Source organism: Brevundimonas viscosa, assembly GCF_900116065.1.
Taxonomy (GTDB): Bacteria; Pseudomonadota; Alphaproteobacteria; order Caulobacterales; family Caulobacteraceae; genus Brevundimonas; species Brevundimonas viscosa.
This window is the reverse complement of sequence record NZ_FOZV01000008.1, coordinates 1-109,476: the sequence shown is the minus strand read 5'-3', so window position 1 is coordinate 109,476 and position 109,476 is coordinate 1. Positions and strand designations below refer to the sequence as shown.

Below are 109,476 nucleotides of genomic sequence, written 5' to 3'. Positions count from 1 at the left end.
TGGCCTTCCACTTGTAGAAGGTCGCCGAGCTGACGCCGTGCCGCCGGCAGACCTCCGACGTCGCTACACCGGCCTCCTGCTCCCGCAGGATCCCAATGATCTGCTCTTCCGTGAACCTTGACCGCTTCATTCTGTCCGTCCTTTCAAGGGGCGGACTCTAGCTATTCCTGGAGGAGTTTCAGGGGGTCACGTCACCAGGTGAACGTGTGGAACGACTTCGAGGTCGAGCGGACGGTCTTCGCCGATCGCACCCCGGCGCGGCCGATCGCCTTCGTCGAGAGCCGCTACATCGACCCCCGCACCTTCTGGTCGCTGCGCCTGCGCAAGACCTTCTGACGGACCTCCCCCGCCCGCCGTCCCGGGGCGGGGAGGAAGGCGCGGACACCGGCCTCCCCCGTCGCCCGCGCCCTTGGGGCGGTTCCTGCAAGGGAGCCGCCCCAAGCTCTTTCAGGGCGTCGCAGGACGCCGACGCAAAAAGGGCGGAGCCGCGAGGCTCCGCCCTTCGTGTTCAGCCCTGTGCAGTGATCAGGCCGGGGTGCTGGCGTGCGGCCGGGCGACGTTGCCGTCCTCCTGCCCGCGATCGGTCAGATCCGGCCCCGGATGGTTGTCCGCGTCATTGGCCCCATGCGACCAGCCCTTGATGAAGAAGCTGATCAGGATGAAGGCCACGCCGATGCCGACGCCCCACTTGCCGAGCGTATCGAAGCCGGCCAGCGAGGTCTGCAGGGCGCCGGCCGGGTCGAGGACCTGGCCGCCGACCGTCTCGGTGCCCATCAGGCCGGCGATGTGGCCGCCGACGAACTGGGCGATCGAACTGGCCAGGAACCACACGGCCATCATGAAGCTGACCACCGAGGCCAGCGACAGCTTGGTGATCTCCGACAGCCCGACCGGCGACAGGAACAGCTCGCCGGTGGTGTGCAGCATGTAGAGCAGCGCCAGCATGATCAGCGGCATCTGGAAGGCGCTGTCGACCATGCCCGACCCGGCGGCCCACACCACCACCAGGAAGCCGAGGCCGACCTGCACGAGGCCGAGGCCGAACTTCATGGTCGGGTTGGGGTCCATCTTCTTCGAGGCCAGCCACGCCCACATCGCCGCGAAGATCGGCGCGAAGATGAGGATGAAGCCGGCGTTGAACGACTGCACCTGCGCCGCCGTGATGGTGGCGTCGATCCAGAAGCCCGAGGGGGTGATGCCCGCCTCCGCCAGCTGGGCCGGCGTGCCGATGGTGATGCCGAGGAACTGCATCGCCACGGGGGTGATGGTCAGGTCCACGTTCCGGTCGGCGAACAGGTTCAGCGAGGTGCCGGCCTGCTCGAAGAGGGTGAAGAACACCACGGCGCCGAAGATCAGCACCACCGCCAGCATCATCCGCTGGCGCTGGACCCAGGTCTTGCAGACGAAGGCGATGATCCAGGCGATGGCGATCAGCGAGAGCACCGTCGAGATGCCCAGCACCCAGCCGACAAGCGCGTTGCGCTGGACCATGAACCAGACGATGCCCACGCCGAGGAGGGCCAGGAGGTAGATCAGCCACTCGCGGTTGATCGGCCCGAACAACGGGCGCTTGATCAGCTCCGGGTTCGGCGGCTCGCCGTTGCCCTGCAACAGAGGCTTGCCCAGCACGAAGACGACGAAGCCGAGCGCCATGCCGACCCCGGCGAGGCCGAAGCCGGCCCACCAGCCGACGGTCTGTCCGAGGTAGCCGCACAGAACGGCGGCCCAGAAAGCCCCGAGGTTGATGCCGTAGTAGTAGAGGGTGAAGCCGGAATCCCGCCGGGGATCGCCCTGCGGATAGAGCTGGCCAACGATGGTGGAGATGTTCGGCTTCAGGAAGCCCACCCCCATGATGATCAGCGAGATGGCGAGATAGAAGACGTTGACGCCGCTGGAGTCGCGCGTCGCCGTCATGACGTACTCGCCGGCAGGCAGCACGGCGGGCAGCGAGGCGCCCGCGGGAAGGCCGTCGAGCTGCAGTCCGCCGCCTTCGGCGGGGCCGAAGTCGTAGCGCTGGCCGTCGACCATGATGCCGACCTCGCGCGCCGCGCCGCGACCTTCGCTGACGACCTCGTACTGGGCGCCGGCGTAGGTCAGGGTCTCGGTGGCCGGGCGGCCCTCATAGCCCATCAGCCCGTGACCGGCGACCAGGAGCAGGGCGCCGAAGGCGATGGCCTTGCGGGTGCCGATGTAGCGGTCGGCCAGGATGCCGCCGACCAGCGGGAGCAGGTAGACCAGCGAGGTGTAGGAGCCGTAGGTCGACGAGGCCATGGCGTCGTCGAACAGGAAGTGCTGGGTGAGGTAGAAGATCAGGATGCCGCGCATGCCGTAGTAGGAGAACCGCTCCCACATCTCGGCGAAGAACAGGATGATCAGCCCTTTCGGGTGGTTCTTCAGGATCTGCATCAGCACCGGGATGCCCGTGAGGGCGGTGACGATCAGACCGACGATGATGACGATGTTCATGCCCGGGCTCCCCCTTGGCGGGCTTCAAGCCCGTCAGACGCGCCTCGCGCGCCCCCTGCGACCGTTCCGTTCAACGGCTTACTCCCTATGACTCTGCGCCCCACCTGACGCGCAAGGGCGCATAAGCAGCACGGCGGGCAAAGCCGGACAAGGGTTAAGGGTAAATTGGCGTGAACGTCGGGGGCGGCCGGGGCCGCAACCGCGCTCAGACTTCGACGAGGTCCAGCCGGCGTTCGATCCGGCCGAGCCGGTGGTCGAAATGGTCGATCCGGCGGTTCAGGCCGTTCACATTGGCTTCCAGTCCGGTCAGCCGCACCTTGATGTGGTGCATGTCTTCCTTGATGTTGACGAGGTCGGTTTCGACCCGTCCAAGCTGCGCCTGGATTTTCTGAAGCACCGGAACGACGATGTCGGTCACTTCTGACATGGGCGGAACATAGCGTGAAAATGGAGCTCTGCCAATGAACCCCTGGCTCGTCGGCGCCGCCGTCCTCGCCCTCCTCGCCGCGCCTGCGGCCGCCCAGGAGGCGCCGCGCTGGTCCTTCGCCATCCACGGGGGCGCCGGCGTGATCGAGCGCGACAGCCTGAGCCCCGAGCAGGACGCCGCCTACCGCGCCGCCCTGCACCGCGCGCTGGAGGCGGGCTCGGCGGTGCTGGCGAACGGCGGCGCGGCGCTGGACGCCGTGCAGGCCGCCATCCAGGTCATGGAGGATGACCCGCTGTTCAATGCCGGCCGCGGCGCGGTCTTCACCGCCGCCGGCCGCAATGAGCTGGACGCCGCGGTCATGGACGGCTCGAACCTGCAGGCCGGCGCCGTCGCGGGCCTGACCCGGACCCGGCACCCGATCGCCGCCGCCCGCGCGGTCATGGAGCAGTCGCCGCACGTCATGCTGATCGGCGAGGGGGCGGAGAGCTTCGCGGCTTCGGTCGGGCTGGAGCAGGTGGAGCCGTCCTTCTTCTTCACCGAGCGTCGCTGGCAGGGGCTGGTCCGCGCCCTGACCGAGGCGGGGCAGCCGATCCCCGAGCGGCCCGAGGGCGCGCCGGTTCCGCAAGCGGCTCTCGACGCCGCCGCGCCCCCGCTGAACGAGCGCAAGTTCGGCACCGTCGGGGCCGTGGCGCTGGACAGCCAGGGCCGGCTGGCGGCCGGCACCTCGACCGGCGGCATGACCGCCAAGCGCTGGGGCCGGGTCGGCGACGTGCCGGTGATCGGCGCCGGCACCTACGCCTCCAACGCCGACGGCTGCGCCGTCTCGGCCACGGGTTCGGGCGAGTACTTCATCCGCTCGACGGTGGCGCGCGACATCTGCACGCGCACCCGCGACGGCGCGACCGTGCAGGCGGCCGCCGAGGCGGAGATCGCGGACGTCGGCTCCATCGGCGGGGACGGCGGGGTGATCGTCATGAGCCCTGACGGGACCTCCGCCTTCGCCATGAACACCTCGGGCATGTACCGCGGCAGCGTCGCCAGCGACCGGGCCGCCGCCGTCGCGATCTACGCCGACGAGGACGTGCGGCCGTGAGCCAGGGCGCGACCATCGACCTGGCCGGGAAGTTCGCCGCTTTCTCCGACCATTGGCGACCACGGGTCGCCGCCCGGCTGAACGGGCAGGACGTGCGCCTGGTGAAGGTGCAGGGCGTCTTCCCGTGGCACAGCCACGCTGACGCCGAGGAGATGTTCCTGGTCTGGAAGGGCGCCTTCCGGGTCGAGTTCCGCGACCGGATCGAGACGCTGGGAGCCGGGCAGTTCATCGTCGTGCCGCGCGGCGTCGAGCATCGCACCGCCGCCGACGAGGAGGCCGAGGTGCTGATCTTCGAGCCGTCGGAGGTGGTCAACACCGGCGACGCGCCGGCCTCGGAGTTCACCGCGCCCCAGGGGCAGACCGTCTGATGGCCGGCCGCGACCATCCGGGCGTCATCGCGCCGCCGCCGCTGATCTACTTCGCCTTCCTGCTGGCCGGCTGGGGGCTGCTGACACTCGGCCAGAGCCCGTTCGGCATCGACGCCGGCTTCGGCTGGCTGGCGTGGGGCTTCGGTCTGGAGACCCCGGTCCGCCGCGGCGTCGCCATCGTGCTGATCGTCGGCGGCCTGCTGCTGGACGGCGCCGCGGCCGGCTATTTCCGCCGCATCGGCACGGCGGTCGAGCCGTGGAAGCCGTCGACGGCGCTGGCGACGAAGGGACTCTACGGCCTGAGCCGCAACCCCATCTACCTCGGCTTCGCCGTCACCTACGTCGGCCTGTCGATCGCAATGGACAGCGTCGCGGCGCTGGTCCTGCTGGCCCCCTGCCTGTGGGTCGTCGACCGCTTCGTCATCCGGCGCGAGGAGCGCTATCTCGCCGCGAAGTTCGGCGCCGAGTACGAGGCCTATCGCACCCGGGTGCGGCGGTGGCTGTGAAGAGGAATGGCGCGCCCGTGAACCCGCATGCGGCCCTCGCGCTCGCAGCCGCGCTCGCCCTCGCTCCGCCGGTTTCGGCGCAGGAGGTGTTCGGGCGGCAGGTCGTCGTTCCGGCCGTGCGGGGTGAGCCGGAGCCGGGGACCGTCTTCGTCGCCAACTGGACCGCGACCCAGCAGGGCTTCACCGCCCTCGTCGCACGGCCGCGCAGCGAGGACGCGGCCGTGATCGCAGAGGTACGGGCAATGGGCGACGCCGCCCTTCCGCCCTACCTGATGGAGATGGGGCGCAGGATCGCGGCGACCGATCCGGTCGAAGGCGCCTACTGGTACCGCGTCGGGCTTCTGCGCAGCCAGTGGGCCGGCTTCAACTGCGCAGACACCTCCGCGCGTCAGGCCGTGACCATCCTGATCATGATCCTCAACGAGTCCGATCCCGAGTTCGTGGCGCGCCATGACCAGCCCGCCGTGCGCCTGCCGACCTACGAGCGCATCGGCGACGGCGATGTCGTGTTCGAGAGCACGGCCAGCGCGTGGTGGATCTGCTCGCACGGCGCGCGGACCATGACCGCCGCCCTCGCCGCCGGGCCCGACGGCCCCGGAGTAATACCGCTCGACGTCTGGCGCGCGCCCCAGGCCGAGCGCGACCGGATGGAGACGCGTCTGCGGGAGTATCTGCCGCAGTGGGCGGCCGCCGACCGGGCCGCCCTGGAGGCCTCGATGCCATGACGTCCGATGATGAACTCTCGGAAATGGCGCTGGAGGAACTGGACGCCGCCTGCGCCCTGCCGTGGCCCGACATCCGCAAGATCACGCCCTGGGGCGACAGCTTCACGGGCTTCGCGCCCTCGGGCCGCGAGGTGGAGATCGAGCGCCGCTACCTCTGGGCCCACGAGCCTGAGGGATCGGTGGCGGTGGAGGTCGAGGTGCGTGCGGTCGGGGCCCGGCAGGGGGCTGAGGCGCGGGCGCTGATCACCCCGAACGTCTGAGGCGTTAACCTTTTCCCGTTGCCAAGCGTGGCCGTCGCGGCAGAATACGCCGGCCGCAGACCGCGGGCGCATGGGCGGGGAGCTTCATGTCTTACGGCAGCGACTTCGTCTCGGCCGATCCGGCGAACGCGCCGCTGGATCCGCCGTTGCTGGTCGGCGCGGATCCGGTGCTCTGGCTGGCCCTCGGCCTGCTGCTGCTCGCCGCCGGTCTCTTCGGCTGGTGGCTCGGCGTGAGCTCCCGCGCCCACGAAGGCGACGCCACCCCCGCGATCTGGAGGGCCATAGACAAGGCGGCCAAGGAGGCGATGAAGGCGGACGATCTCGCGCTGCGCGGGCGGGCCCAGCATCTGCTCGAGACGATCGATCGCCGTCTGGGCCGGACCCTCGCGGCGGTCGTCGCCGTCTCCGTGGCCGACCCGGGACTGGCCGGGCGGGTCGGCGACCTGCGCGCCGCCGTGGCCGGGCGGCCCGCGCACCGCCATGGCCATGGCGATGGCGACGACCACGCCGATCACGACGGCGCCGGCGGAACGCATGACTCCCCGGACCTGGGCGAGCACGGCGGCTCTTCCGCGGCGGACGATCACCGGGCGGAAGGGCCGCGCGCGTCGGCCGTCGGGGCAGCCATCACCATCAACGTCGCCGGAGCCCCGGGACGGAGCGACGGACCCGACGCCCGCCGCCCCCGCCGCCGCGAGATGACCGCCCGGGAGCAGACGGACGCGCTGCGCCTCGCGGTGGCGGCCTTCAACGAGCACTGGCGACACGAGTCGCGGCGGGTGGCCGAACTTCGCGCCGCCCTCGCCGAGCTGACCGGAGTCGGGGAGCGCGGATCGCGCCTCAGCCGCGGCTGAGACCGGCGGCGGTGGTTCCCCCGCCCGCCGAAACCGGCTAGGCCTCGGGCATGAAACTCGCCTCGCTCAAGCACGGCCGGGACGGCCGCCTCGTCGTCGTCTCGGACGACCTCGCCTGGTTCACCGACGCCTTCCTGATCGCGCCGACGCTGCAGGCGGCGCTGGACGACTGGGACCGGGTCGAGCCCGACCTGCGCGCCCTGGCCGAAAGCCTCGAACACGGCGGCGTGCCGCGCGGCCGCTTCCACGAGCGCGAGGCCGCCTCGCCCCTGCCCCGCGCCTACCAGTGGGCCGACGGCTCGGCCTATGTGAACCACGTCGCCCTCGTTCGGCAGGCCCGCGGCGCGGAGATGCCCGAGAGTTTCTGGACCGACCCGCTGATGTACCAGGGCGGTTCGGACAGCTTCCTCGCCCCGCGCGATCCGATCCCGCTGAAGGACGAGGCCTGGGGCTGCGATCTGGAGGCCGAGGTGGTGGTGGTCACCGGCGACGTGCCCCAGGGCGTGTCGCGCGAGGAGGCCCTGTCGCACATCCGCCTCGTCGGCCTTGTCAACGACGTCAGCCTGCGCAACCTGATCCCGGCCGAGCTCGCCAAGGGCTTCGGCTTCGTCCAGTCCAAGCCCGCCTCGGCCCTGTCGCCGGTCTTCGTCACCCCGGACGCGCTGGGCGACCGCTGGAAGGACGGCAAGCTGCACGGCACCCTGTCGGTGCAGCTGAACGGTCAGGACTTCGGTCGCGCCGACGCCGGCGTCGACATGACCTTCGACTTCGGCACGCTGATCGCCCACCTGGCGAAGACCCGCAGCCTCGGGGCCGGCTCGATCATCGGCTCGGGCACCGTCTCCAACCGCGACGCCGACGGCGGCCCCGGCAAGCCGGTCTCCGAGGGCGGCCTCGGCTACTCCTGCATCGCCGAGGTACGCACGGTCGAGACCATCCTGCGCGGCAAGCCGGAAACCGGCTTCCTCAAGCACGGCGACACCGTGCGGATCGAGATGCTGGACGAGAAGCACCACTCGATCTTCGGCGCCATCGAGCAGACGGTGGCGCCCGTTTGATCGGCGCGGGCTCAGGGTAGTACGGGGTAACCCCTGAAAACCTTGGGCTTGGTCATGAGGACGTGGGTGGACACCCGGTCGACACCGATGTCCCGCGCCACCAGTGCCTCGGCTAGCCGGGTCCAGGAAGCCATGTCCGGGACGACGACCTTGAGCAGGTAGTCGAAATCCCCGGTGACATGGGAAGCCTCGACGATTTCCGGGATTTCCGCGACCGCGGCCTCGAAGGCGGCGAAGTTGGCCGGGTGGTGCTTCTCGAGCCATATCTCCGCGAACACGACGAGTCGCGGCCCCAGCTTCAGGGGATCCAGCCGCGCCATGTAGCCGTCGATCACCCCTGCCTGCTCAAGCCTCCGGACACGGGCGAGGCAGGCGCTGGGCGACATCGCCACCCGCTCCGCCAGCGCCTGGTTGGTGATCCGGCCCTCGGCCTGCAGCGAGGCGAGGATGCGCCGGTCGATCCGGTCGAGCATCACTTCTGCGGTCATGCCGACAGCGTACCGCAGATCCTGCGGTTCAACCACCGACCTTCCGTCACTGTCACGCCGCGACCGCCCCTATCCTTGCGCTATTGAGACCGCAGACATTGCGGTCGTTCGGAAGGAGACGGTAATGAGACAGATTCAGCCTGGCGATCGGTTCGAGGTCGCCCTGTTCGCCGCGGTTCTCTTCCTCGGACTGCCCGCGAGCATACTGCTCAGTGCAGCCCTGACGGGTTGAGGCCGGCCGACGGGGGCGCTGCGTTCAGGCGACGCAGCGCCTCCGCCCCCGCCTGCGCCGCCGGGACGACGATGTCCGGTTGGACGCCGACGCCCTCCCAATTGGTCCCGGTGACCGGGCGCCGCGCTTCGCCGATGGGCATGATCACCGTGAACCACGGCCCCAGGTCCATGCCCGTCGAGGGGTTGGCCCCGCCGCCCGTCGGCTCGCCGATCACCGTCGCCCGGCCCGACGCCTGCAGCGCATAGGCGACCGCCTCTGCGGCGGAGAAGGTCCCGGGCCCGACCAGCACCCGGATCGGCTGGTCCGGAAACGCCGGCGCCGCCACCCGGTTGGCGTAGCGTTCGAAGATGTCGCGGCCGCCGTCCTGGATACAGCCCTCCGGATCGGCCGGATCGGGGGCGCAGCGGCGGAACGAGATGTCCTCCAGCCGCATCGGCTCGGGCGCCAGATGCCCCATCAGCTGGCGCAGCGCGACCTCGCCGCCGCCGAGGTTGTCGCGCAGGTCGATCACCAGCGCCCGCGCCCCCGCCAGCCGCGCCATGACCGCATCGATCGCCGCCGCCGAGTCGGGGTGGCCGCTGAAGGCGGCGAGATCCAGCCAGGCGACGCCGTTCTCCAGCACCTTCGCCTCGCGCACGCCCCAGCCGTTGGCCGCCTCGACGGCCGCCATCTGCTCCAGAGTGGGCGGCGGGCCGGCGGCCGCCGGCTCGTCGCGGCTGCGCGGCTCCAGCCACACCTGCAGATGCTTGTCGCCGGATGCGACCAGCAGTTCCGCGTTGATCGTCTGCCGGAACGCCTCCGGATCGGCGATCTCCAGCAGCGCCGCACGCCGCGCCGCCAGCCGGGCCCGGATGGCCGGGGTGCGCTCGGCCATCACATAGTGGGCCAGGCGCCGTTCCAGGGTGTCCAGCGCCCGGATCCGGTGCTCCCGGGTGATCGCCGCATGACCGGCGCCCGGGACGTTCGCCGCCGCCTCCTGCGCCAGCACCGCCGCGGGCCCCTGGCAGGCCATGGCCAGTCCGCCGAGCGCCGCCGCCATCAGTCGTTTCATCCGCATCTTCGCTCTCCTTGCGGGGCAGGAGGCGCTGGCGACCGCAGACGGATGCGGCCGGCGGATTAAGCTTTGGACAGAACCTGAGATAGCGAAGCGGCGCGGGACAGGTCTAGGATGCGGAGCCCGAACGGAGTCCTTCATGCGTCTGACGTCGCTCCCGCCCATCCTCGCCCTCGCGGTCGCCCTTCCCGCGGTGGCCCAGGACGCCGCCCGCGACTGGGATCTGCACCGAAACACCCGCACCGACGCGATCATGGCCTACACCGTCTACGACAATGGCCTCGGCATCGCCGTCCGCTGCGTCGACGGCGGCTACGAGGCCTTCCTGTCCGGCCTGCCGGCTGCCGGCGCGGGCGAGACCCGGACGCTGGACGTGGCCTTCGCCGACGACGAACTTGCGCCGCAGTCCTGGAACGTGGGCGTCAACGACACGATCGCGGTGAGCAGCTTCCCGGCGCCCTTCGCGCGCAAACTGCGCCAGGGCGGGCGGCTGCAGATCCGCGTCCCCGACGGGGCCGGGCCGGGGCGCGCGCTGCGCTACGACGTCACCCTGCCGGCTTCGCCCGGCTCCATCGACGAGACGCTCACCGCCTGCGAGCGTCCGCTGGTCGACCCCCGCGACGCCAGGCTCGACTCCTTGCCGGAGAGCGGCCTCCCCGAGAACCTCGTCTGGGCGCGCCGCCCGGTGGTCGATTTCCCGTCCCGCTCGCGCTACGCGCGCGGCTTCGCCGTGACCACCTGCCTGGTCGATCCCGACGGGGCCCTGAGCGACTGCACCATCGAGACCGAGCATCCTCGCGACGGCGGCTTCGGGGGGGAGACCCTCCAGGCGGTGCGTCGCGCCCGCGTCCGCGACACCGGCGGACTGACCGACCTGCCCCCCGTGATGGTCTCCTTCAGGGTCAATTTCGTCATCCAGGGCTATGAAACCCGCGAGGATCGCGAACGCATGCGCGAGAATCGCCGCAAACGCCGCGAGGAGCGGGAGGCCGAAGGTTGACCCGGACGTCCCTCCCGCGACGGATGCGCTCATGAGCGACCCGCTGATCCTCGGTCTCGCCGTCCTTCTGGGCGCGTCGGCCCCCGCGACGGACCCCGAAGGCGACTGGGATCTCGCCATCCGGCCGGAGCTGGGGCTTACGGCGGCGTCGCTGACCTTCGACCAGAACATCCTCGCCCTCCGCTGCCGGGAAGGCGTGCTGGACATGCTCGTATCCGGACTGCCGGTCTCGACCGGGGAGTCGCGGATGGTGCGGGTTTCGGCCGGCGCGATCGCCGACGAGGAACAGCGCTGGTTCGCCCGTCCCGGAGAGCCGGTTCTCGGCCCCGAGGAGCCCGCCCGCCTGGCCCGGCAGCTCCGCGCCGGCGGCGAACTGGATCTGCGGGTCGAACCCGAGGCCGAAGGCGAGCGGCCGCACCGCTATCGCTTGCCGATCCCGGCCTCGGCCGCCTCCGTCGATACGGTGCTGGCAGCCTGCGGGACGCCGCTCGATGAGCCCCGCGATCTGTTGCGCCGGGCGTCCGGCGTCGATTCGCCGATCTGGCGGGCGCAGCCCCGGCCAGAGTTCCCGCCTTCCCGGGAAGCCATGCAGTCGGGCAGCGGTACGGTGCAGGTGTCGTGCGTGATCGGTCCGGCGTGGGAACTTGCGGACTGCCGCGCCGAGACGGAGACGCCGCCGGGCGCCGGGTTCGCGCAGGCCGCGATCCGGGCCGCGGAGCGTGCCGAGATATCGCCGCCCAGGTCGGGAGCGGACGTCCGCGGTCAGGTGATACGGTTTACGGCGCGCTTCCGGCTGGGGAGTTGATCCTGCAAGGCGAGCGAGTTGCATTCCCCGCGAGGGGGCTCTACCTCCCCCGCCATGCGGGCGTGGTGAAACTGGTAGACGCGCCGGACTCAAAATCCGGTTCCGAAAGGAGTGTCGGTTCGAGCCCGACCGCCCGCACCATAATCAAATCAATGGGTTAGCGCCAAACAGGCGCCGCTTAGGGGCGGCGTCGGAGGCACGACGCAAGCCCATTGTTTTCACTCAGCTTTCACGCATTTCGCCGGCTTTCGCCATTCTCCGAGCGCCGCCGCAGCGCCGCATGGTTGCCAAAACGTTCTCAGGCTGATCATCTCATCGGCCTGTGTCCTTGGGGCGGCCGCTCAACGGTTGCCTTTGGGAAGGGGACGGCTTCTCCATGAGCACAAGAAGTCACCGGCACAATCACTATGTACCCGAGTGGTACCAGAAGCGGTTCCTCCCTGCAGGGCAGCACCGGCTGCACTACCTCGACCTTCGGCCAGATAGGGTTGAGAGCGACGGCCATATTCACACACGCAGGGCCCTCAATTTCTGGGGACCTAGACGGTGCTTCGCTCAGGACGATCTATACACGACGTACGGAACGGATGGCGAAAACACAGATGTCGAGCGGTTCTTTTTCGGCAACTTAGACAGGACGGCACCGTCGAGCGTTGAGTTCTTCGCCAACTTCGACCACCGAACGATCGAGGAGGGGGCGTTCGAGACTTTTCTGCGCAACATGAGCGTTCAGAAGCTTCGGACTCCAAGAGGGATCGCTTGGCTGCGAAGCGTGATCGGGACACCCGACAGGAACGCCCTGCTTCAAGAGCTCCAGCGTCTCCAGAACCTCTTTTGTGCGACTTGGACCAATTGCGTCTGGCAGATCGCAGACGCGGGATCATCACCGACGCGGTTTATCCTCTCCGACAACCCCGTCACCATCTACAACCGCGATTGCTTTCCGGGTGCACGGGAGTGCCGCTTCCCGAATGACCCTGATGTCCGTTTGGCCGGGACTCAAACGATCTTCCCGCTAAGCTCGCAGAAGGTTCTTCTGCTGACCAACCTAACGTGGGCTCGCAACCCCTATCAATCGGCGACACGGCTGGGCCCCAACAGGCGGCTCATGCGCGACGCCATGTTCCACTTCGGAGACATCCAGATCGGCCGGCAGTTGTCGGAAGAGGAAGTGGTCGAAATCAATTTCATTATTAAGAAGCGCGCCGACCGCTACGTCGCCGCTGCTGATCCAGAATGGCTCTACCCCGAGCGAGCGATCCGTTGCGATCACTGGCGGAAGCTTGGCGATGGCTACTTGCTGATGCCCGACCCCAGACACGTCCACATGGGCGGAACTATGTGGGCGACCTACACCTCCGGCGAAACCGTGAGCTACAACGAGTACGGTCACCGTCCGTGGGAGCGAGAATTCGAAAACACGAAGCGGGAGCAGGTGGAGAGGGAGGCCTTATTGCGTTTTCAAGCCGAATGGGCCGCTCTGCACGGTCCGTATTATAGAGGATTTACCAGCCACTTTCGCGACCGAATGGATCAGCCCGTAACCGATGAGTACCATCGGCATTTGGTCCGGTTGGATGAGTTGACCCGACTACGGAACGGTGAGCGCCAACGCCGGCGTCGGCTAATGCGCGGTTGACCTCCGCGCCCCGTTCAGGGGTTGGCGATCAGCCGCTCGCTCGCCTGCGCCAACGCGTCGTCTGCGTCCGGGTCGCTCCACAGGTGCCCGTAGAGATCCATCGTGAGTTGGATGGTCGAGTGTCCGAGCAGGTCCTGCACCTTCTTCGGCGAGAGGCCCTGCGCGATCCAGAGGCTGGCCGCCACGTGTCGCAGCGTGTGCGGGCTGAACGCCGTCACCGGCCGGTTCTTGCTTTTGCTGTCCGGCAGCATCTCGACCAGCTCCGCGCGACGCATCAGCGGCAGCCAGCACCCGTTGATGAAGTCGTCGTAGAACCAGACGTGGCCACCGTCCGGCGCGGGGAACAACCGGCCGCTCGCGCGGACCATCTGGAGCTGTCCGTTGCGGTGGCTGAACGCCCGCACCGGACCGCGCGCCAGCCGCCAGGCGCGCACGGCCAGGGCGGCGGCCTCGCCGACCGGCACATCGCGCCGGGCCTTGGCCGACTTCGGAGGCCCGAGCGTGCGGTGACGCCGCTGAAGGCGTTCGCGCACACGGACCGTCGCGCCCTTCGGCTTCAGCACAAGCGCATCGTCCGCGAGCCCGAGGAGCTCTGAGATGCGCAAGCCGCCGAACATGAGCAGGCGCACCACCGCCGTGTCCCTTGCAGCGTGCGGCCCTTGCCCAGCGGCGGCGATCAAGGCCGCCAGCGTGGCCTTGTCCGGAAGGTTGAAGCCGTCGCCTTCCTCGTCGCTCGTCCGGCGCGTTCGTTCCACGACGCAGGCCTGTGCGGGGTTGGTGTGCAGCCAGCCGCGTCGCATGCCGAACTTGCACCAGGTCACCAGCGTGCGGCGCACGCGGGTCGCCAGATCGGCGGAGCCCGTGCGAGCGAACGTCTCATCGAGGAAGGTCTGGATCGAGGGGGCTGTCAGGTCGCACAAACGCCGGCGCGCGAAGCCGGGATCGGCGGCGAGGTGGATGCTGGACACTGTCTGGTAGCCGTCGAGCGTCACCGCCTCTCGTTCGCCGGCCTTCACCAAACTGTCGAAGTACCGCATGTGCGCCGCCGCCAGCTCGGAAACGGTCATGGCCGACGAACCGCCGACTCGGCCCGCGCCCACGTCGCGCAGCCAGGCATCGGCCTCGGCCTTGCGCGGGAAGTTCTTCGACTGGCGCTTGCCGTCGGGGGCCGTCCACGTCGCCCGCCAGCTCGTTTTCGTCGAGCCGTCCTTGCGGCGCGGATGCGTGATCTTGCGAACGTTGGCCATGCGCCCTGCCCTGCTGATCGTGAATTTTTGCACGGTCGGGCGGGGCCGTCACGCCCCGCCCTTCCTGCGCTACTGCGCCAGCGTCGCCGGATCGCGCTGCCACGCGTCCAGCTCGTCCACGAAGGCGTACAGGCCGAGGCCATCCGCCTTCCGGATCGGCACCCGCCAGCGGCGCTCGCGAGCCTGGTAGACCCAGCGGGCAGGCTTGCCGAGGTAGGCGGCGATGGCCTCGGCTCCATCGAGGCGGCCCTTCATTGCGCCGCCTCCCCTTCGAATACCGCGTCCGGATCTGCAGTAGCCGGGCGTTCGGCCCAGAGGGCCGCGAGAATGGTCTCCCGATCCGCGCCCAGAAGGTCGTCCCCCTCCTTGACGAGCAGGGTCGGTTCTCTCGTCTGCTTCCCGCAAAGAGGAGCGCAGCCCGCGGGAGGGCGACCAACCATCATTCGCCCCAGCTTCACGCATCCGCACCTCCGAAGCGTGGCCGCGATGCGGCCGTTGGAGATGCGTTCACCGTGAAGCTGCTCCCTGATGTAAGCGCCGATCTCGTCGAGGCTCATCACCCGACGCCCGAGGACGCCGTCACCTTCGGCGAGGCCATCTTCGATCAGTTCCTCCAGCCTTGAGCGGGCGGCTTTCCGCATCTCCTCCCGAGCGAGCGTGTCAGGAGCTCGGCCCTTGGCGTTGAACCCCGAAACGTCCCGATCCAGCAACCACCGGGCCGCCATCGCCGCGCCACCGTTCGCGAACCACTTCACCAGTGCGCCATAGTACTCGTCGGGCATGGGCGTGCCGTCGTTCCACGTCACAAAATAGCGGCGGCCCAATCGCGACAGCGACAGCGCGTTCTCCATGTTTGTGAAAAAGACCGCAGCGATGAGGTTCGGCACATGGAACTGGGGCTGGTACTTGATATTGACCCGCAGGGTATGCGGCGGCGCGGCGATGACGGGCTTGAGCTTGTTCATCATCGACTTGCGCTCGCTCATCTCCATTTCCTCGACGAGCAGCAGACGAGTGTTCTCCAGATAGTCGGTGTTGCCGCTCGCCAAGTCTTCGGGGCCGATCTCGCGCACGTTCGCGTGGCCAATGGCCGCGCGCACAGGGGCCAGCATAAGGTCTTTGCCCATGCCCTCGGCTGTCGAGCCGACGACGAGGCACCAGTTAGGCTTCTCGCCGGGGTTCTGGGCGATCCATGCCAGCCAATCCAGCACGATCCCGCGCTCCCGCTCGTCGGGGACGACGAACGCGACGTGATCCAGCCAGACCTTCACGTCCTCGTCGGTCGCCGAGGCGGGCAGGTCCGGGGCCGGGTCGCGCCAGCGGTTGACGCACGGCCCGGTGAGGCCCGGCAGGTTCTCGGTGACGATCAGCTCGCCGCCCGGCCGGTAGGTCACGCCCTTGACCTTCCGCAGCCGCTTCGGGGACGAGACAAGCACGGCCCAGGCGCACTCGGTGTTCGAGGTCGGCGGCCCGATGTGGCTGTTTCGCACGTTGAACATGGTCCGCGTCAGCAGCTCGCTGGTCCGCAGATCGCAGACCCGCTCCAGCCGCTCCACCCAGACGTAGTTCTCGAACATCCGCTCCACCTTCGGGGCGACAGGCGGACCCTTCGACTCCTCGCCCTCGGGCGGGGCTTCGGCCACGGCGTCGAAGTCCTCCTCGGCCCCGTGGAAGGTGCCGTCGCCCTCGTAGGTGGCGTAGGCGCTCAGAAAATCCCATCCGACCGCGAAGGGTGCCGTCAGCGTACGCCAGGTGTCGGCCACACTCTCCGGCGTGTTGTCCGCCCACTGCAGGCTCCAGTCTTCCCACAGCGAGAAGGCCTCGCCCTCGGCCTCCGGGCCAGCGCTGGCCTTCACCGCTGCCCCGATCTTGAGCCAAGTGTGACGGTCGACGTCGTTCGGAACTGCGGCAAGGGCCCGCCCGACAGCATCCACGTTCGGTGCCCGCAGGCCTTCCTGCCACACCCCATTCCGCGTCCGCCCACCTTGGTGGGCAACACGCTGCGTAATTTGGCAGCCTTCCCGTTCAAGGAACGAATTCAGGTGACCATAGAAGTTGTCCAGCTGGTCGGGGGTAATGGACGTCAACCCGGTGGGTCCCACCTCCACGGGAGACCTGCCGTCCCGCCAGTAGTACGGTTGGCCGGTTTTGGGGTGCACCCCCTCCACCACGTAGTACTGTCCGTCCCCGAGGAATTCGACGGCCTGGTCGTCGCCACCGACCCGAGGCTTGATCGGTCGGAACGCCACCCGCCGTTTTGTAAGCCCCTCGGCAGAATAGACCAGGATGCGGCGCGCCCCTCTGCCAAACCGGACCGGGGCCGACCCGAGGTACTCGAAGGCCAAGCCTTCAATAGCTTGGGCAAGATCGGGTTCATCGACGTCGATGTCGAGGGCAGGGTATTTCCGCCCCTGCATCCCGATGCTCGCACCCCACGATGCCCACAGCTCAAGATCGGTGGATGTTGATCGCGCATCCGACCAGTTCGCGTAGCCGACCCAGCCGTGCGGTCGCTTCTTGCCGGGGATCTTCCCCTGCCCCCTTTCCAGTGCCCTGAATGAAGGGCTTTGGGGGCTGATTGTGGAGCCGGGCGGTATGACCGGCAGGATCTCAGATGTGAAGTTGGCGCCATCGTAGGCGCTGAAACGGCGGTTCATGATATAGGGCCTCAGGCTCCTCAGCCGTCCCGGACGCACCGTCCCTGGTCATGCGGGAAGGGTGAGGAGAATGGTTGCGTTTCGACAGCTCCAAGAGCTGCCCCCAGGCCTCGCGACGGCCGATACGCACCCTGAGGCGAAAGGGCCTTTTACGCCTCCCACCGCGACCTTGGTCGGGCCGGGTGTCTGGCGAGCAGTCGTTGATTGAGTCGGTCGGTCTGCCAAGCCCGATCAGCCGTTTCTGCAGAAAATTTGCCGGGGCATGGTTCAGGGCATTTGCGTTGCCGCTTTGCCCTCCCCCCCGGGGGGCCGGGGCTGCCTCTCCTGCGCCCTGAGTGCAGGCCGAGGCCGAGCGTGCCACCATCATCCCGGAAAGGATCGTTTGCGAGACGACTTGCGACTCCGTTGAAAAACAATGGCTTGCGCGTATCGAAATCCAGTCTCAAAATCGCGGCATGGAAATCGGATATGCTCGCGTCTCAACCGGGGACCAGAACCTCGACCTGCAAGAGCAGGCGCTCCGCGGGGCAGGGGTGGAGAAGCTCTACAGTGATCGGGCCTCAGGAGGCGCGGTGAGCCGGCCGGGTCTCGATCAGGCGCTGTCGGCATTGAAGCCAGGCGATGTGCTGGTCGTCTGGCGCCTCGACCGACTCGGCCGCTCCCTGCCACACCTTATCGACGTTGTGTCGGCCCTCGGGGCCAAGGGCATCGGGTTCCGCTCCCTAGCCGACGGGATCGACACCACTACCGCGCAGGGGAAGCTGGTTTTTCATCTGATGGGCGCCTTGGCGGAATTCGAGCGGGCGCTAATCAGCGAACGAACCCAAGCCGGTCTTCGGGCCGCCAAGGCGCGCGGCGCTCGCTTGGGGCGTCGGCCGGTGCTCGCGCCGGCACAGATCGCCCATGCCCAGAAGCTGGTTGCAGATGGGGAAAGCCCCACCGCCGTCGCGCGGACTCTGCAGGTCGGGCGCGCGACGCTCTACCGGGCGCTCCGAGCAGCGGAGCAGAACCGACCTGGTGATCTCGCGTCTCGTCTCTCTAGGCGGAATTCGAAAGTTCGTAGTGATCAGTAGCCTAGTGAGCCAGCTGCAGCCCCGTGGAGCTCTTCGGAAAACCCGCGTGAGACGCGAGACGCGGGAGCGCCGCTCAGTAAACAGCACCAGCTCCCCCGCGGGCGAAGCCATATCGCTTATCGATATGCCGCTATGCCTGTATATTCAGGTCGCATGCATTGAGAACCGCCACAACTTGTCGCCGTCACCGGCCAGCTGTGGCGAGCGCCCGCTCTATGGCCTCTTCGACGACCGGCGGCCGACGCATTAATGGCATGCGCGCGGTGGTGATCTGGAGCTGATCACCAAGCCTGATATCCGCGTCTGCATCCTCACGGAGACGCGTCGCGGCATCGGCAATCATGAACACCGCCGCGGCATCGTACTCGTTGCCTCCGAAGTCCTGCGCCAACCGCGTGGTCTTGTTGAAGAGCTCCGAGTCAGGCCCGCCTGCGACCTCCAACCTGCGTCGATACTCCCGCTCAATCACGCTGATCGTCTTCATGCGCAGGCGGATCAGCCCGAACCATCGAAACATCGCGCCCCCCTTCGCTCACCGCAAAATGACACGATTGGGGGACAGCCCAAGCGAGCGCGATCGCGACATCTCGTTCCATGGACCTGGTGGTCATCTTGGGGCGGAACATCCGGCGGCTGCGCGAGGAAGCGGGCGTGTCCCAAGAACAGCTTGCCTTCGACGCCGGGATGAAGCGGAGCTACCTCAGCGACATGGAGCGTGGAGTGCGCAATCCGACGGTGAAGGCGGTAGGCCGATTGGCAGCCGCCCTGAAAGTGTCGCCGGCCGAGCTACTGCGCATAGAATAGCCAAACGCCGCGGCCTCTGGCGGAGACGGAGCAAGGAAGGCGTGCAAGCGCACGAGCCCGAGTACCCGCCAGATATGCTTGTCGTCGACTTCTGCGGGTCACAAATGACCAGCGACTTGGAGTTGCTGCGCGTCGTATTGGCCCGGGTCGTCGATCTGGGCCAGCGGGCGGCGGCCGAGCCGAAGCTCACCTCAGCGAGCGAACGAGATCCTCCAAAAATTCTGACCCGGGCCCCAGTCCTGTGACAAGCAGCCGATCCCGCGCCCGGGTGCAGGCGACGTAGAGCAGATGCCGCTCGGTCTCGTAAACGTCGTCGAGGTCCGCTGGGTCCACCACCGCGTCGACCCGCTCCGGCGACGGGAGGACGTCGTCATCGCAGGCCATTACCGCGACCCAGCGGAACTCCAGACCCTTGGCGAGGTGCATGACGCCGATCGACACCCGTCCCTCGGCCTCGGTTCGGTCTCCGGAGATTTCGATCACCTCGATCCCCGCTTCGGCCGCAGCGGCGCGGGCGCGCGGCAGTTCGCGCGGCGAACGGACGAAGACGCCGATCTGCTCGGGCGCGAGCCCCTGATCGAGCCCCTCGCGGATGAAGCGGCCCACCCTTGCCTGCTCGTCCCGCTCTGAGGCGAACAAGGAGATCGCCGGCGCCGGCCCCTCGAAGGCAGAGATGGTCCCGCGGCGGTCTGCCTCCTCGCCATCAACGTCGCGAACCGATGGCGGCAGAAGGGCGTCCGCCGCCTCGCGGATCTGCTGTGAGGTGCGGTAGTTCACCTTCAGGGTCGAGGAGCGGCCGCGCAGGTCGACCCCCAGCTCGCGCCACGAGAACGGCTGCTGGAAAATGCGTTGGCCGAGATCCCCAGCGAAGAACAGCCGGTCGGGACCGTCTGACGGCGCGATCGCCCGCATCAGGCGCAGCTCGGCCACCCCCAGGTCCTGGGCCTCGTCGACCACCACGTGGCTGAACGGCTTGTCGGCGTGCGCCTCGAAGCGGTCCGCCAGGGCGTTGAACAGCATCGGCGCCGTCATCAGCCCCTGGCCCTCAAGTCGCGCCCGCGTGCGCTCGAACACCGGCCACAGCGCCTCGCGCTGGCGGGCGCCGAGCCGGGTCTTGCGGCCCAGCCGCGGGACGACGGCATAAGCCTCGGCCGAGGTCACCTGACGCGGGTCGATGACCTGCTCCCATTCGACCGCCAGGAAGCGCTGCGAGAACCCGCTCAGACCGACTTCAGCGGACGCCAGAGCCAGCGCCGCCTCCACCTGATCCGGCCGCGCGAGTCGCGGCCGGTGACCGAAAGCCAGTTCGTACAGCTCCACCGCAACCGCCTCGAACGAGGCCACGGTGACGCGACCCGCGGCGCCGCGATGCTGAGCGAGCAGCACCTCCAGCTTGGCCTCCAGATGCCGCGCTAACGGCTCGGAGAAGGTGGTCAGCAGCACCCGTGCTTCCGCATCGGAACGCAATGCCCGCGCGGCCCGGTGCAGGGCCACGACCGTCTTGCCGGTTCCGGCCGATCCGGTCGCCCGCGCCGGCCCGCCGTAGCGCCGCTCCACCACCGCCCGCTGGCTGGGGTGCAGGAAGATCGACCAGCGGTCCCACGGCGCGTCCAGCGCAGCGGCCAGTTCGTCGGCGCTGTCGATGGTGACGAAGCGACGGCGCGCGTCCGGATGCTCGAAGGGGTCCGCCTCGACGAAGGCCGGCTCGGGCGCCTCCAGCCGCCCGGTAGAGGCGTATTCCAGCAGCGCCTCGGCGGCCTCGCGCGGCAGGTGTTCGGCCAGCTCGAAAAAGTCGTCCTCGACCGTGCGCCGCACCGGCGTCAGCCACTCCTCAGGCACGCCGACCCCCAGCAGGGCCTCGTCCTCCAGCCCGTCGAACAGGAAGCGCGCCGGCGCCTCCGCGGCCATGGGCAGGGTCGTCTCCTCGGGCGTCCACCAGCGCGCGAGGTCCGGCTGCGCCGCCTCCACCCGCTCGCGAACCTCGACGATCTGCACCGCCCCGGTCCGCGGATGGGTCTCGATCTGCCGCCGCTCGGCCCACGCGTAGGCGGCGTCGTGGTGATCGACATAGGCGACCAGCAGGCTGGCGCCCGTCTTGTGGAGGATCAGCCGGATGTCGCGATTGACCCGCGCGGACCAGAAGTTGGGGTCCTTCGACGCGGTTATCCGGTGCATCTGCAGCCCCGGCGCGGACGGATCCAGCTGCAGGTCCATGACGCTGACCTTCACCGCCTTCTGCTCCTGCGCGGGAAGCCGCGCGAGGGCGTCGGTGAAGGTGTCGGCGAGGCGGAAGTCCATCAGGCGGCCTCGGCCGCGAGCGCTTGCCAGCGATCAAGGGCAGCGGGGAGATCGTCGGGACCGTAGCGAGCTGCGGTCTCGCCGTTCAGGTGGAGCTCGAAAAAGGCCTCGTCACCCGGACGGGAGATGTAGCAGACGAACACCGCATTGACCTTGGCGGTCTTGATTGCAGTGTAGGTGTCGACCCACATCCAGTCCGGATCTTCCTTCGACCGCCCAATCTTTCGCCCGCCCGCTTCTGTGTAGGTCGTGCGCTTGTTGACCTGGACGGTCTTGGAGATCTCGATGAAGGGCGCCAATGCCTCCGTCGCCGCCTGCTGGTTCCAGCGAAGGGCTGCAAAGTCATCCGAACGGGCGGCGCCGCGCCGGCTGAGCTCCCTGAGCACCTCCGTCGCCACATCCTCACGCTGCAGGCGCCGGGCATTGGAGAGCAGATTCTTGAGCTGCTCCAGCGTCATTCCAGCGTAGTCGAAAGCCGCCTTCACGAACGCCCCCCAGGAGCCCAGACCTTGTGGACGCGCTTCAGTTCGTCCACCCAGCACTGAAGGATGTCGGACGTGTCCCGACCCAAGTGCTGGGCCAGTTCAAAGAAGCCCGGACCGGGCTGCATATCACCCGTCTTGTGCACGACCACGACGGTCAACATGCCGCGCCCGGCGGCGTCTTCCTCCGACGCGATTTCGCCCAGAAAGTGGAACAGCCGCGGATCGTGAGGCTCCATGCGCACGTGTGTGATCTCCCGCACCAGGTCGGAATAGGGGATCATGCCCCTGACCTTGGCACGGCGGATCATGATCTCCCGCGCTTCGGCCTTGGCGGCCTCCCATTCCGCAGGCCGAAAGCCGTGGTTAAAGTTTTCGCGAAGCATGCTCCCCCCATGTCCCTTGCCTAGGTCGGCGGCCAGTGCCGGAGATCGACCCCGAAGACCGCCGGACTGCGCCAGTAGTTCATCCCCTTCGGATCGATGAAGGCAACCCAGAGCTCAGACGGCGGCTCAGCAGGAACTAACGGGTGGAGGCGTCGAAGCGCCTGCGCCAGCCTCGACGGCGCTTCGCCAGCCAAGAGGCTGAGCTCGCGCCGGAGGCCGAGCGCCTCGCGGACAAGGTTCTTGCCAAACCCCGCCACCGCTTTGCATTCCACGCCAAGCGCAACTTGTTCATGCGTCGGCCGACCGCCGGCTATCCCGGCATCTATGACAGCAATATCGAGTTCGTGATGGCACCCGTCGTCCTTGTGGGAGAGCTGTGCGCTGCCCAAGGTCTCGATCTCGATATCCGTGAACAGTTGGAAGTCGGGTGAAGTGGACCCAGGTGAAAACACGTCGAAGTGCGGGTCAGTCTGATGGACATAGCCCGGTGCTGCCTTGAACTTGAGGCTTGAACCGATGAACCTCAGGCGGAAGCCGCGGCTGGCAAGGTCCTCGATGACCCGTGACAAGACGTAGAGTTCATACAGTTTTCCGTCCGTCAGCCCGTCAGCCTTCCAGCTCCCGACTAGGGACGTGTAAGTCCCGAATATTCCCTTGATCTTTGCCTCGGCAGCCGCTTTGTCCATGCTCAGCGCTCCCGCGGCGTCTCGAGAAGCTGACCGACAAGCTCATGGGTCGACGCCCTCACCTCGCCAAGATCCGGCGCGTCCAGCAAGTTCACTTCCGACGCTTCTTCACCCCCCCTTGCCAAGCCGACAATGACGGCGCCGCTCGGGGCAGGGCCGTCCGTTGCATCAGCAATACGGTTCATCGCGTCGGTGATGGTCCGACGGTCGTGGATAGCGATCACCCGCTCGAACGCCGCAAGCATCTTAGCAAGTTGCTCCTGTGGCGTGGGCAACCGCGACTCAACACCCTCTCCAATGCGATACCTATCGTCGTCTGCCAGTTCAGGCAGCCCGACAGACACGAGCTGCCGCTTCACTTCGCCAATCAGCTCGCGGAACTCATCGTCGGTCATGACTACACCCTGAACACCTGATCACCGCGTCCCCGAAGTGGTTGATCACCTTCACCGCAATCCGACCGTTACAACTGGGTCGAGGGCCAGCCGAATCCGAACCGCCCAACGTAAAACTCAAGATAGAGGTATTCGAGATCGCTTTCCCAATCGGCGATGGCTTGGTCTAAGCGATCCTCCGAACGTCGCTTTGCGTTCCGCGCAAAGGCGGCGATGCTTTCGGCGATCTTCCGAAGGCGCTGGGCAGTTCCGGGATCGCCCCACTGGTCCAGGTAAGGCTTGGGGAAAGCGGGCGGGATTACCCCCTCAAAGGCCTGCTTCAGGATGCCCTGTCGAACCGAGCCTGACAGGTCGGAAGTCTTTCCAGCGCGATATCCGAGAAAGCCCAAAACACCCTCTTGGACCCAGCCTTCAGAGACAATCGACCCGGCGCCTCCCGGCGCGTCGGTTGAAGGCCACTTGAAGAAGCCATCCTGTGACGCGGGCTCCAGTCGACGCCTGAGCCACTCGTCCTCCACGGCGTCCAGCACTTGCTGGGCCGCAGCGTGGAAAGCCGCCTTCTCCTTGGCGCCCAGCGCCTGAATGGCGTTTCGCCACACTCCGACCGTTTGCATCAGCGACATCGAAGGCAGGCGCTCGATGATCTTCTCGGCTGAAGGCGAGATTCTCTTCTTCTCGGGGGGCGTCCAGGGCTTTGAGGGCGACGCCGCATAGACGCGCCTCCGCCCCCTGCGTCGCCTCTTCTTGGCCCCTTCGTTCAGCGTCACACCCTGAACACCTTCATCACCTCGTCCCCGAAGTGATTGATCACCTTCACCGCGATCCGCCCGCTTCTCGGCCGGTCGAACGGCCGGCTCACATCCCGGTACAGGGTTGCCCAGGCGCCCTCGTCGATCTCGGCCCTCAGCGCCGTCTTCAGCGACTTGTAGGGGTCGTTGGCGCCGAGGAAGTAGGCGTGGCGGACGAAGAAGCTTTCCTCGTCGTAGTCGGTGTCGATGAACCAGGCGGCGATGGATTTGGTGTCGCCGGAGCGGACGTCGCCGGTGTTGGGATCGAAGACGTCGACGCCCAGCACCCGCACCTGCAGCTGGCCGCCGGCGAGGGTTTCGATCTCCACGTCCGGCTCGCCGAAGACGATGAACAGGTTGCCCTTGCCGGTGTTCTTCAGCTCCCCGGCCATGTGCAGGTCGGGGTTGATCTTGGCCTTCAGGATCGGCAGCGGGCCCATGCGGGTCAGCTCCGAGGCGTGGGCCTCGAAGTTGAAGGCGCAGGCGATCAGCACGTCGAAGCGCGCCTCGGTGGCCTCGCGCGCGGCGGCGGTCAGGTCGGGACGGCTGGCGGTGCCGAACTCGGGGCCGATGAAGATGGCGGCACGGCGCTCGGCGTCGCCCTCCACATAGCGACCCTCGGCGGCGATCCACTGGCCGGGCCAGGGGGTCAGGCTGGTGAATTCGATACGATCGGCCTTGGCGCCCTGCTGCACGCCCGAGGTCCTCAGGTTCTCCAGCACCACCTCGGCGAAGTCGGTCGGCGGTGCGCTGGCCAGGAGGCGCTTGCGGCGGCCCTCGTCGGCCTCGATCTCGTCGTACAGGGCGTCGACGTCTGACGGCGCTACCCGGTGCGGCGACAGGCTCTCGACCGTGAACGGCCCGGCCACCCGCACCTTCGTGCTGTCCACATAGGGCCGGTCGTACAGCAGCTCGACATCGGCGCGTTTGGCGATGGAGGCGTCGATCTCCTTCTGACGGGCGATGCGCGCGTCCCACCAGCGGCGGTGCAGGTCGAGGGTCTCGTCATCCCAGCCGGCCTGGACCTCGCGCGGGATCTCCCACTCCTCCCACCCGCGGCCGGTACGGGCGTTCAGCGCCTCACGCAGCGGCTCCAGCTTCGCCTGCCACTCCTCCCAGATGACGTCGATCTCGGCGTTCCGAGCGATACTGCCAAGCTGGACCCTCGGCACGCGGTCATAGACAAAGCCTTGGCGGATGTCGCCTTGGGCGTTCGATAGGGGCTGGGCCTGGCCCGAAACCTCCTGCTCCTTCTTGCGCCCCTCGGGGCTGTCGGCCAGCAGGTAGTAGGGATAGCGCGCGCTCATTAGCCGGGTGCGCGCCAGGGCGAGGGCCACGCGGCTGGTGTCGATGGTGATCCAGCGGCGGCCCCACTGTTCTGCGACATAGGCCGTCGTGCCAGAACCGCAGGTGGGATCAACCACCAAGTCGCCCGGGTCGGTAGCCATCAGAATGCAGCGCTCTACGACCTTCTGCGCCGTCTGCACTACGTAAACCTTGTCTTCTGTGAAGCTCCCAGTCTGGGTATCCGTCCAAACATTCGAGAATGGTATCGCATTGAAATCGTCGAGATACCTCACGTACCGGATACTGTTGGACGACCGCCATATCCGGTCAGCTTTCGCAAGGCGGTTCAAGCCCTGGAGATCGGTCTTGAAGGTGCCTTTGCCCGATGGGAACTGCTGTCCTTGGTACCAGTAATGCTTGAGGTCCCCTTCACCGGCATATCGAGAACTCGTAATGTTATCTGCCGCGAACAGCCGACCATCCGACACGTCTTCCAGCCGCTGAGACGAGTCGAGCCGATAGGCGCTCCCATCTGGCCGTCTCACCAGGCGATATACCTGGTCAGTAGATGAGCCCGCACTCTTCGGCCGCAGCGGTTCTCTAAACTTCATCCGGTCGATGTTGCGTGCGGCCCAGAGCAAGTAGTTCGAGGCGGCAGCAAGGGTTGCGTTAGCTCGTCCCGTCGTGGTCTGGTAGGCGATCTGGCTAACGAAGTTCTGGGGCCCAAACACCTCATCCATCACCGCCCTTACACGGTGCACATTCTCATCCCCGATCTGCACGAAGATCGAGCCGCTGTCCGTCAGCAGCTCCCGCATCACCGTCAGCCGATCGCGCAGATAGGTCAGGTAGGAGTGGATGCCGTCCTTCCAGGTGTCGCGGAAGGCCTTCACCTGTTCCGGCTCTCTGGAAATGTCGGTCTGCTTGCCGTCTTTGACGTCGCGGCTCTGGGTCGAGACCTGCCAGTTCGAGTTGAACTTGATGCCGTAGGGCGGGTCGAAATAGATGCACTGCACCTTGCCGGCCAGCCGCTCGCGCTCGGCCAGGGACGCCATGACCTGCAGGCTGTCGCCCAGGATCATGCGGTTCGACCAGTGCTGGTCGTGCTGGTAGAACTCGGTCTTCGCCTCGGGGTCGACGCCGTTGAAGTCGGCGAACAGGTCGATGGTCTCGGCCGGCGCCTTGTCGCCCTTGGCCTGCTCGCTGCGGCGGCGCAGGTCGTCGATGATGGCGCGCGGGTGGATCTTCTCCTGGATGTACAGCGGCGGGGTCTGGACGATCAGGTCCGACCAGTCCTGCGTATCCTTGCCGCGCCAGACCAGCTGGGCGTCGCCGATCTCGACCTCGCCGGCATGATGCAGCTGCCGCACTTGCGCCTCGGTCAGGCGGATGCGCACGCCGTTCCAGATGATCTGCGGGTCCAGGTCCTCGTCCCGCTCGCGCCGCTCCCCCTCCGCCAGTGACCGCGCCCGCGGGTAGGCCACCGGCTGCGACGGGTTCATCTCCTCGATGTACTGCGCCGTCGACTGCAGTTCCGCCGTCGGAATGTTCTTCCGCGTCGCCTCGTCGTGCGTCAGCGTCGTGACCTGCTTGGGGCCTTTGGGGGTGCGGGCCATCAGGCGACCTCTCTTTCGTGGCGGACGTCATCCGCGAAAAGGCGTTGCCGGGACGCCTCCATCAGCACCTTGTCCGTATAGCGGAGAGCCTGGGGGCCCTCGCCGAAAGCGCCCGCCAGAGCCGCGACGGCCTCGTTGATGCGAATGGCCTGTGACAAGGACGGCACGCGACCCACTTTCGGGTCGCACAGACCGAGCTCGCGGACGGCTCGCGCGAGGTGAAGGTCAGGCTTCACCGCGATGCCGAGATCGGTGAGTAAATGCAGGACGGTGATGTGGCCCCAACCCCGCCCGAGCTCGCTCTTCAGTTGCGGGACCAGTATCCGAAGCGGCTCGCCCGCCAGATGGCGAGCCGGTGTCTCGCCATACCGGCGAGCCCAGTCCCGCAGGACCGCGGCTCCGCTCTGGATGCGGTAAAGTCGGTGGAGGCCGATCAGCGGATTCGTCCGGGCCTTGGCCAGGAGATGCCCTTCGCCGCTATAGACGTCCTTGCCGCTTCGCCTCTCGTACGAGATCAGCAGCACCGCGGGATCGCGTCCTATATGCTCCCAGGCGCCGGGCATCCAGGGCTCAAGCGCCGCGATGCCTCTCTCCGCGACCTCGACCCTGGTGTAGGCGTAGAGCGGCTTGTCCCACAGCGCCCGCCAGACCTCCTCTACTGACGCCGTCGCCGGATCCACGACGGAGTCGCGCAGCCGCTCAGCTTCCGCCAGACCCGGCGTCCCCCGGAGCGTATCCCGCCAGGCGACGATCCGGGCTCTGGCGATGGAAACGGAAGCATCGTCCATCAGCGGGCAGCCTTCTTCAGGATGGGATCGAAAGTGGCCACTGCCCGGGCGGCGGCGTCGAACGCGTCTCGCAGGTGCGCATAGGCGACAGACAGATCCCCTTCGGCCAAACCTTGGGCCACGGCCCCGGGCTGGGGCGTGCAATCGAGATATGGGACCAGCCGCCCGTCGCTGAGACGGAACCCGGCATCCCTGATCTCATCCATGCGCGGCACTGCCGCCGCTTTCCAGTCTCCGGGCCTCAGCCCGTTCCATCGCAACCAAAGGCACAACCGTCCGCCGCCAACGCCTGCCAGCCGGCACAGGCTGAACCAAGGTTCGCCAGGCGCCCCGGTATCCTCGTCTCCGGGCCCCCAGTGGACCTCGAACCAGAAATCGCGACCCCGCGCCTGCCAAGCCGGAGGCGCGACCCAGCACTCGTCCTCGTCTTCTGCGGGAGAGGCCCGCCAGCCGTGTTGATGCGCCCAACCGCGCCCGGCGTCGCCGATATGCTTCCAGATCACCTTCTCGATAGCGTGCGTTCTATGCACGACGGCGTCGAGGTCCTCGAGGTTCTGGACGATCAGGCGGTCGAGTTCAGAGGTGTCCATGTCACAGTGTCTCGAGATGGTCCGCGAAGTCGCAGGCGAGGCGAGCTGCGTAGGCGTTATCGGCGGCTTGCCGGGCGCCGGCGCGGAGTGCTCGCGCTACACCGCCCCAGCGCACCGGCATACAGTGGACGCCATCGGGGATGACGAGGTCTCCGATGAGGATCAGTTGGCTGTGCTTCTTGCCGAGGTGGTCCCGACGGCGTCGAAGCGAGTCGAGGTAGCGCGTCAGTTGGCCCGGCTGAAACGGGGCGTCGATCTTCACCTCGATGAAGACCACGCAGTCGTCACCTTCCAGCACGAGGTCGATGCGATTGGTCTCGTCCGCGAGGGGAACCAACTCAGTGCCGCATCGCCGAACATCGCGGAGCGGGAACGGCGGCTCCCCCATCGCTTCCCGCCAGAAGGCCTGGAGGAAAACGTCGCCCGCCCCGTGATCCCCGTCCGGGCTCAGAAACCAGCCCAACACCGTCGCGGTCGGAACTTCCCGGCGCCGTAACCCCGCGATGCGCCAAGGATTGGCGAAGGCTCCGGCAGACCGCGAGGTGCGGATCGCCCCACCGACATCGCTGATCAGCTGCGCCATGCCGCCGTCCGCCAAGGATTCCCAGCGATCCTGCAACGTCCGCAGCCCCCGCTCGCGCTCGGCCCCCGCCTGACGCAGCAGCGGGCGGGCGGCGCCGAGGAAGGCGGCGAGGCGGTCGACCACCTCCGCGTCATGTTCGAAAGCAAGGCGATCCGTCACGCTGCGTCCCCAACGACCGCTCGCACGGCGGCGATGTAGCGGGCGACCTCGGTCGCGAGCCAGTCCGCAGCGGCCTCCTGACCCGCTGGCGTCGAAAGGTCCGTCTCTAGGCGGCTCGTAAAGGGATAGGCGGGATCGCCGAACGGCACGCCCAGCGCGGCCTCAAGTTCCGGCGCATGCGGCGTCAGGACTTTCGCCACGACTTCCGCGCCCTTGCCGCGTCCTCCCCGCAGAAACACGCCCACGCGGCCTTCCCCGACGAAGGCGGAGACCACCAGATCGCCGACGCCGACTGGGACCCAACGGGCTGGCGACTGCGCTGGTGTCAGGCCCGAGTCGGGATGGCGGGCGACCGCCATGTCCCAGAAGGCCTGCCTGCGGGCGCTCACCTCGGACACGTCCACCGCCTCGCGCGCGACTTCCTGCAGCCGCCGGTCCCAGTCGTTCGGCCGCTCCAGGACCTCGAACAGGGGCGCGAACGGCGAGTCGCCAATGCGCACCACTCGCAGGCGGACCGCGAAGAAGCGGGCGCCGTCGCTGGCGTGCTCGTTCAGCCAGCGCACAGCTGACAGATGCTCGTCGCGGAACCGGGGTGCGACCCACACCACGACCCGCGCTTCCAGACCGGTCAGATAGGTGAGGATCTGTCCGAGATGGCGATGATCGCCCTCTTCCAGCTGGTTCTCGACGAGCACCCGCTCGTTCGTCCGAATATCAACGGCCAGAATGTCTGCCGAAAAGGGACCGACCCGGACCTCCCGCCCTTCCAGCTGGAGCTCAAGCCCGAGTTCCTTTCCGAGGCGGCCGAGGTTATCGGCCAGCCAAGGCGTGAACACCGTCGCCTCGTGCGCCCAGGCCTGACGCGGCGCGACGTCCTCCAGCGTGCCGAACGTTACCTCCGTCATACCGAGGCTCCACCGAGGAAGTGATACCGCTCTCGCAGATGGTCCGCCCAGGGATCGCCCCGCAGGGCTTCTACCTCCGGCCCGAACAGCGCCTCGATCGTGGTCGACACGAAGCGCGGAACGCCGTCCGGCTGCGGTTGCAGCAATGCCTTGAAGGCTTCGAAGGCGTCAGCCTCACCGCTCGCCTTTGCGATCGCTTGAGATGTCACCCGGTGCAGGGCCGTGTTGCCGGCAGGCGAGATGTGCAGCACCCGCACCCGTTCCCCGAGCGCCCGCTCCATCCGCCACGCCAGCATCTGCTGACGCAGGAGTTGATAGAACGGCTCCCAGAAGAAATCCTCCAGCCGCAGGCTCATATCGGCCCGGATCGGGCCATCCGGAGCGAAGGCCTTGTCGCCGTAGCGGCGCGCGCGCATGTCATTGCCGCCGGTGCCGTCTGGCCTACGGCGGTCCTGCAACGGCGCGCCGTAGGCCTCGGTGTATTTCCACTCGATCAGGAGAGTCTCGGGCCCGTCATCACCAGCGAATTGAATGACGGCGTCGGCGCTGGTGGCGTTGGCGCCGCGGGTCGCGCGGCCACCCTTCGGCCATTCGCCGAGATAGTCCTCCTTCCCCGTCCACTCGAAGCCGACGAACCAGTCCCGCCTTTCCGGGCCCGGCTCGACCGCCCGCATCTTCGGCGGCGTGATCTCCAGAGCCCGGCCGACAAGCCGCGACAGGACATCAGACCGCTCCGCCAGAGGCATGAGGAAGTTCAGGCAGCAGACCTGGGACGAGAGCCCGTGGTTGGCGTGCCGGTGCCAGGTGATTCCGTGCTGCTGGAAGTACGCCTCGGCAACCGGGCGGATGTCTGGCGTCAGATTCTCGGTACGGCTCGCGAGCCGCCAGGCCGATCCGCCATGCCCCGCCACGATGTCAGCCCTGCGGAAGTAATCGGCCTGCGCCTGCCTCTGCCGCGCGACGAAGTCATTCATGCCGGCACCTCCCGGCGGGTCGTGGCCATGGCCTCCACGAGCGCGGCAAACGCGTCCTCCATGCCGTAGGGCTCGGTGAACTCCGCGAAGGCCCACCGCCCGTGCGCGCCCAAGGCGTTCACACCGGGGACCCAGAGAGTCTTCATGGTCTCAGCCTTCAGTTGGGCGTCGAGGCCGCGGTAGCCCTTGGTCTCCAGGATGAGGTTCAGCGGCTCGTCGTGGTCGTCGTCCAGCCGCACGATGAAGTCCGGCACGTAGCGCCGCGCCACCGCGCCGTCGCGGTACGGGACCTCGAACTGCAGGCCCTGGTTCTTCACATAGGCGACAACCTTCGGGTGGTCCTCCAACACCCGCGCCAGCTCCCCTTCCCACTCGCTGTCCATCACCACGTGGCTGACGTGGCTCTTGTCCGGCCGCGTAGTCCAGACGGACTTGGTGGTGTTGAAGGCGACGAAGCGGGTCGAGCCGCGCGGGTTGTAGGAGTCCAGGATGGCCTTGACCCGCGCCTCGCCATCGTTGGCGCGCTGGCAGGCCATGAAGATAAGCTCCGCCGCCTGCGCCTCCAGCGCCGGATACATGATAGAGCCGAGCGGCACACCCTTGGCAGTCAGGTAGCCTTCGGTGATCCAGCGTCGCGCGATCCGCTGCAGCTGGCCAAACAGGTGCATCGGCGGGTCCTGTCCCTCGTCGCGGTAGCGCGTGTAGAGCAGGCGCTTGGCGATCTTGAAGGACAGTTCGCTGGGCCGGGCGGCCTCCACGATCTCTGGCGTCAGCGTCACGCCCTCGCCGACCACGCCCTCGTTCTGCACCTTCGATGGGCCCACGTTGCCGGGGTTCAGCTCGAAACGGCTGTCGTCGGTGAAGTGGGCGGCGATCGTCTCGTCAGGCAGGTCGTAGCGGTAACCCTCGACGCGCGGGAAGACGATTTCCAGTTCGGGCTTGTCGACAAGCCGTTCCTTCAGCGCCTGCACCCGCGTGCTCTTCGCCGGCTTCTTGACCGGCGCCACCACCGGTTCGGCCGTGAAGTTGAACGGGATGCCAAGGATGTCGGCGTACTCGACGTCGAACAGCCCTTCCTTGTTCAACTCGTAAGACTGACGGCGAAGGCCGCGGCCGACCACCTGTTCGCACAGCAGCTGGGTGCCGAAGGCGCGCACGCCCATGATATGGGTGACGGTGTTTGCGTCCCACCCCTCGGTCAGCATCGAGACCGAGACCACACAGCGGATCTGTTCGCCCAGCCGGCCCTTGCGACCGACCGTGTTCATCACCTCGCGCAGCACGTCGGTGTCCGAGAGGTTCTCCGCCTCCTTGTGCAGACCGCGGTCGCGCAGTTCGCGTTTGAACTGCTCGATCTCGGACCCCATCAAGTCGCGATAGCTGGCGTCCAGCGCCTCGCCCGCTTCGAGCGCCTCGGAGTCAACCAGCAGGGTGTTGAACCGGGTCAGCCGGTTGCCGTGCTGGTCGTAGTTGCGGAACAGCTCCAGGTGACCCGCATGCCGGAACTCCGGTTCGCCGTCCTCGCCAGGACGTTCGAAGCCGGCGATCCATTCGTAGACCAGTTTCGAGGTGGCCGTGTTGTTGCAGACCACGATGAACACCGGCGGGGTGTCGATGCCCGCCCGCTGCCACTCGTCGTAGGTCTTCTGGTAATGGCTGTAGAGGGCGTACAGCGCCGTCTGCAGTTCAGGCGGGAAGCTGGCGGACAGGGGATCGAGATCCCCTGACTTGCCCGCGCCCTTCTTCGGCATCCGCTTGCCGATGTGCTCCCACAGCTCGCGATAGATGGGCGCATCGCCGGTCACGGCGTTGTCCGCCACGGGGATGCGCGGCAGCTTGACGATGCCGCACTCGATCGCGTCCATCAGCGAGAAGTCCGACACCGTCCAGGGGAACAGCGTCCCCTCGCGATAGCCGGACCCGCGCAGGAAGAAGGGGGTGGCAGACAGGTCGTAGACCATCCGCACCCCGACCTTTCGCTTCAGCGCCTCGAGGCCCGAGATCCACAGACGCGCGGCCTCGGCGTTGCGCTTGGCCTCCTCGCGCTCCTCCGCGGCCACCGGAGCCTCGGCGTCTCCGCCCGTCCGCTCGCGGTAGCAGTGGTGCGCCTCGTCGTTGATCACCACGACGTTCTTGAACGCCAGCAGTTCGCCGCAGGCGCGCTTGAGCATCGCGCCTTCGGTCTCCAGCGTCTGGATCGGCTCATCACGGCCCTGGAGGAAGGCGCGGCCGACCTTCGACAACTCCATCGTCTCCCGGCGCTTGAAGACGTGATAGTTGGCGATGACGACCTTGGCCTTGGGCATGTCCGGCAGCAGGTCCTGCGGGACCAGCTCGCGCCGGGCATAGTAGTTGTCCGGGTGGCTGGGCTGCAGGATCTGCAGTCGGTCGCGGATGGTGATCCCGGGCGCCACGATAAGGAAGGCGCGGCTGAAGCGGTCACTGTTGGCCGCGCGGACCGCGTTGAGCGTCTGCCAGGCGATCAGCATGGCCATGACGGTGGTCTTACCCGCGCCGGTCGCCAGCTTGAGCGCAGTGCGCAACAGCTCCGGATTGGCGTCCTGGTTGGCCTGCCGGAGGTTCGCCACGAGGTGGGCGTGCTGCTTCTGGCGCGGCGCGACCTCGGTCAGCCAGATCGCCGTCTCCACCGCCTCGACCTGGCAGAAGAAGGGACGGACGGTCTCGAAATTGTGGTGCCGCCAGTACTGCAGCAGCCGCTGGGTAACCGGGGTAACGCCCCAGTCCGCAGGATTGGGCAGCCGCCGCCAGTTGGAGACGTGGGTGCGGATCTCATTGATGTTCTGGAGGGTGTAGGCTTGGCCCTCCTCGTCTTCCTGCTGTAGCCAGTCGCTCTGCGCGTCCCGCTTCTTCTGCTTCTTCGCCGGCGGCACGGGCGAGATCAGCTCGGAGCGCCGTCTGCCATCCTTCGGCGGAAGGTTCAGCGGCTGCCCCTCTTCACTCAGCGCGTGATGCCGCCGCGGCTCCTCGTAGGGAGAATTGAGGATCGGATTGTCGAAAAAGCCGTCAGCCACGCGCTCCCCCTGAGCTGTAACTCTTGGTCTATCTGCTCTCGCTGCCCCGGCACAAGGTTGTATCGGTTGGCGGAACACATCGCGAAGTCGTACGGGGTTGTTCGTGAATGAACGCACCATGCGGAGCCGCAATATGGGCCCCAGCAGCACCTTTCGGCGACCCAGCAGCGCGAGCCTAGCCACTACAGTGGCGCAGCAACTGCCGTCGAGAACGCGGGCACCCGCCAAGGCGCTATTGAGACGTCAACGCCGCAGCAGCGCCGCGTCTGGCATATCCTGCTGATGCAACTGCTTTCTTTCCGGACTCAAAATCCGGTTCCGAAAGGAGTGTCGGTTCGAGCCCGACCGCCCGCACCATAATAAAATGAACCAGTTAGACGGCGAGATCGCGGCTAACCGCAGGCGCCGACCGGTTCGCGCCGTTTCTTGATTTTATTGACTGTTCCCTGCTTTCCGCCAGCCTCCGCCATTCTCCGAGCGCCGCGCGAGCGTCGCAAGGCTGCTACGTTTTTCTCCAAATGCTTTCGTCAGTTGTGGGCTCGGGGACGAGCCTGCCAGCTTGGACGATGATGCAGGGACAGAGGGCGAACCCGTTCGACGAAGAACGCACGACACCGACGGGCCTGTCACTTCGCCGAGTCCTACCGCACCTGTGCTGAGGCCTTGCTGAGAAACCGCCCACCATCGCTGCGCTTCGAGGACGCGAAGCTCGTCGCGATAACCTGGCGGGCACGGCGGGCTAACGGCGTCGCACATGCGCTGTGAGCGGCCTCCTGGCCTGGTGTCGGAGCCGCTGCTGAGGCATCGCGGGACGGCGCGAGCCCCGTAACGCCCGGTCGCCCATGCGAGGCCGGTTCGTTGACGCTCTGGGGGGGCCATGATAGCGTTCCGAAATGACAGCGCTGTCAGCGCAGTCCAATAAGCAAATCGGTCGCTGGGGAGGACGGCATGATCGCGATGAACAGGAACCGCCGCGAGGCTGTGCGCCACGTCGGCCTGCGCCGAATCGGCGTCTCGTGTCTCGCCTTGGGCGCGGCCCTTGTGCCCGCGGCAGCCCTCGCCCAAACGGCCCCCGCCTCGCAGGACCCGGAGGCGACCGAGATCGACGAGGTCATCGTCACCGGCATCCGCGGAAGCCTGCGGTCGGCCCAGTCGATCAAGGAGAACGCAGACCAGATTGTCGATTCCATCACGGCCACTGACATTGGAGCCCTGCCCGACCGTAGCGTGACGGAGGCGGTCCAGCGCATTCCGGGCGTGACCATCGACCGGCTCCAGGCGCGCGAGGACCCCGACCGCTTCTCGGCCGAAGGCAGCGGCGTCCAGGTTCGCGGCATGACCCAGGTGCGCCAGGAGCTGAACGGCCGCGACACCCTGGGCGCGCTCGACGGGCGCGCGCTCGGCTTCGAGGATGTCCCGGCCGAACTGATGGCCGGCGTCGACGTCTACAAGAACCCCTCGGCGGAGCTGATCGAGGGCGGTCTGGGCGGCACGGTCAACCTGCGCACCCGCATGCCCTTCGAGTCGAGCGGCCGTCTGATCGCGGGCTCGCTCAGCGCCAACTATTCCGATCACGCCGAGCAGTGGAAGCCCCAGGGCTCGATCCTGTTCAGCGACCGGTTCGACACCGGTTCCGGGGAGTTCGGCATTCTGGCCAACCTTGCCTACTCGGAATTGGCCAGCCGTTCGGACGGCATCCAGGTGTCACCCTATCGCGCCCGCCGGCTGGGCGACGACGCCCTGTGCGCGGGGCTGCAGAACCCCAACGGCGACCCCTACGCGTGCGGCCAGGACTGGATCGACCAGTCGTATCTCGGGCTGACTGCCGACCAGACGCTGTACGTACCGGAGGGCGTGTCATGGCGGCGCCTGGACTCCGAACGCGAGCGGCTGGGCGGCGCCCTGGCGCTGCAATGGCGGCCGAACGACCAGACCGAGGTGTTCCTCCAGTATCTGCGCTCGGACTTCGACACCCGTTGGGACAACTACGAGGCCATCCCGCAGGTCGACGCCAACAACAACTTCGTCATTCCGGCCGCGGGCACGCAGTTCACCTTCGATGACGACGGCTATTTCCAGTCGGGTTCGCTGCGCCAGATCAGCTACTGGCGCGGCAGCCAGCCGGTCGCCGGCGAATTGGGCACCCAGTACCGCATGGCGACGCGCCATCAGGAGCGCGAGGAGTCCAGCAACGACCTGTCGTTAGGCGTCCGCTACTATCCCTCCGACCGCCTCGCGGTGAGCGCGGACCTGCAGTACATCAAGTCGGCCAGCGCCGGCTGGGACTTCACCATCTTCAGCTCGGCCTATGTGCCCGAGGTGACGATCGACCTGAGCGGCGGCCGTCCCGCGGCCGGCCTGGGCCCCGACACCTTCACCAGCGATCCCGCCAACTACTTCTGGCACGCCGCGATGGATCACATCGACGACAACGAGGCCGAGCAGATCGCGGGACGCGTCGACGTGGCGTGGGAGTTCGACCACCCCGTCCTGAACTCGATCCGCTTCGGCGGCCGGTTCACCGACCGGGAGGTCACCAACAACTACACCCAGTACAACTGGCAGGCGCTGAGCGCGCCATGGAACGAGCCCTTCCTCTGGATGGACACGGTCCTGCCCGAGTACGCGATGCTCTACAGCTTCGACAACTTCTTCCGCGGCGATGTGCAGGCGCCGACCGTCGTGATGCCGGACATTGAGTTGGCGCGCGGCTTCCTGCGCAGTTCGGACATCATCGAGAACATCGGCGGCAACGCCCGCTGGAGCCCGCGCGGCTTCGATGCCGGAAGCCTGTCGACCCAGACCGAGAAGACCCTGGCCGGGTACGCCGTGGCCCGTTTCGGATGGGAGAACGTCCCGGTTCCCGTCGAGGGCAACATCGGGCTTCGCGTCGTGCGGACCGAGAACACGGCCCGCGGCTCCGGCTTCCTGCCGGACCTGACCTCCTATCCGGACCTGCCCGCCGACGACCGTGCGTTCGGCACCGGCGCCGCCTTCGATGTCTCGGGCGAGCAGTCCTACACGGACGTGCTGCCCAGCCTGAACCTGAAGTTCCAGCTGACCGACTCGCTGATCGCCCGCTTCGCGGCCTCGAAGGCGATCGCCCGCCCGAGCTTCAACCAGATGTTCCCGTTTGTGGACCTCACCGCGTCGGTGAACCCCCAGGGCACGGTGGTCGAGGGCTGGGGCGGAGCCGCGCGGGGCAATCCCGAGCTGAAGCCGATGCGGGCCGACCAGTTCGACGTAGCCTTGGAATGGTATCCGTCGCCGACCCACTCGCTCTACTTCACGGCGTTCCGCAAGAACGTCGAGGACTTCTTCACCACGGGGGTGCACACCCGCACCTTCGAAGGGCGCGACTTCCTCGTCAGCGGGCCGACCAATGGCGAGGAAGGCACGATCCAGGGCTTCGAGATCGGCTACCAGCAGTTCTACGACTTCCTGCCGGGCTGGCTGGGCGGCCTCGGGCTGCAGGCGAACTTCACCTACATCGACAGCGAAGGGTCGACGTCGCAGCAGTACATCAGCGAATGGGACGCGGCCGAAGTGATCGACGGCCTGCCGCTGGAAGGGCTGTCGGAAAAGGCTTTCAACATCATCGGCCTGTATCAGCGCGGCCCGATCCAGGCCCGCCTCGCCTACAACTGGCGCGGCAAGTACCTGCTGACCAACCGCGACGTCTCCGACGTGCGCCTGCCCATGTGGCAGGACGACTACGGCCAGCTGGACGGGTCGGTGATCGTGGAGTTGCGCGACGGCGTCAGCCTGGCCTTCGAGGGCAACAACCTGGCCAACAGCGAGAACCGGCAGCTGATGGGCGCCAACACTCTGAAGACCCGCTCCTGGTGGGTCTATGATCGCCGCTTCGCGGTGACCCTCCGCGCCTCCTTCTGAGGTGCGGATCGACCCGTCCGCACGCAGCACGGAGACGGCCTTGAAACGATTGCTCGCCCTCGCCCTCCTCGTGCTGCTGCCGGGCGCGGCTCTCGCCGAGACGCCGGTCGAGCGGCACGGCCAGCTGCGGCTGGAGGGGACGCGGCTGGTCGGCCAGCACGGCGAGCCCGTGACCCTGCGAGGCATGTCGCTGTTCTGGAGCCAGTGGGCGCCGCAGTACTACAACGCCGACGCGGTGCGCTGGCTGAAGGACGACTGGTCGGTCACCGTGGTTCGCGCCGCCGTCGCGGTTCATCACGACGGCTACCTCGACAATCCGGAACGGGAAATGGCGAAGGCCGAGGCGGTGATCGAAGCCGCCATCGCCGAAGGCCTGTACGTGATCGTCGACTGGCACGCCCACGAGCCCGAGGCGGAAGCCGCCGGCGCCTTCTTCGCCCGCATCGCCCGGAAGTACGGCGACCGGCCGAACCTGATCTACGAGACTTACAACGAGCCGCTGAACACCCATTCCTGGGGCGAGGTGGTCCGGCCCTACCACATGGCGGTCATCCCCCGGATCCGCGCCCATGATCCGGACAACCTGATCATCGCCGGGACGCCCAGCTGGTCCCAGGACGTCGACATCGCGGCGGCGGATCCCCTGCCCTTCGCCAACGTCGCGTACACCCTGCACTTTTACGCCGGCACCCACCGTCAGGAGCTGCGCGACAAGGCGGCGAAGGCGATGGAGCTGGGCGCCGCCCTGTTCGTCACCGAATGGGGAACCAGCGAGGCGACGGGGGACGGGATTCTCGACCGGGAAGAGACCGCCCTGTGGTGGGACTTCATGGAAGCGAACGACCTCAGCAGCCTGAACTGGTCGATCACCGACAAGGACGAGACCTCCGCCGCCCTGCGCCCCGGCGCCCCGGGCGAAGGCGGCTGGGACGACGCGATGATCAGCCCCTCGGGCCTGTTCGTTCGCGCCTGGCTGCGGCGGATGAACCCGCCGCCCACTAACTGACGCCACCGGTCAGCGCACGCGGCGGATGCCGGTCACCGCCAGCGCGCCGAACAGGGCGAAGAGGGCTGAGGCCGCGTAGACCCACCGGAAGTCGCCGCCGGACAGCGACAGCAGACCCAGCCCCAGCAGCGGCGCGAGCACCTGCGGCGCCGTGATCGCGACGTTCATGAGCCCGAGGTCCCGGCCCGCCGCCTGCGGATCAGGCAGGACCTCGGCCACCAGCGCAGTGTCAACCGTCGAGTACAGGCCCAGTCCGAGGCCGAAGAGGAGCTGGGCGGCCAGCGGCCCCGGCCACCCGGGCGCGGCGGCCAGAAGCGCCGCGCCGCCGGCCATGGCCAGCCCGCCCGCCGTCACAAACGAACGCCGACGGCGCAACCGGTCGGAGAGGATGCCGCCGAAGAAGCCGGCGGCGAGCGAGATCACGGTGCTGAGGCCCAGCAGGCCGCCCAGCACCGCTTCGGGCCGCAGATGGTCGAGGGAGCCCAGACGCGCCGTCTCCTGCAGGTAGAACAGCAGGTAGAGCACGTTGAAGGTGATGGCGACCTGGACCAGCAGGCGGGAGGCGAAGGCCATCAGGAAGTCGCGGTCCGTGAGGGCCGCCAGCGACGGCAGGCCGACGCGGGCCGCGGGCCGCGGCCGCCGCGGTTCGCTGAGGTGCAGGGCGAAGGGCAGGACCAGGAGGGGCACAGCCAGCGCCACGACGAGGAAGCGAAGGTCCAGCTGGTCCAGCGCCACCGCCAGGACGCCGGCGGTGAAGAGGCCCGCGCCCGGCAGGGCGAGGCCGGCCAGCGCCGCCGCGAGCCCCTTCTGCCGCCCCGGCACGACGTCCGGCAGCACCGCGTTGAGAGGGCCGAACATCACATTGACCGCGGCCTGGAAGACGAGGACTGCGACAAGCAGCTGTTGCGGCGTGACGGCGGCGAAGACGAAGCCGTGCGCCCCGGCCACGGCGAGGGCCCCGACGATGATCCAAGGCCTCCGCCGCCCGAACGGCCCGTGGGTGACGTCGCTGAGCGCGCCGGCGGCCAGATTGGTCACCGCCGCCACCGCCGCGCCCCACAGCATGACCTGGCTGAGGAGAACGGCCTTGCCGGCCGGATCGATCAGCTCCGCCTTCAGGGGCAGGAGCAGGTTGAGCATGGGGATGAAGGCGATGAAGGCGCCGAGATGGGCGAGGGCGAACAGACCCATGAAGGGCCGACTCACCGGCGCCAGGGCGGGGGCGCCTGCCTGATTCTCGCTCGGCTCGTCCATCGCCGGAGCTTTTGCGGCCGCCCGCTCTCCGCGCAAGCGCGAAGCCGCTACGGCGCGGCGGCCGGGCAGACCGTGTCGGACTCGTTCGACGCCAACCGGATCTCGGACACCGAGACCGCCGCGGTGCCCGCCGTGGCCAGCTGGAACGGCCGCTCCACGGCCGACAGGTCGGCCCCGGCGTCGCGGAAGCAGGACAGACGGACCTTGATCGTGCGCCATTCGCCCGGCGGAGCGGCGCCGAAGAGCTCCGTCACGTCCAGCGTCGCCTGGTCCAGGCCGAGGGTCAGCCTGTCCTGCGGGTGCTGATCGACGCGATAGCGGAAGGACAGGGCCATCTCGCCGTTGGCCTGCCGCGCAAGGTCGACCGGACCGCCCCAGATCAGGGCTTCACCGCCGCCTTCCGCCGAGAAGACGAACCGCCGCCCGCTTTCCTGGGCCAGGTCGTCGACGACGGTCATGCGGACGCCGCCACGCGGGCTCGCGACCAACCGTTCGTTTCCGACCCGGGTCTGGCCGCCGGAATCCTCCAGCGCCAAGGACCACGGCGGGGTCACGCGGCCGTCGACGAGATACATGTCGACGCTGGACGCGCTTGCCGCCACGCCGCTCTCCTCGGACAGCTGGTCGACCGCGGCCGGCCGTGCATAGCTGAGGCCGTAGCCGTAGGCGAACTGGGGATCGTAGCCGGGCTCGCCCCGGTTTAGCGGGCGCCCCGTCGCATCCCCCGGCCAGGAGAAACCGAGCGTCCCGCTGAAATCGTGACGAGGCCGCCCCTCGGAGTCGCCGATCAGGACGTCTGCGATTCCGGCGCCCTCGGTGCCCGGCAGCCAGGCGGCGACGAAGGCGTCCGAGGCGTTGATCTCAGGATTGACCCACATCGGCCGGCCCGAAAGGAAGACCGAGACGGTGGGGATGCCTTGCGCCTGCAGCCGCCGCAGAACAGCCAGCGGCTCCTCCGGCAGAAAATCAAGGGTGTCGATGTCGCCCTGGAACTCGGCGTAAGGGGTTTCACCGAAGACGACCACGGCGACGTCCGGGCGGGTCTGCCAGTCGCCGTCCGGGCTCAACACGGCCTGGCCGCCCGCTTCGCTGACCGCTTCGGAGATGCCGGTCCAGATGGAGTCGGCGTTCGGGAAGTGGGCGTTGGCGTTGCCGGTTCCCTGCCAGGTCAGGGTCCAGCCGCCGGAGGCCTGGCCGATGTCGTCGGCCGCCGTCCCGGCCACCAGGACGCGCGCGTTTCCGCGGACAGGCAGGACGCCGTTCTCGTTCTTCAGCAGCACCAGCGACTTGCGCACCGCCTCGCGAGCCAGGGCCCGGTGCTCAGGGGCGCCGAGGTGTTCCAGCTGGCCCTCGAGCGGACGGTCCGGCTCGAACAACCCGGCCTTGACCTTGGCGCGCAGGATGCGGCGGACCGCCTCCTCCACGCGGGACATGGGGATCTCGCCGGCGCGCACCTGGGCGAGGGTGTTCTCGTACAGCGGCTTCCAGCTGTCCGGCGCCATCAGCATGTCGATGCCGGCGTTGACCGCGTCCGGGCAGCTCTCGTTCGAGCAGCCGGGCAGCTGGCCGTGGGCGTTCCAGTCGGAAACCACGAAGCCCTGGAAGCCCAGCGGTCCGCGCAGCACGTCGGTCAGGATGCTGTGGTTGCCCGAGTGCTTGACGCCGTTCCAGCTGGAGAAGCTGGCCATGACCGAGAGCACGCCGGCGTCGATCGCCTGCGGATAGCCGCTGAGGTGGATTCCGATGAGCTCCTGCTCGGTCCCGATGAAGTCGCCCTGGTCGCGTCCGTCGGCCGTGCCGCCGTCGGCGAGAAAATGCTTGGCCGAGCCGGCGATGCGGCCGGGCTGAAGCGGGCGGCCGGCTTCGATCGGCCCCTGCAGACCCAGGGTCAGCGGCGCGGCGTAGCTCCGCGCGATCTCGGGGTCCTCCCCGAAGCCCTCATATGTCCGGCCCCAGCGGTCGTCGCGGGGCACGGCGAGGGTTGGACCGAAGGTCCAGTCGGCGCCGGTGACCGCCACCTCGAGAGACGTCGCCTCGCCGATGCGGCGGATCAGGTCGGGATCACGCGCGGCGCCGAGGCCGATGTTGTGCGGGAAGATGGTGGCGCCGACCACATTGTTGTGCCCATGCACAGCGTCGATGCCGTAGATCAGCGGGATCGGGGTCCCGGACCGGGCGGCGTTGGCCTCGCGGAAGGCGCGGGCCAGATCGACCCAGGCCTGGGCCGGGGCCCTCTCGTCGCCGCCGGGAGAGGAGTTGCCCCCCGCCAGGATGGAGCCGATCGGCCAGGTCAGCAGGTCCTCAGGCCGGATGGAGGCGATGTCGGCCTGGATCAGCTGGCCGACCTTCTCCTCGAGCGTCATGCGGCCGAGCAGGTCCGAGATGAAGGCTTCCGTGGCCGCGTCGGTGAATCCTTCAGGGGAGGCGGCGCGCGGCCAGTGCGCCGGATCGGCCCGGGCGGCCTCGGCCGCGACGACAGGCATCTCCGGCGGCGGAGTCTGGGCCCAAGCCGCGCCGGCGGCCAATGCGAGAACCAGGGCGGACGCGGCGCTGCGCATGGCGAACTCCAGCTGAGGACACTCCCGATCGAGGCAGGGACCGAGGCCCCCCGCCGCCGCCGGCTCAGGCCATTAGCGGGGCGAATGACAGCGCTGTCAAGATGATGGCTAGGCCGGCTGCGAGGTTGATCCCCGGATCATCAGCGAATGGGGAACGATGACCTCCTCCAGACCATCGTTCGCGTCCAGTCGCGCCTTCAGCAGGGGAATGAGCCGCTGCGCCGCGGCAGCGGCCATTTCCGCGACCGGCTGGCGAATCGTGGTCAGGGGCGGCGTGCTGAACACCGCGCTGGGGGTATCGTCGAAGCCCGCCACCGAAAGATCGTGCGGCACCCGCAGCCCCCGGGCGGCCGCGGCCTGCAGCACCCCGAGGGCCATGTCGTCGTTGGCGGCGAAGATGGCGGTAGGGCGGCGAGGCCCGCCCAGCAGGCGCTCGGCGGCGTCGAGGCCGGATCCAAAGGTGAACTGCCCTTCCGCCACCCACTCCGGTCGCGGCGTCAGTCCCCGGCGGCGTAGCGCCGCTTCGAAGCCGGTCCGACGCAATCGGCTGGCGGAATAGGCGGCGGGACCCGAAATGTGGGCGATGTCCACGTGGCCGAGATCCAGCAGGTGATCGGTGATCTGCTCGGCTGCGCCGGCGTCGTCCATGCGGATGCGGACTCCGAGATCCGGAGCGGTCTCAGGCCCGATGCGGGCGAAAGGGACCGCCAATTCACTGAGCACCTCGAGGACCACGTCGTTGTCCGAGTTCGGCGGCGTCAGAACCACGCCCTGCGGCCGGATGGCGGTCAGGAGGCTGGCGAGATCCTGACGCAGGGTGGGGGCGTCGTAATCGACCAGTTCGACCATCAGGTGGTGGTCGGCTTGGCGGCATTCCATCAGCAGGCCGAGTTCGAGACGGCTAAGGTAGTCGTTGCCGCGCCCGCTGCGCCAGTGCTCGATGGTCAGGGTAGCGTCGACCAAGGCGGCGATAATCGAGGAGGCCGACCCGGCCAGGGACCGCGCGGAAAGGCTTCGGCGATAGCCTAGTTCGGCTACCGCTCCCTCGACCTTCCTGCGCAGCGCCTCGCTGACGTTCGCCTCGCCGTTGAGGACCCGGGAGACAGACTTGATCGAGACGCCCGCCCGGGCGGCCACGTCGTAGATTGTTGCGCCCGCCATCCCCCAGCCCGCTGCCTCCAGACGCACCGGGTCTCGCATCTGGGAGACCGGCTGGCAACGGCGAGCTCCGCCGGATAGTCGTCCTTGCGAAGCCCGAACAGGAGGCTGTTACCCCGCTGGGGTCGCTTCTGGCGTGCAGCGGTGATGCATCCATCCCTGCCTGCGGCGGCCACAGGGCTCTCCAAATCGGTGTCGGATCACTCGTTTGGAGAGCGTCTCCTCGCAAGCGGACGCGCCGAAAGGCAGCAGTGAATCAGGAGCGGACCGGCGAGAGAATGTCGATAGGGCCGCAACAGCGCCGCCTCACAGATAACGAGTTGAAAACACTGGCTGCGGCCGGACCCAAAATCCGGTCCCGAAAGGAGTGTCGGTTCGAGCCGGACCGCCCGCACCAGCTCTTGTTCACACGGCGGACCGGGCCTCCAGGGTCAGGGTCGTCCCAGTTCCCGCGCCATGGCCGCCAGGGCGGCGCGCTTGGCGAGGGGCAGCCGACCGGCGATGCGGGCGATCTGCAGCACCGCGGCCGTTTCCTCCCCGCCGCGGCCCGCGCCGTCGAAGGCCTCGCCCAGCAGCGTGGCCAGGGGCACGTCCAGCGCTTCGGCCAGCCGCACGAGCCGGCCGAACGGCACGGCCATCTCCCCGGATTCGTAGCGCTGGATCAGCTGCAGGCCGACGCCGACCGACTCCGCCACCTCGGCCAGGCGCAGGCCGCGGGCGGAGCGGAGCAGCGCCAGCCGGTGGCCCAGCAGGCGGTTGTGGCGCGCCTCGGCGGCGGCGGCGGCTTTCGGCAACCTCGTCATGCGGGCCTCCCGGAGAAGGACCTAGCGCGGCCGTTCCGCAGATTTGCGTCGGGCCGCTGACGGTTCGTTGTCGCTTTCGGCACGCGTTTGCGACGTCATCCGCCCAGCGGGCCGAGAACCCACGTCAGCCAGCCGCCGATGGCCAGAAAGACCCCGAAGGGCAGACGGTCGGCGCCGGAGAGCGGCCGTCCCGCCGCCGCCCGTCCTGCGACGACGCTGAGCCCCGCGACGCCGGCCCACAACAGCACGCCGGGCAGGCCGGCCCAGCCGACCCAGGCTCCGATGGCCGCAAGCAGGAAGGGATCGCCGCCGCCGAGGCCCTCGCGGCCGCGCAGCTGCCGATAGGCCAACGCCAGCAGCCACAGGGCCGCGAATCCGGCCGCGGCGCCGATAACAGCGTCCGCCAGCAGGTGCGTCTCCAGCGCCGCCGCGGCGACGAGGCCGGTCGCCGCCAGTGGAAAGGTGAGCCGGTCCGGGAGCCAGAAGTGCTCCGCGTCCACCGCCGCGATCAGCAGCAGCTGCCAGCCGAACAGGGCGGTCAGGAGGGCCGCCGTCACGGAGGGCTGGCCGAGCGCCGACCACAGGCCGATCGCGAACCCGCCGGCGGTCAGCGACAGCACGCGGGCGCCGCCCCGGGACGCCGCTTCCGCGGCGGGTCGGGCCAGTCTGATGCGGGCGATCAGCAGTCCCGCGATCACCCCGGCCAGGCCGAGCGCCGCGGCCGCTTCGACCGGTATCCTGTCCAGAGCCATGCGGACCTCACGCCCTCCTGCCGTCGGCGGGGGGACCCGTGCCTTCGCCCCAAGGCCCCGTGCTATCGCCGGTTTGTGACGATCGCGCCGTATCGGGAGCGAGTTTCACCGAACGGCGAAAACAACTTCACACAAGCGCGCCGCAACCGTCACCGTTCGGCGGCCCCGGTGTCACATGGTCCGTCTAGCCAAGCTGCGGGCAGGGGTGGTCCCGGTCGTCACGACGTGACCGGGCGTCGGGTCACACCTGCCGAGCCATCTTTTCTGGATCAGACACGGTGAACACGATGACCGGCCTCCGACTGACGACCCTGCTGGCGATCTCCGCCAGCGCCCTCGCCCTGGCCGCCTGCGGCGGCGGCGCCGAGGTGGCCTCCCCCGGCGAAGGCGACTTCGGCGACGGCGGCAACGGCGGCGGCTCCACGCCGCCTCCGGGCCCGGGACCGGGTCAGCCGGCGGCCGACTGCCCGACGGGCTTCGCCAACATCGGCACCATCGCCGCGGGCGCGGCGGGCACCCTGCGCGTCTGCCAGCTGCCGCAGCAGATCGACGGCGCCCTGACGGTGCCGCTGCGCGCCGGCACCATCTACGCCATTAGCGGCCGCACCTCGGTCGGCAGCGACCGCGGCGTCGATCCGGCCGCCCCGATCGCCGGCAGCGCCCAGGGCATCCTGACCATCGAGGCCGGCGTGCGCATCTTCGCCTCGAGCGGCGCCGACTACCTGCTGATCAACCGCGGCTCGCAGATCTTCGCCGAAGGCACGGCCACCAATCCGATCGTCTTCACCAGCCGCCAGAACGTCGAAGGCACGGCGACCGAGAACTCGCAGGGCCAGTGGGGCGGCATCGTCATCGCCGGCCGCGCGCCGCAGGCCAACTGCCAGCTGACCGCCCCGGTCACCTGCACCGGCCAGGTCGAGGGCACCAGCGCCTTCTACGGCGGCGCCACGCCGGCCGATAACTCGGGCCGCCTGCGCTATGTGCAGATCAAATACTCGGGCTTCGAGATCTCGACCGGCAACGAGCTTCAGGCCCTGACCCTGGCCGGCGTCGGCTCGGGTACCACCATCGAGTACGTGCAGTCGTACAACAGCTCCGACGATGGCATCGAGATCTTCGGCGGCAACGTCAACCTGCGCCACATCGTGATCAACGGCGCCGACGACGACGGCCTGGACACCGACACCGGCTGGCGCGGCGGCGCCCAGTTCGGCATCGTGACCCAGCGCGCCCCGAACTCGACCAGCCGCTCGGCCGGGTTCGAGTTCTCGTCGGCCCCGACCTCGGTGCCGATCGCCTCGCGCTACAACTCGCAGCCGAAGATCGCCAACTGGACCTTGGTCGGCCGCAACGCCCCGACCGACGCCCACACGGTGGCCCACTTCGACACCGGCGCCGATCCGACGGTCATCAACTCGGTCTTCACCAACGTGGCCGGCTCGGCGGCGGGCTGTCTCGCCATCGCGGACGCCGACACCCAGTCGGTGGCGCCGACCTTCACCTCGGTGTTCATGTCCTGCGCCCTTCCGTACCGCCCGTCGAACACTGCCGCCTCGCAGGCGGTCTTCACGGCCGGCACGGGGAATACGGCGAACGGAACCTCGACCCTGACCGCGCCGGCCTCGGGCACGTCGCTGTCGAACCAGACGCTGACCTTCATCAACGGCGCCAACGAGACGGCGATGACGCCGACCAACGCGCCGGCGGTCTACAGCTGGTTCCAGCCGACTACCTACGTCGGCGCGGTCCAGAACGCCTCCGACACCTGGTGGCGGGGTTGGACCTGCGGCCTGACCGACGGTCAGACCTGCTGATCACGGACGTGCGGCGGCGGCTCCCCGGGGGCCGCCGCCGACCTTTCGCGTCCCCTTCCGAACTTCCTTCAAGGCGTCGATCATGAAGACTCTCTCCCTGACCCTGAGCGGGGTCCTGCTGGCCACGAGCGCCCTGGTGGCGCCGGCGGCCTTCGCCCAATCCCCGACGACCACGCAGCAGCCCGTCGACCAGGCGGCGGCGCCCCAGGACGAAGAGAGCTCCACCCTGGACGAGATCGTGGTGCTGGGCCGCAACATCCCCGAGCCCAACCGCGAGAGCTCGGAGGTCGCCGCCTTCCTCACCACCGAGGATCTGCAGCGGACCGGCGACAGCGACGCGGCCGGCGCCCTGGCCCGCGTCACCGGCCTGACCGTGGTCGACAGCCGCTTCGTCTACGTGCGCGGCCTCGGCGAGCGCTACTCCTCGGCGCTGCTCAACGGCTCTCCCCTCCCCAGCCCCGAACCGCTGCAGCGGGTTGTGCCGCTGGACCTGTTCCCCTCCAGCATTCTGGCCGGCGTGACGGTCCAGAAGTCCTATTCGCCGAACTATCCGGGCGAGTTCGGCGGCGGCGTGCTGGATCTCGAGACCATCGACGCCCCGTCCGACAGCTTCTTCAGCTTCGGCGCCTCGGTCGGCGGCAACACCGAAACCACCAACGAGGAAGGGCTGGTCTACTACGGCTCCGACAGCGACTGGACCGGCTTCGACGACGGCACCCGCGACGTGCCGGGCCCGCTGGCCCTCGCCTTCGAGTCAGGCCGTCAGATCACCCGCGGCGCCTATACGCCGAACGAGCTGGAGACCATCGGACATTCGCTGGTCAACGCGCCCCTGCGCCTGCTGCAACGCCAGACCACGCCGGTGGACTACGGCGTCGAACTGGCGGGCGGCCTGTCGTCCGACTCGCGTCTGGGCGTCCTCGGCCTCGTCGTCGCCGCCGGCTACGACAACAGCTGGCGCCAGCGCGCCGGTTTCAAGGAGCAGGGCCAGTTCCAGGGCGACGTGCTGGTGCCCGTCACCAGCTACGCGACCGAGTCGAACCAGAACGACGTGCAGCTGAACCTGCTCACCTCCCTGTCGCTGACCCGACCGGACCACGAGGTGAAGTGGACCAACCTCTATGTCCGCAACACCACCAAGGAAGCCCGCATCGAGGCCGGTCCGGACTTCGACGCCGGCGGTTCGGTGATCCGCAACGACTACACCGAATGGTTCGTGCGTCAGCTGTTCACCAGCCAGCTGGCGGGCGAGCACTGGTTCCGCGACGGTTCGGTGAACCTGGACTGGCGCGTGGCCTGGGCGAAGACCTCGCGGGAGGCGCCGTACGAGACCCGCTTCCAGTACGGGGTCAACGCCGCGGGCGACTACATCCACAACATCCAGGGCAACCTGATCTCCTTCTCCGAACTGGACGACGACATGCTGTCCGGCGGCGTGGACCTCAGCTACGTCCTGCCGTTGTCGGACGCGCGCGAGGCGGTGTTCAGCGTCGGCGTGGCCTCGCTGGACAACAGCCGGGAAGCCGAGCGTCGCGACCTGCAGTTCGCCGCCGTCAACGGACTGACCGACGAGCAGCGCGAGTCGCGCGTCGACTTCCTGTTTTCGGACTTCAACATCAATCCGAACACCCTCGAGATCCGCGAGATCGCCGGCACCAACGGGGCCAGCGCCTATGACGCCGATCTCCGCGTCGACGCGGCCTATGCGATGGTGGACGCCGAGTTCCTGCCGCTGGTCCGCACCACCCTGGGCGTCCGCTACGAGGACGGCGAGCAGTCGGTGACCCCGCGCGACCTGTTCGGCGGCGCCGCGCCCTACGCGCCGACCACGATCGAGGAGCAGTACTGGCTGCCGTCGGCGACGGTCACCTGGAACTTCGCCGAGGACATGCAGCTCCGCTTCGGCGCCTCGCAGACGATCGGGCGGCCGCAGTTCCGCGAACTGGCGCCGCAGGCCTACACCGACCCCGAGTCGGACCGGACCTTCATCGGCAACCCCTACCTCGTCGACACCGAAATCCTGAACCTCGACGCCCGCTGGGAGTGGTACTTCGCCCGGCAGCAGTATGTGACGGCCGGCGTGTTCTACAAGGACATGGACCGGCCGGTGGAATCGGTCGTCGTGGACGTCGGCAACACCCGCCAGCAGTCGTACCTGAACGCGCCGCAGGCCCGCATCTTCGGCGTCGAGCTGGAAGCCAAGAAGTACTGGGAGTTCCCGGACGCCGGCATGAGCTTCATCGCCGACAAGCGCTGGCTGGTGCAGGCCAACTACACCTGGTCGGACTCCGAGGTGATCGCCGACGCCGACGACGTGGTCTACGACCTGTCGGGCGGGGGCGCGCCGTCGCCGGCCGCATTCTTCGTCGCCGACGGCAGCCGCCTGCAGGGCCAGTCCGAGCATGTCGCCAACCTGCAGTTCGGCTGGGAGGACGACGTCGCCCGCTCGCAGGCCACCTTCATCGTCAACTACGTCAGCGAGCGCATCACCGCCCGCGGCGCCGGCCAGGGCGGCGTGCGGGAGCCCGACTACGTGCAGGAGCCGGGGGTGTTCCTCGACTTCGTGTACCGGCGCGACTTCGACGTGATGGGCCGCGAGCTGGGCCTGGCGCTGGAGTTCCGGAACCTGCTGGGGACGGACTTCGACGAGCACCAGGAGCTGGGCAACAAGATCCGGATCAACAGCTACGATCTGGGCACGAGCGCTTCCGCCAGGCTGACGGCCCGCTTCTGACCCCCGTTCGGGGAGGGGGCGACCACGCCGTCCCCTCCCCGAACCGCGACGCTTCCGCGACAACTGCTCCGGTCGCGGCGCAACCGTCACGGCAAGTTCTCCGGTGCGTCATGCGGCCGTGAAGCCCGCACACGGACGATCGTTCTAGAACCCGGACCGGGCCGTCGGGGCCCACGGGGCGGCCCACGTGATCGGCGCGATTCGAAACTGGAGCAGCGACTTTCGGGAGGGCCTCAGCGCCCGACCGGACCGGCTGCGTTTCGGGGCCGAGGTGGTTCTGGCGCTGGTGCTCGCGGTTCAGGCGGGGCGTCTTGTCTGGCTGTTCGTCGAGCCCGCTCCGCCGCCGCCGGCCGACCCCGCGCCCGCGACGTCCGGCGATGTCGACTATTCCGTGTTCCAGCGTTTCGACGCCTTCTTCAGGACCGGCGCACAGGGCAGCCTCGCCGAAGCCACCGCGGCGGAAGGCGGCCAGATGCGGCTGTACGGCGTCCGCAGCGACGGCGCCGGCGGCGGTTCGGCGATCATCGGCCTCGCCGACGGCCGCCAGGTCTCGGTGGCGGTGGGCGAGACGGTGGACACCGGCCTCGTGCTTCAGTCGGTGGCCGCCGACCACGTGGTGCTGGCCCGCGGCGGCTCCGTCACGCGGCTGGTCTTCAGCGACGTGCCGGTCGGCGCCGCCGCGCCGCCGCCTCCCCCCGCAACCCCGCAGACGGTGACGCCGCAGCCGGCCCCCGCCCCCGCCCCCGATGCGCCGGCCCTGGCCGCCGCGGCCGGCCTTCGTCCGCGCATGAAGGGCCTGCGGGTGGACGGGTTCACCCTCACCGGACCGGCCGACGGCGCGCTCGCCGGGGCCGGCCTCCGCACCGGCGACGTGGTGGTCGCCGTCGACGGCCAGCGGCTGGACAATCCCGCCCGCATCGCCGGTCTGCGCGACCGCCTTTCCGGCCAGTCCTCCGTCGAGCTTCGCATCGAGCGCGACGGCCGGGAGCAAACTCTCACCCTCGGGGCACAGCGTTGAAGCGATCGAACCGCACTCTCGCCGGCGGCGCGCTGGCGCTGCTTCTCGCCCTGCAGGGGCCGCTGGCGGCGGTCCCCGCGCTGGCGCAGGAGGGCGGCCAGACCCTGAACGTGCAGGGCGCGGACATCCGCGCCTTCATCCAGGACGTGGCGCGCTCGACCGGCCGGACGTTCATCGTCGATCCGGCCGTGACGGGCACGGTGACGGTGACCAGCGAGCGGCCGCTGAGCCGCAGCGAACTGTTCGAGGTCTTCCTCTCGACCCTGCGCGCCAACGGCCTGGTGGTGACGCCGACCTCGTCCGGCGCCTACCGGATCAGCCCGGCGGCGACGGCGGCGCAGGGCCCGGCCACGGTCGGCGCCGAGCGCTTCGCCACCGAGGTCTTCCAGCTCCGCTACATCGACGCCGCCTCGGCGGCCGAGACCATCCGGCCGCTGGTCGGCGCCCAGGGGCAGGTGCTGGCCAATCCGGGCGCCAACAGCGTGGTTGTGGCCGACTTCGCCGACAACCTGTCCCGCATCCGGGCCCTGATCGGCCGCATCGACGTCGACCGGGCCAGCTTCGAGGTGGTGACGCTGGAGAACTCCTCGGCGCGCGAGATCGCGGCCGTGATGCAGGCCGTGCTGGCCCCGCCGGGCGGGCAGCCGGGCCAGGGGATGGTCTCGGTGACGCCGGTCGAGAGCTCCAACTCGGTGGTGCTGCGCGGCGACCCGGCCGCCGTCGCGCGGGTGCGGCCGCTGATCGAGGACCTCGACCGCCGCGCCGAGTCCGCCGACGACGTGAAGGTGGTGTTCCTCGAACACGCCAACGCCGAGCAGCTGCTGCCGGTGCTGCAGCAGATCGTCGGCCAGCAGCCGACCGCGGCGAGCGCCAACGCCAGCCCGGCCGCCGACGGCGGCGAAGCCGAGGCGCCGGCCCTCGTTCCGGCCGTCTCTGCGCCGGCCGCACCGCTGCCCGGCCAGCGCGCCACCATCGCCCGCTTCCCCGGGGCCAACGCCCTGGTCATCTCGGCTTCGGGCGACACCCAGCGGATGCTGGCCGAGGTCATCCGGCAGCTGGACCAGCGCCGCCAGCAGGTGCTGATCGAGGCCATCGTGGTCGAGCTGTCCGACAACGCCGTGCGCGAGCTCGGCGTGCAGTGGCTGCTGGCCGGCGAGGACGGCAACCCGGTCGGGCTGACCAACTACTCCGACCGCGCCGCGCCGCTGCTGCCCATCGCCGGCGGCGTCGGTGCCAGCCAGCTGGACGAGGACGATCCCCTGCGCGAGCAGCTGCAGAACCTCGCGCTGAACAGCCTGCTCGGCGCCAACGGCTTCATCGGCGGCGGCGGCGGCCGGATCGGCGACGGCCTGTTCGGCTTCATCATCAACGCGGCCAAGACCGACGACGGCTCCAACCTGCTGCAGACGCCGTCGCTGATGACGCTGGACAACGAGGAGGCGACCATCCTCGTCGGACAGGAGGTGCCGATCACGACGGGCGAGACCCTGCTCGACGGCAACTCCAACCCGTTCCGCACCACCCAGCGGCAGGACATCGGCGTGAAGCTGGTGGTGCGGCCGCAGATCAACGCCGGCGGTTCGATCACCCTGTTCCTGCGGCAGGAGGTGTCGAGCATCAACGGGGTGCTGACCGACGCGGCCACCGACCTGGTGCTGAACAAGCGCGAGCTCGAAACGACGCTGGTGGTCGACGACGGTGACATCGCCGTGGCCGGCGGCCTGCTGGACCAGAACGACCGGCTGGCGATCGACAAGGTGCCGGGGCTGGGCGACATCCCGGGGCTGGGGGCGCTGTTCCGGTCGACCAGCCGGCAGCGGGGCCGCACCAACCTGATGGTCTTCATCCGCCCGACCATCATCCGCAGCCCGGCCGACGCGCAGCAACTGAGCGCCGACCGCTGGGGCTACATGCGCCGGCAGCAGCTGAACAACGCCCCCGACCGCGAGCCGGGCCTCGACGAGATGCTGCGCGAGTACATGCGCGCCCAGCCGCCGGCGGCCCCGGCCCCGGCCGCCGCCCCGGGCGACATCGTCATCTCGCCGCTGCCGCCGGCTGAGGGGGCGAGCGCCCGATGATCACCGTCGTCAATCCGACCCTCCCCTACGGCTTCGCCAAGCGCCACGGCGTCGTCCTGCTGGACGCCGGCGAAGTGGCCGTGGTGGGGTTGCGCGCCGGCGCCGACCCGCTGGCGCTGGTCGAGGCGCGGCGGGCGCTGGGCCGTCCCCTCCGGGTGGAGCCTCTGCCGCAGGCCGCCTTCGACCGTGAGCTGTCGCGGGCCTACGCCGACGACAGCGTCGGCGCCGCGGCCGACGACGGTCTCGACATGCCGTCCGGCCTCGACAGCCTGATCGACGCCATGCCGGCGGCCGAGGATCTCCTCGACAGCGCCGACGACGCGCCGGTGGTCCGCCTCATCAACGGCGTCATCGCCGAGGCGGTGCGGATCGGCGCGTCCGACATCCACCTCGAGCCGTTCGAGAGCGCGCTGACCGTGCGGATGCGCGTCGACGGCGTGCTCCGCGAGGCGCACGCGCTCAATCCCCGCATCGCGCCCCTGCTGGTCTCCCGGATCAAGGTCATGGCCCGGCTCGATATCGCCGAGCGCCGGTTGCCGCAGGACGGGCGCATCCCGCTGACGCTGGGCGGAAAGTCGCTGGACGTGCGCGTCTCCACCCTGCCCTCGCGCGGCGGCGAGCGCGTCGTGCTGCGCATCCTCGACAAGGACCAGGCCGACCTGCGGCTTGACCAGCTGGGCATGGCCCCCGACGCTCTGGAGGCGTTCCAGTCCGCCCTGCGCGAACCGAACGGGATCATCCTCGTCACCGGCCCGACGGGATCGGGCAAGACCACCTCGCTCTACGCGGGCCTGGCGCTGCTCAACGATGCGACGCGCAACATCCTGACGGTCGAGGATCCCGTCGAGTACGCCATCGACGGGGTCGGCCAGACCCAGGTGAACGCCAGGGTCGGCATGACCTTCGCGGCCGGACTGCGCGCCATCCTGCGTCAGGACCCGGACGTGGTCATGGTCGGGGAGATCCGCGACGTGGAGACGGCGGCGATCGCCGTCCAGGCCTCCCTGACCGGCCACCTGGTTCTGTCGACGGTGCACACCAACGACGCCGTCGGCGCCGTGACCCGGTTGCGCGACATGGGCGTGGAGCCCTTCCTGCTCGCCTCGACCCTGCGGCTGGTCGTGGCGCAGCGGCTGGTGCGGCGCCTGTGCGCCGGGTGCCGCCGTCCGGAAGCGGCCGACCCCGCCACGGCGCGGCTGGCCGGGCTGCAGGTGGGTCAGACGGTGTGGCGACCGCACGGCTGCGCCCACTGCAACCAGACCGGCTACGTCGGTCGCGCCGGCCTGTACGAGACGATCCGGATCGACGACCGCATCCGCCGGCTGATCGCGGCAGAGGCGAGCGAGGACGAGATCGCCGCCGCCGCCTTCGCCCGCGGCGGGACCCTCGGGGACCGCGCCCGCGCCCTGGTGCTGGCCGGCGTCACCTCGGTCGAGGAGGCGGTGCGGGTGACGCGGCACGACGTCGGCGAGGATCGCGGCGAGCTGCACGCCGACGCCGGAGCGGCGGCCTGATGGCGGTGTTCGACTATGTGGCGGCCGACGCCGGCGGCCGGACGGTGGCGGGATCGCTGACCGCCCCCGACGAGGCCGCCGCCCGCGCCCTGCTGGGCCGGCGTCGGCTGTTGCCGCTGGAGGTATCCGTTGGCGGAGCGACGACCACGACGACGTCGGCGCGCCCGGCGGTTGCACGCGGCGCGCGGCTGGACGCCCGCACCCTCGCCCTGACGACCCGCCAGCTGGCGACCCTGGTGTCGGTGGCGCCCGTCGAGGAGGCGCTGCGCTCCATCGCCCTGCAGGCCGAACGGCCCGCAGTCCGGCGCGTGCTGGAGGGGGTGCACGGCGGCGTCCTGGAGGGCCGTCCCCTGTCGGACGCCATGGGGCTGCAGGGCCGGGCCTTCCCGCCGCTCTACCGCGCCATGGTCGCCGCGGGCGAGGCCTCCGGCGCCCTCGGTCCGATCCTCGAGCGCCTCGCCGACGGACTGGAGCGCGACCAGCAGGTGCGCGGCAAGGTCATCACGGCGCTGGTCTATCCGGCCGTGCTGGCCATCGTCGCCCTGGGCGTCATCGCCGCCCTGATGACCTTCGTGGTGCCCAAGGTGGTCGACCAGTTCGACAGCATGAACCAGACCCTGCCCCTGTTGACGCGGGTGGTGATCGGCGTCTCCGACCTGATGCGGGACTGGGGCTGGCTCGGCGCGGTGCTGCTCGGCCTCGCCGGGGCCGTGGGCGGGCTGGCGCTCCGCAACCCCGGGATCAGGCTGCAGGTCGACGCCGCGATCCTTCGCCTGCCGGTGGTCGGCCGCCTCACCCGCGACCTGCACGGGGCGAAGATGGCGCGCACCCTCTCCACCATGCTGGCGGCCGGCCTGCCGGTGCTGGAAGGGCTGGCCATCACGGCCCGGACCGTGCCCAACCGCGCGCTGCGGGCGGCCACGGAGCGGATGGTCGAGGCGGTCCGCGAAGGCGGCGGCCTCTCGGCCGCCATGCGGGTCGCCGGGGTCTTCCCCCCGATCCTCGTGCACATGACCGCCTCGGGCGAGAGCAGCGGCCGGCTGGAGCCCATGCTGGAGCGCGCCGCCGACTACCTGGAGCGGGAGTTCTCCACCTTCACCGCGGTGATGCTGAGCCTGCTGGAGCCGGCGATCATCGTCGTCATGGGCGGCGTGGTGGCGGTGATCGTGCTCTCGATCCTGCTGCCCATCCTGCAGATCAACACCCTCGCCCTCAGCTGACGGAGCACAGCATGAAGCGTTTCCCCACCGTTCGCCGCACGGCGGCTCACTGCTTCAGGGAGCTGCGCCGTCGCGCCCGGGCAGCGGTGCGCCGCGCGCGCCGCGATAGCGCCGCGGGACGCGCCGGCTTCACCCTGGTCGAACTGATGGTGGTCATCGTCATCATCGGCCTGCTGGCCACGGTGGTGGCGATCAACGTCCTGCCCAGCCAGGACAAGGCCATGGTCGGCAAGGCCCGGGCCGACATCGCCGTGCTGGAGCAGGCGATCGAGACCTACCGCCTCGACAACCTGACCTTCCCCGACGATGCGCAGGGGCTTCAGGCCCTCGTCAGCCCGCCGGCGGGCCTGGCCCGGCCCGAGCGCTACCGGCAGGGCGGCTACGTCCGGCGGCTGCCCGAGGATCCGTGGGGCAACCCCTACCAGTACCGGCGCAACAGCGCCCATGGCGGCCAGTTCGACGTTTGGTCGATGGGCGCCGACGGCCGCGAGGGAGGCGAAGGCGATGACGCCGACCTCGGCAACTGGCAGGTCTAGGCGCGCCGGCTTCACCCTCGTCGAACTGCTCATGACGGTGGCGATCATGGGCGTGGCGGCGGGCGCCGTGGTGCTGTCGATGCCCGACCCGAGGCCGTCGGTGGGCGAGGACGTCGAGCGCTTCGCCGCCCGCCTGCAGCGGGCGCGGGAGGAGGCCATCCTGTCGAACCGGGCGGTGGCGGTCGAGGCCTCGGCCGGCGGCTACGCCTTCGCCGCCTTCGACGGCGAGCGGTGGTCGCCCCTGCAGGAGGGCCCGTTCAGGCGCGAGCCCTGGTCGGGCGGCGTCGTGGCGTCCCCCGTCGAGCCGCCGCTGCGCGTGACCTTCGATCCGACCGGCGCAGCCGAACCGGCTCGGCTCGTGCTGTCCCGCGACAGCCGCTCCATCGCGGTCGCGGTCGACGGCGCCGGCGAGGTGTCGATCGATGACTGATCCTGCGCGACAGGGCTTCAGCCTGGTCGAACTGCTGGTGGCGCTGGCGGTGTTCAGCCTCGCGGCCATGGCCCTGCTCAACCTCTCGGGCGAGAACACCCGCTCGGCCGCACGGGTCGAGGACCGGACGCTGGGCGGGGTGGTGGCTGAGAACCTGGCGGTCGAGGCGGCGGTGACGCCGGCCCTGTCCGAGGGCGAGAGCGCGGGCGCCACCACCCTCGCCGACCGTCGCTGGGCGTGGACGCGCACGGTTGTGGCGACCGACGATCCCGACCTGCTGCGGGTCGACATTCGCGTCTCCACCGACGAGGGCCTGGCGGCGGATCGCACCCTGTTCGTGGAGCGGGCCTCGTGACCCCGCCCCGTGCCGGTTTCACCCTCGTCGAGGCGCTGGTGTCGCTGGCGATCTTCGCCCTGCTGGCGACCGCCGGGAGCGCGGTGCTCAGCCAGGCGATCGACAACCGTTTCGCGGTCAAGGCGGCCGCCGACCGCACCGCCGACCTGCAGAGGATGCGCAGCCTGCTGCGCGCCGACATCGGCCAGGCCGCGCCGCGCCGCGCGCGCGGCTCCACCGGCCGCCCCCTGCCCCGCGCCATGGTCGCCGCCGGGGCGCCGGGCGAGCCCGTCCTGACGCTGACGCGGACGGGCTGGACCAATCCCGGCGAACGGCGCCGTTCGTCGCTGCAGCGGGTCGAGTACCGCCTGGTCGAGGGGCGTCTGGAGCGGCGCGTGGCGACCCATCCCGACGGAGCGCGGCCGGGTCCGCCGCAGGTGCTGTATCGCGGCGTGCGCGACCTGACGGTGAGCTTCCTGCGCGACGGCTCGGAGGGGCCGGCCTGGCTGCCGACGCCCGACCGGCCCCTGCCGGACGCCGTGCGGGTGCGGGCGACGCTGGACGGCTACGGCGTCGTGGACCAGCTGTTCCTGGTGGGCGGGGCCTGATGCCGCCGCGCCCGAAGAACCGCGAGGGCATGGCCCTGCTGACCGTCCTGCTGCTGGTGGCGGTGATGGCGGCGGTCGCGGCCGCCGTGCTCGACGACGTGCGCTTCTCGGTGCGACGGACGACCAACGCCGAGCGGCAGGCGCAGGCGCAGTGGTATGCGGACGGCGCCGAAAGACTGGCCCGCCGGCAGATCGCCCGCCTGGCCGCGCGCGATCCGTCGCGCACGCCGCTCCAGCCGGCCTGGAACGGCCGCCGCTTCGAGTTCCCGGTGGAGGGCGGCGTGATCGGCGCGACGCTCCGCGACGGCCAGGCCTGCTTCAACCTCAACAGCGTCGTCCAGGGCGTGGGAGAGGACCTCACGATCCGGCCGGAGGGCGTGGCGCAGTTCCTCGCCCTCGGCCGCGCCGTCGGCGCCCCGGAGAGCCGGATGCGGGCGGCGGCGGACGCTCTCGTCGACTGGCTCGACGCCGACGGCGAGACCCGTCCACTCGGGGCCGAGGACGGGGCCTACGCCGGTCTCGCCGATCCCTATCGCACCGCCGGCATGATGCTGGTCGAGGTCAGCGAACTGCGCGCGATCAAGGGCGTCGACGCCGACCTTTACCAGCGGCTGCGACCGTGGGTCTGCGCCCTGCCGACCACCCGCCCCGCGCTCCTCAACATCAACACCCTGGCCCCGGAACAGGCGCCGCTGCTGGTCATGCTGGCCGACGGCGCGCTCGGCGCGGACGAGGCGCGGCGCCTGATCGAGCGGCGTCCCGCCGGCGGCTGGCGCGACGCCGCCGCCTTCCGGGCCGACCCTGTCGCCGCGGCGCTCCCGGCCGCCGCGGACGAGCAGCTCACCGTCGTCACCCGCTTCTTCGACCTCCGGATCGACGTCGACCACGGCGGCCTGCACGCGGTGCGCACCGCCCTCCTGCACGCCCCGGCCGACGGCCCGGTGCGAACGGTCATCCAGCGCTGGACGCCTGACGAATGAAGCCCATCCGCCTGATCCTGATCCCCCCGTCGGTGGACGATCCCGCCCCCTGGTTGATCGTCGGCGACGACGGCCATGTGCGCGAGCGCGGCGTGCTGACGCCGGACGGCGCTGGCGCCGGGACAGGATCGTTGCGCACCGTCGCCATCTGTCCGGGCGCGGAGACCACGCTGCGCTGGCTGGATCTGCCGGCGGGCAGCGCCGCCCAGCTGCGCGCCGCGGCCGCCTGGGCGCTGCGCGAGACGGTCGCCGCGCCGCTCGACCGGCTGGCGGTCGCCGTCGGCCCCGCCGCTCCGGCGGGCGAGCCGCGTCTGGCGGCCGTGGTCAGCCGCGCCCTGCTGCAGGCCTGGATCGACCACCTTGAGGCGCTCGGCGTGCGGGCCGACGTGATTCTCCCCGACGTGGTGACCGTGCCCGAGCCTGAGGACGGGCAGACGCTGAACGCCGTGGCCTTCGGCGACAGCCTCGCCCTGCGCGGCCGCCGCTTCGCCGCCGCCGTCCAGCCGGACCTCGCCGACCTGGTCGCGGCCGGCCGGACCGTGGTCCCGCTCGAGGATCCGGCCGCGGTGGAACGGGCCCTGGCGGCCGCCGCGCGAAATCCCCCGCTCAACCTGCTCGACGCCGTTCAACCCGAGCGGCGGGCGAAAGGCGGCTGGCGACGGACCGCGGCCCTCGCCGCGGTCGCGGCCGCCTCGCCCCTGATCCTCGTTGTGGCGGCCGCCCTCAGGGACGACCTCGCCGCCCGGCGGATCGCTGCGGAGGCGCGGGCGCAGGTGGTGCAGCGCGCCCCGGAGCTGGCCGGCGCCGCCGATCCGGTCGCCGCCCTGCGCGAGAAGGTGCGCACCGCGCCGCCGCCCGGCGGCGTCAGCGCCGCCGCCGCCGCCCTGTACGGGGCCGTCGAACGGGTCGAGGGCGCCGAGCTCGACATCCTCGTCGCCGAGCCGGGCGAAGGGGTGAAGGCGACGATCAACCACCCGGCCTATGCCGACATGGAGGCGATCCGCGCCGACATGACCCGCGCCGGCATGGCGGTGACCGTCACCGGCACCCTCGACGACGCCGGCCGGGTGGTCAGCGACATCACCATCGGAGGACTGTGATGCAGGGCTTGGCCGGACCTGTGCTCCAGTGGTGGGAAGGCCGCACCGCGCGGGAGCGGCGCCTGCTGCTCGCCATGTTCGTCCTTCTCGCCCTCGCCGCCCTGTGGCTGGCGGTGGTGCGACCCGCCCTCGACTGGCGCGAGGCGGCCGCGGACCGGCGTCATGCGGCCGGGTCGACTGCGACCGCGGTCCGACGCGACCTCGCCCGGCTCGCCTCGCAGCCCCGGCCGGCGAGCGCGCCCCCAGCCGAGGGAATCGAGCCGTTGGTGCGGCGGACCGCCGAGGCGGCGGGTCTCGCCCCCCTGCTGGCCATGCACCGGGACGGCGGCCTCGGCTTCCAGCTCGCCTCGGCGCACAGCGGCGCCGCCCTGGCCTGGCTCGCCGCCCTGGAGGCCGACCGGGGCTTGCGCATCTGTCAGCTCAGCGTGGTGGAGAACGCCGACGCCACGGTGAACGTGGAGGGGCGCCTGGCGTCCGGAGCCTGCAGCCCGGGCCCGGGCGAAGGCGGAAGCGGCGACTCCTGATCGGCGCCACGCCCGATCAGTCCTTCGGACGAACCACCTCGCCGTCTTCCTTGGTGAAGGACGCCGGCGCCGCATCCAGCAGGTCGAACACCTTCTCCGACGGCCGGCACAGGGCCGCGCCCCTGGGCGTCTTCACGATCGGCCGGTTGACCAGGATGGGGTGCTCGGCCATGGCGCCCAGGATGGCCTCGTCGCTGACGCCGGCGTCCAGCAGCCCCAGTTCGGCGGCCGGCGAGCCCTTCTCCCGCATCGCTTCGCGCGGCGTCAGACCGGCCTCGGCGAACAGGGCGCGCAACTGGTCCGCGGTCCAGCCGGCCTTCAGGTACTCGATCACCTCCGGCTCGTGGCCGGCGGCGCGGACCATCTCCAGCACGTTGCGCGAGGTGCCGCAGGCGGGGTTGTGAAAGACGGTGACGGGGAAGTCGGACATCGGGATCTCCTCGGCGGGAAGCGGCCTCCTAGCATTCCGGGCGAGCCGTCGCGACCACGCCGTCACGTAGGGTTTCAGAAGCCGAATTCCGCGGCGTGGCGGTTGCGCCTGCGACATTCCGTCCGCATCTGGCCCCGATGACCTCCGCCGCGCCTGACGCGCCGGCCGCCCCGCGCGGCCCCGGCTTTCCCGAGTTCGTCTGCCTGATCGCCATGATGATGGCGCTCAACGCCCTGGCCATCGACTCCATGCTGCCCGCCCTGCCGATGATCGGCGAGGCGCTGGGCGTAGTCCGCGAGAACGATCGGCAGTGGATCGTCACCGCCTATCTGCTCGGCTTCGGCGGGGCCCAGATCATCTACGGCCCCCTCGCCGACCGCTACGGCCGAAAGCCCGTTCTGATGGTCGGCATCGGCCTCTATGTGCTGTTCAGCGCCCTGGCCGCCTTCGCCCCGACCTTCGAGCTCCTGGTGCTGGCGCGGGTCGGCACCGGTCTGGGGGCCGCCTCGCTGCGGGTGCTGGCGGTGTCGATTGTGCGCGACCGCTACAGCGGCCGGACCATGGCGCGGGTGATGTCGCTCAGCTTCCTCGTCTTCCTCGGCGTGCCCATCCTCGCGCCCAGCGTCGGGGCGGCCATCCTGGCCGTGGGGCCATGGCCTTGGATCTTCGGCCTGCTGGCCGCGGCGGGGGCGGCGGTGATGCTGTGGGCCGCCATCCGCCTGCCCGAGACCCTGCATCCCGAGGACCGGCTGCCGATCGACGCCCGGCGCATCGGCGGCGCCTTCCGCGAGGCTGTGACCAACCGCCAGTCCATCGGCTACACCCTGGCCATGACGGCGATCACCGGGGCCCTGTTCGGCTTCATCAACTCGTCGCAGCAGATCTTCGCCGACGTCTTCGACGCCGAGGCCGCCTTCCCGCTGGTCTTCGCCGGCATCGCCAGCGGCATCGCTGCGGCCAGCCTGCTGAACGCCACACTGGTCGTGCGGCTGGGCAGCCGTTTGCTGTCGCACTCGGCCCTGCTGGCCTTCACCGCCGTCGCGGCGACGCACGCCCTCGTTTCCGCCCTCGGTTTCGAGACGATCTGGACCTTCGCCATCCTGCAGGGCCTGACCATGTTCTGCTTCGGCTTCGTGGCCGGCAATTTCGGCTCCATGGCCATGGAGCCGATGGGCCATATCGCGGGCACGGCCTCCTCAGCCCAGGGCTTCATCTCGACCACCGCCGGCTCGCTGATCGGCTTCCTGATCGGCCAGCAGTTCGCCGGCAGCGCCACGCCGATGGCCGCCGGCATCGCCGCCTGCGGGGCCACGGCGGTGGTCTTCGTGCTGATCGCCGAGCGGGGCCGGCTGTTCCGCGCGCATCACCAGCCCGTCGGCGCGCCCGGCGGCTGACCGCCTCGCCCCTTGATCTTTTCCGCCGGGCGGGGCGTTGTCCGGCGCGCAAGAAACGGCTCCGGCCGACAAGGGAAGAGGAAACGCCGATGATCCGCACGCTTGGACTGGTCTCCGCGCTCGCGCTGGCGACCGCGCTTTCGGGATGCGCGGCCATGGGCGGGGCGTCGGACATGCCCCCGGTTCCCGCCTCGGCCGCGTCGACGGTGGACTACGTCCGCGATGTGCACAGCTACGCCCGGCCCGAGATCGCCCGCGTGCGCCACGTCTCGCTGGACCTGACCGCCGACTTCGAGGCCAGGGTGTTGTCCGGCACGGCGACGCTGGACGTGCAGGGCGTCCCGGGCGCCAACGAGGTGGTGCTGGACGTGCGCGACCTCGACATCCGCAACGTGCGCGACGCCTCGGGCGCCCCGCTGCAGTACGAGACCGGCGCTCCCGCCGAGTTCCTCGGCCAGCCGCTGACCATCCGCTTCCCGGCCCTCGCCCCCGGCGCGACGCAGCGCATCGTCATCGACTACGCCACCCGTCCCGACGCCGCGGCCCTGCAATGGCTGACCCCGCAGCAGACCGCCGGCGGCCGGCTGCCCTACCTGTTCAGCCAGGGCCAGGCGATCCTGACCCGCACCTGGGTGCCGACCCAGGACAGCCCGGGCGTCCGCCAGACCTGGGACGCCCGCATCGTCGCCCCCTCGGAGGTCAAGGCGGTGATGAGCGCCGAGATGCTGACGCCCGAGGGCGAGCCGGCCGGCGAGGGCCTGACCGCCTGGCGCTTTCGCATGACCAATCCGGTGCCGCCCTATCTGATCGCCATCGGCGTCGGCGACGTCGACTTCGCGGCCATTGACGAGCGCACGGGGGTGTGGACCGAGCCGTCGGAGCTGCAGGCCGCGCACCATGAGCTGGTCCCGACCGCCGAGATGGTCGATCTGGCCGAACGCCTCTACGGCCCCTACCGCTGGGGCCGCTACGATCTGCTGGTGCTGCCGCCCAGCTTCCCATTCGGCGGCATGGAGAACCCGCGCCTGACCTTCGCCACCCCGACCATCATCGCCGGCGACCGCTCGCTGGTCTCGCTGGTTGCGCACGAACTGGCCCACTCGTGGTCGGGCAACCTGGTGACCAACGCCACCTGGGACGACTTCTGGCTCAACGAGGGCTTCACCACCTATTTCGAGAACCGGATCATGGAGGCGCTGGAGGGTCCCGAGCGCGCCCTGATGCTCCAGTCGCTCGGCTGGGGTGACCTGCAGGACACCCTCGCCTCGACCCCGCCGGCAGACACCCGGCTGAAGCTCGACTTGGCCGGCCGCGATCCGGACGAGGGCATGAGCGACGTCGCCTATGAGAAGGGCGCGTCCTTCCTGCGCACCATCGAGCGCATCGTCGGCCGCGAGCGTTTCGACGCCTGGCTGACCGGCTATTTCGAGCGCAACGCCTTCCGCCCGATGACCACCGAACTGTTCCTCGAGGACATCCGCGAGCATCTCGTCCGCGGCGACGCGGCGCTGGAGCGGCAGCTGATGATGGACGCCTGGATCTACCAGCCGGGCATGCCGTCGAACTGGGTCCCGCCGGTGTCCGACGCCTTCGTGCCGGTCGACGCGGCGGCGGCGGCCTTCGTGGCCGGCGGCCCGGCCTCCGCCATCCCGTGGAGCGGCTGGTCCACCCAGGAGCGCCAGCGCTTCCTCGCCTGGCGTCCGACCGACGGCGCCGAGGGCGCCGACTGGCTGACGCCGGCCCAGTTGGCCGACCTCGAGTCCACCCTGAAGCTGCGCGATGAGGGCAACGCCGAGGTGGTGTTCGGCTGGCTGCAGATCGCCGTGCAGCACCGCTATCAGCCCGCCGTGCCGACGCTGGAGAAGTTCCTCACCACCATGGGCCGACGCAAGTTCGTGCTGCCGCTGTTCCAGAGCCTGTGGGCCGAGGGCGACTGGGGCCGCCCGATCGCCCGCCGCATCTACGCCGAGGCGCGGCCGGGCTATCACCCGGTCACCACCGGCTCGGTCGACGCCGTGGTGGGACGGCCGTAGGGGCCGGCGCAGCGCCTTCTCCCCTCCGGGGGAGAAGGTGGCGCCCAAGCGCGTCGGTTGAGGGGGGAGGTCGGCCCCATGCTGGTCGGCAGACGGAATGCGCCTGCCAGCCCCCCTCATCCGTCAGGCTCCGCCTGACACCTTCTCCCCGGGGGAGAAGGAGACGCCGCCCGCCTCCCGAACCTGTGCACGCGGCCCGGGTTGGCTTGGCCGTCCCGGGCCACTAGGTTCCGCGCACAAGAGCGGCCCCGGCCGCCCCCGCTTTCAGGAGAGCCCCCATGCACGACGCCCCTCAATCGGAAGCCGCCGCCCGGCTCGACAAGGAAAACCCGCTCGGCGTGGACGGCTTCGAGTTCGTCGAGTTCACCGGCCCCGAGCCCGAGGCCATGGCGGCCCGTCTGGAGCTGATGGGCTTCACCCGCACCCATGTGAACCCGGCCACCGGCGCGGTGCGCCTGAAGCAGGGCGACATCACCCTGCTGGTCGACCTGAAGCCGCGCGGCCAGTCTGAGGAGTTCGCCCGCGAGCACGGGCCGTCGGCCAACGGGATGGCCTTCCGCGTCGCCGATGCGAAGGCGGCCTACGAAGGCGCCGTCGAGCGCGGCGCGCGGCCGGCCGAAGGGCACGACGGCGGGGCGCTCGGAAACGGCTATCCCTGGATCCTGCAGGGCATCGGCGGCTCGTTGCTCTACCTCGTCGACAGGTACGGCGACAAAGGTTCGCTCTACGAGGGCTGGACCGAGATCGAGGGCTGGCAGGACGCCGAGAAGAAGAACTCGGTCGGCCTCTATTGCCTCGACCACCTGACCCACAACGTGCGCCGCGGCCAGATGCGCAACTGGTCGGGCTTCTACGGCAACGTCTTCAACTTCGAGGAACAGAAGTACTTCGACATCAAGGGCAAGGCGACCGGCCTGTTCTCGCAGGCGATGATCGCGCCCGACCGGGCCATCCGCATCCCGCTGAACGAGAGCCAGGACGAGAACTCCCAGATCGAGGAGTTCCTGCGCCGCTACAACGGCGAGGGCATCCAGCACATCGCGCTGGCGACGGACAACATCTTCGAGACCGTCGAGGAGATGAAGCGCCGCGGCATCCCCTTCCAGGACACCATCGAGACCTACTTCGAGCTGATCGACAAGCGCCTGCCGGGCCACGGCGAGGACGTGGAGCGGATGCGCAAGAACCGCATCCTGATCGACGGGTCGAAGGAGGAAGGCCTGCTGCTGCAGATCTTCACCCAGGACACCTTCGGGCCGATCTTCTTCGAGATCATCCAGCGCAAGGGCAACCAGGCCTTCGGCGAGGGCAATTTCCAGGCCCTGTTCGACTCCATCGAGCTGGACCAGATCCGGCGCGGCGTCATCAAGGTGGATGCCTGATTCCCCGGTGAGGCGGTTTCGCTTCGGGCCGCCCGGCTGGCTGCCCTGGCTCGGGCCGCTGCTGGCGGCCGGGATCGGGGCGGCGGTCGGGGAATATGGCCTCGGCGGCGGCTTCTGGACGGTGTTGATCGCGGCCCTCGTCGGCGGCTTCCTGCCCATCCTCGGCAACGCCCTGTGGAAGTGGCGGCACCACCGTTGAGATGAGGCAGCTCAGACCCGGGCGGTTCGCCAGTGGGGGTGTGTGACGTAGGCGGTCACCGCTCCGTCTTCGCAGGACCGGATCGTCACCGTCTGTCCCTTGGGCATATGGACGATCTCGCCGGGTCCTGCAGTCAGCTCCCCGTCATCGCTGGTCACCGAAAGTCGGCCCTCAAGAACGATCATCACGTCATCGACGGCCATCGTCTCTGTGAGGCTCTGCCGGGGTCCGTAGCGGCCGTAGCCGATGGTGATCGGCGCCCCGTCGCGCTCGTCGACGAGGTTGCCGGCGAACACCTCTCCGTCCTGACCCGGCGATCGCTCCATCGCCGCGTCGGCGAGGGTGAATTTGCGAACCTTCATGGTCTGCTCCCTGCTGCAGGGGGAAATCACGGCGGAGGACACGGTTCCCCCTAGTGAAAGTCCCGTGATCCGGGCAGCACCCGCACGTCCCGCGGATGCCGTCCCCGCGCCGGCTCGTGCGCCGAGCCGGGCGCCCGGTCGGGGGTGAGGTCGCCCAGCATGGCGGTCCAGTCGACCAGTTCCTCGACCACCAGGTGGCTGACCCCCTCGGCCCGCTGCACCCGCCCTTTCGCGACCACCATGCGGGCCCCCATGGCGGTGGGGCGGAAGGCCTCGAACACCCGCTCCCACAGCACCAGGTTGGCGACGCCGGTCTCGTCCTCGAGGGTGATGAAACAGACCCCCTTGGCCGTGCCCGGCCGCTGGCGGACCAGCACCACCCCGCCGACCTGCACCCGCCGCCCGTCGGGCAGGCGCGCATAATCCTCCGCCGTCACCGCCCCCGCCCGCGTGAGGCGCTCGCGCAGGAAGGCGACCGGGTGACCCTTCAGCGACAGGCGGATCGACTGGTAGTCGCCGACCACCTCCTCGGACGGCGCCAGCTCCGGCAGGGCCTCGGGCGGGCGGCCGTCGGTCTCGACCAGACCCATGGCCTCGAACAGGGGCGCCGAGGCGGCGGGCGGCGCGCCCTTCACCGACCACATCCCCGGCCGCCGGCTCAGCTGCAGCGAACCCAGCGCATCCGCCTCGGCCAGTCGGTCGAGCGCCGAGGGCGGCAGCTTCGCCCGCATCCGCAGGTCCTCCGCGTCGGCGAAGGGACCCGCGGCCCGCGCCGCGACGATGGCGTCCGCCCACGCCTGCCGGAAACCGTCGATCGAGCGCAGCCCCAGCCGCAGGGCCCGGCGCTTCCGCCCGTCGCGCGGCTCCAGCGCGGCGTCCCAGCCGCTGGCGTTGACGTCGGGGTGGCGCACCTCGACCCCGTGCTCGCGCGCGTCGCGGACCAGCTGGGCGGGGGCGTAGAAGCCCATCGGCTGGCTGTTCAGCAGGGCGGCGGTGAAGGCCTCGGGCCAGTGGCGCTTCATCCACGCGGAGACGTAGACCAGGTGGGCGAACGAGCAGGCGTGGCTCTCGGGGAAGCCGTACTCGCCGAATCCCTTGATCTGCTCGAAGCAACTCTGCGCGAACGCCGGCGGATAGCCGCGCGCGATCATCCGGCCGACGAACATCTCCTCGTACTCGTGGATGGTGCCCATGTGCCGGAAGGTGGCCATGGCCCGGCGCAGGCCGTTGGCCTCCTTCGAGCTGAACCGCGCCGCCTCCATGGCGATGCGCATGGCCTGTTCCTGGAACAGGGGCACGCCCAGGGTCTTGTGCAGCACCCGCCGCAACTCGTCGCGGTCGCCATGTTCGGGGGCCGGATGGGGGAAGTCGACGACGTAGGGCTCGCCCCGCGCCTCGGCCTCGCGCTTCTCCTTCCGCCGCTGCAGATAGGGGTGGACCATGCCGCCCTGGATCGGTCCGGGGCGGACGATCGCCACCTCCACCACGAGGTCGTAGAAGGTGCGCGGCTGCAGTCGCGGCAGCATGGCGATCTGGGCCCGGCTCTCGACCTGGAAGACGCCGATGGAGTCGCCCCGGCACAGCATGTCGTAGACCGCCGGATCCTCCTGCGGGACCGTGTCCAGCGCGAAGCGCCGTCCGTAGGCGCCCTCGATCAGGTCGAACCCGCGCCGGATCGCCGTCAGCATCCCCAGCGCCAGCACGTCGACCTTCATCAGGCCCAGGAAGTCGACATCGTCCTTGTCCCATTCGATGAAGGTCCGATCCTCCATCGCGGCATTGCCGACGGGCACGATCTCGATCAGCGGCGTCTGGCTCAGCACATAGCCGCCGACATGCTGGCTCAGGTGGCGGGGGAATTTGATCAGCTCGGCGGTCAGCTCCAGCGCCAGGGCCAGGCGCGGGTCGTCGCGGTCGAGCCCGGCGCCATCGACGTGCTCCGCCTTCACCCCGTCGCCCCACCCGCCCCAGACGGTGTCGGCCATGCGGGCGGTGACGTCCTCGGTCAGGCCCAGCGCCTTGCCCACGTCGCGGATCGCCGAACGCGGCCGATAGTGGATCACCGTCGCCACGATGCCCGCCCGGTCGCGACCGTAGCGGCGGTAGACGTACTGCATCACCTCCTCGCGCCGCTCGTGCTCGAAATCGACGTCGATGTCCGGCGGCTCGTCGCGGTCGGCCGACATGAAGCGCTCGATCAGCACGTCCTGCTCGGCCGGGTTCACATTGGTGACGCCGAGGCAGAAGCAGACCACCGAGTTGGCCGCCGACCCCCGCCCCTGGCACAGGATCGGCTGGGGCTGCGATCGGGCCCAGGCGACGATATCGTGCACGGTCAAGAAATAGTTCGGATATTTCAAGAGCTTGATCAGCTTCAGTTCCTTGACGATGGTCCGCTGAACCTTGTCCGGGACGCCGTCGGGCCACTTCTCTCGCGCGCCCCTGAAAGCCAGGCGGATCAGCCGCCGCTGGGCGCTCCAGCCGTCAGGCACCGGCTCGTCGGGGTACTGGTACTCCAGCTCGCGCAGGGAGAAGCGGCAGGCCCGCGCCACCTCCATGGTCCGCTCCAGCGCCGCCTCGTGACCGCGGAACAGCCGCGCCATCTGCGGCGGCGGCTTCAGATGCCGTTCGGCATTGGCCTGCAGCCGGCGGCCGGCGCGATCGATGGTCGTCCCTTCGCGCACGCAGGTCAGCACGTCCTGTAGCCGGCGCCGGTCCGGGTGGTGGTAGAGCACGGCGTTGGTGGCGATCATCGGCGCGCCGGTCCGCTCCGCCATCGCCGCCAGCCGGTTCAGCCGCCGCCGGTCGTCCCCGCGCCACAGCGGAGCCGCGGCCAGATACAGGTCGTCGGGCCAGGCCCGCCGCCACGCCGCCAGCCGCGCCTCGAAGGCCGCGTCGGGCCGCTCCGGCGCGGGGACCAAGGCGATCAGCCCCTCGCCCAGCGCCACAGCCTGTTCGAAGCTCAGCCGCGTCTCCGCCTTGGGGATGCGTTCGGCGTCGGGATCGACGCCCGGCTGCGGCACCGCCTCGCTCTTGCCCAGCGACAGCAGGCGGCACAGGCGGCCGTACGCCGCCCGGTCGCGCGGAAACACGATCAGTTCGGTCCCGTCGACGAAGCCCAGCCGCGACCCGACCACCAGCGGCAACCCCGCCTCCTCCGCTCCCATCAGCGCCCGCACCATGCCGGCCAAGGTGTTGCGGTCGGCCACGCCCACCGCCGCCAGCCCCAGCGCCCTGGCTTGCAGCATCAGCTCGCCCGGGTGCGACGCGCCCTCGAGGAAGCTGAAGTTGGTCATCACGCCCAGCTCGGCGTAGGCGCCGTTCCAGCCGTTCACGGCAGCACCCCGTGCATCCACCATGAGGGCGCCCGCTCGCCCTCGCCCCCGCCGTACTCTCGGCCATACAGCCCCTCGCGGAACAGCCAGTAGCGACCGCCGGCCTCGTCCTCGACGCGATAGTAGTCGCGGGTGCGGACCGTGCGGCGGTCCCCGGCCGGCCGCCACCACTCGGGCGACAGGCGCTCGGGCCCGTCGGCGCGGATCACCCGCCGCGACAGCCGCCGCCAGGTGAAGCGGGCCGGGGCCCCGTCGGGCAGTTCAGCGATGGCGTCGACGGGCTCGGGCGGATCGAACAGCAGGATCGGCCGCCGTCCGGGGTCGCCCTCCAGCGGCGCGGGCGAACCCGCCAGCGCCGGTCGCCAGCGCTCGGCCCGTTCGGGAATCCAGCTGTCGACCTGTTCGGGAGCCAGCACCCGGTCTTCGCCCAGCCGGGCCGACAGGCGGTCGACCAGCGCCGCCAGGCCCTCGGCCTGCCGCGCCGCCTCGTCGTGGAGCGCGGTCTGGCGGGCGAGGACCGGCTCGACAAGTTCGGCGGCCAGCATCAGGGCGTCGATGCCGAAGCCGAGCTCCAGCCGGCCCAGACCGGCCTCGCGGAACAGGCGCAGCCACACCGACGGCTCCCGTCCCGGCCGTCCGGTGCGGATCGCCAGCGACGTGGTTCCCCCGTCGGTCCGGAAGCCGGTCAGGGTGAGGCTGCGCGCGCCCTGCCCGTCCCGCTCCAGCGCCGCCGCCAGATCGTCGACCAGTTCCGGCAGTCGCGCCTCCACGCCCGCGAGATCCCCCAGCGGCTCTGCGAAGGCCTGCCAGGCGCGATAACGGGGCGGCGACCGCACCGGCGTCAGGGCCTCGCCCTCGTAGCCCAGCGCCTGGTCCAGCCGGCGCACCAGCTCGACCCCGCCCGTGCCCCGGAAGCGCCGCGCCAGGCCGGCGCGGGGCATGGCGTAAAGGTCGCCGATCCGCTTGAGCCCGAAGCGCCGGGCCTGCGCCAGGGCGGCGGCGTCGAGCCGAAGCGCCGCCAGCGGCAGCTCGGCCAGCCGCTCCCGCAGCCGCTCCTGTCCCACCACCGGGGCAGGGCCGTCCGGATCGCTCCACCGCGCCAGGGCCCAGGCCCCGCCTGGCGTCGGGGCGGCGGCGGCGCGGGCGGCGATCCCCGCTTCGGCCAGTCGCTCGCGGATCTGGGCCAGCAGGGCGCGCTCGCCGCCGAACAGATGTCCCGCCCCCGTGACGTCGAGGAACAGCCCCTCCAGACCGTTGGGCGAGGGATCGAGGCTGACCGAGGGCGACCAGCGCTCGGCCCAGATCGCCAGCGCCTCCAGCGCCCGGTCGTCGGCGGCCGGGTCAGCCGGCTGACAGGCGAGGTGCGGGAGCATGGCCAGGGCGTCGGCCTGCCCCTGGCCGCGGCGCAGGCCGGCGGCGCGAGCGGCAGGATTGAGGGCGTGCAGCACCACCGCGCCCCGGCCGTTCTTCAGGGTCAGGGCGAAGGGCTGGCGGGGGTCGAGGGCGGGCTCAGGCGGCGAGGCCGGCGCGTGCGCCCGTTCCAGCGATCGCCGCCGGACGGACACCGGCCAATCGATCAGCCAGACGGAGACGATGCGTCTCATCATCCTGCTCCAGAATCCACGTCCCCGGCCGCTCCCCCCGTCCCCGCACCAGTTCGACCCCCAGCCGCGCCAACCCGGGCGCGCGCGCATCATCGCGGTCGCCCGCGCTCGTCAGGGTCGAGACGCGCCAGCGCCGGCGGGCGGCGCTCAGTCCCTCGAGACCGCGCGACAGGGTGACGCCGACCGCGCCGCCGTGGCGGGCCGCGAACTCCAGCCGCCGGCTCTGCGCCAGGGTGGCGTCGCCGACCGCGCCCACCGCCAGCGACACGGCGCCCGAGCGCAGCCCCTGCTCCAGGGCCCACAACACCTCCGCCGGCGTCGTCGCACCGACGAGGATCGGGGGCGGCCCCGCCAGCCCTGACGCAAAGGGACGCCCGTATTCGCCCAGCCAGGCGCGGGTCAGGGCCAGCAGCACCGGCCGCGCATCCGCCACGGGCCGCCGCGACAGGGCGAAGGCCAGCGCCGCGCCTATGTCCCGCGGCAGGGGCGCGCACGCCTCCTCCAGCGGCGCGGCCGCCTCCGGAAAGCGCTCCGGCGATGCGAAGGGCGAGGGGGTCATGGGGAGTCCAAAAGAGATCGTTCTCTTTTTGTTCCCGCGCCTCCCGAGAGTCAAACGGGGAATCCGCCGGCTGTGGAAAGCCGTCAACCCTTCGGGCGGGCGCGCAGCTCGTCGCGGATCTCGGCCAGCAGGGTCTCGGTCGGCGTCGGCGCCGCCGGCGTCGCCTCGGGCGCGGCCGCCTGCTGGCGGCGCAACCGGTTGATCCCCCTGACCAGCAGGAAAACCACCAGAGCCACGATCACGAACTGGATCAGGGTGTTGATGAAGGCGCCGTACTGGATCGCGACCTTCTCCACCGCCTCGGTGGCGGGATTCTCGGGCCGCAGCACCCACTCCAGCCGCGAAAAGTCGACCCCGCCGGTGAGCAGGCCGACCGGCGGCATCACCACCTGGTCGACCAGACTCTTGACGATGTCGTTGAAGGCCGCGCCGATGATCACGCCGACGGCCAGGTCGATGACGTTGCCCCGGGCGATGAATTCCCGGAACTCCGACGCCATGCCCATATCAGGCGTCCCCGGAGGCGTTCAGCCGCTCGCGCAGCTCCTTGCCGCTCTTGAAGAAGGGCACCGCCTTGGCCGGGACCTCGACCGGCTCGCCGGTGCGGGGGTTGCGCCCGGCGCGCGCGGGCCGGCCCCGCACCGAAAAGGCGCCGAAACCGCGCAGCTCCACGCGCCCGCCCTCGCCCAGGGCGTCGACCATCCGGCCCAGCACCACATTGACCACCCGTTCGACCTCGGCGTGGGTCAGATGGGTGTTCTCGGAAGCGAGCTTTTCGATCAGCTCGGACTTGATCATTCGGCCCCCCACCCAGTTCAGTCCTGCCCCGGACCCATACGGGTGCATCCGAGCGCGGGATGCAACCCCACCCTAGCCGTCGCGCGTCGGGCGAAAAAGGGCCAACTGCCGGTTCGGGCGTAGAAATATGGGTTAACTGTCGTCCACCGTACACGCCCGATCCGCCCCACGGACCACGAAAAAGGCGGCCGGATCGCTCCGGCCGCCCCATCGTATTCCGTCGTGGCGGAAGACCTTACTCCTTCGAGCCGGCCTTCTCGCGCAGCGCCGCGCCGAGGATGTCGCCCAGCGAAGCGCCCGAATCCGACGAGCCGAACTGCTCGATGGCTTCCTGCTCGTCCTTCATCTCGAGCGCCTTGATCGAGACGGAGACGCGGCGCGAGGCCTTGTCCACCGAGGTGATCATGGCGTCGACGCGGTCGCCGACCGAGAAGCGCTCGGTGCGCTGCTCGGCGCGGTCGCGGGACAGGTCCGACTTGCGGATGAAGGCGGTGACCGGCGCGTCGTCCTCGCCGAACTTCACCTCGATGCCGCCGGTCTCGATCGCCGTCACGGTGACGGTGACCTGCTGACCCTTGCGATAGGTGTCGCCTTCCATCGGATCGCCGCCGAGCTGCTTGATGCCCAGCGAGACGCGCTCCTTCTCGACGTCGACGTCCAGCACCTTGGCCTTGACGGTCTCGCCCTTGCGGTAGCGCTGGATGGCTTCCTCGCCCGACACGTTCCAGTCGAGGTCCGACAGGTGGACCATGCCGTCGATGTCGTTGTCGAGGCCGATGAACAGGCCGAATTCGGTGGCGTTCTTGACTTCGCCCTCGACGGTCGAGCCGATCGGGTTGGCGGCGACGAAGGCGTCCCACGGATTGTCCTGGGCCTGCTTCAGGCCCAGCGAGATGCGGCGCTTGGAGGCGTCGACGTCCAGCACGACGACGTCGACTTCCTGCGAGGTCGAGACGATCTTGCCGGGGTGGACGTTCTTCTTGGTCCAGGACATTTCCGAGACGTGGACCAGGCCTTCGACGCCGGCTTCCAGCTCAACAAACGCGCCGTAGTCGGTGATGTTGGTGATGCGGCCCGACATCTTGGCGCCGACCGGATACTTGGCTTCCACGCCATCCCACGGGTCGGCCTGCAGCTGCTTCATACCGAGGCTGATGCGTTGGGTGTCCGGGTTGATCTTGACGATCTGGACCTTGACGGTGTCGCCGACGGCGAGGACCTGCGACGGGTGCGAGACGCGCTTCCACGACATGTCGGTGACGTGCAGCAGGCCGTCGATGCCGCCCAGATCCACGAACGCGCCGTAGTCGGTGATGTTCTTGACCACGCCTTCGCGGACTTCGCCCTCTTGCAGCTGGCCGACCAGCTCGGTGCGCTGTTCGGCGCGGGCTTCTTCCAGGATGGCGCGACGCGAGACGACGATGTTGCCGCGCGGACGGTCCATCTTGAGGATGGCGAAGGGCTGTTCCTTGCCCATCAGCGGGGCGACGTCGCGCACCGGGCGGATGTCGACCTGCGAGCCCGGCAGGAAGGCCGAGGCGCCGCCGAGGTCGACGGTGAAGCCGCCCTTGACGCGGCCGACGATGACCCCGTTGACCGGCTGGCCGTCGGCGAAGACCACTTCCAGACGGGTCCAGGCTTCCTCACGGCGGGCCTTGTCACGGCTGATGACCGCCTCGCCCAAGGCGTTCTCGACGCGCTCCAGATAGACCTCGACGTTGTCGCCGACCTTCGGGATCACGGCGCCTTCGCCGATGCCGAACTCGCGGGCCGGGATGCGGCCTTCGGTCTTCAGACCGACGTCGATGATCAGGATGTCCTTTTCCATGCCGACGACGCGGCCGTGGACGACCTGGCCTTCGCCGAGGTCGCGACCCTGCAGTTGCTGGTCGAGGAGGGCGGCGAAATCGTCGCGGGTGGGAGAGAGGGTGTCGGTCATGTAGCTCTTGGGTTGGAGAAAGGGTTATGGCGCGCGGCCGGACGGCCCCGCGCAAGGTGGTGGACTGTGAGACAGGTCGTCGGGATGCGAGGCGAAGGATCGCCGGAACGCCCGCGGAATTCGAAGACGGAGCGTTTGGTTTAGTCCGGGGGGTCTACAGACCGTGCCGGACGCGCGCCGCTTCGACGATACGGCGGGCCGCATCGAAGGCTGCCTCTATATCCATATCGGTCGTGTCCAGCAAGACGGCGTCGGCGGCCTGCACCATGGGCGCGGCCCCGCGGCCGGCGTCGCGCTCGTCGCGTTTCACGATGTCCGCCAGCATGTCCTCGAAGGCGATGGTCTCGCCCCGGCCGGTCAGCTGCTTCCAGCGCCGCATGGCCCGCACCTCCGGCGTCGCCGTGACGTAAAGCTTGGCAGGCGCTTCCGGGGCGATGACGGTGCCGATGTCGCGGCCGTCGAGGACGGCGCCGCCGGGCTGGCCGGCGAAGGTCTTCTGGAACGCCAGCAGGGCGGCGCGCACGCCCGGATGGCCCGCCACCCGGCTGGCCGCTTCGCCCGCGCCCCGGCTGGTCAGGCGCTCCGTATCGACGAGGTGGCTGGCGTCGAGCGACCGCGCGACGCCTTCGGCGGCCTCCGCATCGTCGAGCGATCCGCCGGCGTCGAGCACGCCGATCCCCACAGCCCGGTACAACAGGCCCGTGTCGAGATGCGGCAGGCTGTAGAGCTTCGCCAGCCGCGCGGCGATGGTGCCCTTGCCCGAAGCGGCGGGTCCGTCGACAGCGATGATCAGGGCGGCGCTCATGTGGAGGCCGCGATATCGGCCCCGAGCCCGCGCATCAACTCCACGAAGCCCGGAAAGCTGGTGGCGATCATGTCCGGCTCGTCGACCGCGACCGGCCGCTCGGCCGCCAGTCCCAGCACCAGATGGCTCATGGCGATGCGGTGGTCGTGGGCGGTGTGCACGGTCGCCCCGCCCGGCACGGCGCCGCCGGCGACGACGAACCCCTCCGCCTCCTCCGCGACGTCCACCCCACAGGCGCGCAGACCGGCGACCATGAGGGAGATGCGGTCGCTTTCCTTGACCCGCATCTCACCCACGCCGCGCATCACCGTCTCGCCCTCGGCGAAGGCCGCCGTGACGGCGAGGATCGGATATTCGTCGATCATCGAAGCCGCCCGAGCCTCGGGCACGACCACGCCCGACAGCTCCGAATGCCGCGCCGTCACGTCGCCGACCTCCTCGCCGCCCGCCGTGCGCCGATTCGAGATCGTCAGGTCCGCCCCCATCTCGCGCCAGGTCTCGAACAGGCCGGTGCGCAGGGGGTTCAGCATGACGCCTTCGACGGTCACCGACGAGCCGGGGACGACGAGGCCCGCCGCCAGCGGAAAGGCGGCGGAGGACGGATCGCCGGGGATCCAGACGGCGGTTCCGGTCAGGCGCTGCCCGCCGCGCAGGGACACGCGCCAGCCCTCGCCGACCGCCTCCACCCCGACCTCGGCTCCGAAGGCGCGCAACATCCGCTCGGTGTGGTCGCGGCTCCTCTCCGGCTCGGCCACCGTGGTCACGCCGTCGGCGTTCAGGCCCGCCAGAAGGATGGCGGACTTGATCTGGGCCGAGGCGACAGACTGGGTGTGGTCGATCGCGGCCAGCGCCCCGCCGCTCACCTGCACCGGCAGACGATCCTCCTCGCCCAGCCAGTCCAGGCGCGCGCCCATCTCAACCAGCGGCCCGGCGACCCGCTTCATCGGGCGCTTCCTGAGCGAGGCGTCGCCGTCGAACACGGCGGAGACCGGATAGCCCGCCGCCGCGCCCATCAGCAGGCGCACCCCGGTGCCGGCGTTGCCGCAGTCGATGAGGCTGTCCGGCTGACGAAAGCCGCCCTGCCCGGTCACGCGCCAGCGACCCGGGCCGGTCCGTTCGACGCCCGCGCCGAAGGCCTGCACGGCGCGCGCCGTGGCCAGCACGTCGTCGCCCTCCAGAAGGCCGTCGATCTCGGTGGTCCCGCTCGCCATCGCCCCGAGGATCAGGGCGCGGTGCGACATGCTCTTGTCGCCCGGCGCACGCGTCCTGCCGGACAGCGCCCGGCTGCGGCGGGCGGTCAGATGGGAGGGGGTCGTCACCCGGCGGTCTCCGGACGGTGCTGGGGGGCGCGGGCGCGCGGAGATGGCTTTTGACAGCGGCCCCAAGGGGTGGCAAGGGAGCCGCCCGAATTCCCACACCGTGCGAGGCGCCCCCGTGGCCAATCCCGAACTGGGCCAGAAGCAGGTCTGTCCGAACTGCCAGGCCAAATTCTACGACCTGAACCGTCGCCCGGCACACTGCCCGAAGTGCGATACCGACTTCGATCCGGAAGAAGCGCTGAAGCTGCGCAACCGCCGCGGTCGCCCGGGCGGTTACGCGCCGGACGAGACGCCGGAAGAGGACGCCGAGGATCAGGTCGACAAGAAGAAGGCCGCCGCCGAGGACGAGGACGAGGACGAAACCGTCACCGCCCCGGAGATCGACGAGGAAGGCCACGAGCCGATCCTCACGCCGGACGATGACGACGACGACGCCGTCGACCCGACCGAGGAGCCCGGCATGGGCGAGGCGAGCGACGACGACGACGTGCTCGGCGACGACGACGACGACGATTCCGTGCCCTTCATCGAGGACGAGGACGACGACTCCTTCGACGAGGACATCGTCAAGCCCGAGAAGGACGAGGACTAGGATCAGAGGGGCGGCTCCGGCCTTCGTCGGCGCCGCCCTGACGCCTCTCCGGGAGGTCTCCTGAAGGGGCGAAAATAAATGTCGGAACCGGGCTTGATCGCCGAAAAGCCCTGACATAGGTTCCGCCGCCTCGCCGGGGGGCGAACACCAATACCCCCGGCGATCCGACCGAAAGGTTCGGGGCTATAGCTCAGTTGGTAGAGCGCTTGAATGGCATTCAAGAGGTCAGCGGTTCGACTCCGCTTAGCTCCACCATGAAGGCCCCGCGGGATACCGCGGGGCCTTCGCCTTTTCCGGCCGGCGCCGTCCGTTGAAGAGCGGCCGGGCCCACCCCATCTGAAGCCCGACCGGCGCCTTGCCGATTGCGGGAGGCGCGGACGGTCGCAACGCCTGCTTCGGGGGCACGAGACGTGAATACGCGCACCATCCTGTTCGACAGCCCGTTCCTGCTCGGCTTCGATCACACGCGGGCCCTGATCGACCGGGCCGCCCGCGCCGCCGCGGACAGCTATCCGCCCTACAACGTCGAACAACGGGGCGAGCACGCCGTGCGCATCAGCCTGGCCGTGGCGGGCTTCGGGCCGGACGATCTGTCCATCACCCTCGAAGGCCGCCAGCTGACCATCGCGGGCAAGCGCGAGGAGGCGGGGAAGGCCGACCAGGCCTTCCTGCACCGGGGCATAGCGGGCCGCGGCTTTGTGCGCAGCTTCGTGCTGGCCGACGGGCTGGAGATCAACGGCGCGCGGCTGGAGCATGGCCTGCTGCACGTCGACATGAGCCGCCCCGAAGACACGCCGGCGGTCCGCCGGATCCCGATCACGACGGGCTGAGGGCCGTCGATTCCATCGGCCGCCGCTGACGGGGCCGAACCACAGCGCCGGCCGGCGCGTTAGTAGAGTGAAGGAGGCGGTCCTGATGACGCCGATGATGATGACAAGGGAAGACTTCGCCGACCTCGGCGCCCCCGATCTGGTGTATGTGCGCGAGATCCGGGCCGCGGACATCCTGGCTGACACCCCCGTGGCCGCCATCCAGGGGCTGTCCATCGACCCTGAGGCGACCCTCTATGCGGTGCACGGCGCCGATGGCGAGCGGCTGGCGGTGATGATGGATCGCGAGACCGCTTTCGCGACCGCCGTGGCCCACGAGCTGGAGCCCGTCTCCGTCCACTGATCCTCGCCGGGGGCGGCCTGGTGTCAGGCCGCCGTGGCGGGGGCGTTGTCGCGCACGAACAGGGCGCGGATGGCGTCGGCGGTGCGGGCCTGCCGCAGCTGCTCGCGCATCTCCGACGAGCGCAGGGCCCGCGACACCGCGGCGAGGGCGCGCAGATGATCGGCGCCGGCTCTGGGCGGGGCGAACAGGGCGAACAGCAGATCCACTGGCCGATCGTCGACCGAGCCATAGGCGACCGGGGTATCCAGACGGACGAACACCGCCGTCACCCGCTCCACACCTTCCAGGCGGGCGTGCGGCACGGCCACGCCGGCGCCGAGGCCGGTGGAGCCCAGCGCCTCCCGCTCGAGCAGGGCCTCCAGCACCTTGTCTTCCGGCAGGCCCAAGGCCGGCGCGGCCGCGTCGGCGACGACGTGGAGCGCCTGACGCTTCGACGATGCGCCGCTGCGCAGGACGACCCCGCCGTCCGCCAGCAAATCCCCGATGTCCATGAGAACCCCGACCTTACCCGATCATCCCGGACGGGCGGGCGCCGTGTAGACGACCCGCCTCGTTGTGGGAAGCATTATGCGTCCGGATCGCTTACCGAACGGTGTCCATTGAGCGCCCTGGTGGTCCGTTCCGGGTCGATCCAGCCGACGTTGCCGTCGGGTCGCCGGTAGACGACCGACAGCCCGCCGTGGGCGGCGTTGCGGAACACCACCACCGGGTAGCCGGTCATGTCGAGCTCCGCCACGGCCCGCCCCACGGTGATGGTGCGGATCTCGGTCTCGGTCTCCGCGATGACCATGCCGACCGGCGGCGGTTCGTCGGGACGGCCGGCTTCGCCGAACGCCTCGTCCTCGACCGAGTCGGGATCGCGCAGGACGATGCTGCGGGCCACCTCGCGGGCGGCCATCTCCGTCTTCTCGGGCGACAGGTGGCGCGGGCCGGCGTGGTGATCCTTGAGCCGGCGCTTGTAGCGACGCACCCGCTTCTCGAGCTTGTCGAGGCTTTCCGTGAAGGCCGCGTGGGCGTCGCCGGCGAGACCGGAGGTGAAGACGACCTGGCCCGAGGCCAGCCGGACCCAGCAGTCGACCTTGAAGCTGTGACCCTCCTTGGCGACGATCACCTCGGCGTCCTGGGCCCCTCGTTCGAAGTACTTGCCGATCCCGTCCTGGAGTTCCTGGGTGATGCGCGAGCCTAACGCTTCGCCGACATCGACTTGCTTGCCACTGACCTGGATTTGCATGTCCGTAGAACGCTCCGGCCGGCGGTTGGTGTCAACGCTGATCACCGTTTTGTGGTGACGGTTCGCCGCAGGAGCGAAACCCTCAGCCCGTCTGCAACATCCGCTTGCGCTGGACCGACGACGGGATGCGCAGGGCCTCGCGGTACTTGGCGACGGTGCGGCGGGCGATGTCGATCCCCGCCTCCTTGAGCAGTTCGACGATCCGGTCGTCCGACAGGACGTCGCCGTCGCGACCTTCGCCGTCGATCATGCTCCGGATCCGGTGGCGGACCGCCTCGGCCGAATGCAGCGCGCCGCCGTCGGACGACTGGATGGCGGCGGTGAAGAAGAACTTCAGCTCGAACACGCCGCGAGGGGTGGAGACATACTTGTTGGAGGTCACCCGGCTGACCGTCGACTCGTGCATCTCGATGGCGTCGGCGACGGTCTTCAGGGTCAGGGGCCGCAGGAACTCGACCCCGAAGGCGAGGAAGGCGTCCTGCTGGCGGACGATCTCGGAGGCCACCTTGAGGATGGTCTTCGCCCGCTGGTCCAGCGACTTGACCAGCCAGCTGGCCTGGGCGGCGCAGTCGGCGACGAAGGTCTTCTCGGTGTCCGTGCGCGCTCCCGAGGCCACCACGCCGTGGTAGCGCTTGTCCATGATCAGCCGCGGCAAGGTGTCCGAGTTCAGCTCGACCTTCCAGCCGCCGGCCGGATCGGGCCGGACGTGGACGTCGGGGATCACCGTCTGGGCCGGTTCGCCGCCGAAGCCGGCCCCGGGCCGGGGCGTCAGCGCCTTCAGTTCGGAGATCATCTCGGCCATGTCCTCGGCGTCGACGCCGCAGAGCCTGCGCAGCCCCGCCAGATCGCGCTTCGCCAGCAGGTCGAGGTTGTCCAGCAGTACGGCCATGGCCGGGTCGAAGCGGTTCCGCTCGGCCAGCTGCAGCTCCAGGCATTCGGGGACGGAACGGGCCATGACGCCGGTCGGCTCGAAGCCGTGGCAGACGGTCAGGACGGCCTCGACGCGGGCGGGCTCGACGCCCAGCCGGTCGGCGACCTCGGCCAGATCGCCGCGCAGGTAGCCGCCCTCGTCGACCATGTCGATCAGGGTCAGGGCGATGGCGTGGTCTGCCGCCGACAGGCCTGCTTGCGACGCCTGGGCCTGCAGATGCTCCCACAGGGTGGCCTCGCGCGTGTCCGGCTGTTCGCGCCCCTCGCCGTCCGGAGCCCCCCCGCCGGAGCCGGCGCGGGACCAGTCCGAAAGGCCGGGCTGGGCCTCGTCGGACATGCGGTCCGAAGTGCGCTCGCCCGGCGCGGCGTCGCCGTAGACGTCGTCGGCGCGCGCGTCGACCGCATCGGCGGCGTCGGCGGAGCGGCCGTCCTCGAAGCTCATCTCGGTGCGGTCGCTGGCCTCAACCGCTTCCGGCAGGGCGTCATTGGCCTCGCCCGGTTCGGCGTCCTCGCGCTGGAGCAGCGGATTGCGCTCCAGCTCGGCCTCGACGAAGGCTTCGAGCTCCAGGTTGGACAGCTGCAGCAGCTTGATCGCCTGCTGCAGCTGGGGCGTGATGACCAGCCCCTGCCCCTGCCTGATCTCCAGCCTCTGCCCGAGCACCGCCCAACCCCCGCGGGCCATGTGGCCCGAAACTTGCTGCGGCCACCCTGTGGCCGAAGCGGTTAACGAGGGTCTAAGGGCCCCGGAGAGCCCGGGGCCGGGGGACAGCCATGTCGGACTTCGAGTTCACCTTCGCGCTCTTCGGCCTGCTGCTCGGCCTATCGCTGGCGGAGGTGCTCGGCGGCCTGGCCCGGGCGCTTGAGGCTCGACTGCGGATTGGAAAGGCTTTCCGCATCGGCTGGCTCACCCCCCTCCTGGGGGCCTTTGTCGTGCTGGATCTATTGTCGTTCTGGCAGGCGGCCTGGGTGAGCCGCGACGTCATCGACGTCACGGGCTTCGTCCTGATGGCCGTGACAGTCTTCGCTGGCAGCTACTATCTCGCCTCCTCCCTCGTCTTCCCGCGCTCCCTCGAGGACGCCGTCGACCTCGACGTCCACTTCTTCCGCGTGCGCCGGATCGTCATCGGGGTGATGCTCGCGTTGCTGCTGGTGCAACTGGCCTTCTACGCGAGCGTCCCCGAGCTTGCGGTGCGATTGCGCGCCGCTTTACCAATCGCCCTGACCGCCTTGTTGTTATGTCTCATGACTATCGCCATGTTCGTACGAGACCCGTTCTGGGCCCGGCTCGCCATGGCGGCGCTCGTGGCGAGATACGTCCTCGCCTACATCCTCTGATGTACAGAGCGGGAAACGAGCCGCCCCGCGGCTTCAGCCGTACATGTCGCCCAGGTAGACCCGGCGCACTTCCGGATCGCGGATCACATCCTCGGCCTTGCCCTCGAACAGCACCGCCCCGCCCGAGATGATCGAGGCGTGATCGATGATGTCGAGGGTCTCGCGCACGTTGTGGTCGGTGATCAGCACGCCGATGCCCTGCCCCGCCAGGTAGCGGATCACCTGGCGGATGTCGGCGATGGCCAGCGGGTCGATGCCGGCGAACGGTTCGTCGAGCAGCATGAAGGACGGCTTGCCGGCCAGCGCCCGGGCGATCTCGCAGCGCCGCCGCTCGCCCCCGGACAGGCCGGAGGCCGGCGCATGCCGGAGATGGTCGATGCGCAGCTCCTCGAGCAGCCGGCTGACCTCGTCCTCGATCGCCTGGCGGCCGGTATGGTGCAGCTCGACCACGGCGCGGACGTTGTTCTCGACCGTCATGCCGCGGAAGATCGAGGCTTCCTGCGCGAGGTATCCCAGGCCCATGCGGGCGCGCTGGTACATCGGCTGGGCGGTGATGTCCTCGCCGTCGAGGAAGATCCGGCCCGAGTCCGGCGGGATCAGGCCGGTGATCATGTAGAAGCAGGTCGTCTTGCCGGCCCCGTTGGGGCCGAGCAGGCCGGCGACCTCGCCGCGCTGCACCGTCAGGGAGACGTCGCGCACCACCTGCCGCGGGCCGAAGGATCGCGCCAGATGCTCGGCGCGCAGGCCGGTCGGGTGCGGCGCCCCGGCCGGCGTCTCGGGGACGACGGCGTCATGGACGTTGAGGGCGGAGAGTTCCTTGCGCGCCACGCGTCCTCCGAGCCGGGGCTCAGTCCCCGCTCTCGGGATAGAAGACGCCCTGCACGCGACCGTTCGACCCGCCGTCCATCTGCGCCGCCTCGGTGCGCGTGTTGTAGGTCAGGCTGGCCCCGGTCATGACGTTCTCGCCCTGGGTCAGGATCACGTCGCCGGTCAGGACGATGGTGTCGTTGGCCGGGGTGTAGACCGCGCGGTCGCCGCGGATGGTCTGTTCCGGGGTGACGAAATAGACGTTGCCCGTCGCCTCCACCCGGGTCAGGTCGCCGTCGCTGATCGTCCCCTCGACGCGGTCGGCGCGGATGCGGCTGTCGCCCTGGGTCAGTTCCGCCCGGCCGCGCAGCGACAGGGTCGTCGGCGTGCGCGCCACCTCGTCGGCGCCCCACATGATCGGCTGGCCGGCCTGGAAGCTCTGGGCGTCGCCGATCGTCGGCAAGGCCGCGAGGGACAGGCCGAGAACCGCGGCCGCGAGAAGTCTGCTCATGCTCATCCGTCCGACCCCGCCGCGTTGATGGTCCCCCGGACCTTGTTATCGCCCGAGCCGCTGAACACGACCCGTTCGCCCTGTTCATAGATCGCATAGGACGAAGCGGTCACGGTTCCAAGGGGCCCGGAGCCCTGCACGCCCTTCGCGCCGGTCACGATGCCGGTGCGGGTATCGACCACCGCCTCGGGCGTGACGAGGGTGAAGCCCGAGCCGCCGTCGGAGATGCGCACGTTCGGCCCGATGGTCACAGTGCGAGCGGTCTCGTCGTAGGTTCCGCCGTCGGCGGTCAGGGTGGTGACCTTGCGGCCGCCGAGGTTGAGTCGCAGCGCAGGGCCGACCAGTCGGTAGCGACCCGTCTGGCCGTCGCGAACGGCGCGCTCGAAGCCGACCACGAAGCTGCGCCCTTCGGCGTCCTGGCCGAGGAAGCGGGACTTCTCCAACGTGACTTCGCGGCTGGTCCCGGCCTTGCGCTCGACGTCGGACATGACGGTGCGCAGGGCGATCCAGCTGATCGTGCCGCCGGCGAGGATGACGATCAGCACCGGCAGCAGCCGGCGCATAAGCCGCACCCGCCGCGACCGGACCCGGAAGGCCTCGGCCGTCGCGGCGACGCGGGCCTCGTCCTCGGCGGCGCGGGTGTCGGCCGGCTCGGTCATCAGGCGTGGGCGAAGATGTCGATCTCGTCCCAGCCGGCGAGATCGAGGGCGGATCGGACAGGCAGGAAGTCGAACAGGCGACGGGCCAGCTCTGTGCGGCCTTCGCGCTCCAGCATCTCGTCGAGCCGGGCCTTGACCGCGTGCAGATAGAGGACGTCGGAGGCGGCGTACTCCAGCTGGGCCGGGGTCAGTTCGGTCGCGCCCCAGTCGGAGCTCTGCTGCGCCTTGGACAGTTCGACGCCGGCGCATTCGCGCACCACGTCCTTGAGGCCGTGGCGGTCGGTGTAGGTGCGCGCCAGCTTCGAGGCGATCTTGGTGCAGTAGACCGGCCGGGTCTCGACGCCGAGGTGCAGCTGGAACATGGCGATGTCGAAGCGGCCGAAGTGGAACAGCTTCAGCACCGCCGGATCGGCCAGCAGGCGCTTGAGATTGGGACAGTCGTAGGCCGGGCGGTTCAGCCGCACCACATGGGCTTCGCCGTCGCCAGCCGAGAGCTGCACCACGCACAGCGGATCGCGGCGGTAGCGCAGGCCCATGGTCTCCGAGTCGACGGCCACCACCGGGCCGAGGTCGAGATCGGCGGGCAGATCGCCCTCATGCAGGTGAACGGTCATGGGCTTCGAACTCTCCTGGCCCTCAACTAGCCGAGCGCCGCGCGCGAGGCGATAGGGCGGAAACAGAAACGGCCCCGCCTCGGTCGAGGGGGGCCGTTTCGAAAGATGGTGCCCAGAAGAGGACTCGAACCTCCACGGCCGTTAAGCCACTGGCACCTGAAGCCAGCGCGTCTACCAATTCCGCCATCTGGGCCCAGACGTCGACGCCGCGAGGCGTTTCCGTCCGGAAGGCGCGGACCCTTAAGGCAGGGCCCGATGCGGGTCAACAGGCTTTTGTCGCCTTTGCGTTGCGGCCCTCGCGGGCATCGTCTAATCCCCGCCGCAACGCCGGTTTCGCGCCGGCGCCCTGTCTCTCGCGGAGTGCATCATGAGCGAAGTCGCGCCCGGTCTGGTCACCGTCTTCGGCGGCTCGGGCTTCGTCGGCAGCCAGGTCGTGCAGGCGCTGGCCCGGCGCGGCTGGCGCATCCGCGTGGCCGTCCGCCGCCCCGACCGCGCCTTCAAGGTGCAGACCGCCGGCCACGTCGGCCAGATCTACACCACGCGCTGCGACGCCACGGACCCGGCCCAGGTCGAGGAGGCGCTGCGCGGCGCCGACGCCGCCGTCAACCTGATCGGCGTGCTGTACGAGACCGGCCGCAACACCTTCGCCGCCGCCCACGTGCAGGCGGCGCGCAACATCGCCGAGGCCTGCGCCGCCGGCGGCGTCGACCGGCTGGTCCACATCTCGGCCATCGGCGCCAATCCCGAGAGCGAGTCGGACTACGCCCGCAGCAAGGCCGAGGCCGAGATGGCTGTGCGCGAGGTCAAACCGGACGCGACCATCGTGCGCCCCTCGGTCGTCTTCGGCCCCGGCGACGACTTCCTGAACAAGTTCGCCTCGATGGCCGGCTGGTCTCCGGCCCTGCCGCTGATCGGCGGCGGACAGACGAAGTTCCAGCCGGTCTACGTCGGCGACGTGGCGGCCGCCATCGCCACCGCCCTGTCGCGCACGGAAGCCGCCGGCGAGACCTACGAGCTGGGCGGTCCGGCGGTGATGACCTTCGAGGACATCCTGCGCCTGATCATGCGCGAGACCCACCGCTCGCGCCCGCTGCTGCCCCTGCCCTTCTTCGCCGCACGGATGATGGGCGGCGTCGCCCAGCTGGCCGCCCTCGTTGGCCTGAAGCCGATGCTGACCCGCGACCAGGTCGTGCTGCTGGAGACTGACAACGTCGTGGCGCCGGACGCCCGGACGCTCGCCGATCTCGGCGTCGAGCCCACCGGCATCGAGGCCGTGGCGGCGTCCTATCTGTGGCGCTACCGCCGCGGCGGACAGTTCGCCGAGGCCGCGGCCTGACGCTTCAGAGGGCGCCCGTCAGCGCCAGTCCGGCCAGCCCCAGCACCCCCACCGCGATCCGCCACCAGGCGAAGGGCGCGAAACCGTGCCGGGTGACGAAGTCGAGCAGGAAGCGCACCACCACCAGGGCGGTCAGGAAGGCGACCACGAAGCCGATGGCGATCAGCCCCGCGTCGGTGAAGTCCAGCACGTCCCGGTTCTTGTACAGGTCATAGACCACCGCCCCCCCCATGGTCGGCAGGGCGAGGAAGAAGGTGAACTCGGCGGCCGAACGCTTGTCGGTCCCCAGCAGCAGACCGCCGGCGATGGTGGCGCCCGAGCGCGACACGCCCGGGATCATGGCCAGGCACTGGAACAGGCCGATCAGGAAGTAGACCCGGAACGGGTAGGTGTTCACGTCCAGATAGGTCGGGACCTTCTTCATCCGGTCGAGCAGCAGCAGCAGCACCCCGCCGACGATCAGGGCGATGCAGACGATCAGCGGCGTCTCGAAGAAGACCGTCTTGATCAGATCGTAGGCCAGCACCCCGACCAGCACCGCCGGCAGGAAGGCGATGATCACCCCGATGATGAAATGGCGCGCCCGGGGATCGGTCGGCCAGCGCGTCGCCAGTCGCCACAGGCGCGTGAAGTAGACGCTGATGATGGCGAGGATCGCCCCCAGCTGGATGACGATCTCGAAGGTCTTGCCGGTGCTCTCGAAGCCGAGGAAGTGGCCCAGCAGCAGCAGGTGGCCGGTCGACGACACCGGAATGAACTCGGTCAGGCCTTCGACCAGGCCGAGAATGATCGCCGCCAGCCAGTCCGCCATGCGCGCCCCTTGTGCGAGATGCGGGCGAGTCAGTTCGCCCCCGGTTCGGGCCCCACATAGCGCAGCCGCGCCCGGATAGGCGAGCCGTCGACGATCTGGTCGAGGGCGTGGGCCAGCAGGCCGGCCAGCCGGCCGATCATCAACAGGTCGGCGGCGCCTTCGCGGGGCAGCTCCAGCCGGCGGGCGACGATCGCCAGCGCCAGCGCGAAGCCGGGCGGACGTGCGGCGGCGGCCTCGCCGTCCCGAACCGCCCGGGCGAGGTCGGGCGGCAGGTCCGCAGCGGCGAGCAGGGCGGCGGAGCGAGGATCGCCGCGCGGCCAGTCCGGATCGCCGAAACCGGCCAGATCTCCAGTCTCCTGGGCCCGGCGCGCGGCGTCAAAGGCCTGACGGCGGACGGCGACGATCCACCCGGCGGCGCGCGCCATCTCGGCGACGGGGCCGGAGGCGGCGACCACGGCGAGACCGGCAAGGGCGGCGGCGGCGGGGCAGGCTCCGCCGGCCGCGGCGGCGCGGGTCGCGAGGATCGCCGGGTCGTAGCCGGGGTCCGCGGCTAGGACGAGGGCGCGGCGGACGAGATGGCCGTCGCGCTCGGGAATCTTCCACGTCCGGGCCAGCCTCTGGTGCAGGAACAGACGCGGCCCGGGGCCGGCGACGGCGTCCACGGCCTCGTCGAGGACGCGGGCGCACTCGACTCGCAGGGCCACGGCGTCGCCCGTGGCGAGGTCCGGCTCCTCCTCGGCGCGCCGGGCGAGGGCGGCGTAGAGGCGGGCGCGGGGCGAACCGCCGGGGGTGGCGCCGACGCGGGGCCGCAGGACGGCGAAGGGGTTGGCGGCCCGCGCGCCCCAGAGCACCCGGGCGGCGTCCTCCAGGGTGGCGGTCTCGGCCAGCTGGACCGCGTCGAGGCCGCGGTAGAGCAGGCGGTCCCCGACGACCACGCTGACGGAGGAGTAGAGCTCGGCCTCGCCCCGGCCGGCGGCGCTGCGGGCGGCAGGCTGCGGCGCTTCGTCGCCGGCGACCGCCTCGCCGCTCAGGCGGGCGATGTCGCGCGCGGCGTAGAGACTGCGGCGGGGATCGTCGGGGTCCGGCCGGGCGGCGATGCGACCGCGGCTGACGTAGGCGTAGAGGGTCTGGGCCTTGACCCCCAGACGCCCCAGCGCCTCGCCGCGTCCGATCCAGCGGTCGTGCTCCGCCGACATCCGTCGCCTCCTCCCGCCCCCGGCCGACAGGTCTATTCGGCGAACACCATGGGGCGGTTTCGTGACCATCGCGCTAACCTCCTCCCGCGGCCTTGGCAGGGCGGCCCCTTTCCGCGACAAGGGCGACAATGACCAGCGCCTCCCTGGACGACGTCCACGCCGCGACCCGCAGCGCCACCCGCCTCTCGGTCGGCGTGGCGGTGACGCTGATCCTGCTCAAGGCCTTCGCGCTGGGCGCCTCGGGCTCGGTGTCGATGCTGGCCTCGCTCACCGACTCGGCCCTCGATCTCGTGGCCTCGCTGGCGACCTTCTTCGCCGTCCGCTGGGCCGCCGCGCCGCCGGACGAGGCGCACCGCTTCGGCCGCGGCAAGGGCGAGGCGCTGGCGGCCCTGGTTCAGGCCGGCCTGGTGTTCGCCTCCGCCGTCTTCATCGGCTGGGAAGCGGTGCTGCGCATGTTCGATCCGCGCCCGGTGACCGCCGGACACTGGGGCGTCGCCGTGGTGCTGATCTCCATCGCCCTCACCGGCTGGCTGGTCTGGCGTCAGGGGCGGGCGATCAGGGCCACCGGATCGGTGGCGGTGGAGGCCGACCGGGCCCACTACACCGCCGACCTCGCCGCCAGCGTGGTGGTGCTGATCGGCATCGTCTCCGGCGCCTACCTGTCGGCGCCGGGGCTGGACGCCGCCGCGGGGCTGGTGGTGGCGGTCTGGCTGTTCTGGGGCGCGACCGGCGTCCTGCGCGGCGCGGCCGACCAGCTGCTGGACCGGACCACGCCGGAGTCCGACCGGATGGCCATCACCACCGCCATGCTGTCCGACCCGCGCATCTCCGGCGTGCACCGGCTGCGCACCCGGCAGTCCGGACCGGTGCTGACCATCCAGATGCACGTCGACATGGACCCGACCCTGACCTTGGCCGAGGCGCACGACATCCTCGTCGAGGCCGAGAACCGGCTGCTGGAGCGGTGGCCCGGGGCCGACATCCTGATCCACCCCGATCCCCGCCCGACGCCTTCGGCCAAGGGGCCGTGGAGCTGAGCCCCGCGCCCATGGCTAACGCCCGCTTAACGGCCCCGGGCGCATGGACGGTCTGATGTCCGCCGTCCTGTACCATTTCGCCTTCGACCCCGGCTCCCGCGCTGCGCGCCTCGCGCTGGGCGAGGCGAAGCTGCCGTTCGAGGAGACGCCGGTCCGGCCATGGGAGGACGATTGCCCGATCGCGGGGCTCAATCCGTCGGGCATGCCGCCGGTGCTACAGGTCGCCGAGACCGGACGCCCCCTGACCCTGTGCGAGCCCGCCGCCATCCTGGGCTGGCTGGAGGACCGCTCGCGCGAGCCCTTCCTGGTGCCGGCCGATCCCGCCGAGCGCGCCGAGACCCGGCGGCTGACCACCTGGTTCGACCGCCGCTTCACCGACGAGGTGGACGCCGTCCTGCTGCACGAGCGCATGGAGAAGCCGCTGCTTCGCCTCGGCCCGCCGGAGGCGCGGGCCCTTCGCGCCGGCCGTGAGGCGCTGCGCGCCCACCTCGGCCAGTTCGAAGGCCTGCTGGCCGAGCGCGACTGGCTGGCCGGACGGCGGCTGGGACAGGCCGACATCGTCGCCGCCGCTCACCTGTCGGTGCTCGACTACTTCGGCGAGGTGGCGTGGGCCAACTGGCCGGGGCTGAAGACCTGGTACATGAAGCTGAAGTCCCGTCCCTGCTTCCGGCCTCTGCTCGCCGACCGCTTCCCGGGGGTGCAGCCCTCGGCCTGGTACACAGACCTGGACTTCTAGCCCGACTTTCGCCGGCATCGGCGTTATGAAGTCGGCCGACCATGGCCCGGGATCCCCGCATCTTCATCCGCGAACGCGCCGCCGCGCTGGGGTTCGACGTCTGCCGTTTCGGCTCGGCCTCGGAGCCGTGGAGCGCCGGCGAACGGCTGGCGCACTTCGTCGAGGACGGCCGCCATGGCGACATGGGCTGGATGGAGACGACGCTGGAGCGCCGCGCTCACCCCACCTCCATGTGGGAGGGAGCCCGCACCGCCATCGTGCTCGGCCTCAACTACGGTCCCGGCCACGACCCCCTGCCGGAGCTGGCCGACCGGTCGGCCGGCTACCTGTCGGTCTACGCCCGCGGCGACGACTATCACGAGCTGATCAAGGGCCGGCTGAAGACCCTCGCGGGCCAGATCGCCGCCCGCACCGGCGAGGAGGTCAAGGTCTTCGTCGACACGGCGCCGCTGATGGAGAAGCCGCTGGCCCAGCGCGCCGGCCTCGGCTGGCAGGGCAAGCACACCAACCTGCTGAGCCGCGATCACGGCAACTGGCTGTTCCTCGGCGTCATCCTCAGCGCCGCGACGTTCGAGCCCGACGAGGCGGAGACCCAGCACTGCGGCAGTTGCACGGCCTGCCTCGACGCCTGTCCCACCAACGCCTTCCCGGCCCCGTTCCAGCTGGATGCGCGCCGCTGCCTGTCCTACCTGACCATCGAGTTCGCCGGGCCGTGGCCGGAGGATTTCCGCGTCGCGACGGGCAACCGGATCTACGGCTGCGACGACTGTCTGGCGATCTGCCCGTGGAACAAGTTCGCCGCCGAATCTCGCGAGGGCCGGCTGCAGGCGCGCGAGGCCCTGCTCTCGCCCCGGCTGGCCGATCTGGCGGCGCTCGACGACGCCGCCTTCCGGGCCCTGTTCTCGAAAAGCCCGGTCAAGCGCATCGGCCGCGACCGCTTCGTGCGCAATGTGCTCTACGCCATCGGCAACAGCCGCGACGCGGCGCTGGTCCCGGCCGCCGAGGCCCTGATGGACGATCCGGATCCGGTGGTCAGGGATGCCGCCGCGTGGGCGGTGGCGCGCCTGCGTTCCCTCTCCCACCGGGAGAGGGCTTGAGCCTCCGCAAGCAAAGCGAGCGGCAAGGCGAAAGGGTGAGGGGGAAGTCTTCTGAAGCTCGCCCCGTTCGACCCTCACCCTTTCGCGCGGCCAATCGCCCTTCGGGCTCTTGGGCGCTCAAGCCCTCTCCCATCGGGAGATCAAGGTTGCTCAGCCCGCCGCCATGCCGACGCCGCGGTTCCCGCCGGGGGCGCGGGCGATGTCCAGCAGCTTGACGCGGAAGACCAGCACGCTGTTGGGCGGGATGCCGGGGCGGCCTTGCGCGCCGTAGGCCTGCTCCGGCGGCAGGTAGACGATCCACTCGTCGCCGACCCGCATGTGCTGCAGCGCCTCGGTCCAGCCCTCGACCACCTCGCCAAGGGTGAACACCGCCGGCTGGCCGCGCTGGAACGAGCTGTCGAACACCGTGCCGTCGGTCAGGGTCCCTTCGTAGTCCACCCGCACGAGGTCGTTGTTGTCGGGGCTCTCGCCGCCCGGCGGGCCCGACTGGACGACCTTGTACTGCACGCCGGACGGCAGGGACTGCACTCCCTCGGCGCGCGCATTGGACTTGAGGAAGAACTCGGCGGCGCGCGCATTCTCCGCCGCCGCATCATCCGTCGCCGCCCCTCGATCGCAGGCGGCCAGCGACGCCACCATGACCAGCGCCGCGGCGCCCCTAGCCCATCCGGAGTTCATATCCCGCCTCTTCCAACGCCTGTCTGATGTCGTGCGCGTGCGTTTCGCCGCGCGTCTCGACCATGATGTCGAACTCGGCGCCCTTGGCCGGCACGTCGAGCGCCAGCCGGTTGTGCACCACGTCGATGATGTTGCCTCCGAGACCGCCGATGACGGCGCTCATCTTCGCCAGCATGCCCGGCCGGTCGTCGCCGAGGATGCGGTAGACGACGAGCCGCTTCTCGCGGACCAGTTCGCGGTTCAGCACCACCGCCAGCATGCGCGAGTCGATGTTGCCGCCCGTCAGCTCGAGGCCCACCTTCATGCCGCGGAACCGGTCGGGACAGGCCAGCAGCGCGGCCAGGCCGCCGGCGCCGGCCCCCTCGGCCACCGTCTTCTCCAGGGTGGCCAGGAAGGCGACGCCCTTCTCGAAGTCGGCCTCCTCGCAGACCACGACGTCCTCGACCAGCGGGTCCGCGAGGGCGAACGGGATCTCCCCGACCGCCTTGATGGCGATGCCCTCTGCGATGGTTTGACCGCCGCACTTCGGCGGCTCGCCCCGGCGGCGGGCGGTGAACGACGGGTACATGGCCGCCTCGACCCCGAAGATGCGCACCGACGGTTTCAGCCCCTTGGCGGCGATGGCCGAGCCGGCGATCAGGCCGCCGCCGCCGATCGGGATGATCAGGGCCTCGAGGTCGGGGGCGTCCTCCATGAACTCCAGCCCGCAGACGCCCTGCCCCGCGACGATGCCGACGTCGTCGAAGGCAGAGACGAAGACGAAGCCTTCCTCGTCGCGCAGGCGGTGCGCCTCCTCGGTGGAGCCCGTGAAGTCGAGCCCCTTGATGACCACATTGGCCCCGTGTGCACGGGTGCCGTCGATCTTCACGAAGGGGGTGCCCTCGGGCATGACGATGGTCACCGGCACGCCGAGACGCCCGCCGTGATAGGCCAGCGCCTGCGCATGGTTGCCGGCGCTGGCGGCCACCACCCCGCGCCTGCGCTCGTCCGGAGTCAGCTGCAGCAGCCGGTTCAGCGCGCCGCGCTCCTTGAAGCTTCCGGTGAAGTGCAGGTTGTCGAACTTGATCCAGACCTCGGCGCCGGTCAGCTGCGACAGGCGGCGGGAATAGCGCACCGGGGTGCGGTCGACCTGTCCCGCGATGCGGTCCCTGGCCGCCAGGATGTCGTCGAAAGTGACTGTCATGGAGCGCTCCCGCCCCGGTCTGGCGCCGGGTTTCCGCGGCTGCTTGTGGACCAGCGCCGAACGCCTCGCAACCTTGACCTTGGGCCGGCGTTCATCGTCTGATCCGGCGTTCGAACCGCACGTTTCCCGGAGAGAGCCATGCCCGCCGCGAAGTCTGTCCTGTCCGTCCTCGCCATCGCCGCCGCGGGCGCGCTGGCGACGGCCTGCGAGACGGTGCCCGTCGGGGGCGGTTTCGGGCCGCCGCCCGGGCCCGCTCCGTTCCGCGCCGAGGATTTCTCCTGGTCGACCCGCGCCGGCGGCGCCTCGATCGATGGCCGTATCGATTATCGGCGCGACGGCCGGCCGTACGATTGCACCGGCTCCGTGGCGCTGACTCCCGACACGCCCTACACCCGGGCCCGCTTCCGCACCCTTTACGGCTCCACCGACCGCGCCGCCGTGCCGGAGGCGATCGTGCGCGCCCGGACGGTCGCGGACCCGAACGCCGACTACCGCTCCTACGTCCGCTCCGAGACTTGCCGCGACAACCGCTTCGAGTTCACCGGCCTGCCCTCCGGCGGCTGGTTCATCATCGTCCCGGTCAGCGCCGGCGGCGACGATCGGGTCGTGCTGATGCGCCATGTCGACACCCGCAGCGGACGGGTGACCGTCGTCCTCTGAGTGATCGCCCTTCCGGCCGCGTATCGGGCCGCTCCGGAGAGTTGACCATGCCCCGCCTCGTCCCGATCGCCCTCGCCGCTCTCGGCATCGCCGCCGCCGGCCCTGCCGCCGCCCAGACCTGGGACCGCTACGGCGGGTACAGCGACCATGGCTATGGCGAGAGCTACCGCCAGGATTGGCGCGGCGACCGGTACCGGGGGAGAGACGGGAACGCAGTCCCCTCGTCCTTCGACTGGCGCAGCCAGCTCGACCGCCCCGGCGACTACCGCTGCGACGCCTACTGGGACGCCGGCCGCACCGACTGCGACGCCCGCTGGCGCGACCAGCGCCATCGCGTCAGTCCGCAGGCGCGCCGCGACTACCGCGAGCTCGCCGGCTACGGCTACGGCCGCTACGGCTACGACCCCCATGATCGCTACGGCTACGGCTATGGCTATGGTTACGGCTACGGCTACGGGCAGGACCGCTACGTCGGGCGCCGCCGGGGCTACGGCTCGACGTCCGCCTACGGCCACGGCGCGGGCGGCACGACCTACCATGGCGCCTACGGCCGGCCCGACCACGTCTTTCCGGGCGGCGGTGCCGCCTACAGCGGCCGGGATCCGGGCCGCATCGCCTGGTGCCGGGCGACCTACCGGTCCTACGATCCGGGCAGCGGCTACTATCGCGCCTGGAGCGGGCGTCTGGTCTGGTGCGGCTGAGAAGCGCCCGAACCACGTTCACCGGATCACAGACGCGTGGACGAGCGACGTTCGCCATTGTTTCGCCTCGACCGGCCCGCTTCGCTGACCCTTCGCCCGCGGGGCGCAGTCGAGGGGAAGCGTACATGTCCCAGCACAACATCTCGGGGTCCGAAGTGTTCGGACCCAAGCCGTTCGTCATCCTGCGATCGGTGAAGACCGGAGGTCTGCGCCGTCAGCGCAAGGCGCGGACCCTGCTCGCCTTCCTGACCGGGGCGGCAGTCGCGCTCATCGCGGGGGCGGCGGCCGTGGCGGCCGCCTTCGGCCCCGGCCTCCTGCCCTGACGCGCGTCACGCCAGCCAGATCATCCGTCGCGTGCGGGCTTCCCCGCCGCGCGCGCGGCTGAAGCCCGGCCGGACCTCGCCCGTGTACAGGAAGCCGGCCTTCTCCAGCACGCGGCCGGACGCCGGATTGTCCTCGAAGTGGCCGGCCACCAGGGCGCGCCGCCGCCAGTTGCGGCTGGCCCAGACCAGTCCCGCGGCCAGCGCCTCGGTGGCGTAGCCGCGCCCCCAGAACGGACGGCCGATCCAGTAGCCGACCTCGGGACCCAGATCCCCGGCCTCGAACAGGCCCAGCACGCCGACGGCGCCGTGATCCTCATGCTCGATCAGGAAGGTGCGGGCGCGCTCCGGATCCTGCCCGGCCACCTGCAGCACGAAGTCCTCGGCGTCCTGCACCGAGAAGGGGTGCGGCATGCGCAGGGTCATGCGGGCGATGTCGAAATCGTTGGCGAGGGCGGCGAGGCGGGTCACGTCCTGGGCCTGCGGGCTGCGCAGGGCCAGGCGCCGGGTCTCGACGACGGGGGAGGGTTCGATCACGCACATGGCGGCGCCTCATTCGGTCTCGCCGCCTCCTTGGAGGGCTCGGGCGGCGTTTCGAGGCGGGGAACGAAAACGGGGAGCCTGGTGATCCAGACTCCCCGCGGAATAATTCCCTTGGTCCGGATCGCGGCCCTTTCGGCCTTGCGCGATCCGGTCTGTCTTCCGTCTCGCGCTATTCGGCGGCCATGGCCGGCATGTCGTTGGCGGCGAGAATCGACACGTAACAACGGCCGCCACGCTTTTTCGTGAACTGCACGGAGCCGTTGGTAAGGGCGAACAGGGTGTGGTCACGGCCCATGCCGATGTTCTCACCCGGGTGGAAGGTGGTGCCGCGCTGACGCACGATGATGTTGCCGGCCAGCACGCGCTCGCCGCCGAACTTCTTCACGCCGAGGCGCTTCGACTCGGAGTCGCGCCCGTTACGCGACGAACCACCGGACTTTTTGTGAGCCATGAGTCTGCTCCTACTCTCGTATCGTTCTTACGCTTCGTCGGACGAGGCGGCGGTTTCGGTCTTCTTGGCGGCGGCCTTCTTCGGCGCAGCCTTCTTGGCGGGGGCCTTGGCCTCGCCCTCGTCGGCCTTGGCGGCCTTCGGAGCGGCGGCCTTCTTGGCCGGCTTCGCCTCGACCTCGGCGGTCTCGACGCGCGGGGCCAGGCCGCGGGCGCGGGCGTTCATCTCGGCCTTGGTCAGCAGGGCGACTTCGCCGTCCCACTTGGCCTTCTCGCCGGCGCCTTCGATGCCGGTGATGCGCAGGACCGACTCCATCTGGCGATGGCCGTTGGTGCGGCGGTAGCCCTGACGACGGATCTTCTTGAAGATCTTGATCTTCTCGCCCTTGCGGGTCTCGACCAGGGTGGCCGCGACCGAGGCGCCGTCGATCATCGGAGCCCCGACGGTGACGCCCTTGTCGCCGCCCAGCATCAGCACTTCGCCGAACTTGACGTTCGAGCCGGCCTCGCCGTCGAGCTTCTCGACCACGATCACGTCGCCCGGTTGGACCCGGTACTGCTTGCCGCCGGTCTTGATCACCGCGTACATGTTGAAGCCTCAGCGAAACGCAAAAAGAATAGCGCCCGTCGGGGACCCCCGCGGGCGAAGAGCGGCGACATATACGGATGGGGGGCGCGGAGTCAACGCGGGCGGGGCGAAAAAGCCCGCGCCGCGGTCGGTCCGGGGCGCGTGCGGCGTCGCGAACACGTCCGCCCCCTCGACCGTTATAAAGTAACACGCTAAGGGAAGCGCGATGACGTCGCCCGACCTCCAGCAATCCATGGCGCTTTCCGTGCTGGGCGTGGGTTTCGCCACCGCCTTCCTGCATGCGGCCCTGCCCACCCACTGGCTGCCCTTCGTGCTCGTCGGCCGCGGACAGCGCTGGAGCCTGTCGCAGGTGCTCGGCGCGGTGACGGCGGCGGGTCTGGCTCACATCGCGACCACGGCTCTGGCCGGCGGCCTGATCGTCGCCGCCGGCCTGGCCATGGATCAGTGGATGGCGGGCCTGCTGCCCAACCTGTCGGCGGCCCTGCTGTTCCTGTTCGGCGCCTTCTACCTGGGCCGCGCCCTGCTGCGGCAGCCGGTGATGGGCGGCGGGCCGGCGCTGGAGCTGTCCGAGCCGACCGTCTCCCACGCCGCCGCCTTCTGGGGTCTCGTCGCGCTGATGGCGGTGTCGCCGGGCGAGGTGCTGCTGCCTATTTATCTGTCGCAGGCGACCGAGGGCGCCGTGGTGCTGGGCGGGCTGACCCTCGCCTTCGCCGCCGGGACCGTACTCGGCATGTCCCTGTTCACGCTGCTGGCCCGGGCCGGCTGGTCCGTGCTCCGGCTTGAGCGCTGGGCGCGCTACGAAGGGGTGATCCTCGGTCTGGCCCTGCTCCTGATCGGCCTTCTCGTCCTGCTGCGCCAGCACTAAGGAAGAGCGCATGGCGCACGCCCACGACCATCACGACCACGACCACGATCATGGGCACGCCCACGCCCACGGCGCGGGCCACCACCATCATCATGGGCCGGTGGACACCGGCGACTGGCGCTACGCCGTCGGCCTCGTGGTCAACCTCGCCTTCGTGGCCATCGAGTTCGGGGCCGGGGTGTTCAGCGGCTCGACCGCCCTGATGGCCGACGCCGGCCACAACCTGTCGGACGTGCTCGGCCTGGCCATGGCCGGCGGCGCGGCCTGGCTGGCCCGGCGGGCGGCGGGGCCCGGCAAGACCTACGGCTACGGCAAGGCGACGGTGCTGGCCGCGCTGGCCAACGCCCTGCTGCTGATCTTCGCCTGCGGGGCCATCGCCTTCGAGGCGGTGCGCCGCCTCGCCGAGCCCGCGCCGGTGATGTCCGGCCTGATCATGGCGGTGGCCGCCATCGGCTTCGTGATCAATCTCGGCACCGCCCTGCTGTTCATGCGCGACCAGCACGCCGACCTGAACGCCCGCGGCGCCTACCTGCACATGCTGGCCGACGCCGCCGTCTCGGTCGGCGTGGTCATCGCCGGCGGCGTCATCTGGCTGTCGGGCTGGTCGCTGATCGACCCGATCGTCAGCCTGGTCATCGTCGCGGTGATCCTGATCGGCACCTGGAGTCTGCTCAAGGATTCGCTGAACCTGGCGCTCGACGCCGCCCCGGCCGGGATGGACGTCGACGCCGTCCGGCAGGGCCTGCTGGGCCTGCCGGGCGTCAGTGCGGTGCACGACCTGCACGTCTGGGGCCTGTCGACGACGCGCGCCGCGCTCACCGCCCACCTCGTGCACGACCGGCCCGACGCCGCCGCACTGCTGGCCGAGGCGCACGAGCTGATCCGCGCCCGCTTCGGCATCGGCCATGCCACCCTGCAGCTGGAAAGCGCGCCGCTCCCCGACTGTCCGAGCTGCTGATCAGTCAGCCGGCGGCGCCGTCAGCCGGCCGCCGGGATAATCGATCACCACCATGCCGAACGGGCGGAAGGCGGCGTTGCCGATGAAGCCGACGGCCTCGGGGCGCGCGAAGTAGCCCTGCGGCGGCTGGACGATCAGCCGCGGTTCGGCCCATTCGATGCCGCCCATGCGGAAGCGCGCCGCCGCATAGACCGGCAGGCGCACCGAACCGCCCGTGCCGCTGCCGCCCAGCACCTCCAGCGGCTCGCCCGGGTCGCGACCGTCGAGGGTTGCGGCGTGCTGCGGCTGCGACAGGTTGATCCACAGGTGTGGGTCATCGAACAGGCCGGCGCCGGAATCGTAGCGCAGCTCGACGGGCCGCCCGTCCAGCTCGCCGGTCACCCGGGGGATGCCGTTGTCGTCGCGCATCGACGCGCTGCGGCCGCAGGTGGCGGCGGTCGCCGAGGCCTCGCCGGCCGGCGCCAGGGCCAGCCGGCCGCGTTCGAAGTCGAAGGTCAGCACCGCCTGGCCGAACAGGTCCGAACCGAGAATTCCGGCGACCGGCGCCCCTTCGGGTCCGGCGAGACCGGAAAGGTCCGAAACCGTCGGCGACAGGCGCGTCGTCACCGGCCCGAGCGTGAAGCGCGGCACGGTGGTGCTGGAGACCTCGACCACCCCCGCGGTCCCCTCCACCGTCGTCCCGCCCTCATCGGGCAGGCCGAGCGTCCGGACCACCCCGGCGTCCAGCGCGCTGCGGTTGGCGCCGGTGTCGACAAGGAACCAGCGCGCCTGCCCGTCGCCGGGGTCTGCGCGGACGAAGGCGACGTGGGCGACATAGGCGGCCTCGACCGCGCCGTCGGTGCGCAGCGCCTCGAAGGCGGCGGCGCAGGTCGGCCCGGAGGCGGCCAGGGAGAGGATCAGGGCCTGGAGCATGGCCGTATCAGCCGACCCGGCGGAGCGGCGCACAAGTTAAGTCTCTTTAATCCGCCCGCCGCCCCCCCTAGATGGGCGCCATGACCGACACCGCCTCCGCCTCCGCCTCCGCCTCCGCCTCCGCCTCCGGGAAGATTCCCGTCACCGTGCTCACCGGCTACCTCGGCGCCGGCAAGACCACCCTGCTGAACCGCATCCTCACCGGGGACCACGGCAAGCGCTACGCCGTCATCGTCAACGAATTCGGCGAAATCGGCATCGACAACGATCTGGTCGTCGGCGCCGACGAGGACGTGTTCGAGATGAACAACGGCTGCGTCTGCTGCACGGTGCGGGGCGACCTGATCCGGGTCGTCAACGGGCTGATGAAGCGCCAGCGCCCGGGCAAGCCGGCGTTCGACGCCATCATCGTGGAGACCACCGGCCTTGCCGATCCGGGACCGGTGGCGCAGACCTTCTTCGTCGACGACGAGGTCAAGGCGAAGACCCAGCTGGACAGCGTCACCGCCCTGGTCGACGCCAAACACGTCATGGCGCGACTGGACGATTCGAAGGAGGCGCGCGAGCAGGTCGCCTTCGCCGACCGCATCATCCTCAACAAGACCGATCTGGTCTCCGAGGGCGAACTTGAGACGGTCGAGGCCCGCCTCCGGGCGCTCAACCCGTTGGCCCCGATCACGCGCGCGCAGCGGGCGAACGTGCCGCTGGACCAGGTGCTGGGCGTCCACGCCTTCGACCTCGAGCGGATCAGCGAGGTGCGGCCGGACTTCGTCAACCCGCCGCACGGCGCCGAGGGGCACGTGCACGACGAGCACTGCGGCCACGACCATCACCACCACGACCATGACCACGGTCACGAGGACCACAACCACGGTCCGCGGGGGCACGCGCACGAGGACGACATCAAGGGCATCGCCCTGTCGCTCGACCGCCCGCTGGACGGTCAGAAATTCACCGCCTGGCTCGACCGGCTACTGGGCGAACAGGGTCAGAACATCCTGCGCGCCAAGGGGATCATCGACGTCAAGGGCGAGGACCGCCGGCTGGTCTTCCAGGCCGTGCACATGATCCTCGAGGGCGACCTGCAGAAGCCGTGGGGCGAGAAGGAGCGGCGCTGGTCCCGCGCCGTCTTCATCGGCCGCGACCTCGACGAGGCCGACCTCCGCGCCGGCTTCGAGGCCTGCGCGGCATGAACCCGCCGCCCCGCCCGCACCGCGAGGCCGTGCTCCGCTACGACACGCCCGACTTCGACATCCTCCAGCCCGGCGACTTCGTCCGTTGCGCCGTCTCTGACCGGCCGATCCCGCTGGACCGTCTGCACTACTGGAGCGTGGAGTTGCAGGAGGCCTACGCCGCTCCCGAATACATGACGCAGCGCTGGGTCGAGACCCGCGAGGCCGGCGCATGACCCGCTTCCAGTTCGACGCCCAGCCCACCGCCGCCCTGTTCGACCGGACCGGCGCCGCCTTCGCGCTCGGCGACGGCTCGGTGCGCTTCGAAGGCGGGGAGTTCAGCGCGGCTCACGACGGGGCCATCCTTTGCGCCGCGGTACATCCCTCGGGCGATGGCGTGGTCACCGGCGGCGACGACGGGCGGGTGATCTGGCACCGGCGCGGCGAGGCGGGCCTGCTGGCCACGGCGAGGGGTGCGTGGATCGACTCGATCGACGCCTCGGCCGAGAGCGGACTGATCGCCTTCTCGCACGGCCGGACCCTGTCGGTGATCGACGCGAAGGAGGCCGCCTTCCGCCGCGATTTCCAGCACGAGCGCACCGTCTCCGGCATCGCCTTCGAGCCCAAGGGCCGGCGCGTCGCGACCTCGACCTATGGCGGGGCCGCCCTGTGGTTCGCCCGCATCGCCGACCAGAAGCCGACCCTGCTGAAGTGGGCCGGCTCCCACACCGGCGTGGCCTTCTCGCCCGACGGGGCCTTCGTCATCACCGCCATGCAGGACAACCAGCTGCACGGCTGGCGGCTGAAGGACCAGAAGAACCTGCGCATGGGCGGCTATCCGACCAAGGTGAAGTCTGTCGCCTTCCTCTCCAACGGCCAGCTGATGGCCACCTCAGGCGCGCCGGGCGCGGTGCTGTGGCCCTTCATCGGCGCCAACGGACCGATGGGGCGTGAGGCCACCGAGATCGGCTTCGACGAGGGCAGCCACGTCGCCCTGGTCGCGGCGCAGCCGAAGCATGGCGTGCTGGCGGCGGGGCTCAGCGACGGCCGCGTGTGGCTGGCCGACCCGGCCGGCCAGGGGCTCAACTTCCTCAAGGCCGAGCGGGGCGCGCCGATCGTGGCCCTGGCGATGAGCCAGGACGCCCGCCGGGTCGCCTGGGCCGACGAGGACGGCCACGCCGGCGTCGCCGACGTCTGACCTTGCATACGGCGACGCTGTCGGGCGACATCGCCCGATGAACTTCCCGCCCGAGAAGACACGGCGGCGGCGGCCGCTGCTGACCGCCCTGCTGGCCCTGGGCCTGCTGCTGCTCAGCGGGGTGGTCGCCTACGCCGTCGTGCCGCCCCCGGCGACCTTCCTGATGACCACCCGGGCGATCGAGGGCGAGGGCCTGTCGCGCCGCTGGCGCTCGCTGGACGACATCTCGCCGCGTCTGGTCGAGGCGGTGATCGCCGCCGAGGACTCGACCTTCTGCAGCCATCACGGCTTCGACATGAAGGCCATTGAACAGGCGCTGAAGGCCAATGCGCGAGCGGAAAAGCGGGGCCGCGGACGCATCCGCGGCGGCTCGACCATCAGCCAGCAGACCGCAAAGAACGTCTTCCTCTGGCCAGGCCGCGACTGGATCCGCAAGGGGCTCGAGGCCGGCTACACCCTCGCCATCGAGGCCGCCTGGGGCAAACGGCGGATCATGGAGGTCTACCTGAACGTCGCCGAGTGGGGACCGGGCGTCTACGGCGCCGAAGCGGCCGCCCGGCACTGGTTCGACAAGGGCGCCGACGAGCTGACCCCGCGCGAGGCGGCGCGGCTGGCGGCCATCCTGCCGTCCCCGCGACGCTACAACGCCAGCGCCCCCGGCCCCTATGTGCGCCGCCGCGCCGCGCGCATCCAGGCGGCCATGGGAACGGTGCGCAACGACGGCCTGGCCGCCTGCGTATTCCGCCCCGCCCGCGGGGAGGGGGACCCCGGGTAGCGGGGTGGAGGGGCTGAACGGCCGCGCTTGACCTCACGGCTCCGCTCGCGTCCCTTGCCGCCCGAAAAGCGGCGGAACGGCCGCGAAGGAGGAAGCATGAAGCGCCAACTGATGACCGCCGCCGCCGTCTGCGCCCTGGGACTCGGCCTCGCCGCCTGCGCCGGAATGGGCATGGCGAATGCGAACGCCGCGTCGACGACGTCAGGTCCGACGCCGGCGGCCCAGGCGACGGCCTCGCCGGAATTCCCGGCCACCGCCGAGGGCGCCGCCGCCTTCGTGGCCAGCGCGGAGGAGCGCCTCGCCGCCCTGTCGGAGGAGGCAGCCCGCATCCAGTGGACCCGGGCCACCAACATCACCTTCGACACCATGTGGCTGGAGTCGAAGATCAACGCCGAATACACCGAGCTTCAGGTCGAGCTGGCCAACAAGGCCGCCGCCTTCAACGACGTCCAGGTCGCGGAGGATGTCCGCCGCAAGCTGAACCTGCTGCGCCTCGGCATCGTCCTGCCCGCCCCCAACCGCCCGGGCGCGGCGACCGAGCTGGCGGAGATCACCACCCGCCTGGACTCGACCTATGCGACCGGCAAGTTCGAGTACAAGGGCGAGCAGATCACCCTCGACGAGGCCAACATCCTGATCGCCGAGAGCCGCGATCCGGCCGAGACCAAGGCGCTGTACGAGGGCTGGCGCACGGTCGCGCCGCAGATGGCCCCCGACTACGCCCGCATGGTCGAGATCGCCAACGAGGGCGCCCGCGAGCTGGGCTTCGCCGACACCGGCGCCATGTGGCGGGCCGGCTACGACATGGATCCGGACGCCTTCGCCGCCGAGACCGACCGGCTGTGGGAGCAGGTGAAGCCCTTCTACGAGAACCTGCACTGCTATGTGCGCGGGCAGCTGAACGCGAAGTACGGCGATGCGGTGCAGCCGGACGAGGGTCCGATCCGGGCCGACCTGCTGGGCAATATGTGGTCGCAGCAGTGGGGCAACATCTACGACGTCGTCGCCCCGGCCGCCGGCGGCGAGTCCGGCTACGACCTGACCGAGCTGCTGCGCCGGCAGAACTACGACGCCCAGCGCATGGTGAGGACCGGCGAGGGCTTCTACACCTCGATGGGGCTCGCCCCTCTGCCCGAAACCTTCTGGGAACGCTCGATGATCACCCGGCCCGAGGGCCGCGAGGTGGTCTGCCACGCCTCGGCCTGGGACCTCGACAATGAGGATGACATCCGCATCAAGATGTGCACCCAGGTGAACGCGGACGACTTCTACACCGTCCACCACGAGCTGGGGCACAACTACTACCAGCGCGCCTACAAGGATCAGCCGTTCCTGTTCAAGAACGGCGCGAACGACGGCTTCCACGAGGCCGTCGGCGACTTCGTCGGCCTGTCGGCGACCACCCCGACCTACCTGAACCAGATCGGCCTGCTCGACGCGGTCCCGGGCGAGGAACAGGACATCCCCTTCCTGCTCAAGATGGCGCTGGACAAGATCGCCTTCCTGCCTTTCGGCCTGATGGTCGACCGCTGGCGCTGGGACGTGTTCTCCGGCGAGACGACGCCGGCCGAATACAACGACGCGTGGACGGCCAACATGCTGAAGTACCAGGGCCTGACGCCGCCGGGCCCCCGGCCGGAGAACGCCTTCGACCCCGGCGCCAAGTATCACATCCCCGGCAACACGCCGTACACCCGCTACTTCCTGGCCCACATCTACCAGTTCCAGTTCCACCGGGCGGCGTGCCAGCAGGCCGGCTGGACCGGACCGCTGCACCGCTGCTCGATCTACGGAAACGAGGAAGTCGGCCGGCGCTTCAACGCCATGATGGAGATGGGCCAGTCGCGCCCCTGGCCGGAGGCGATGCAGGCCTTCACCGGCGAACGCGGCAACGACGCCTCGGCGGTGGCGGAGTATTTCGCGCCGCTGAACCTGTGGCTGACGGAGCAGAACCGCGGCAAGGACTGCGGCTGGACCGCGTGATCCCGAGGCCCCGCGGCTCGCTGCGGGGCCGACCGCCGGCCTCCCGTTAACCCCGACGGTAGGGCATCCCTTAACCCAAACGGACCATGCTCGGCCGCTGGACCGTGGGCGGGATTCCGCCGCGGCGCTGGATCGGGACGGCGCATGGACCTTGCACGCTGGATCGCCCGCGTGACCCGCGGATGGCGCGACTTCGCCGGCCGACTGGCCGGCGAGACCCGCGGCAACGTGGCCATGCTGTTCGCGCTGAGCGTGCCGGTGCTGATCCTGATGACGGTCGGGGGCGTGGACATCCACCGCGCCTCGACCGTGCGGGTCAACCTGCAGGACGCCCTCGACGCCGCCGCCCTGGCCGCGGCGCGCTCGCCCTACGTCGACAACGTCGAGATCCAGCGCGTCGGCATGGCGTCGCTGCGCGCCAATCTCAAGGCGTATCCGAACATCACCCTGCGCGAGGCGGACACCACCTTCGTGATTCAGGACGAGGTCGTCGTCGCCGATTCCAAGGTCGACGTCAGGACCCTGGTGGCGAACATCTTCCTGCCGCCGTACGGCAAGTTCATGGACGACTACCTGCCGGTCGGGGCGCATTCGGAGGTCGACCGCTCGTCCCGCAATATCGAGGTGGCGCTGGTGCTGGACATCACCGGGTCGATGGCCGGTCAAAGGATCATCGACCTGAAGGCGGCGGCCAAACAGCTGGTCGATATCGTCGTCCAGCCAATCCAGACCCCGTATTATTCGAGGGTGGCGCTGACGCCCTACTCGATGGGCGTCAACCTGGGCTCCCGGGCCAATGCCGCGCGTGGAACGCCTGTCGGCTCCACGGCGGTGACCGGAGCGACGATGAACCTGGCGGGCACGCCGAAGGCGGTCACCGCCGCAAGCCGGACCAATCCGGTGGTGATCACCGCCGCCGGCCATGGCTTCAACAACAACGACGTCGTCTGGATCACCGGCGCCGCCGGCATGTCCCAGTTGAACAACAAGCCCTTCCGGGTGTGGAACCGAACGAGCGATACGTTCGAGATCTACACCCTGGGCGGATATCGCGTCGATGGCCGCTACTTCGACAGCTACACGGGCAACGCCAACGTCCAGCGGTGCCAGGACAATGATTGTTCGGTCATCATTACATCCAACAGCCACGGCCTCTCGAATAACGACTACGTCTACTTCACCGATGTCGGCGGACTTCGCGACTCCAACAACACCAGCGTCGTCAACGGGCGGTTCTTCCTCGTGGGGAACGCGACCACCAACACCTTCACGATCGAACCTTCCGAGGGTCGCGGCATCTCCCCTTACGCATCCGGCGGCCAGGCCTGGTGCGCGCAGCCGGGCTGCACCTGGTTCGCGTTCGAGAACATGTACGGCAACCTTCAGGCGCACCGGATCAGCAGCTGCGTGACCGAGCGGACCGGCGCGAACGCCTACACCGACGCCGCGCCGTCGGGCGGCCGCGTGGGCCGCAACTACCCCGGCTCCTCAAATCCGTGTCTCCGCGCCGAAGTCACTCCCCTGACCAGCGACCGGGCCGCTCTCAAGAACGCGATCGACGACTATCAGGTGGAGGGTTCGACCGCAGGTCAGATCGGCATCGGGTGGGGCTGGTACATGGTCTCGCCGAACTTCAATCCGCTGTGGCCTGCCAACGGGGCCGCCGCCTACAACGCAGCCGAAACCCTGAAGGCTGTGGTCATCATGACCGACGGGGAATTCAACACGCCCTATTGCTCGGGCGTGATCTCACGGGAAGGCGGCTCCGGCTCGGGCGATAACCGCGAGAAGATCAACTGCGCCGCCGACAATGGAAATCCCTTCGAGCAGGGCAAGAGGATGTGCGCGGCGATGAAGGCGCGCGGCATCCTTGTCTACACGGTCGGGTTCCAGATCGCGGCTGACGGCGATGCGGCTGATCTTCTGAGGACCTGCGCCTCGACGCCGGCCAACTTCTTCCTGCCGGCCAGCGGCGGCGACCTGTCCGAGGCCTTCGCCGCCATCGGCCGCGACATCACCCAGTTGCGCATCTCGAAATAGGTCCGGCCCGCGATGTCGGGCATGTCTCGCCCGAAATGTATCGCCTCAGATCAGCCGGATCTCGCGCAGGCGTTCGGTGAGGAAGTCCTCGGCCATGATCGCCTTGCCGGCGTAGCGGTCCGGATTCTCCGGGGTCACCGTCGAGGGCAGGCTCTCGATCACGAAGTCCGGATTGAAGTGCAGGAAGAACGGCGTCGAGTAGCGGGCGAAGCCGCGCCGCTCCGGCGCCGGATTGACGACCCGGTGGGTGGTCGACGGCAGCACATGGTTGGTCAGGCGCTGCAGCATGTCGCCGATGTTCACCACCAGGGCGTTCGGCGGCGGTGCGATGTCCAGCCATTCGCCGTCGGCGTCCTTCAGCTGCAGCCCCGCCTCCTCGGCGCCCAGCAGCAGGGTGATGACGTTGATGTCCTCGTGCGCCCCGGCCCGCACGCCCGGCGCGTCGGCCGGAACCGGCGGATAGTGCAGCATGCGCAGGACGCTGTTGCCCAGCTGGACCTTGTCCTCGAAATAGTCGTCGCCGAGCTGCAGGTGGCGGGCGATGGCGCGCAGGATCCGCCGGCCGAGGGCGTCCATGGCGGAGAACATGCCGTACAGGTGCTCGCGGAAGCCCGGCACCTCGGTCGGCCAGACGTTGTCGCGCATGTACTTCCGGTAGGGATGGCCCTCCGGCAGCTCGCGTCCGACGTGCCAGAATTCCTTCAGGTCGACCGTGGTCGCGCCCTTGGCGGCCTCGACGCCGAATGGCGTCAGGCCCCGCGCCCCCCCGGTTCCCGGCTGGTGGTACCTGCGCTTCACCTCTTCCGGCAGGGCGAAGAAGGCCTTGGCGTCCTCCAGGGCCGCGTCGATGATCGCCGCGTCCAGTCCGTGGTCGGCGATCACCGCGAAGCCGTAGCGCTCGAAAGAGGCGCCCAGCTGGTCGGAGAAGCCCTGGAAGTCGGCGTCGTACAGGGTCATCGAGACAGGCTCGATGCTCCGGCCGGAGGCGGGTTCGGTCGTCGGGGTGGCGGTCACGGGAAAAGCCTTATGGTCCTTGCTGGCGGTCTCCATACGCTCTGGGACCGGACCTTGGCAAAGCGGGGGCGGCGCGAACGATTGGCCGCCCGCATGCGTTCAGCCTCCATACAGGCAGGAACCTTGACCGTAAGGCCGGCGTTTCAGCTGCGCCTCGTATTCACCGAAAGGATCGACCCATGCGCGCCAAACTCATCGTCGCCGGCGTCAGCGTCGCCGCCCTGCTGGGGGCCTGCACGACCACGGACCCCTACAGCTCCACCCCGCGCCGCAACAACACCGCGACCGGCGCCATCGCCGGGGCCGTCGGCGGCGCCCTGCTCGGCTATCTGACCAACACCTCCAACTCCGAGGAGGGGCGCAAGAACGCGCTGATCGGCGCCGGCATCGGCGCCCTCGGCGGGGCGGCTGTGGGCGCCTACATGGATCGCCAGCAGCGCGAGCTGGAGGCCGAACTCTCCGGCACCGGCGTCGGCGTGGCGCGTCAGGGCGACAACCTGGTCCTGCGCATGCCGGCCGACGTCAGCTTCGCCACCAACCAGGCCTCGATCGACCCGCGCTTCTACGCCACCCTCGACGACGTGGCCGGGGTGCTCAACCGTTACGACCAGTCGATCGTGGACATCATCGGCCACGCCGATTCCGACGGGGCCGAAGACTACAACCTCGACCTTTCGCGTCGGCGCGCCTCGTCGGTGGCCCAGTACCTGGTCAGCCGCAATGTCCTGGCGGACCGTCTCTATGTCGATGGCCGCGGGGAGAGCGCGCCCATCGCCTCGAACGCCACGGCCGAAGGCAAGGCCATGAACCGTCGGGTCGAGATCCTGATCCGTCCGTTCCGGGGCTGATCTCCCGGCCGGAACCGAAAAGCGGCGGCCCCCGGGCCGCCGCCTTTTTTCATGAACGGACACCGTTCCGTGACTTGCAGCCCGGGGGCGCAGGTGCTGGATAGGCGGGCCGTTCGACCCGGGGGAGCGATTTGCGTCGGGAACCGCAGGAATTCGCCGAGGGCCTTCGCCTCGCCGCCATCGCCGCGGTATCGGCCGCCGCGACCGCCACCCTGGTCATCGGCGCCGGGCGCACGCTGCTGCCGGAGGCCCCCGCCGCCGAAGCGGCGCGGCCCGAACTGGTGCGCGCCTCCCTGGGCCGGCCCTAGCCCCGCCCGATCGAGCTGTATCGGAAGCCGCGGGCGCGCATGTCCTCGGGCCGGTAGATGTTGCGCAGGTCGACCATGACGGGCTGGCGCAGCAGCCGCTTGACGCGGTCGAGGTCGAGCGCGCGGAACTGGTTCCACTCGGTCAGGATGACCACGGCGTCGGCGCCCTCGACGGCCTCGTAAGGCCCGTCCTTGAAGGCGACCCCGTCCAGCAGCTTCGCGGCCTCCGCCATGCCTTCCGGATCGAAGGCCTGGACCTCGGCGCCCATGGCCTGCAGGGCAGGCGCCACGTCCAGCGAGGGCGCGTCGCGCATGTCGTCGGTGTTGGGCTTGAAGGTCAGGCCGAGCAGGGCCACCCGCTTGCCCTTCAGGTCGCCGCCCAGGACCTGCGCCACCCGCCCGGCCATGGCCTTCTTGCGCGCGTCGTTGATCTCGACCGTGGTTTCGATCAGCCGCACCGGCGCGCCGGCGTCCGACGCCGTGCGCACCAGCGCCAGGGTGTCCTTGGGGAAGCAGGAGCCCCCGTAGCCGGGTCCGGCGTGGAGGAACTTGCCGCCGATCCGGTTGTCCAGACCGATGCCGCGGGCGACCTGCTGCACGTCGGCCCCGACCTTCTCGCACAGGTCCGCCATCTCGTTGATGAAGGTGATCTTCATCGCCAGGAAGGCGTTGGCGGCGTACTTGATCAGTTCCGAGGTGCGCCGGCCGGTGAACAGGATCGGCGTCTCGTTGAGGTTCAGCGGCCGGTAGAGCTCGTGCATCACCTCGCGCGCCCGCTCGTCCTCGGTCCCGACCACCACCCGGTCGGGCCGCTTGAAGTCCTCGATGGCCGCGCCCTCGCGCAGGAACTCCGGATTGGAGACCACGGCGAAGTCGGCGTCGGGGCGGCGCTCGCGGATGATCCGCTCGATCTCGTCGCCGGTGCCGACCGGCACCGTCGACTTGGTCACCACCACGGTGAAGCCCTCGATCAGCCCGGCGATCTCCTCGGCCGCGGCATGGACGTAGGACAGGTCCGCATGTCCGTCGCCGCGCCGCGAGGGCGTGCCCACCGCGATGAACACCGCGTCCGCCGCGCGGATCGCCTCCGCCCCGTCCAAGGCGAACGACAGACGGCCGTCGCGCACGTTGCGGGCCACCAGATCGTCTAGCCCCGGCTCGAAGATCGGGATCTCGCCCCGCTCCAGCCGCTCGATCTTGGACGGGTCCTTGTCGACGCAGGTCACGACATGGCCGAAATCGGCGAAACAGGCCCCCGACACCAGCCCCACATAGCCGGTTCCGATCATCGCGACGCGCATGCGGGTTCATCTCCTGTGACGGGGATCGGATAGCGGCCCGGCCATGCCATGGCCAGCCGCCTTAAAGCAAAACCGCCGGCCCCTTTCGGGACCGGCGGCTCTGTTTTCGGCCGTATCGACCTTCCGGGGTTAGCGGAAGTTGATGTCGATGGTGGCGCGACGGTTGAGCGGCTCGCGCACGCCGTCGGCGGTCGGGCGGGCCAGCTGGGTCTCGCCCTTGCCGTCCAGCGAGATCACCCCGCCGTTGACGCCCTGGGCGACCAGCGCGTCGGCGACCGTGCGGGCGCGGCGGTTCGACAGGCCCACGTTGTAGGCCGCCGAACCCGAGGTGTCGGCGTGGCCGACCACCAGGATCCGCGTCGGACGACCCGACTTGGCGTAGTTGGCCGCCTGGGTCACCACCGACTGGGCTTCGGCCGTCAGGTCCGAGCGATCCCAGTCGAAGTAGACCACGAACTGACGCTCCACCGGCGGCGGCGGCGGCGGCGGGGTGGTCGGACGCGGCGGCGGCGGCGGGGTCATCGGCGGCGGCGGCGGCGGCGGCGGCACATAGGCCGGCTCCGCGGCGCCGAACGCATAGCGCAGGCCCAGCGTCAGCGAGTGGTCGGTGTAGCGGCCCTGGAACGGCCCCTGGTCGAACGCCGCCGACGAGGCGAAGGTGTCGAACTCCATGTTCGACATCAGATAGCGATAGGTCAGGTCCATGTGGGCCCG

The 109,476-nt window shown here is 69.9% G+C and carries 108 protein-coding genes and 3 tRNA genes; 55 read left to right on the top strand and 56 right to left on the bottom strand.

Translation table 11 applies throughout. From position 1 onward, the window contains the following. The coding region (locus tag BM333_RS13635) for a transposase (RefSeq protein ID WP_143105830.1) at window positions 1–130 on the bottom strand (130 nt) is incomplete at its 3' end. A gap of 68 nt (window positions 131–198) precedes the next feature. Here BM333_RS13635 and BM333_RS16020 point away from each other — a divergent pair. Then, a complete protein-coding gene (locus BM333_RS16020) occupies window positions 199–336 on the top strand; it encodes a hypothetical protein (RefSeq protein ID WP_177221903.1) in 138 nt (45 codons plus the stop codon). Window positions 337–525: 189 nt separating this feature from the next. Here BM333_RS16020 and BM333_RS13630 read toward each other — a convergent pair whose 3' ends face one another. Beyond that, window positions 526–2,466: a peptide MFS transporter gene (locus tag BM333_RS13630; protein ID WP_092312809.1), complete on the bottom strand. Its 1,941-nt coding sequence runs from the start codon at window positions 2,464–2,466 to the stop codon at window positions 526–528. Window positions 2,467–2,671: 205 nt separating this feature from the next. Next, window positions 2,672–2,893, bottom strand: a complete 222-nt coding sequence (locus BM333_RS13625) for a hypothetical protein (protein ID WP_092312806.1) — start codon at window positions 2,891–2,893, stop codon at window positions 2,672–2,674. Window positions 2,894–2,927: 34 nt separating this feature from the next. Between BM333_RS13625 and BM333_RS13620 the strand changes: the two genes are divergently transcribed. From BM333_RS13620 to BM333_RS13590, 7 genes are all read left to right on the top strand, one after another. Further along, the gene (locus BM333_RS13620) at window positions 2,928–3,986 is read left to right on the top strand and encodes an isoaspartyl peptidase/L-asparaginase family protein (RefSeq protein ID WP_092312803.1); all 1,059 of its coding nucleotides are present in this window, start codon (window positions 2,928–2,930) and stop codon (window positions 3,984–3,986) included. Next, a complete protein-coding gene (locus tag BM333_RS13615; RefSeq protein WP_092312800.1) occupies window positions 3,983–4,354 on the top strand; it encodes a cupin domain-containing protein in 372 nt (123 codons plus the stop codon). Before BM333_RS13620 ends, BM333_RS13615 begins: the two co-directional genes overlap by 4 nt. Further along, window positions 4,354–4,860 carry a methyltransferase family protein gene (locus BM333_RS13610; RefSeq protein WP_092312797.1) on the top strand — a complete coding sequence of 169 codons (507 nt, stop codon included), beginning with the start codon at window positions 4,354–4,356 and terminating at the stop codon, window positions 4,858–4,860. Before BM333_RS13615 ends, BM333_RS13610 begins: the two co-directional genes overlap by 1 nt. 17 nt (window positions 4,861–4,877) lie before the next feature. Further along, window positions 4,878–5,585: a hypothetical protein gene (locus BM333_RS13605; RefSeq protein ID WP_092312794.1), complete on the top strand. Its 708-nt coding sequence runs from the start codon at window positions 4,878–4,880 to the stop codon at window positions 5,583–5,585. After that, window positions 5,582–5,845, top strand: a complete 264-nt coding sequence (locus tag BM333_RS13600; protein WP_092312791.1) for a hypothetical protein — start codon at window positions 5,582–5,584, stop codon at window positions 5,843–5,845. Before BM333_RS13605 ends, BM333_RS13600 begins: the two co-directional genes overlap by 4 nt. Before the next feature lie 86 nt (window positions 5,846–5,931). After that, window positions 5,932–6,699 carry a hypothetical protein gene (locus BM333_RS13595; protein WP_092312787.1) on the top strand — a complete coding sequence of 256 codons (768 nt, stop codon included), beginning with the start codon at window positions 5,932–5,934 and terminating at the stop codon, window positions 6,697–6,699. 50 nt (window positions 6,700–6,749) lie between these two features. Beyond that, the gene (locus BM333_RS13590) at window positions 6,750–7,757 is read left to right on the top strand and encodes a fumarylacetoacetate hydrolase family protein (RefSeq protein ID WP_092312784.1); all 1,008 of its coding nucleotides are present in this window, start codon (window positions 6,750–6,752) and stop codon (window positions 7,755–7,757) included. Between the two features lie 11 nt (window positions 7,758–7,768). On the opposite strand, the gene BM333_RS13585 is transcribed toward BM333_RS13590, so the two are convergent. Together BM333_RS13585 and BM333_RS13580 are read right to left on the bottom strand one after the other, a co-directional pair. After that, window positions 7,769–8,245: an Lrp/AsnC family transcriptional regulator gene (locus tag BM333_RS13585; RefSeq protein ID WP_245777278.1), complete on the bottom strand. Its 477-nt coding sequence runs from the start codon at window positions 8,243–8,245 to the stop codon at window positions 7,769–7,771. Between the two features lie 209 nt (window positions 8,246–8,454). Then, window positions 8,455–9,537, bottom strand: coding sequence for a S41 family peptidase (locus BM333_RS13580; RefSeq protein ID WP_177221902.1), 1,083 nt, complete (start codon window positions 9,535–9,537; stop codon window positions 8,455–8,457). A 136-nt stretch (window positions 9,538–9,673) separates the two neighbouring features. Here BM333_RS13580 and BM333_RS13575 point away from each other — a divergent pair, with 136 nt between their 5' ends. The 4 genes from BM333_RS13575 (at window position 9,674) to BM333_RS13560 (ending at window position 12,978) form a co-directional block, all read left to right on the top strand. Next, window positions 9,674–10,534 (top strand): energy transducer TonB, encoded by an 861-nt coding sequence (locus BM333_RS13575; protein WP_177221901.1) that lies wholly within the window; start codon window positions 9,674–9,676, stop codon window positions 10,532–10,534. Between the two features lie 31 nt (window positions 10,535–10,565). Beyond that, the gene (locus BM333_RS13570; RefSeq protein WP_177221900.1) at window positions 10,566–11,339 is read left to right on the top strand and encodes an energy transducer TonB; all 774 of its coding nucleotides are present in this window, start codon (window positions 10,566–10,568) and stop codon (window positions 11,337–11,339) included. A 56-nt stretch (window positions 11,340–11,395) separates the two neighbouring features. Continuing rightward, window positions 11,396–11,480 (top strand) — tRNA-Leu (locus BM333_RS13565). A 235-nt stretch (window positions 11,481–11,715) separates the two neighbouring features. Beyond that, a complete protein-coding gene (locus BM333_RS13560) occupies window positions 11,716–12,978 on the top strand; it encodes a DUF4238 domain-containing protein (protein ID WP_092312772.1) in 1,263 nt (420 codons plus the stop codon). 14 nt (window positions 12,979–12,992) lie between these two features. Here BM333_RS13560 and BM333_RS13555 read toward each other — a convergent pair whose 3' ends face one another. From BM333_RS13555 to BM333_RS13545, 3 genes are all read right to left on the bottom strand, one after another. Then, window positions 12,993–14,225: a tyrosine-type recombinase/integrase gene (locus BM333_RS13555; protein ID WP_092312769.1), complete on the bottom strand. Its 1,233-nt coding sequence runs from the start codon at window positions 14,223–14,225 to the stop codon at window positions 12,993–12,995. Window positions 14,226–14,294: 69 nt separating this feature from the next. After that, window positions 14,295–14,480: a hypothetical protein gene (locus BM333_RS13550; RefSeq protein WP_092312766.1), complete on the bottom strand. Its 186-nt coding sequence runs from the start codon at window positions 14,478–14,480 to the stop codon at window positions 14,295–14,297. Further along, window positions 14,477–16,882, bottom strand: a complete 2,406-nt coding sequence (locus BM333_RS13545) for a DUF5906 domain-containing protein (protein ID WP_092312763.1) — start codon at window positions 16,880–16,882, stop codon at window positions 14,477–14,479. Before BM333_RS13545 ends, BM333_RS13550 begins: the two co-directional genes overlap by 4 nt. A 335-nt stretch (window positions 16,883–17,217) precedes the next feature. Between BM333_RS13545 and BM333_RS13540 the strand changes: the two genes are divergently transcribed. Further along, window positions 17,218–17,955, top strand: coding sequence for a recombinase family protein (locus tag BM333_RS13540; protein WP_425425136.1), 738 nt, complete (start codon window positions 17,218–17,220; stop codon window positions 17,953–17,955). Window positions 17,956–18,139: 184 nt separating this feature from the next. On the opposite strand, the gene BM333_RS13535 is transcribed toward BM333_RS13540, so the two are convergent. Further along, the gene (locus BM333_RS13535) at window positions 18,140–18,472 is read right to left on the bottom strand and encodes a hypothetical protein (RefSeq protein WP_092312757.1); all 333 of its coding nucleotides are present in this window, start codon (window positions 18,470–18,472) and stop codon (window positions 18,140–18,142) included. A 77-nt stretch (window positions 18,473–18,549) separates the two neighbouring features. Between BM333_RS13535 and BM333_RS13530 the strand changes: the two genes are divergently transcribed. Next, complete coding sequence (locus BM333_RS13530) at window positions 18,550–18,759, top strand: helix-turn-helix domain-containing protein (protein WP_092312754.1); 210 nt, start codon at window positions 18,550–18,552, stop codon at window positions 18,757–18,759. Between the two features lie 186 nt (window positions 18,760–18,945). Here BM333_RS13530 and BM333_RS13525 read toward each other — a convergent pair whose 3' ends face one another. The 13 genes from BM333_RS13525 to BM333_RS13465 all read right to left on the bottom strand — a co-directional run bounded on the left by BM333_RS13525 (window position 18,946) and on the right by BM333_RS13465 (window position 33,728). Continuing rightward, window positions 18,946–21,057, bottom strand: coding sequence for a 3'-5' exonuclease (locus BM333_RS13525; protein WP_092312751.1), 2,112 nt, complete (start codon window positions 21,055–21,057; stop codon window positions 18,946–18,948). Beyond that, window positions 21,057–21,542, bottom strand: a complete 486-nt coding sequence (locus tag BM333_RS13520; RefSeq protein ID WP_092312748.1) for a hypothetical protein — start codon at window positions 21,540–21,542, stop codon at window positions 21,057–21,059. Before BM333_RS13520 ends, BM333_RS13525 begins: the two co-directional genes overlap by 1 nt. Next, window positions 21,539–21,925 (bottom strand): hypothetical protein, encoded by a 387-nt coding sequence (locus BM333_RS13515; RefSeq protein WP_092312745.1) that lies wholly within the window; start codon window positions 21,923–21,925, stop codon window positions 21,539–21,541. The genes BM333_RS13520 and BM333_RS13515 overlap by 4 nt, the downstream gene beginning before the upstream one ends. A 20-nt stretch (window positions 21,926–21,945) precedes the next feature. Next, window positions 21,946–22,611 (bottom strand): hypothetical protein, encoded by a 666-nt coding sequence (locus BM333_RS13510; protein WP_092312742.1) that lies wholly within the window; start codon window positions 22,609–22,611, stop codon window positions 21,946–21,948. Window positions 22,612–22,613: 2 nt separating this feature from the next. Continuing rightward, window positions 22,614–23,006 carry a hypothetical protein gene (locus tag BM333_RS13505; RefSeq protein WP_092312739.1) on the bottom strand — a complete coding sequence of 131 codons (393 nt, stop codon included), beginning with the start codon at window positions 23,004–23,006 and terminating at the stop codon, window positions 22,614–22,616. A 68-nt stretch (window positions 23,007–23,074) separates the two neighbouring features. Beyond that, window positions 23,075–23,773, bottom strand: coding sequence for a hypothetical protein (locus BM333_RS13500; protein ID WP_143105828.1), 699 nt, complete (start codon window positions 23,771–23,773; stop codon window positions 23,075–23,077). After that, complete coding sequence (locus tag BM333_RS13495) at window positions 23,770–26,697, bottom strand: site-specific DNA-methyltransferase (RefSeq protein ID WP_092312734.1); 2,928 nt, start codon at window positions 26,695–26,697, stop codon at window positions 23,770–23,772. The genes BM333_RS13500 and BM333_RS13495 overlap by 4 nt, the downstream gene beginning before the upstream one ends. Beyond that, the gene (locus BM333_RS13490) at window positions 26,697–27,485 is read right to left on the bottom strand and encodes a hypothetical protein (RefSeq protein ID WP_092312731.1); all 789 of its coding nucleotides are present in this window, start codon (window positions 27,483–27,485) and stop codon (window positions 26,697–26,699) included. Before BM333_RS13490 ends, BM333_RS13495 begins: the two co-directional genes overlap by 1 nt. Continuing rightward, window positions 27,485–28,075: a hypothetical protein gene (locus BM333_RS13485; protein WP_092312728.1), complete on the bottom strand. Its 591-nt coding sequence runs from the start codon at window positions 28,073–28,075 to the stop codon at window positions 27,485–27,487. Before BM333_RS13485 ends, BM333_RS13490 begins: the two co-directional genes overlap by 1 nt. A 1-nt stretch (window position 28,076) precedes the next feature. Next, window positions 28,077–28,817 carry a PD-(D/E)XK nuclease family protein gene (locus BM333_RS13480; protein WP_092312725.1) on the bottom strand — a complete coding sequence of 247 codons (741 nt, stop codon included), beginning with the start codon at window positions 28,815–28,817 and terminating at the stop codon, window positions 28,077–28,079. Further along, complete coding sequence (locus BM333_RS13475; RefSeq protein ID WP_092312722.1) at window positions 28,814–29,722, bottom strand: PDDEXK family nuclease; 909 nt, start codon at window positions 29,720–29,722, stop codon at window positions 28,814–28,816. Before BM333_RS13475 ends, BM333_RS13480 begins: the two co-directional genes overlap by 4 nt. Further along, the gene (locus tag BM333_RS13470; RefSeq protein ID WP_092312720.1) at window positions 29,719–30,696 is read right to left on the bottom strand and encodes a PGN_0703 family putative restriction endonuclease; all 978 of its coding nucleotides are present in this window, start codon (window positions 30,694–30,696) and stop codon (window positions 29,719–29,721) included. The genes BM333_RS13475 and BM333_RS13470 overlap by 4 nt, the downstream gene beginning before the upstream one ends. Then, complete coding sequence (locus BM333_RS13465) at window positions 30,693–33,728, bottom strand: BPTD_3080 family restriction endonuclease (RefSeq protein WP_092312717.1); 3,036 nt, start codon at window positions 33,726–33,728, stop codon at window positions 30,693–30,695. Before BM333_RS13465 ends, BM333_RS13470 begins: the two co-directional genes overlap by 4 nt. Window positions 33,729–34,676: 948 nt before the next feature. Between BM333_RS13465 and BM333_RS13460 the strand changes: the two genes are divergently transcribed. Further along, window positions 34,677–37,622 (top strand): TonB-dependent receptor, encoded by a 2,946-nt coding sequence (locus BM333_RS13460; protein ID WP_218151467.1) that lies wholly within the window; start codon window positions 34,677–34,679, stop codon window positions 37,620–37,622. A gap of 40 nt (window positions 37,623–37,662) precedes the next feature. Then, window positions 37,663–38,628, top strand: coding sequence for a glycoside hydrolase family 5 protein (locus tag BM333_RS13455; RefSeq protein ID WP_092312714.1), 966 nt, complete (start codon window positions 37,663–37,665; stop codon window positions 38,626–38,628). A gap of 9 nt (window positions 38,629–38,637) precedes the next feature. Here the strand turns inward: BM333_RS13455 and BM333_RS13450 are convergent, their stop codons facing one another. From BM333_RS13450 to BM333_RS13430, 5 genes are all read right to left on the bottom strand, one after another. Continuing rightward, window positions 38,638–39,819: an MFS transporter gene (locus BM333_RS13450; protein ID WP_177221899.1), complete on the bottom strand. Its 1,182-nt coding sequence runs from the start codon at window positions 39,817–39,819 to the stop codon at window positions 38,638–38,640. A gap of 110 nt (window positions 39,820–39,929) precedes the next feature. Further along, window positions 39,930–42,440 (bottom strand): glycoside hydrolase family 3 protein, encoded by a 2,511-nt coding sequence (locus tag BM333_RS13445; RefSeq protein WP_092312708.1) that lies wholly within the window; start codon window positions 42,438–42,440, stop codon window positions 39,930–39,932. A 108-nt stretch (window positions 42,441–42,548) separates the two neighbouring features. Continuing rightward, the gene (locus tag BM333_RS13440) at window positions 42,549–43,601 is read right to left on the bottom strand and encodes a LacI family DNA-binding transcriptional regulator (RefSeq protein WP_092312705.1); all 1,053 of its coding nucleotides are present in this window, start codon (window positions 43,599–43,601) and stop codon (window positions 42,549–42,551) included. Between the two features lie 428 nt (window positions 43,602–44,029). Continuing rightward, window positions 44,030–44,401, bottom strand: coding sequence for a helix-turn-helix domain-containing protein (locus BM333_RS13435; protein WP_092312702.1), 372 nt, complete (start codon window positions 44,399–44,401; stop codon window positions 44,030–44,032). A 95-nt stretch (window positions 44,402–44,496) separates the two neighbouring features. Next, complete coding sequence (locus tag BM333_RS13430) at window positions 44,497–45,153, bottom strand: prepilin peptidase (RefSeq protein ID WP_092312698.1); 657 nt, start codon at window positions 45,151–45,153, stop codon at window positions 44,497–44,499. Window positions 45,154–45,440: 287 nt separating this feature from the next. Here BM333_RS13430 and BM333_RS13425 point away from each other — a divergent pair, with 287 nt between their 5' ends. The 13 genes from BM333_RS13425 (at window position 45,441) to gspM (ending at window position 60,043) form a co-directional block, all read left to right on the top strand. Continuing rightward, window positions 45,441–46,967: a hypothetical protein gene (locus BM333_RS13425; RefSeq protein WP_092312827.1), complete on the top strand. Its 1,527-nt coding sequence runs from the start codon at window positions 45,441–45,443 to the stop codon at window positions 46,965–46,967. Between the two features lie 82 nt (window positions 46,968–47,049). Then, window positions 47,050–49,701: a TonB-dependent receptor domain-containing protein gene (locus BM333_RS13420; RefSeq protein WP_092312695.1), complete on the top strand. Its 2,652-nt coding sequence runs from the start codon at window positions 47,050–47,052 to the stop codon at window positions 49,699–49,701. A gap of 187 nt (window positions 49,702–49,888) precedes the next feature. Then, entirely contained in the window at window positions 49,889–50,719 is an 831-nt protein-coding gene (locus BM333_RS13415) for a type II secretion system protein N (RefSeq protein ID WP_245777277.1), read from the top strand. Then, window positions 50,716–52,797, top strand: coding sequence for a type II secretion system secretin GspD (gene gspD, locus BM333_RS13410; protein ID WP_092312692.1), 2,082 nt, complete (start codon window positions 50,716–50,718; stop codon window positions 52,795–52,797). Before BM333_RS13415 ends, gspD begins: the two co-directional genes overlap by 4 nt. Beyond that, window positions 52,794–54,311, top strand: coding sequence for a type II secretion system ATPase GspE (gspE, locus tag BM333_RS13405; protein ID WP_092312689.1), 1,518 nt, complete (start codon window positions 52,794–52,796; stop codon window positions 54,309–54,311). The genes gspD and gspE overlap by 4 nt, the downstream gene beginning before the upstream one ends. After that, a complete protein-coding gene (gspF, locus tag BM333_RS13400; protein WP_092312686.1) occupies window positions 54,311–55,531 on the top strand; it encodes a type II secretion system inner membrane protein GspF in 1,221 nt (406 codons plus the stop codon). Before gspE ends, gspF begins: the two co-directional genes overlap by 1 nt. An 11-nt stretch (window positions 55,532–55,542) precedes the next feature. Next, on the top strand, window positions 55,543–56,067 hold the full coding sequence (gspG, locus tag BM333_RS13395) for a type II secretion system major pseudopilin GspG (RefSeq protein WP_092312683.1): 525 nt from the start codon (window positions 55,543–55,545) through the stop codon (window positions 56,065–56,067). Next, window positions 56,036–56,497, top strand: a complete 462-nt coding sequence (locus BM333_RS13390; RefSeq protein WP_092312681.1) for a GspH/FimT family pseudopilin — start codon at window positions 56,036–56,038, stop codon at window positions 56,495–56,497. The genes gspG and BM333_RS13390 overlap by 32 nt, the downstream gene beginning before the upstream one ends. Then, entirely contained in the window at window positions 56,490–56,852 is a 363-nt protein-coding gene (gene gspI / locus BM333_RS13385; RefSeq protein ID WP_092312678.1) for a type II secretion system minor pseudopilin GspI, read from the top strand. The genes BM333_RS13390 and gspI overlap by 8 nt, the downstream gene beginning before the upstream one ends. Further along, window positions 56,849–57,439 carry a type II secretion system minor pseudopilin GspJ gene (gspJ, locus tag BM333_RS13380; RefSeq protein ID WP_092312675.1) on the top strand — a complete coding sequence of 197 codons (591 nt, stop codon included), beginning with the start codon at window positions 56,849–56,851 and terminating at the stop codon, window positions 57,437–57,439. Before gspI ends, gspJ begins: the two co-directional genes overlap by 4 nt. Further along, window positions 57,439–58,419: a type II secretion system minor pseudopilin GspK gene (gene gspK / locus BM333_RS13375; protein WP_092312672.1), complete on the top strand. Its 981-nt coding sequence runs from the start codon at window positions 57,439–57,441 to the stop codon at window positions 58,417–58,419. The genes gspJ and gspK overlap by 1 nt, the downstream gene beginning before the upstream one ends. Next, on the top strand, window positions 58,416–59,519 hold the full coding sequence (gspL, locus tag BM333_RS13370; protein WP_092312669.1) for a type II secretion system protein GspL: 1,104 nt from the start codon (window positions 58,416–58,418) through the stop codon (window positions 59,517–59,519). The genes gspK and gspL overlap by 4 nt, the downstream gene beginning before the upstream one ends. Further along, the gene (gene gspM / locus BM333_RS13365; RefSeq protein WP_092312666.1) at window positions 59,519–60,043 is read left to right on the top strand and encodes a type II secretion system protein GspM; all 525 of its coding nucleotides are present in this window, start codon (window positions 59,519–59,521) and stop codon (window positions 60,041–60,043) included. The genes gspL and gspM overlap by 1 nt, the downstream gene beginning before the upstream one ends. A 16-nt stretch (window positions 60,044–60,059) precedes the next feature. On the opposite strand, the gene arsC is transcribed toward gspM, so the two are convergent. Next, window positions 60,060–60,473: an arsenate reductase (glutaredoxin) gene (arsC, locus tag BM333_RS13360; protein ID WP_092312663.1), complete on the bottom strand. Its 414-nt coding sequence runs from the start codon at window positions 60,471–60,473 to the stop codon at window positions 60,060–60,062. A 137-nt stretch (window positions 60,474–60,610) separates the two neighbouring features. On the opposite strand from arsC, the gene BM333_RS13355 reads away from it, so the two are divergent. From BM333_RS13355 to BM333_RS13340, 4 genes are all read left to right on the top strand, one after another. Beyond that, entirely contained in the window at window positions 60,611–61,867 is a 1,257-nt protein-coding gene (locus tag BM333_RS13355) for a multidrug effflux MFS transporter (protein ID WP_092312660.1), read from the top strand. Window positions 61,868–61,956: 89 nt separating this feature from the next. Further along, the gene (locus tag BM333_RS13350) at window positions 61,957–63,900 is read left to right on the top strand and encodes a M1 family metallopeptidase (RefSeq protein ID WP_092312657.1); all 1,944 of its coding nucleotides are present in this window, start codon (window positions 61,957–61,959) and stop codon (window positions 63,898–63,900) included. Window positions 63,901–64,178: 278 nt separating this feature from the next. After that, on the top strand, window positions 64,179–65,282 hold the full coding sequence (gene hppD / locus BM333_RS13345; protein WP_092312654.1) for a 4-hydroxyphenylpyruvate dioxygenase: 1,104 nt from the start codon (window positions 64,179–64,181) through the stop codon (window positions 65,280–65,282). 7 nt (window positions 65,283–65,289) lie between these two features. Beyond that, window positions 65,290–65,481: a complement resistance protein TraT gene (locus BM333_RS13340; RefSeq protein ID WP_245777276.1), complete on the top strand. Its 192-nt coding sequence runs from the start codon at window positions 65,290–65,292 to the stop codon at window positions 65,479–65,481. 11 nt (window positions 65,482–65,492) lie between these two features. Here BM333_RS13340 and BM333_RS13335 read toward each other — a convergent pair whose 3' ends face one another. From BM333_RS13335 to aroA, 9 genes are all read right to left on the bottom strand, one after another. Next, a complete protein-coding gene (locus tag BM333_RS13335) occupies window positions 65,493–65,843 on the bottom strand; it encodes an ethanolamine utilization protein (RefSeq protein ID WP_092312648.1) in 351 nt (116 codons plus the stop codon). A 50-nt stretch (window positions 65,844–65,893) separates the two neighbouring features. Continuing rightward, window positions 65,894–69,178 (bottom strand): error-prone DNA polymerase, encoded by a 3,285-nt coding sequence (locus BM333_RS13330; protein ID WP_245777275.1) that lies wholly within the window; start codon window positions 69,176–69,178, stop codon window positions 65,894–65,896. Continuing rightward, complete coding sequence (locus BM333_RS13325; protein ID WP_177221898.1) at window positions 69,175–70,782, bottom strand: Y-family DNA polymerase; 1,608 nt, start codon at window positions 70,780–70,782, stop codon at window positions 69,175–69,177. The genes BM333_RS13330 and BM333_RS13325 overlap by 4 nt, the downstream gene beginning before the upstream one ends. Next, window positions 70,688–71,341: a hypothetical protein gene (locus tag BM333_RS16015; RefSeq protein WP_177221897.1), complete on the bottom strand. Its 654-nt coding sequence runs from the start codon at window positions 71,339–71,341 to the stop codon at window positions 70,688–70,690. Before BM333_RS16015 ends, BM333_RS13325 begins: the two co-directional genes overlap by 95 nt. Before the next feature lie 83 nt (window positions 71,342–71,424). Further along, window positions 71,425–71,847, bottom strand: coding sequence for a large-conductance mechanosensitive channel protein MscL (gene mscL, locus BM333_RS13320; RefSeq protein ID WP_092312639.1), 423 nt, complete (start codon window positions 71,845–71,847; stop codon window positions 71,425–71,427). 1 nt (window position 71,848) lies between these two features. Beyond that, window positions 71,849–72,139: an integration host factor subunit beta gene (locus BM333_RS13315; protein WP_092312636.1), complete on the bottom strand. Its 291-nt coding sequence runs from the start codon at window positions 72,137–72,139 to the stop codon at window positions 71,849–71,851. Between the two features lie 235 nt (window positions 72,140–72,374). After that, the gene (rpsA, locus tag BM333_RS13310) at window positions 72,375–74,078 is read right to left on the bottom strand and encodes a 30S ribosomal protein S1 (protein ID WP_092312633.1); all 1,704 of its coding nucleotides are present in this window, start codon (window positions 74,076–74,078) and stop codon (window positions 72,375–72,377) included. Window positions 74,079–74,232: 154 nt separating this feature from the next. Next, window positions 74,233–74,883 carry a (d)CMP kinase gene (gene cmk, locus BM333_RS13305; protein ID WP_092312630.1) on the bottom strand — a complete coding sequence of 217 codons (651 nt, stop codon included), beginning with the start codon at window positions 74,881–74,883 and terminating at the stop codon, window positions 74,233–74,235. Further along, on the bottom strand, window positions 74,880–76,184 hold the full coding sequence (aroA, locus tag BM333_RS13300) for a 3-phosphoshikimate 1-carboxyvinyltransferase (protein ID WP_281246062.1): 1,305 nt from the start codon (window positions 76,182–76,184) through the stop codon (window positions 74,880–74,882). Before aroA ends, cmk begins: the two co-directional genes overlap by 4 nt. Window positions 76,185–76,317: 133 nt before the next feature. Here aroA and BM333_RS13295 point away from each other — a divergent pair, with 133 nt between their 5' ends. From BM333_RS13295 to BM333_RS13280, 4 genes are all read left to right on the top strand, one after another. Next, window positions 76,318–76,794, top strand: a complete 477-nt coding sequence (locus BM333_RS13295) for a TIGR02300 family protein (protein ID WP_092312627.1) — start codon at window positions 76,318–76,320, stop codon at window positions 76,792–76,794. A 179-nt stretch (window positions 76,795–76,973) separates the two neighbouring features. Continuing rightward, window positions 76,974–77,049 (top strand) — tRNA-Ala (locus BM333_RS13290). 155 nt (window positions 77,050–77,204) lie between these two features. Next, complete coding sequence (locus BM333_RS13285) at window positions 77,205–77,624, top strand: Hsp20 family protein (RefSeq protein WP_092312624.1); 420 nt, start codon at window positions 77,205–77,207, stop codon at window positions 77,622–77,624. Between the two features lie 85 nt (window positions 77,625–77,709). Further along, a complete protein-coding gene (locus tag BM333_RS13280) occupies window positions 77,710–77,967 on the top strand; it encodes a DUF1150 family protein (RefSeq protein WP_092312622.1) in 258 nt (85 codons plus the stop codon). Between the two features lie 23 nt (window positions 77,968–77,990). Here BM333_RS13280 and BM333_RS13275 read toward each other — a convergent pair whose 3' ends face one another. The 3 genes from BM333_RS13275 to rpoN all read right to left on the bottom strand — a co-directional run bounded on the left by BM333_RS13275 (window position 77,991) and on the right by rpoN (window position 80,810). Further along, a complete protein-coding gene (locus BM333_RS13275) occupies window positions 77,991–78,458 on the bottom strand; it encodes a PTS sugar transporter subunit IIA (RefSeq protein WP_092312619.1) in 468 nt (155 codons plus the stop codon). Between the two features lie 74 nt (window positions 78,459–78,532). Beyond that, window positions 78,533–79,198 carry a ribosome hibernation-promoting factor, HPF/YfiA family gene (hpf, locus tag BM333_RS13270; protein WP_092312616.1) on the bottom strand — a complete coding sequence of 222 codons (666 nt, stop codon included), beginning with the start codon at window positions 79,196–79,198 and terminating at the stop codon, window positions 78,533–78,535. Between the two features lie 82 nt (window positions 79,199–79,280). Beyond that, a complete protein-coding gene (rpoN, locus tag BM333_RS13265; RefSeq protein WP_218151466.1) occupies window positions 79,281–80,810 on the bottom strand; it encodes an RNA polymerase factor sigma-54 in 1,530 nt (509 codons plus the stop codon). A gap of 89 nt (window positions 80,811–80,899) precedes the next feature. Between rpoN and BM333_RS13260 the strand changes: the two genes are divergently transcribed. Beyond that, a complete protein-coding gene (locus BM333_RS13260; protein WP_092312613.1) occupies window positions 80,900–81,463 on the top strand; it encodes a hypothetical protein in 564 nt (187 codons plus the stop codon). A gap of 33 nt (window positions 81,464–81,496) precedes the next feature. Here the strand turns inward: BM333_RS13260 and lptB are convergent, their stop codons facing one another. The 5 genes from lptB to BM333_RS13235 form a co-directional block, all read right to left on the bottom strand. After that, window positions 81,497–82,291, bottom strand: coding sequence for an LPS export ABC transporter ATP-binding protein (lptB, locus tag BM333_RS13255; protein WP_092312610.1), 795 nt, complete (start codon window positions 82,289–82,291; stop codon window positions 81,497–81,499). Window positions 82,292–82,310: 19 nt separating this feature from the next. Next, window positions 82,311–82,781, bottom strand: a complete 471-nt coding sequence (locus BM333_RS13250) for an LptA/OstA family protein (RefSeq protein ID WP_245777274.1) — start codon at window positions 82,779–82,781, stop codon at window positions 82,311–82,313. 2 nt (window positions 82,782–82,783) lie between these two features. Beyond that, complete coding sequence (lptC, locus tag BM333_RS13245) at window positions 82,784–83,440, bottom strand: LPS export ABC transporter periplasmic protein LptC (RefSeq protein ID WP_092312604.1); 657 nt, start codon at window positions 83,438–83,440, stop codon at window positions 82,784–82,786. Next, the gene (locus BM333_RS13240) at window positions 83,440–84,054 is read right to left on the bottom strand and encodes a ribonuclease D (RefSeq protein ID WP_092312601.1); all 615 of its coding nucleotides are present in this window, start codon (window positions 84,052–84,054) and stop codon (window positions 83,440–83,442) included. The genes lptC and BM333_RS13240 overlap by 1 nt, the downstream gene beginning before the upstream one ends. Before the next feature lie 106 nt (window positions 84,055–84,160). After that, window positions 84,161–84,247 (bottom strand) — tRNA-Leu (locus tag BM333_RS13235). 174 nt (window positions 84,248–84,421) lie between these two features. Here BM333_RS13235 and BM333_RS13230 point away from each other — a divergent pair. Continuing rightward, window positions 84,422–85,390 (top strand): complex I NDUFA9 subunit family protein, encoded by a 969-nt coding sequence (locus BM333_RS13230; RefSeq protein WP_092312598.1) that lies wholly within the window; start codon window positions 84,422–84,424, stop codon window positions 85,388–85,390. Between the two features lie 4 nt (window positions 85,391–85,394). Here the strand turns inward: BM333_RS13230 and BM333_RS13225 are convergent, their stop codons facing one another. Together BM333_RS13225 and BM333_RS13220 are read right to left on the bottom strand one after the other, a co-directional pair. Then, window positions 85,395–86,201: an undecaprenyl-diphosphate phosphatase gene (locus BM333_RS13225; RefSeq protein ID WP_092312595.1), complete on the bottom strand. Its 807-nt coding sequence runs from the start codon at window positions 86,199–86,201 to the stop codon at window positions 85,395–85,397. A gap of 29 nt (window positions 86,202–86,230) precedes the next feature. Beyond that, window positions 86,231–87,397: a citrate/2-methylcitrate synthase gene (locus tag BM333_RS13220; RefSeq protein ID WP_092312592.1), complete on the bottom strand. Its 1,167-nt coding sequence runs from the start codon at window positions 87,395–87,397 to the stop codon at window positions 86,231–86,233. Window positions 87,398–87,525: 128 nt separating this feature from the next. Between BM333_RS13220 and BM333_RS13215 the strand changes: the two genes are divergently transcribed. From BM333_RS13215 to queG, 3 genes are read left to right on the top strand one after another with little or no spacing between them, the layout of a single operon-like run. Next, window positions 87,526–88,434: a cation diffusion facilitator family transporter gene (locus BM333_RS13215; RefSeq protein ID WP_092312589.1), complete on the top strand. Its 909-nt coding sequence runs from the start codon at window positions 87,526–87,528 to the stop codon at window positions 88,432–88,434. A gap of 55 nt (window positions 88,435–88,489) precedes the next feature. Further along, a complete protein-coding gene (gene fzlA / locus BM333_RS13210) occupies window positions 88,490–89,170 on the top strand; it encodes an FtsZ-binding protein FzlA (RefSeq protein ID WP_092312815.1) in 681 nt (226 codons plus the stop codon). A gap of 41 nt (window positions 89,171–89,211) precedes the next feature. Next, window positions 89,212–90,267: a tRNA epoxyqueuosine(34) reductase QueG gene (gene queG, locus BM333_RS13205; protein ID WP_092312586.1), complete on the top strand. Its 1,056-nt coding sequence runs from the start codon at window positions 89,212–89,214 to the stop codon at window positions 90,265–90,267. A gap of 150 nt (window positions 90,268–90,417) precedes the next feature. Here the strand turns inward: queG and bamJ are convergent, their stop codons facing one another. Both bamJ and BM333_RS13195 read right to left on the bottom strand, forming a co-directional pair. Next, window positions 90,418–90,945 (bottom strand): BamJ family beta-barrel-assembly machinery protein, encoded by a 528-nt coding sequence (bamJ, locus tag BM333_RS13200; RefSeq protein WP_092312583.1) that lies wholly within the window; start codon window positions 90,943–90,945, stop codon window positions 90,418–90,420. Further along, window positions 90,926–92,128: a threonine ammonia-lyase gene (locus tag BM333_RS13195; RefSeq protein WP_092312580.1), complete on the bottom strand. Its 1,203-nt coding sequence runs from the start codon at window positions 92,126–92,128 to the stop codon at window positions 90,926–90,928. The genes bamJ and BM333_RS13195 overlap by 20 nt, the downstream gene beginning before the upstream one ends. Before the next feature lie 138 nt (window positions 92,129–92,266). On the opposite strand from BM333_RS13195, the gene BM333_RS13190 reads away from it, so the two are divergent. The 3 genes from BM333_RS13190 (at window position 92,267) to BM333_RS13180 (ending at window position 93,812) form a co-directional block, all read left to right on the top strand. After that, a complete protein-coding gene (locus BM333_RS13190; RefSeq protein WP_092312577.1) occupies window positions 92,267–92,788 on the top strand; it encodes a hypothetical protein in 522 nt (173 codons plus the stop codon). A 47-nt stretch (window positions 92,789–92,835) separates the two neighbouring features. Next, entirely contained in the window at window positions 92,836–93,489 is a 654-nt protein-coding gene (locus BM333_RS16010; protein ID WP_092312574.1) for a hypothetical protein, read from the top strand. Window positions 93,490–93,614: 125 nt separating this feature from the next. After that, window positions 93,615–93,812 (top strand): hypothetical protein, encoded by a 198-nt coding sequence (locus BM333_RS13180; protein ID WP_092312571.1) that lies wholly within the window; start codon window positions 93,615–93,617, stop codon window positions 93,810–93,812. A 6-nt stretch (window positions 93,813–93,818) separates the two neighbouring features. On the opposite strand, the gene BM333_RS13175 is transcribed toward BM333_RS13180, so the two are convergent. From BM333_RS13175 to rplU, 3 genes are all read right to left on the bottom strand, one after another. Further along, window positions 93,819–94,352, bottom strand: a complete 534-nt coding sequence (locus BM333_RS13175; protein WP_092312568.1) for a GNAT family N-acetyltransferase — start codon at window positions 94,350–94,352, stop codon at window positions 93,819–93,821. 169 nt (window positions 94,353–94,521) lie between these two features. Then, complete coding sequence (rpmA, locus tag BM333_RS13170; protein WP_092312565.1) at window positions 94,522–94,803, bottom strand: 50S ribosomal protein L27; 282 nt, start codon at window positions 94,801–94,803, stop codon at window positions 94,522–94,524. A gap of 27 nt (window positions 94,804–94,830) precedes the next feature. Next, window positions 94,831–95,388: a 50S ribosomal protein L21 gene (gene rplU / locus BM333_RS13165; RefSeq protein WP_092312562.1), complete on the bottom strand. Its 558-nt coding sequence runs from the start codon at window positions 95,386–95,388 to the stop codon at window positions 94,831–94,833. A gap of 205 nt (window positions 95,389–95,593) precedes the next feature. On the opposite strand from rplU, the gene BM333_RS13160 reads away from it, so the two are divergent. Together BM333_RS13160 and BM333_RS13155 are read left to right on the top strand one after the other, a co-directional pair. Then, window positions 95,594–96,253, top strand: coding sequence for a hypothetical protein (locus BM333_RS13160; protein ID WP_092312559.1), 660 nt, complete (start codon window positions 95,594–95,596; stop codon window positions 96,251–96,253). A gap of 10 nt (window positions 96,254–96,263) precedes the next feature. Continuing rightward, the gene (locus BM333_RS13155; RefSeq protein WP_092312556.1) at window positions 96,264–97,211 is read left to right on the top strand and encodes a cation diffusion facilitator family transporter; all 948 of its coding nucleotides are present in this window, start codon (window positions 96,264–96,266) and stop codon (window positions 97,209–97,211) included. On the opposite strand, the gene BM333_RS13150 is transcribed toward BM333_RS13155, so the two are convergent. Continuing rightward, complete coding sequence (locus BM333_RS13150) at window positions 97,212–98,123, bottom strand: retropepsin-like aspartic protease (protein ID WP_092312553.1); 912 nt, start codon at window positions 98,121–98,123, stop codon at window positions 97,212–97,214. Between the two features lie 80 nt (window positions 98,124–98,203). Here BM333_RS13150 and BM333_RS13145 point away from each other — a divergent pair, with 80 nt between their 5' ends. The 6 genes from BM333_RS13145 (at window position 98,204) to BM333_RS13120 (ending at window position 105,291) form a co-directional block, all read left to right on the top strand. Further along, window positions 98,204–99,316: a CobW family GTP-binding protein gene (locus BM333_RS13145; protein WP_092312812.1), complete on the top strand. Its 1,113-nt coding sequence runs from the start codon at window positions 98,204–98,206 to the stop codon at window positions 99,314–99,316. Next, window positions 99,313–99,531, top strand: a complete 219-nt coding sequence (locus tag BM333_RS13140) for a DUF2093 domain-containing protein (RefSeq protein ID WP_092312550.1) — start codon at window positions 99,313–99,315, stop codon at window positions 99,529–99,531. Before BM333_RS13145 ends, BM333_RS13140 begins: the two co-directional genes overlap by 4 nt. Continuing rightward, window positions 99,528–100,493 (top strand): WD40 repeat domain-containing protein, encoded by a 966-nt coding sequence (locus tag BM333_RS13135; RefSeq protein ID WP_092312547.1) that lies wholly within the window; start codon window positions 99,528–99,530, stop codon window positions 100,491–100,493. Before BM333_RS13140 ends, BM333_RS13135 begins: the two co-directional genes overlap by 4 nt. Window positions 100,494–100,530: 37 nt before the next feature. Continuing rightward, window positions 100,531–101,268 (top strand): monofunctional biosynthetic peptidoglycan transglycosylase, encoded by a 738-nt coding sequence (gene mtgA / locus BM333_RS13130; RefSeq protein ID WP_092312544.1) that lies wholly within the window; start codon window positions 100,531–100,533, stop codon window positions 101,266–101,268. Window positions 101,269–101,364: 96 nt separating this feature from the next. Continuing rightward, window positions 101,365–103,251: a M2 family metallopeptidase gene (locus BM333_RS13125; RefSeq protein WP_092312541.1), complete on the top strand. Its 1,887-nt coding sequence runs from the start codon at window positions 101,365–101,367 to the stop codon at window positions 103,249–103,251. Between the two features lie 144 nt (window positions 103,252–103,395). Beyond that, complete coding sequence (locus tag BM333_RS13120) at window positions 103,396–105,291, top strand: pilus assembly protein TadG-related protein (protein WP_092312538.1); 1,896 nt, start codon at window positions 103,396–103,398, stop codon at window positions 105,289–105,291. A gap of 45 nt (window positions 105,292–105,336) precedes the next feature. Here the strand turns inward: BM333_RS13120 and BM333_RS13115 are convergent, their stop codons facing one another. Next, window positions 105,337–106,248, bottom strand: a complete 912-nt coding sequence (locus tag BM333_RS13115; protein ID WP_245777279.1) for an isopenicillin N synthase family dioxygenase — start codon at window positions 106,246–106,248, stop codon at window positions 105,337–105,339. A gap of 236 nt (window positions 106,249–106,484) precedes the next feature. Between BM333_RS13115 and BM333_RS13110 the strand changes: the two genes are divergently transcribed. Both BM333_RS13110 and BM333_RS16005 read left to right on the top strand, forming a co-directional pair. After that, complete coding sequence (locus tag BM333_RS13110) at window positions 106,485–107,153, top strand: YiaD family glycine zipper/OmpA-like lipoprotein (protein WP_092312532.1); 669 nt, start codon at window positions 106,485–106,487, stop codon at window positions 107,151–107,153. Between the two features lie 131 nt (window positions 107,154–107,284). Next, the gene (locus BM333_RS16005) at window positions 107,285–107,461 is read left to right on the top strand and encodes a hypothetical protein (protein ID WP_177221896.1); all 177 of its coding nucleotides are present in this window, start codon (window positions 107,285–107,287) and stop codon (window positions 107,459–107,461) included. On the opposite strand, the gene BM333_RS13105 is transcribed toward BM333_RS16005, so the two are convergent. Then, window positions 107,458–108,762: a UDP-glucose dehydrogenase family protein gene (locus tag BM333_RS13105; protein ID WP_092312529.1), complete on the bottom strand. Its 1,305-nt coding sequence runs from the start codon at window positions 108,760–108,762 to the stop codon at window positions 107,458–107,460. The two genes, BM333_RS16005 and BM333_RS13105, sit on opposite strands and share 4 nt — an antisense overlap. A 129-nt stretch (window positions 108,763–108,891) precedes the next feature. After that, a partial coding sequence (locus BM333_RS13100) for an OmpA family protein (RefSeq protein ID WP_143105827.1) occupies window positions 108,892–109,476 on the bottom strand: 585 nt, incomplete at its 5' end.

What these genes read in the sequence shown, in the direction of transcription:
- BM333_RS13630 (WP_092312809.1), bottom strand. Translation starts at nt 2,466, where the DNA reads ATGAACATCGTCATCATCGTCGGTCTGATCGTCACCGCCCTCACGGGC.
- BM333_RS13625 (WP_092312806.1), bottom strand. Translation starts at nt 2,893, where the DNA reads ATGTCAGAAGTGACCGACATCGTCGTTCCGGTGCTTCAGAAAATCCAG.
- BM333_RS13620 (WP_092312803.1), top strand. Translation starts at nt 2,928, where the DNA reads ATGAACCCCTGGCTCGTCGGCGCCGCCGTCCTCGCCCTCCTCGCCGCG.
- BM333_RS13610 (WP_092312797.1), top strand. Translation starts at nt 4,354, where the DNA reads ATGGCCGGCCGCGACCATCCGGGCGTCATCGCGCCGCCGCCGCTGATC.
- BM333_RS13600 (WP_092312791.1), top strand. Translation starts at nt 5,582, where the DNA reads ATGACGTCCGATGATGAACTCTCGGAAATGGCGCTGGAGGAACTGGAC.
- BM333_RS13595 (WP_092312787.1), top strand. Translation starts at nt 5,932, where the DNA reads ATGTCTTACGGCAGCGACTTCGTCTCGGCCGATCCGGCGAACGCGCCG.
- BM333_RS13590 (WP_092312784.1), top strand. Translation starts at nt 6,750, where the DNA reads ATGAAACTCGCCTCGCTCAAGCACGGCCGGGACGGCCGCCTCGTCGTC.
- BM333_RS13585 (WP_245777278.1), bottom strand. Translation starts at nt 8,245, where the DNA reads ATGACCGCAGAAGTGATGCTCGACCGGATCGACCGGCGCATCCTCGCC.
- BM333_RS13580 (WP_177221902.1), bottom strand. Translation starts at nt 9,537, where the DNA reads ATGCGGATGAAACGACTGATGGCGGCGGCGCTCGGCGGACTGGCCATG.
- BM333_RS13575 (WP_177221901.1), top strand. Translation starts at nt 9,674, where the DNA reads ATGCGTCTGACGTCGCTCCCGCCCATCCTCGCCCTCGCGGTCGCCCTT.
- BM333_RS13570 (WP_177221900.1), top strand. Translation starts at nt 10,566, where the DNA reads ATGAGCGACCCGCTGATCCTCGGTCTCGCCGTCCTTCTGGGCGCGTCG.
- BM333_RS13560 (WP_092312772.1), top strand. Translation starts at nt 11,716, where the DNA reads ATGAGCACAAGAAGTCACCGGCACAATCACTATGTACCCGAGTGGTAC.
- BM333_RS13555 (WP_092312769.1), bottom strand. Translation starts at nt 14,225, where the DNA reads ATGGCCAACGTTCGCAAGATCACGCATCCGCGCCGCAAGGACGGCTCG.
- BM333_RS13550 (WP_092312766.1), bottom strand. Translation starts at nt 14,480, where the DNA reads ATGAAGGGCCGCCTCGATGGAGCCGAGGCCATCGCCGCCTACCTCGGC.
- BM333_RS13545 (WP_092312763.1), bottom strand. Translation starts at nt 16,882, where the DNA reads ATGAACCGCCGTTTCAGCGCCTACGATGGCGCCAACTTCACATCTGAG.
- BM333_RS13535 (WP_092312757.1), bottom strand. Translation starts at nt 18,472, where the DNA reads ATGTTTCGATGGTTCGGGCTGATCCGCCTGCGCATGAAGACGATCAGC.
- BM333_RS13530 (WP_092312754.1), top strand. Translation starts at nt 18,550, where the DNA reads ATGGACCTGGTGGTCATCTTGGGGCGGAACATCCGGCGGCTGCGCGAG.
- BM333_RS13525 (WP_092312751.1), bottom strand. Translation starts at nt 21,057, where the DNA reads ATGGACTTCCGCCTCGCCGACACCTTCACCGACGCCCTCGCGCGGCTT.
- BM333_RS13515 (WP_092312745.1), bottom strand. Translation starts at nt 21,925, where the DNA reads ATGCTTCGCGAAAACTTTAACCACGGCTTTCGGCCTGCGGAATGGGAG.
- BM333_RS13510 (WP_092312742.1), bottom strand. Translation starts at nt 22,611, where the DNA reads ATGGACAAAGCGGCTGCCGAGGCAAAGATCAAGGGAATATTCGGGACT.
- BM333_RS13505 (WP_092312739.1), bottom strand. Translation starts at nt 23,006, where the DNA reads ATGACCGACGATGAGTTCCGCGAGCTGATTGGCGAAGTGAAGCGGCAG.
- BM333_RS13495 (WP_092312734.1), bottom strand. Translation starts at nt 26,697, where the DNA reads ATGGCCCGCACCCCCAAAGGCCCCAAGCAGGTCACGACGCTGACGCAC.
- BM333_RS13490 (WP_092312731.1), bottom strand. Translation starts at nt 27,485, where the DNA reads ATGGACGATGCTTCCGTTTCCATCGCCAGAGCCCGGATCGTCGCCTGG.
- BM333_RS13485 (WP_092312728.1), bottom strand. Translation starts at nt 28,075, where the DNA reads ATGGACACCTCTGAACTCGACCGCCTGATCGTCCAGAACCTCGAGGAC.
- BM333_RS13475 (WP_092312722.1), bottom strand. Translation starts at nt 29,722, where the DNA reads ATGACGGAGGTAACGTTCGGCACGCTGGAGGACGTCGCGCCGCGTCAG.
- BM333_RS13470 (WP_092312720.1), bottom strand. Translation starts at nt 30,696, where the DNA reads ATGAATGACTTCGTCGCGCGGCAGAGGCAGGCGCAGGCCGATTACTTC.
- BM333_RS13460 (WP_218151467.1), top strand. Translation starts at nt 34,677, where the DNA reads ATGATCGCGATGAACAGGAACCGCCGCGAGGCTGTGCGCCACGTCGGC.
- BM333_RS13450 (WP_177221899.1), bottom strand. Translation starts at nt 39,819, where the DNA reads ATGGGTCTGTTCGCCCTCGCCCATCTCGGCGCCTTCATCGCCTTCATC.
- BM333_RS13445 (WP_092312708.1), bottom strand. Translation starts at nt 42,440, where the DNA reads ATGCGCAGCGCCGCGTCCGCCCTGGTTCTCGCATTGGCCGCCGGCGCG.
- BM333_RS13440 (WP_092312705.1), bottom strand. Translation starts at nt 43,601, where the DNA reads ATGGCGGGCGCAACAATCTACGACGTGGCCGCCCGGGCGGGCGTCTCG.
- BM333_RS13435 (WP_092312702.1), bottom strand. Translation starts at nt 44,401, where the DNA reads ATGACGAGGTTGCCGAAAGCCGCCGCCGCCGCCGAGGCGCGCCACAAC.
- BM333_RS13430 (WP_092312698.1), bottom strand. Translation starts at nt 45,153, where the DNA reads ATGGCTCTGGACAGGATACCGGTCGAAGCGGCCGCGGCGCTCGGCCTG.
- BM333_RS13425 (WP_092312827.1), top strand. Translation starts at nt 45,441, where the DNA reads ATGACCGGCCTCCGACTGACGACCCTGCTGGCGATCTCCGCCAGCGCC.
- BM333_RS13420 (WP_092312695.1), top strand. Translation starts at nt 47,050, where the DNA reads ATGAAGACTCTCTCCCTGACCCTGAGCGGGGTCCTGCTGGCCACGAGC.
- gspE (WP_092312689.1), top strand. Translation starts at nt 52,794, where the DNA reads ATGATCACCGTCGTCAATCCGACCCTCCCCTACGGCTTCGCCAAGCGC.
- gspF (WP_092312686.1), top strand. Translation starts at nt 54,311, where the DNA reads ATGGCGGTGTTCGACTATGTGGCGGCCGACGCCGGCGGCCGGACGGTG.
- gspG (WP_092312683.1), top strand. Translation starts at nt 55,543, where the DNA reads ATGAAGCGTTTCCCCACCGTTCGCCGCACGGCGGCTCACTGCTTCAGG.
- BM333_RS13390 (WP_092312681.1), top strand. Translation starts at nt 56,036, where the DNA reads ATGACGCCGACCTCGGCAACTGGCAGGTCTAGGCGCGCCGGCTTCACC.
- gspI (WP_092312678.1), top strand. Translation starts at nt 56,490, where the DNA reads ATGACTGATCCTGCGCGACAGGGCTTCAGCCTGGTCGAACTGCTGGTG.
- gspK (WP_092312672.1), top strand. Translation starts at nt 57,439, where the DNA reads ATGCCGCCGCGCCCGAAGAACCGCGAGGGCATGGCCCTGCTGACCGTC.
- gspL (WP_092312669.1), top strand. Translation starts at nt 58,416, where the DNA reads ATGAAGCCCATCCGCCTGATCCTGATCCCCCCGTCGGTGGACGATCCC.
- gspM (WP_092312666.1), top strand. Translation starts at nt 59,519, where the DNA reads ATGCAGGGCTTGGCCGGACCTGTGCTCCAGTGGTGGGAAGGCCGCACC.
- arsC (WP_092312663.1), bottom strand. Translation starts at nt 60,473, where the DNA reads ATGTCCGACTTCCCCGTCACCGTCTTTCACAACCCCGCCTGCGGCACC.
- BM333_RS13355 (WP_092312660.1), top strand. Translation starts at nt 60,611, where the DNA reads ATGACCTCCGCCGCGCCTGACGCGCCGGCCGCCCCGCGCGGCCCCGGC.
- BM333_RS13350 (WP_092312657.1), top strand. Translation starts at nt 61,957, where the DNA reads ATGATCCGCACGCTTGGACTGGTCTCCGCGCTCGCGCTGGCGACCGCG.
- hppD (WP_092312654.1), top strand. Translation starts at nt 64,179, where the DNA reads ATGCACGACGCCCCTCAATCGGAAGCCGCCGCCCGGCTCGACAAGGAA.
- BM333_RS13335 (WP_092312648.1), bottom strand. Translation starts at nt 65,843, where the DNA reads ATGAAGGTTCGCAAATTCACCCTCGCCGACGCGGCGATGGAGCGATCG.
- BM333_RS13325 (WP_177221898.1), bottom strand. Translation starts at nt 70,782, where the DNA reads ATGAGACGCATCGTCTCCGTCTGGCTGATCGATTGGCCGGTGTCCGTC.
- BM333_RS16015 (WP_177221897.1), bottom strand. Translation starts at nt 71,341, where the DNA reads ATGACCCCCTCGCCCTTCGCATCGCCGGAGCGCTTTCCGGAGGCGGCC.
- mscL (WP_092312639.1), bottom strand. Translation starts at nt 71,847, where the DNA reads ATGGGCATGGCGTCGGAGTTCCGGGAATTCATCGCCCGGGGCAACGTC.
- BM333_RS13315 (WP_092312636.1), bottom strand. Translation starts at nt 72,139, where the DNA reads ATGATCAAGTCCGAGCTGATCGAAAAGCTCGCTTCCGAGAACACCCAT.
- rpsA (WP_092312633.1), bottom strand. Translation starts at nt 74,078, where the DNA reads ATGACCGACACCCTCTCTCCCACCCGCGACGATTTCGCCGCCCTCCTC.
- cmk (WP_092312630.1), bottom strand. Translation starts at nt 74,883, where the DNA reads ATGAGCGCCGCCCTGATCATCGCTGTCGACGGACCCGCCGCTTCGGGC.
- BM333_RS13280 (WP_092312622.1), top strand. Translation starts at nt 77,710, where the DNA reads ATGACGCCGATGATGATGACAAGGGAAGACTTCGCCGACCTCGGCGCC.
- BM333_RS13275 (WP_092312619.1), bottom strand. Translation starts at nt 78,458, where the DNA reads ATGGACATCGGGGATTTGCTGGCGGACGGCGGGGTCGTCCTGCGCAGC.
- hpf (WP_092312616.1), bottom strand. Translation starts at nt 79,198, where the DNA reads ATGCAAATCCAGGTCAGTGGCAAGCAAGTCGATGTCGGCGAAGCGTTA.
- rpoN (WP_218151466.1), bottom strand. Translation starts at nt 80,810, where the DNA reads ATGGCCCGCGGGGGTTGGGCGGTGCTCGGGCAGAGGCTGGAGATCAGG.
- BM333_RS13260 (WP_092312613.1), top strand. Translation starts at nt 80,900, where the DNA reads ATGTCGGACTTCGAGTTCACCTTCGCGCTCTTCGGCCTGCTGCTCGGC.
- BM333_RS13250 (WP_245777274.1), bottom strand. Translation starts at nt 82,781, where the DNA reads ATGAGCAGACTTCTCGCGGCCGCGGTTCTCGGCCTGTCCCTCGCGGCC.
- lptC (WP_092312604.1), bottom strand. Translation starts at nt 83,440, where the DNA reads ATGACCGAGCCGGCCGACACCCGCGCCGCCGAGGACGAGGCCCGCGTC.
- BM333_RS13240 (WP_092312601.1), bottom strand. Translation starts at nt 84,054, where the DNA reads ATGACCGTTCACCTGCATGAGGGCGATCTGCCCGCCGATCTCGACCTC.
- BM333_RS13230 (WP_092312598.1), top strand. Translation starts at nt 84,422, where the DNA reads ATGAGCGAAGTCGCGCCCGGTCTGGTCACCGTCTTCGGCGGCTCGGGC.
- BM333_RS13225 (WP_092312595.1), bottom strand. Translation starts at nt 86,201, where the DNA reads ATGGCGGACTGGCTGGCGGCGATCATTCTCGGCCTGGTCGAAGGCCTG.
- BM333_RS13220 (WP_092312592.1), bottom strand. Translation starts at nt 87,397, where the DNA reads ATGTCGGCGGAGCACGACCGCTGGATCGGACGCGGCGAGGCGCTGGGG.
- BM333_RS13215 (WP_092312589.1), top strand. Translation starts at nt 87,526, where the DNA reads ATGACCAGCGCCTCCCTGGACGACGTCCACGCCGCGACCCGCAGCGCC.
- fzlA (WP_092312815.1), top strand. Translation starts at nt 88,490, where the DNA reads ATGTCCGCCGTCCTGTACCATTTCGCCTTCGACCCCGGCTCCCGCGCT.
- queG (WP_092312586.1), top strand. Translation starts at nt 89,212, where the DNA reads ATGGCCCGGGATCCCCGCATCTTCATCCGCGAACGCGCCGCCGCGCTG.
- bamJ (WP_092312583.1), bottom strand. Translation starts at nt 90,945, where the DNA reads ATGAACTCCGGATGGGCTAGGGGCGCCGCGGCGCTGGTCATGGTGGCG.
- BM333_RS13195 (WP_092312580.1), bottom strand. Translation starts at nt 92,128, where the DNA reads ATGACAGTCACTTTCGACGACATCCTGGCGGCCAGGGACCGCATCGCG.
- BM333_RS13190 (WP_092312577.1), top strand. Translation starts at nt 92,267, where the DNA reads ATGCCCGCCGCGAAGTCTGTCCTGTCCGTCCTCGCCATCGCCGCCGCG.
- BM333_RS16010 (WP_092312574.1), top strand. Translation starts at nt 92,836, where the DNA reads ATGCCCCGCCTCGTCCCGATCGCCCTCGCCGCTCTCGGCATCGCCGCC.
- BM333_RS13180 (WP_092312571.1), top strand. Translation starts at nt 93,615, where the DNA reads ATGTCCCAGCACAACATCTCGGGGTCCGAAGTGTTCGGACCCAAGCCG.
- BM333_RS13175 (WP_092312568.1), bottom strand. Translation starts at nt 94,352, where the DNA reads ATGTGCGTGATCGAACCCTCCCCCGTCGTCGAGACCCGGCGCCTGGCC.
- rpmA (WP_092312565.1), bottom strand. Translation starts at nt 94,803, where the DNA reads ATGGCTCACAAAAAGTCCGGTGGTTCGTCGCGTAACGGGCGCGACTCC.
- rplU (WP_092312562.1), bottom strand. Translation starts at nt 95,388, where the DNA reads ATGTACGCGGTGATCAAGACCGGCGGCAAGCAGTACCGGGTCCAACCG.
- BM333_RS13160 (WP_092312559.1), top strand. Translation starts at nt 95,594, where the DNA reads ATGACGTCGCCCGACCTCCAGCAATCCATGGCGCTTTCCGTGCTGGGC.
- BM333_RS13155 (WP_092312556.1), top strand. Translation starts at nt 96,264, where the DNA reads ATGGCGCACGCCCACGACCATCACGACCACGACCACGATCATGGGCAC.
- BM333_RS13150 (WP_092312553.1), bottom strand. Translation starts at nt 98,123, where the DNA reads ATGCTCCAGGCCCTGATCCTCTCCCTGGCCGCCTCCGGGCCGACCTGC.
- BM333_RS13145 (WP_092312812.1), top strand. Translation starts at nt 98,204, where the DNA reads ATGACCGACACCGCCTCCGCCTCCGCCTCCGCCTCCGCCTCCGCCTCC.
- BM333_RS13140 (WP_092312550.1), top strand. Translation starts at nt 99,313, where the DNA reads ATGAACCCGCCGCCCCGCCCGCACCGCGAGGCCGTGCTCCGCTACGAC.
- BM333_RS13135 (WP_092312547.1), top strand. Translation starts at nt 99,528, where the DNA reads ATGACCCGCTTCCAGTTCGACGCCCAGCCCACCGCCGCCCTGTTCGAC.
- mtgA (WP_092312544.1), top strand. Translation starts at nt 100,531, where the DNA reads ATGAACTTCCCGCCCGAGAAGACACGGCGGCGGCGGCCGCTGCTGACC.
- BM333_RS13125 (WP_092312541.1), top strand. Translation starts at nt 101,365, where the DNA reads ATGAAGCGCCAACTGATGACCGCCGCCGCCGTCTGCGCCCTGGGACTC.
- BM333_RS13120 (WP_092312538.1), top strand. Translation starts at nt 103,396, where the DNA reads ATGGACCTTGCACGCTGGATCGCCCGCGTGACCCGCGGATGGCGCGAC.
- BM333_RS13115 (WP_245777279.1), bottom strand. Translation starts at nt 106,248, where the DNA reads ATGACCCTGTACGACGCCGACTTCCAGGGCTTCTCCGACCAGCTGGGC.
- BM333_RS13110 (WP_092312532.1), top strand. Translation starts at nt 106,485, where the DNA reads ATGCGCGCCAAACTCATCGTCGCCGGCGTCAGCGTCGCCGCCCTGCTG.
- BM333_RS13105 (WP_092312529.1), bottom strand. Translation starts at nt 108,762, where the DNA reads ATGCGCGTCGCGATGATCGGAACCGGCTATGTGGGGCTGGTGTCGGGG.